Below are 115,343 nucleotides of genomic sequence, written 5' to 3'. Positions count from 1 at the left end.
TAGCAAATCATCCATAACGCTCATTTCCGTATTAAACTGGGTTATATAGAGATCTAGGAGGTACCTAATGGACATTGGAACTCGGATCGCGAGACTAAGAGAAGAACGAGGCTGGACTCAGGAACAGACCTCTGTAACGCTCGGAATTTCCCGCGCGGCCTTGTCTCATTATGAAAAAAACCGGCGGGAGCCGGATACCGATACGCTGGCGAAATTTGCGGATTTATACCATGTGTCCATCGACTATCTGGTCGGAAGAACCGACAATCCCGCTGCCGTTCTCGATGCGGGGGTTGGAGAATTTGTCTCCAGCCTGGAGCTGTCCGATCAGGAAATGATGGAGAAGTTCGCCTTTTCCATCGACGGCCGCAAGCTGACGGCTGAAGAAGCGAAGAGATTCATCGCCTTTATCCGCGCCGAACGCTCCATGAGGTAATAATGCCCGCTAATATGCTGAAACCCGCCTGTATTCAGGCGGGTTTATTTTTTTAATGTACCCGGTTGTCCGCTGCGCTAGGATTAAAGTAGCGACAATTCCATGACCCTAAGGTCCCTGTTTCGACAATAATCAACCAAAATTATCCAAACTTGTCCTTCAGATTCCGACAGCTTTTGCGTCATGCGTCATTTATACTATCTACTATGTTCCCAAGTAGAGATAATAAATGAGAGAAATGGGAGTGGGTTGAACAATATGGTAACCAATCATCAAGACGGCAATAAGCTACCTCCTCGGGTAGAGCTGGATGTCAGGTTCATTCTGGAACAGCTCGGTATCGACAGCGAACTCGCCATTCAGCGCATCTTCAAGGACCATTCCGCCCCCACGTCGCAAGAGGAGAAGAAAAAGTAGCAAATTCTCCCGCGCCTGTCGGCCCTTCTTGCCAGCCTGTCCAAACAGCCCCGCCCCCAGCTGAAAGAGCCCTATAGGCCTGAATGATACATATGAGCGTTACATCATGTATAGTTACAATAGGTATCATAACCTGCAAAAAAAAGGATAAAAAAAGAACCGGCATCCTCCTATTGGAGGATGCCGGTTCTTGCTATTTGCTTCGGATCAGTTGCCGCCTACACGGGCGAGCTCGCGCATATTGGCTTCAAAAGCTGCCAGAAGAGCATGCTCGCCCTCCAGGCCGTCCTCCTCTTCCGCTTTGCGGATCTGCTCCAGCATGCGCTTGTAGTCCTTGGGAATGACGCGGACGAAGCTGTCCAGAGACTGCTCCCAGTCCGCGAGCAGGCGCTCGCCTACGGCGCTGCCGGTGTTCGAGACATGGGCTTCGATCAGGGAGCGCAGCTCCGCGATGTCTTCCTCGGCCTCGACTCTCTCCAGCAGGACCATCTCCAGGTTCACTTGCTTGTAGAAGGTGCGCTGCTCATCGAGCACATACGCCACGCCGCCCGACATGCCGGCCGCGAAGTTCCGTCCCGTGCCCCCCAGCACGACGACGCGTCCGCCTGTCATGTATTCGCATCCGTGGTCGCCTGTACCCTCGACTACGACCTTCACGCCGCTGTTCCGCACCGCGAAGCGCTCTCCGGCAATGCCGCGGATATAAGCTTCGCCGCCGGTAGCGCCGTAGAAGGCGGTGTTGCCGATAATGACGTTGTCCTCCGCCTTGAAGGTCGCCTTCGGCGACGGAGCGACGATGATCTTGCCGCCGGAGAGGCCCTTGCCGACGTAGTCGTTGGAATCCCCTTCAAGCGTAAGCGTAATGCCCTTCGGCACGAACGCGCCGAAGCTCTGGCCGGCAGAGCCGGTGAAGCGTAGGCTGATCGTGTCTTCCGGCAGCCCCTTGGCTCCGTAGCGGCGGGTAACCTCGCTGCCCAGAATCGTGCCGATGACGCGGTTCGTATTGCCGACCTGGAACGAGGCTTCCACCCGCTCGCCGCGCTCGAGCGCCGGCGCCGCTGCCGGCAGCAGGCTCCGCATGTCGAGCGTCTCTTCGAGCCCGTGGTTCTGCTGCTGCACGTTGTGCCGGGATGCGCCATGCGGCACTTCCGGGATATGCAGGAGCGGCGTCAGGTCGATGCCGCGCAGCTTGTAATGATGGATCAGATCCTTGGACTCCAGCAGATCCACGCGGCCGACCATTTCATTGACCGTGCGGAAGCCGAGCTCCGCCATGTACTCGCGCATTTCCTGGGCGACGAACGTCATGTAGTTCACGACATGGGACGGATCGCCCATGAACTTGCTGCGCAGCTCCGGATTCTGCGTCGCGACACCGACCGGACATGTATCCAGCTGGCAGACGCGCATCATGACGCAGCCGAGCACGACGAGCGGAGCGGTCGAGAAGCCGAACTCCTCGGCGCCCAGCAGAGCGGCGATCGCGAGGTCGCGGCCGTTCATGATCTTGCCGTCGGTCTCCACGACGACGCGGTCGCGCAGGTTGTTGAGCATGAGCGTCTGATGCGTCTCGGCAAGGCCGAGCTCCCATGGCATGCCCGCGTGGCGCATGGAGTTCATCGGAGAAGCTCCCGTGCCTCCGTCATAACCGCTGACGAGAATGACGTCCGCCCGGCCCTTGGCGACGCCGGCCGCGATCGTGCCGACGCCGACCTCGGATACGAGCTTGACGTTGATGCGGGCGCGCGGGTTGGCGTTCTTGAGATCATGGATCAGCTCCGCAAGATCCTCGATGGAGTAGATGTCATGATGCGGCGGCGGCGAGATGAGGCCGACGCCCGGAGTAGAGCCGCGAACCTCGGCGACCCACGGATAAACCTTGCGTCCCGGGAGCTGTCCGCCCTCGCCCGGCTTGGCGCCCTGCGCCATCTTGATCTGGATCTCGTCGGCGTTGACCAGATAGTTGCTCGTCACGCCAAAGCGGCCCGAAGCGACCTGCTTGATCGCGCTCCGCCTCGAATCTCCGTTGGCATCCGGAATGAAGCGCGCCGGATCTTCGCCGCCCTCGCCCGTATTGGACTTGCCGCCGATGCGGTTCATCGCGATGGCCAGGCTCTCATGCGCTTCCTTGCTGATGGAGCCGAAGGACATCGCGCCGGATTTGAAGCGGCTCATGATCTTCTCTACGGATTCGACTTCCTCGATCGGCACCGGGGTGCGGTCCTTCTTGAAGTCCAGCAGCGAGCGCAGCGTCAGGAACTTGCGGTCCTCGCCCTGCACGAGCTCCGAGAATTTCTTGTACAGCTTGTAGTCGTTCGAGCGGGAAGCCATCTGCAGCGTATGGATCGTCTGCGGGCTGAACAGATGGTCCTCCCCGTCCTTGCGCCACTGGTACTCGCCGCCGGAGTCGAGCTCCTTCTCGGCGCCCTCCTGCTCGGCGTAGGCGCGGTTGTGGTGCTTGAGCGTTTCCTCGGCGATGATGTCCAGGCCGATGCCGCCTATGCGCGACGGCGTCCAGGTGAAGTACTTGTCGACGAGATCCTCGTTCAGGCCGACCGCCTCGAAAATCTGGGCTCCGCGGTAGGATTGGATCGTCGAGATGCCCATCTTGGACAGAATCTTCAGAACGCCCTTGGTCGCGGCCTTTATGAAGTTCTTGACGGCCTTCTCATGCGTAACGCCGCGCAGCATGCCCTGGCGGATCATGTCGTCGAGCGTCTCGAACGCCAGGTACGGATTGATCGCGCTCACGCCGTAGCCGAGCAGCAGCGCGAAGTGATGCACCTCGCGCGGCTCGCCGGATTCCAGCAGCAGGCTGACGCGGGTACGCGTGCCGTTGCGGATGAGATGGTGATGCAGGCAGGACACCGCAAGCAGCGCCGGGATCGGGCAGTTGTCGCGATCCGAGCCGAAGTCGGACAATATGAGGACGTTGTGGCCCTTGGCGATGACGCGGTCAGCCGCTTCGCACATCGTGTCGAGCGCCTTGCGCAGCCCTTCCTCTCCGCCGTCGGCAGGGAAGAAGATCGGCAGCGTGATGGACTTGAAGCCCGGGCGGCGCACATGGCGCAGCTTGGCGAAGTCCTCGTTGGAGAGGATCGGCGACTCCAGACGGATCTGGCGCGCGCTCTCCGGCTCCGGCTTCAGCAGGTTGCGCTCCGGACCGAGCGAGGTGCCGGTCGCGGTGATGATCTCCTCGCGAATGGCGTCGATCGGCGGATTGGTGACCTGGGCGAACAATTGCTTGAAGTAACTGTAGAGACGCTGCGGTCGTTCGGACAGAATAGCCAGCGGAGCGTCGTAGCCCATCGAGCCGATCGGCTCCACGCCGCTCGAAGCCATCGGCTCCAGAACCTTGCGCAGATCCTCGAACGTATAGCCGAACGATTGCTGGCGCTGCTGCACCGTCGCATGCTCGAGCTCCGGCAGCTCCGGGGCATCCGGCAGATCGACGAGGCTGATGAGGTTGTCGTCGAGCCATTCGCGGTACGGGTTCTCCGCAATGATGCCCGCCTTGACCTCTTCGTCGGAGATGATCCGGCCTTCCTTGGTATCGACGAGCAGCATGCGGCCTGGACGAAGGCGGTCCTTATAAAGGATATTCTCCGGCTCTACGTACACGGTGCCCGCTTCGGAGCCGAGGATGATGACATCGTCCTTGGTCACGTAGTAGCGCGCCGGACGAAGGCCGTTGCGGTCGAGGATCGCTCCGATCTGAGTGCCGTCCGTGAACCCCATCGCGGCAGGGCCGTCCCACGGCTCCATCAGGCAGCTGTGGTATTCGTAGAACGCTTTTTTGTCGTCGCTCATGTCCTCGTGGTTGGACCAAGGCTCCGGCACCATCATCATCGCCGCATGCGGCAGGGAGCGGCCGGCCAGGTACAGGAACTCCAGCGTATTGTCGAACATGGCCGTATCGGAGCCGTCCGGATTGATAATCGGCTTGATCTTGTCGAGATCCTCTCCGAACAGCTCGGAGGCGAACAGAGACTGGCGGGCATGCATCCAGTTGACGTTGCCGCGCAGCGTGTTGATCTCGCCGTTGTGGATCAGGTAGCGGTACGGGTGGGCGCGCTCCCAGCTCGGGAACGTGTTCGTGCTGAAGCGGGAGTGGACGAGCGCAAGCGCCGTCTCCATCGCTTCGTCATTGAGCTCCACATAGAAGGAGCGGACCTGCTCCGTCGTCAGCATGCCTTTGTACACGATCTTCTTGCTGGAAAGGGACGGGAAATAGAACATGTCTCCGCCTTCTTCGCCGGCATAGCGGATCGCGAGCTCGGCGCGCTTGCGGATGACATAGAGCTTGCGCTCGAATGCCAGCTCTTCCGAGAGCTCCGCGCTGCGCGCGATGAACACCTGGCGGACGAAAGGCATCGCCTTGCGGGCCGATTCTCCGAGCAGCTCGTCGTTGGTCGGCACGGTGCGCCAGCCGAGCAGCGACTGGCCTTCCTCGGCGATGATCGTCTCCAGCTTGTTCTCAAGCCGCTCCCGGACGGACGGGTCCTGCGGCAGGAAGAGCATGCCGACCGCATAAGCGCCTTCAGCCGGGAGCTGGATGCCTTGGGCGGACAGCTCGCGCTTGAAGAAGCCGTGCGGAATCTGCAGCAGGATGCCTGCGCCGTCGCCGGTGTTGGGCTCGCTGCCCTGGCCGCCGCGGTGTTCCATGTTCTCCAGGACGGTGAGCGCCTGGCGTATGATGGTATGGGATGGTACTCCCTTGATGTTCGCCACAAATCCCATGCCGCAAGCGTCTTTTTCGAACTGCGGATCGTAGAGGCCTTGTTTCGGCGGCAATCCAGTCATTTTCCTGTTCATCGGATGCAACCTTTCTGTCGGAGGATAGATATAAGAACGGACAGCAGGCAGAAGGTCCTCCGTATACGGTTCGGATGAAGGCGGCCGAAATGTATAAAAATGCATACGAATTCATATTCAAGCTTGGCTGTCCAGTTGTTAACTTGGCAGAAATAATCGGTCACGGCATGGAGCTCAGGAAGCGGAAATACACTCCGGAAACGATAGTTATTCGTTGATTTTATCATCCTGAACGGGGCATATCAATGTAATTCTTTTTATAAACCTGATTATTAATATCGTTCATTATCGCCCGTACGCCTTATCAGGCAAGGGTTTGGGAGCGCCGGGCGGCCGCTTTGGCACAGTACAGCGTCGATTCTGCATTCATCGTATCACATCGCCGGTCCAGTTGGGTACAACAACTTTGAGGCAAGCCGTTTCCTCCCAATAAGATCACAGTTCATGTTAACTTTGAGTAAACAAAGACATGTATAGACATGCAAATTGTCCGAATCGGCGCCCTTTTGCGACAAATGAAAACGCTCTACCCTGACGCAGCCAGGAAGGAAGAACATTTTTATACGCTTTATGCACCTGGATGGAGATGAAAAAGCCTTCCGCCGCATAAAGGCGAAAGGCTTCAAAATAAAGGATATTCATTCCCGCTGGAATTCCGCTGGCCGCTTCCTAAAGACCGTAGTCCTTCGCCACATCCTGCAGCGTCTCCCGCGCGCGGGCCGACCAGCGCTCCAGACGCTCCAGCTCGCCGAGCGAGAGACGCACCGCTGCAGCGAGCGATTCCTTGTAATCCGGAATCCCGCTTCCCCGGAACGGCTCCATATCGCGAAGCAGGACGAGCGCTTTCTCCCGATGCGACAAGGCGCGGCGCTCATGGAACATCGGAACGTCCGGATCGTAGGGATGATGAAGATCTCCCTGGTCGGGATGGCGCAGCACGGCAAGCGTCTCGACCACGCAGCGAGGCGATCCGGTCTCGGCCACCCTGCCGGCGTAGGTTCCCGTTTTGTACGTGAATCGGACCAGATCTCCCTCGGAGACCGGCTGTCGTTGTTCGTTCATTTGAAATTATCCTTCCTTATATAGGGTTTCCGGATGGCGTCAAGGCGGGTACAGCGGTTCGATCCGTCATGCCAAGAATATCGGAGAAGCAGGGCTGGATGCAACTCCCAACTCCCATGCTTGTCTTTCCTACCGCGCTCGTCGTAATATTGGGATAGAGAAAAGTAGGTGAGTGCATGCGCAAGAAAAGGGTGCTGTTGCTCTCAGAGGGGTTCGGATCCGGTCATACGCAAGCGGCTTACGCGCTCGCTGCCGGACTCAGGCAGCTGTCTCCGGATGTCCAGACACGGGTGCTCGAGCTGGGTAAATTCCTTAATCCGGTCCTGGCCCCGCTGATCATGTCCGCATACCGCAAAACCGTAGGCAAGCAGCCTAAGCTGGTCGGCATGATGTACCGCACCAATTATAAGCGTTCCTTCAACCGGTTCACGCAGCTGGCCATTCACCGGATCTTCTATACGCAGACCGAGCAGGTCATCCAGCAGCTCAAGCCGGAGATCATCGTCTGCACGCATCCGGGGCCCAATGCGGCTGTCGCACGGCTCAAAAGGCTCGGACTCGATGTGCCTTTATATACGCTGATCACCGATTATGACGCCCATGGCACCTGGGCCAGCCCGGAAGTGAACCATTATCTGGTCTCTACGCCCGTCGTCAAGCGCAAGCTGATGGAGCGGGGAATCCCGCCGGCCCGAATCGAGGTCACCGGCATACCGGTTCATCCCCAGTTCTGGCAAGCCCAGAATCAAGCGGAAGCGCAGCGGGAGCTTGGACTCAAAGCGATGCCGACCGTCCTGGTCATGGGCGGCGGATGGGGCCTGATGGAAGAAGAAGACGAGTTCATCACGTACATGACGCGATGGCGCGAGGAAGTCCAGCTGATCTTCTGCACGGGCACGAACGGAAAATCCCGCGAAGCCATGCTGGAGGATCCCCGCTTCGTCCATCCCAACATCCGCGTGCTCGGCTTCACGAAGGAGATATCCAAGCTCATGGACGCCTCCGATCTGCTTGTGACCAAGCCGGGAGGCATGACCTGCACCGAGGGCATGAGCAAAGGCATCCCGATGCTCTTCCACAAGCCGATACCCGGCCAGGAGGAAGAGAATCTGGAGTACTTCATCCGCAGCGGCTTCGGGGAGATGCTGCATTCGTCCGGCACGATCGACAAGTGGTTCCGGATGATCCAGCAGCCCTACAGCTCCGGAGAGTACAGGCAGACTCTCATGAGCAAGCGCAATCAGCAGTACGACCCCCTGGAATGCCCGACTGCCGTCTTGCGGCTGATGCATTGACGGCTCCGGCTTTCTGCTGGAACATGAACTATACCCAATCCGGCTTTCTTTCTGCCGGAACATGACTACACACGCCTCCCGCTGCGGCGGAGAGGCTCACCTGAGGAGATGAGCGCATGGATAACAAAGCGTTGGATGGAAAAACAGTCATTGTCAGGCTCGAAATTGAGAGCGGTACCAATTTCAGCTCCGTCGTATCGGCGATCGAAGCCGCAGGCGGCGACGTGATCGCCATCGACGTCATTTCGACGAGCAAGGGCAGCACGACTCGCGACTTGACGGTCAAGGTCAAAGACACCGGAACGACGGAAAGGCTCGGCAAATCGCTCGGGCTGATCAACGGAATCCGCGTCATCAACACCTCCGACCGCACCTTCCTGCTCCATCTTGGCGGCAAGATCACGATCCAGCCGAAAACGCCGATCCAAAACCGCGACGATCTGTCGAGGGTTTACACGCCGGAGGTCGCCCGCGTCTGTACGGCTATCCATGAGGATCCTTCCAAAGCGTTCTCTCTGACGATCAAGCGCAACACGGTCGCCGTCGTCTCCGACGGAAGCGCTGTGCTCGGCCTCGGCAACATCGGTCCTGAAGCGGCCATGCCGGTCATGGAGGGCAAGGCGATGCTGTTCAAGCAATTCGCCGACGTCGACGCCTTCCCGATCTGCCTGGACACGCAGGATACGGAAGAGATCATCGCCGCGGTCAAAGCCATCGCGCCAGGCTTCGGCGGCATCAACCTGGAGGACATCTCCGCTCCGCGCTGCTTCGAGATCGAGGAGCGGCTGCGCGAAGAGCTGAACATTCCGGTCTTCCACGATGACCAGCACGGCACGGCTGTCGTCCTGTACGCAGGACTGCTCAACGCCCTGCGCCTGACGGGCAAGCGGATCGAGGACGCCAAGATCGTCGTCTGCGGCATCGGCGCGGCAGGAACGGCCTGCACCAAGATGCTGCTGGCCGGCGGAGCCCGCAACGTGCTCGGCGTCGACCGCGAGGGCATTCTGACGGCGGACAAGGAGTACGCGCATCCGATGTGGAACTGGTACGCCGGCAACACCAATCCGGATCGCGTGAGCGGCGGACTGTCCGAAGCGATTGCCGGTGCGGATGTGTTCATCGGCCTGTCGGCCGGCGGCATTCTCAAGCGCCATATGGTGCAGACGATGAACGAGCAGCCGATCGTGTTCGCGATGGCCAATCCGGAGCCGGAGATTCGTCCGGAGGAAGCGGAGGACATCGTCGCCGTCTTCGCGACGGGCCGCTCCGACTATCCGAACCAGATCAACAACGTGCTGTGCTTCCCCGGCATCTTCCGCGGCGCTCTCGATTGCCGCGCCAATACGATCAACGAGGAGATGAAGCTTGCCGCGGCCGAAGCGATCGCCTCCACGGTAGGCGAAGACGAGCTGAGCCGCAGCTACATCATCCCGAGCGTGTTCAACGCCAAGGTCGTCGAGGAAGTCCGCCGCCGCGTCGTCCAGGCGGCTCGCGCCAGCGGCGTCGCCCGCCGGAATCCGAAGGACGCTCTGTAAGCCATACCGAAGCCCTGCTAGGCCGGACAGAAGGTTGTCCAGCCCGGCGGGGCTTCGTCGGTTCAGCGGAGAGAGCCGATTGGGCGGGATGAGCCGGTTGGGTAGAATAAGCCGGTTGGGCGGGATGTGCCGGTTGCGCGGGATGTGCCTATTGGGCGGAATGAGCCGGTTGGGCGGAATGAGCCGGTTGCGCGGGATGTGCCTATTGGGCGGAATGAGCCGGTTGGGCGGAATGAGCCGGTTGAGGCGAATAAGACGATTTTTCGGCTTATTCGGCTCGGGGGCTCCCGGTTGAGGCGAATAAGACGATTTTTTCGGCTTATTCGGATCGGGGGCTCCCGGTTGAGGCGAATAAGACGATTTTTTCGGCTTATTCCGTTCGGGAGCCCTCGGTTGAGGCGAATAAGACGATTTTTTCGGCTTATTCGGCTCGGGAGCCCTCGGTTGAGGCGAATAAGACGATTTTTTCGGCTTATTCCGCTCGGGGGCTCCCGGTTGAGGCGAATAAGACGATTTTTTCGGCTTAGTCCGCTCGGGGTCCCCCGGTTGAGGCGAATAAGACGATTTTTTCGGCTTATTCCCCTCGGGAGCCCTCGGTTGAGGCGAATAAGACGATTTTTTCGGCTTATTCCGCTCGGGGGCTCCCGGTTGAGGCGAATAAGACGATTTTTTCGGCTTATTCGGCTCGGGAGCTCCCGGTTGAGGCGAATAAGACGATTTTTTCGGCTTATTCGGCTCGGGGGCTCCCGGTTGAGGCGAATAAGACGATTTTTTCGGCTTATTCGGCTCGGGGGCTCCCGGTTGAGGCGAATAAGACGATTTTTTCGGCTTATTCTGCTCGGGGGCTCCCGGTTGAGGCGAATAAGACGATTTTTTCGGCTTATTCTGCTCGGGGGCTCCCGGTTGAGCGGATATATAATAAACAAGCAGGGCACCACCCCATGGGATGGCGCCCTGCTTGTTCGTTTGTTTTAGACAGCGCTGCCTCCAAAGAGGAAGCGGAACTGCCAGTTGGATGTCGGAGATACCGTCGTGACCTGCACGCCCCCTGATTCCTTGGAGTAAGTCTGCAGGATCTTGTTGTCCCCGAGATACATGCCTACATGCGTAATGATCGACGAATCCAAAGGACCGGAGCTGTTCACCTTGGTCCCGGACGACACGAAGAACATGAGATCCCCTCTCTTGAGGGAGTTCCAGTCCGTCGTATAAGCGCCTCGATCCAGCACATATTGCCCTTGTCCCCTGGAGTCCACCGGCAGTTGCAGGCTGAGCGCGTCCAGGAAGGCTTGCCGGACAAAGTCCGAACAGTCGAACGTAGACGTGTCGCTGCGGCTGGAACCGTACTCGTAAGGCGTTCCCAGATACTTGAGTCCGGCATTGATGACAGCCTCGATCTGCTCGGAGGCCTGCGGACTCAAGCTTGTCCCGGCCGATGGCGTGGAAGGCTGAGGAGTCGGTGCTGGATTCGGAGTCGGGACCGAAGGCTGCGGGCTTGGGGCGGCGCCGCCGGGGAGCGTTCCCGTAACCGAAATATATTTGGTGTCGGAGCTGACGTAGCCCGTGACACCGGCCGAATCCTTGACCATGTACCAGTAGCCGTTCGGCACAGCTGTCACCTGGATCGACTCTCCGCTCTTCAGGTTGCGGATCTGGTCGTAGGACGACGACGGTCCCTTGCGCAGCGTCACGGCCGCAACAGTAACGGCGTTCGGAGCGAATGCGGCGCTGCTGCCGCTTCCCGCTCCTGCGGCGCTGCTGCCGCTTCCCGCTCCGGCGGCGCTGCTGCCGCTTCCCGCTCCTGCGGCGCTGCTGCCGCTTCCCGCTCCGGCGGCGCTGCTGCCGCTTCCCGCTCCTGCGGCGCTGCTGCCGCTTCCCGCTCCTGCGGCGCTGCTGCCGCTTCCCGCTCCGGCGGCGGTGCTGCCGCCCGTTCCGGCGGCGGTGCTGCCGCTTCCCGTTCCGGCGGCGGTGCTGCCGCCCGTTCCGGCGGCGGTGCTGCCGCTTCCCGCTCCGGCGGCGGTGCTGCCGCTTCCCGTTCCGGCGGCGGTGCTGCCGCCCGTTCCGGCGGCGGTGCTGCCGCCCGTTCCGGAGGCGGTGCTGCCGCTCTTAGCGCCAGGCAGCGTTCCTGTTACGGTTATGTATTTGGCATCCGAACTTACGTAGCCCGTCTTGCCGCTGGCATCCACGATCTGATACCAGTACGAGCTTGGAATCGATTTGACCTCGATCATCTCGTCCTTTTTCAAATACCTGACCAAGGCACTCGCTGTGGATGGGCCGACACGCAGAGCTACCGTCGAAGCGGCTTTCGCATTGCTCGAGAATTTGCTGCCCGCTGCAGATGCGGCCGGCTTGCCGGCGGAAGCGTCGGTTGCAGCTTCGGCAGCCGCGGCGTCCAGCATCGTAATGTAGGAGCTGGAAGCGGACACATAACCGATCGTGCCGGACTTGTCCTGCACCTTGAGCCAGTAGTTGTCCACTCGCTGCAGGACGGATATCTGCTCCCCCTTCGGCAGAGTGCGGAGAACCTTCCCGGCTGTAGCCGGTTCGGCGCGCAGGTTCACGTTGCCCTGCGTCTGGGCTTTCTGCGTCGCCGCCGATACGGCGGGCGGAGCGGCGGCAAGTCCCAGCGTCAAGCTTGCGGCCAAAACGGCGGCTGCCAATGATTTGTTCATGCGTCGATCACGACTCCCTTCATCTGTCCAATGTCGATTGTCTAATCAGGACCCGGCCTCGCCAATCATCCAAGCAGATTGCAGCAGCCGGCCAACCAGCACGCCAGCTGCAGTACAGCAAAAATAGACAAACCCGTATCTGATCTATCGGCAAATGAAGGGAGGAACTTTAGCTGCCTCTGCCATCTATTGTAGAATCTTGTCCGCAAAAGGAACATCGTACCTTGTTCCCAAAAATAGCTTGTTCAGCTCCCGCACACGGCGGATGAGACCTATTTCGGTCCTGTTTTTCGGTATGCTAGTCCTCATGCAATTAAGGCCCGTTCGGTCCTTCTTTCCGCACATCAGTCCTCTCCACGCTCAATAGGCCCCACCTCAGACCTTAATTCCGGCATGTCAACCCGCTCCACGAAGCTCCATTCCATTCCCTATTCCGGGCATGGCCGCCCTCCCCTATTCCCGGCATGAAAACCTATAGTAACAGCTTCGCCAGCGTAAGAAGGACGGGCACAATCAGGCCCAGCCCAAAGCCCGCTCTATACCCTCCCCAAACAAAAATAGACCCTCGAGGAACCGTTCCTCAGGGGTCTATCCTTGCCGCGCCTAAGCCGTTCATGCCGGCTCGTAAGGCTCGACATGCACATGAACGCTCATGATATTGTGCTTGCGCTCCATCCGGGTCTCGATCTCGTCGCTGATCCGATGGCTTTCCACCAGCGTAAGCCGGGAATCCACCAGCACGATGACATCGACCAGCACATGGCTGCCATGCACGCGGGCCTTGAGATCCTTGATCGATTTCACGCCGTCCACCTTCTCGATCGAGGACCGGAGCGTCAGCAGCTCGCTGTCGTCGAAGCCGTCCGTAAGGGCATGCGTCGAGCTGTAAAAGATCTCCCATGCCGTCTTGCAGATGATGACGCCGACTGCGATCGCCGCCAGCGGGTCGAGCCATGCCCAGCCCAGCGCCGCTCCCCCGATGCCGACGGCGGCGCCGATGCTGACGAGGGCATCGGACAGATTGTCCTTCGCCGCCGCGTTCAAGGCGCTGCTGTTGATTTGCCGGGACAGCCTGCGGTTGTAGATGTAGACGCCGTACATGATGACGGCGGACGCGACGGCTACTGCGGCCGACAGGGCATTAGGCGGCTCTCCTGCGCTTCGGAACAAGGACTTGACCGAATTGATCAGCACCTGCAGGCCGACCGTCGCCATGATGAAGGAAGCGATCAGCGAGGCGATCGTCTCCGCCCGGAAGTGGCCGTAGGGATGGTCCTTGTCCGGCGGCTTCTGCGAGATCCGCAGGCCGATCAGCACGGCGAAGGAAGCCACGATATCGGTCAGGTTGTTGTAGCCGTCCGCGGAGAGCGCCTTCGACGCGAAGTAGTATCCGGCGACGATCTTGGCGGCGGACAGAACGAGATACGCGGCGATGCTGACCCAAGCGCCCCTTTCTCCCTTGCGGATGTCGGCATACTGCTGTTCGGTAGACACGAATGGTTTTGCCCCTCTCCTCGCGATACGACCATAATACGCGCTCCGGCTCCAGTGGGCCTAGAGAAACATTGTTGTTCAAGGCCTTTCTTTTGTCGAAAAAACCGCTGTCCATGCCGTATCCAACGCTGATAGCATACCCTGAATTTTCCTTTTTCAATCGCCTTCGCCTTCCCCGATCGGCAAAAAGACCGCCTGGCCAACGCAGGCCAAGCGGTCGCAAACAAACTAATCGGCTGAATGGACGGCGTCACTCTCCAAGGACAAACTGCCCGAACCGTTCAGGCACATGGAACCACGGCTTGCCTGTCGGGCTCCACGCCTGCAGCTCGGGATCTCTTCCGGGCGCATGGTCGATCCGGTAGGCGTTTACTCTCCACTTCAAGCCTTTGCGGAGCGGGGAGCGGAATTCGGCAGCGGGCAAAAACAGCTCGTACGCCCTGTTCCCCGCCGCGGGCGTCTCCACTTTCACGGCAAGGCCGTCCGCATCCCAGCCGGTGTCGGCTTGAATCCCTTGCGGCTTGCCGCTGCCATCATTGGAGATCCGCGCGTCAAAGACGATTCCCCGCGGGCTGACCTCCAGCTCCATGTACTGTCTGCCATCGCCTTCTTCATCGATGAACAGCTCCACGACGTCCTGCTCGTATAGAGGCTCGTCCCGCCGGGTAAAATCGGAGAGGATATAGGAATCCTCGCAAGCGAAACGCACGAGCAGCCCCTGCTCGTTCCAGCAAGCCTGCACCGATGTCATCTCCCGGACAGTCCCTCCCGTTACCGTGTCGCGGAGCCGGACAGACGGAACTCCGGACCAGTCGGCCTGCGGCATTGCGTTGCGGAGCGGATCGCCATTGGCACATCCGTCTCCCCAGTCGGCTTTCGGCATCCGGACGCGGAGAGGATCGCCATTGGCCCGTCCGTCTCCCCAGTCGGCTTTCGGCATCCGGACGCGGAGAGGATCGCCATTGGCCCTTTCTACGCCGTCATGCTGCGTTTTGAATTGCCGGTAAGGGCATTCATATCGGGGCAAGGAAACCGGATTCATCCTATCGACCTCTTCTCCCGAATATGGTGGCTCCGGACCACGCCCGGCCCTGTCTTGCTATTGGCGAGCGCATGCTCCGGGTCCCATCGCATCCTCATCTGCAGCCTCTGCGCTAAGCCCATGAGCCCAGCTCCTTCCCGCAGGAAGCGCAGCGGCGGGCGTCGAGCGCGTTCTCGGTCCTGCAGCTGCCGCACAGCACCAGGACCTCGCCCTCGAGCTGAAGGGATTCCGCGGCGGCTACCTGGGGGAAGACATGCCCGCAGCCGGTGCAGACGCCAGCTCCGAGCTCCACCTCGCGTCCGCAGGACGGGCAGGCTTTGACCGTCTTCAGCACGCGGATCTTCTCCTGCAGCTCGGCGATGTCATGCTCCGCCGTCACGATGCCTTGGCACAAGCGGAACGCCGAATCATGCGAGGAGGCGATATCCTCTCTGAGATAAGCTTCGTAGACCGCGTCTCCGATCGCTTTTTTCTGCTTGCCGATGTCCCGCTGCTTCAGGACGATCAGCGATTTCAGCCTGGCGATCTCCATCGTCTGCTGAGCCGCCTTGGCCGCTTCCGCGGCTCCCTGCTTCATTCTATCGAATAACGACATCTCCATCTCTCCCCGCTGCAAGCTTGAAGCCCGCCGCATTTCTTCTTCAAGGCTACACCAGGCAAGCATGTCCGTTCAACCATTCGATCCTCACCCTCGACCCCCGCGGCTTGAAATATCTGGGCGGAACCATGACAAATGTCACCCTCTGTCATTACGCCTGTGACTGCTAAGCCCATTGCCGCAGCGGATATAATGGAATCTCCAAGACTGCGCCACTTCAGCCACATTCAGGAGGTTTCGGGATGTCTCCACTAAAACAACTGCGCCAAATGATAGCGCCCTATGAAAAATCGGATTCCGCCGCCAGCGTCTGGCAGCTGCTCAACACGCTGCCCCCTTTGGCCTTGCTCTGGTACGCCGCCTATCTCAGCTTGAACGTCTCCTATGCGCTGACGCTGCTGTTCAGTGCCGCCGCCGCCGGCTTCGTCATCCGCAGCTTCATCATCTTCCATGACTGCTGCCACGGATCGTTTTTCAAAAGCAAGCGCGCCAACAATCTGCTGGGGTATCTGCTCGGCGTTCTGACCATGTTCCCGTATGAACAATGGAAACATGCCCACAATATCCACCATGCGGGCAGCGGCAATCTCGAGAAGCGCGGCATCGGCGATATGTGGATCCTTACCGTGCAGGAGTATGCCGAGGCATCCCGATGGCGCAAGCTGAGCTACCGGATCTACCGCAATCCGCTCGTGCTGTTCGGACTCGGTCCGATCGTCCTGATCCTCTTCGCCTACCGCTTCAACGAGAAGGGCGCACGCCGCAAGGAGCGGCTGAACACGTACGCGACCAATGCCGGCATCGTCGTCCTCTACGCGCTGCTCGCCTGGGCAGCCGGCTGGCAGTCGTTCCTGCTCGTGCAGCTGCCGATCTTCTGGATCTCCGGCGCCGCCGGCATCTGGCTGTTCTATGTGCAGCATCAGTTCGAGGACTCCTACTTCGAGCATGATCCGGAATGGGAATACCTCAAGGCGGCCGTCGACGGCAGCTCGTACTACAAGCTTCCGGCCTGGCTGCAGTGGCTGACCGGCAACATCGGCTTCCACCATGTCCATCATCTCAGCCCGCGGATTCCGAACTACCGCCTCCAAGGCGCCCATGAAGCGGCTCCGTCGCTGCAGCATGCGACGACCATCACGCTCCGCACCAGCCTGAAGTCGCTGCGCTTCAACCTCTGGGACGACGTGAACAGAAGCTTCGTCTCCTTCCGGGACGGCAAGCGGCTGATCGCGCAGCGGCCGGATGCCGGAATCGAGGGCAAGCATCAGGCGGAGCTCCGCCCCTTCCCCGTCGCCCGCGTTGCTGCGGCGCCAGTCAAAGCAAGGACCGGAACCAGCGGAGAATAAGCCCGTTATGCTACACTGGTAGCATCAGCATTTCAAGCAAGGAGCGGCATCGATGCAGAAATGGTACCGGATCTTTCCCCGCAGCACGGGATTCAGCTTATATGTATGGCTGGCATTCATCATCTTGCCTTTCTATTTCATCTTCCGGTTCCCGGAGACCGGTCATATGCTGTTCGGCGGGTTTCTCGTCGCTCTGTTCTTCCTGTGCTTCCGGCTGACCTCTTCCGACAGAGGCTGGAAGCTCTATACGGGCATCTCCATCCAGATGGCCGTGTCGGCTGCGATGACGATCTACTTTCATTACCCGTACTTCAGCTTCTTTCTCGCCGTATTCATCGGCAATACGAGAAGCTGGGCGGGTTTTCTCAGCCTGTATATCGTCCACCTGGTCGTCACGCTCGGAGCTGTCTATGCGGGATTCGCGATCGGCAACGAATTTTTCATCTCCCAGTGGCCCTTTGTCCTTGTCTGCCTGATCGGCGTGGCGGTGCTTCCGTTCAACCGCTACAATACGCTCAAGCAGGTCAAGCTTCAGGGGCAGCTGGAGGACGCCAACCGCCGGATCGCGGATCTGCTCGTGCACGAGGAGAGGCAGCGCATCGCGCTCGACCTGCACGACACGCTCGGCCAGCAGCTGTCTCTGATCCGCCTCAAAAGCGATCTCGCCGGCAAGCTGCTGGACAAGGACCCGGAGCGGGCGCGCGGCGAAATGGCCGACGTGCATCAGACGGCGCGGATCGCCCTGCAGGAAGTCAGGGAGATGGTCTCCCATATGCGCGGCGCGCGGCTGGAGGACGAGATCCAGCGGGTGCGCCAGATTCTCGGCGCGGCGGAGATTTCCTTCGAGATGGAGGGAGACCCCCGCTTGGCTCATACGTCGAGGCTGACGGAGAACGTGCTCAGCATGTGCATCAAGGAAGCTGTCACCAATGTCGTCAAGCACAGCAACGCCGCCTCCTGCTCCCTCTCCATCACCCAGCTTCCGGAGCTGCTCATCGTCAAGGTCAAGGATGACGGCAGCGGGATCCGGAACGTGCGGAAGCTCGAGCGCGGCAATGGACTGCAAGGAATGAAGGAGCGGCTGGAATTCCTCAACGGAACGTTGGAAATATCCGGCGCGCCGGGGACGGAAATTACGATGACCGTTCCCCATAACGTCAGCCGGGTGGAGAAGGAGGTGGAAGGATGATACGGATCGTCATCGCCGAGGATCAGCGGCTGCTGCTCGGCGCGCTGGGGTCGCTGATCGACCTCGAGGAAGACATGCAGGTCGTCGGCCAGGCCGGCAACGGCCAGATCGCGGTCGAGCTGGTGCGCCAGCACAAGCCCGACGTCTGCATCATGGATATCGAGATGCCCGTCATGAACGGGCTCGAGGCGGCCGAGCTGCTTAAGGGCGACGGCTGCAAGGTGATCATTCTGACCACCTTCGCCCGTTCGGGATTTTTTGAACGAGCGCTCAAGGCGGGCGTCCAGGGCTATCTGCTCAAGGACAGCTCCAGCGACGAGCTCGCCGACTCCATCCGCAGCGTCATGACCGGCAGGCGGCTGTATGCTCCCGAGCTGGTCGACGAGGTGTACAACGTGGAAGAGAATCCCCTCACCGAACGCGAACGCGAAGTGATGGAGCTCGTCGCCGTCGGGAAGAACACCAAGGACATCGCCAAGGAGCTCTTCCTCTCCAGCGGCACGGTGCGCAACTACATCTCCGTCATTCTCGACAAGCTCGGCGTCAGCAACCGGATCGAGGCCATCTCCAGGTTCAAGGAGAAGGGATGGTTCAAATGAAAAAGGCGATTTCCTCCAGGCAGCGGCCTGCGGGAAATCGCCTTTTTTTCATGGCGCCCATTAGGGGCTGCCCTTATTCAAAACGGCTGCGCCTCAGCCCCACAATGCCACGGTCACGATCGCCGCCGCCATGACCGCAGATGACACGATCCGGCGGAAGCCTTGGCTTTCCTTGAGCAGAAGCACGCCGAAGATGGCGGCGAAGACGGTTCCGCATTCGCGAATCGGCGAAATGAGTCCGATCGGTGCGTAAGGAATCGCAAGCAGGAACAGCAGATAGGAGCCCGGGCTCAGCACGGCGCCGGCCAGCGTTTGCTTCCAGCGTCCGGTCCACTCTGCGCGCAGCTTGCCTTTGCGCAGCGCGGCAGGAGTGAGGGCGGCCATGACGCCGAGATTGCCGAGCGCCAGCAGCGACAATGCGGACAGATGCTGCAGATTGAACTTGTCCATCGTGACGTAGCCGGCCGTGCACAGGCCGACGCCGAGCGCCAGCAGGACGGGACGCATGGCGACCCGCTTGCCGGGAGCCGGCCAGCCGCTGAGCGAAAAGAAGCAGAGCAGCATGATGAGCAGCGCCAGCCAGCCCCAGACGCTGAGCGATTCATGCCAGATCAGCATCCCCAGCAGCGGCACGAGGAACATGCCGGTTCCTCTCATGATGGGATAGACCTGCGACATGTCCCCTTCCCTATAGCTGAGGGAGAGGAGCAGGCCGTACGCGGCCTGAAAGGCGAAGGACAGGACCAGCGTCACCCAGCCCCCGTCGGCATGGATGAGCTCCCAGACGAGGTAGGGCAGCAGGGGAATGGTCGTAAAGCTGAAGATGAGCCAGAGAAAGACGGCTTTGTCCCGGCTTTTTTTGGCCAGGAGATTCCACACCGAATGGGCCAGACCCGATGCGGTTACGAGCAGGATTGCCAAAGATGTCACAGGATCACCACTTTGTCGAATATGGCGGCAGATTGGAAAGGAACGTACCGGGAGCCGTCGATCCCGGTACGTTGGTCGTCAGGCGCAGCTTCGGCCGGCAGGTCTTGACCCCCTGCTCTCCGATTGAATGCAGGATGCTGCCATCGGCTTATCAAGCTAAAAAAGCCTGCTGCTTCCGCCAGCAGCGGTACCTGCGGACAGCAGCCTGCGTCAGACGGCATAGGCTCAGCCACAAGCAGTCCGCTGCGTCAGACGGCAGCGTAAGCCTGGAGCGAGCGGATCAACGGCTCGCCTTCGCTTTTCAGCACTCTCAGCCGCACCGCTTCCGCGGTGACCGGAGTCAGCGGCTCGATCCGCTTGTGGCCTACCGAGAAGCCCGATGTCAGCTCGCGCCACTCGCCGCCGATCCGGATGTCGGCCGCGTACTCGCGGATGCGCTCGCCCCGGGAGATATCCTCCATGAGGACGAGATGGCCGATCGCCGTCGGAGCGTCGAGCTCCAGCGTCAGCTCGCTTCCTTCGCCGGATGTCTCGGCCGCCGGCGTTCCCAGCCTGCGGCGGATCTCGGCGCCAAGCTCCTGGAGGCGGGCCGCATCGAGCTCCGGCAGCAATCCCCTTCGGTCCGGCGATAGATTCAGCAGCAGGTTGCAGCCATGGCCGACGGAGCGGTAGTAGATATCCATCAGGTGGTCGAGATCGTGCAGGCGGTCTTCGGAATCCGGGTGCCAGAACCATTGATGGCGGCGGATCGGCACGTCGCATTCGGCCGGCACCCACTTGGGCGTGGACGGCAGCCAGGTCGCGCTCTCCGCGGCAAACATGCTGAGAGGAGCCGACTCGGCCGTATTCCAGCAAGGATATGGCGCGACGCCGTCCTCGTTGCCGACCCAGCGGATCGTCGGCTCGCCCATGTTGAACACCATCGCGCCGGGCTGATGCCGGCGGACGAGCTCGATGATGCGCGGCCAGTCATAGACGCGTCCCTCCGAGCCCGCGCCGTCGAACCATACTTCCATCAGATCGCCGTAGCCGGTGAGCAGCTCCGTCAGCTGGGCGCAGTAGAAATCGTCGTAGGCCTCCTTGTCCGCATATCTCGGCTCGTGCCGGTCCCATGGGGACAAATAGAGCCCGAAGCCGATACCCTCCTCGCGGCATGCGTCCGCGCATTCCCGCACGACATCTCCCTGGCCGTTCCTCCAGGGGCTGGAGGCGACGGAATAATCGGTCTGGGCGCTCGGCCAAAGGCAGAAGCCGTCATGATGCTTGGCGGTGAGAATAAGATAGTTCATTCCCGCTTGCCGCGCTTCGCGCGCCCATTGCCTGGCATCGAGCTGCTCAGGATGGAACAGAAGAGCCGAATCCCCGCCTTCTCCCCATTCCTGGTCGCAAAATGTATTCATGCCGAAGTGGACGAACATCCCCATCTCCATATCCTGCCAAATCAGCTGATGCTTCGAAGGCACAGCCCCCGTGTAGGTATCGTTCATGTCCTGGTCTCCTTCGTCCTGGCTCCGTCCGTACGGTACGAAGCCGATATAGGCTTGGGTTCCGCCGCCGAGAACGGCTGCACCGCTCCGGCGGTCGAGTCCCGCTCTCGGCAGCCGGCCGCCCAAGCTCACTTCAGCTGTTGCCCTCTGATGCCCGGACGGCCGAAAGCCTGAGCACGTCCCCCGCCCTGGCATCGAAACGGTACCGCCCGTCCTCGAAAATGAATTTCTTGGGCAGGCCGGCGCCGTCCACAGCCGCCAGCTCCCCGCCATGCCGGATGAAGAAGCTTCCGCCGTGCGTGAAGCGCAGCTCGGCCTCGGTCAGCCTTCCTCCCGCCCACGACAGATCGCATTCCGCTCCGCCTCTGGCGCGCAGTCCCGTCACTCGTCCCTCCGGCCACTCCGGCGGCAGCGCCGGCAGCAGCTTCAGCTCGCCTCCATGCGACTGCAGCAGCATCTCGGCGACGCCGGCCGTGCCGCCGAAGTTGGCGTCGATTTGGAACGGCGGGTGATCGCCGAACAGATTGGGATGGACCGCATGGCGCAGCAGCTCCATCAGATGCTCATGCGCCTCGCCGCCTTCGCCCAGCCGGGCCCAGAAGTTGAGAATCCACGCCCGGCTCCAGCCGGTATGGCCGCCCCCATGGGCAAGCCGGCTTTCCAATGTCGTCCGCGCGGCCTCAGCCAGCTGCGGCGTCCGCTCCGGCGTAATCTGCTCGCCGGGATGCAGCGCGAACAGATGGGAGATATGCCGGTGGCCGGGCTCGGGCTCCCCGTATTCCTCCGACCATTCTAGCAGCTGGCCGCGGCTGCCGATCTCCGGCTCGGGCAGCCGGCGGCGCGCCGCCGCCAGCCTTTCGGCGAGCTCGGCGTCCACGCCAAGCTCAGCCGCGGCTTCCTCGCAGGCCGAGAACAGCGCATGGAGGATCTGCGAGTCCATGGACGGACCGATGCACAGCGCGCCCCGGTTGCCGTTAGGGAGCTCGTACATATTTTCCGGCGATACGGAAGGTCCGGTGACGAGCCTGCCGCGGCCGTCCTCAAGCAGCGTGTCGAGGAAAAAGCGCGCCGCGTCCTTCAGCGTCGGATAAGCCCGATGCTCCAGAAACCGGCGATCCGGCTGATAGCGGTAATGCTCCCACAGATGCAGGGAGAGCCAGGCGCCTCCCGTCGGCCAGATGACCGCGGGCACCCAGACGCCGACAATGCCGGTATCTCCCCACATATTGGTCGCGTGATGGGCGACGAACCCTTCGGCTCCGTACATTTCCCGTGCCGTGACGGTGCCGTTTTCGCGGAGGCGGTCGAGCAGATCGAATACGGGCTCGTGGGTTTCCGCCAGATTGCAAACCTCGGCCGGCCAATAATTCATTTGCAGATTGATGTTGAGATGGAAGTCGCTCTCCCACGGCGGGGTGAAGCTTTCGTTCCAGATGCCCTGCAGGTTCGCCGGCAGCGATCCCGGGCGCGAGCTCGAGAGCAGCAGGTAGCGGCCGTAGAGGAAAAAGAGGCGGACCAATCCGGGATCGCTTGCTCCTTCCCGCAGCAGCCGCAGCCGGACATCGGTCGGCAGAGAGTCAAGCGTCCGCCCGGTTTCCAGCATCGTTCCAGACTCTTCTTCCCTGAATGGCTTCCGTCCCTGAGCAGGCTCCTGCCCGGATGAGGGCTTCATCTCCCTTCCAGAACGGCCATCCGCCTCGTCCGTCCCCGCTCCCAGCTCCAGCGTTACGCGGCCGTACAAGGCGCGATGAGCGCGCAGATGCCGCTCCCGAACCTCGTCATAGCCCGCCTCCAGCGCCGCCTGCACCCGTGCCAGGCTTTCCGCCAGCGGATCCTCGCTGCGGAAGGTCGTGGCCGCTGCGAGGTACAGCGTCGCCGAATCCGCTCCGTCGATGAGGATCGCATCGCCGAGCAGGCGGCAGCTGCCGCCCTCGGCCTCCGCCCGCAGCACGGCGGCGTAGCGGACGCCGTCCGGCCCGCACTGCCCTTCCATGGCGACGCCCCGCTCCAGCTGCGTCATGCGGCCCTCGAACGGCCGGCGCGTCATGCCGGCCCGCAAGGACAAGCCGCCGGGTATGCTCCCCTCGATCCGGACTGCGATCACGGCATGCGGCTCGCTCGCGAAGACGGTCCGGGTACGCTCCTCTGCTTCCCAGCCGAAGCGGGTTACAGCCGCCGCCTCATCGAGGCGCAGCTCGCGAATATATCGCTCTGCAGCCGCAGGCTCGCCGGGAAAGCGGATAAGCAGCTCGCCCAGAGTCTGGTAGGGAGCGAGATGGCCGGACTGCGTCATTACGGCTGTCATCGCCAGCTCCTCCGCCTGCTCCGGCTCGCCTGCGAGCAGCAGCTCGCGGATGCGCGGCAGCTGCTCCGCCGCGTCCGGGCTCGATCCGATTCCCGGGCCGCCGTACCAGAGGGAATCCTCGTTGAGCTGGATCCGCTCCTCGCCGAGCCGGCCGAACACCATCGCTCCAAGCCGGCCGCTGCCGATCGGGAGAGCTTCGGTCCAAGCGCCCGCAGGGGCTTCGTACCAGAGCGCATCCCGCGAGGCGGGCTTCAGCCTCTCTCCATTTGTCCGAGCTGTCTTGCCTTGCATTTGTTCCGTCGTCATGTTCGAGGACTCCTTTAACCGGTAGTGGCGCATCCCGTCTGGAGCGAAGCCCCGCGCACGGGGCTCTGCCGCGATGAGCGCATGAATGCCTGATTAGGTCATTCGGGACGCCCGGGCTCAGTCCTGCCTGATCGGAGAAACCTCGACCGGAAATCCTCCGCCGCGCATCGAGGCCGCCGCGGCGGCGCCGGCAGCCACGCTCATGCGTCCCGCCTCCGGCGTGGCGACAGGCTCCCTGCCGTCGAGAATCATGTCCACGAAGTCGCGGCAGATTTCCGGATCCGCCCCGCCGTGTCCGCCGGCGGCTTCCTTGATCTCATAGACGATATCGGAATGCTCCTGCCACTCTCCGGATTTCCGGGTCTGGACGTACACCTTGTTGTCCGGCTCGGAATTCTCCATCCTGCCCTTGGTTCCGATGAAGACATAGTTGCGCTGATAATCGGGCGTGAAGTGGCATTGCAGATAGGAGGCCTTGATGCCTCCCTCCAGCTCCAGCATGACCATGCTGTTGTCCTCGACGTCGATTTCCTTGCGGAAAGCGCAGCGGTCCATGCCGGGAATGAACTGCGCTTCCGGGCAGGTCTCCTTCAGCTCGCATTGCGGGCAGGTGAGCGTATCCGGGCAGGAGCCCCCGTAATAATCCAGCCCGCCGATGGCGGATACCCGCTTCGTATACCGCCCGGTGATCCAGTGGATGATGTCGATGTCATGGGAGCCCTTCTGCAGCAGCAGCGACGTCGTATTGGCCGAATTGCCGTGCCAGTCGTGATAGTAGTAGCTGCCGCCCCGGCCGACGAAATGCCGCACCCACACCGCCTTGATCTCTCCCAGCACGCCGGAATCCGCGATTCCTTTCATTGTCCGGAACATGTTCATGTAACGCATGTTGTGGCCGGCCATGAGCCGCTTGCCCGACTTCCGGGCTGCCGCCAGAATCCGGTCGCAGCCTTCCGTCGTAATCGCCAGCGGCTTCTCGCAGAACACATGCTTGCCGGCGTTCAACGCGGCTATGGCGAACTCCTCGTGATAACGGTCGGGAGCCGTGACGGCGACGGCGTCGACATCCTCCCGCGCCAGCATCTCCCGGTAGTCGGTCGTCACGAACGCGTCCGGATTGATCTTGCTCCTGAACTCCTCCAGACGCTCCATGCTGATGTCCGCTCCCGCCGTCACGACGGACCGTCCGTCCGGCTGATGCCAGCAGCCCGCCAGATATCCTCTTCCTCCTACGCCGATCATGCCGATTCGAACCTGCTTCATGGTGGATGGCCTCCCAGCCGAAAATAGGTAAGGCCAAGGCGGAAGTAGACTCCGCCTCAGCCTGCTTGCTCATGGAAAGGTGATGCCTGAATCTAAACAGACTCGCTGTGAATGGGCTGTCTATGCCTCTCTCTTTAAGCAGCCTATCAATGAAAAGGGCTGTCCATGCCCATCTCTTGAATAGACTATTGATGACTGGCGCTGTCTATCCGACTCCTGAAGAAACCGCCAGCACCCGTCTGCCGAGCCTTGCAAGAAGCCGTTTATGCCCGGCTCCCGGATGCCTTCGGCCGGTCTGTCAGCTGGAAGCCGTCAATACGATGCGGGAAATCTGCTTCTCCCAGCTGTCGGCGCCGCTCAGCTCCACCTTCAAATATTGGGTGCCGGCGGGGAGAAGGCTCTGGGCGCTGTACTGCTTGCCGTACCATTTGCTGCCCGTATAAACTCCTGGCGTGCTGACATGGACGACCGGAGTCCAGCTGACGCCGTCGGAAGAGGAGTAGAATGCGACTCCGTCCCAGATGCTGAATTGATAGAGCGACGCATTGAAGCCCGTCATTCCCGGCAGCTTGTAGACGAGGCTTTCCGTCGTGCCGGCCGTACGCTTGACTCGCGAGGCGTCCCCGTTGTAATAGATCGCGTTGGTCGAATCAAAGGCCAGGCCGGCCGTATGGGCGAACGTCTTCGACCAGTCGTTCAGCTCGTCGGTTACCGTCGTGACGGCGGGAGCAGGAGATCCGTTCTGGCCGGTGAACGTCACGACGCTCTTGGCCGGAATGCGGGTCTGGTATTGCCCTCCCGACAGCGGTATCGCTTGCCCCTTTGCCAGGCTCAGACTGTCATTGGTCGTAAAAGGCGTGATGGATCCCGCGCTGAAGCCGGCCGGAGTCAGGTTGAGCTCCGCCGTGGCGTCGCTGTCGTTGACGGCTACGATGACGAATTTGCCTGTGGCCGGATCCTTGTAGGCGGACGTGTACAAGCCCGACTGCGGGCTGTCCGGCATGCCGATGCGGACGTAGCCCGGACGGATGAACTTGCTGTAGTTGCCGATCGTATAATAACGCTTGGTCAGCTTGTAGGTGCCGGCGGCCAGATCGACGTTGATGAGTCCCTCGTCGTTGTCGCCTGGAATCGCTCCCGTCCAGTACAGCCAGGCGTTGACGCCGGTCTTGGTCATGAAGGTGTGGAGCTGCTTGGCGAACTTCAGCCCCGAGCCCATCCCGGGATCGTAGCCGTCGACCTTGGACACCTCCGTCATCCATACCTTTTTCCCTTTGGACTGGGCGGTAGCGAACGGATCGGACGGCAGCTCGGCGTTCACGACCGGAACCGGGTAATTGTGCCCGGCGACGATGTCCAGCCTCTCGGCGGACAGCGGATCGTTCAGCGAATCCTTGACGAGATCCTCGGACCACCAGGAGGACTCGCCCACGATGACCTTGGTGTTCTGCACGCCTGCCGCGACCATCGCCTGCTTGAGGTGATCCTTGAGAAACACCTGGAAATTGGTGGAGTTCCACTGGCTGGAGTCCCAGCTGAGGAAGGTCATGGAGTTCGGTTCATTGGCCACGGACACTCCATACATGTCAATGTTGTACAGAGCCTTGTACTGCTTGACGAATTGCGAGAGCAGCGCGGCGAAGTCGCCGTAGTTCTCCTGCTTGAGATAACCGCCGTTGGTCGTCTGTCCGTTGGTCTTCATGTAGGCGGGAGGGCTCCAGGCGCTGGCGACGATCTTGTCCACTCCCCGCGCCTTGGCCTGCTGCATGACCCATGCCTGATCCGGATGCAGGCCGAAGCTGTACTGGCCCGGCGCCGCGCTGTAATCGGAGAATACCGCTCCGCGCAGGATCGACAGCCCGATGCCGCTGTCCTGCCGGAACAGCAGATCCATCACTTGGCTGCGCTGAGGCTCCGGCAAGTCATAGACCGCATTGGACCATCCCGCCTGCGAAGCCCCGATTCCGTCGATCGACTGCTTGACGTCGGTCCAGTTGATCGAGGCGCCGGCCGCCGCCTCCGCTCTCGGCCCCGCCGCCCCCATGAGCAGCGTGCCGGCGACTGCGGCCGCCAAAACCGTTCTCCCCGCCCTTTTCCTCCACCGTTCTCTCATCATTCCTACCGCCTTCCCCATTGAATTGGCAGATTGCAGATTATGCGATGCGAGCTTGTGCATGCGGCCTTGAAAGCCGCATCTACATTGTAGGGAGGACGGGGCGCCGTCCTCTACCTCGATCGTGACTTTCTGCTGACAGCGGCATGACTAGTTGGGAGAGGGGCATGGGGGGATTTACATTTTCCGGATGTCATGCTAAGGTAGGAGCATCATCGTTAGTTAGCATTCACTAACATTATGGCAGGCTTGAGAATGGAGGTTCCGCATGGAGTCGGATGCCGCACAGAATGACTTCCGCAGCACCAAGGACCGGCTGCTGTATGCGGCCGTCGACCTGATCGCCGAACAGGGATACAAGGGCACCACGACCAAGGAGATCGCCGCAGCCGCAGGCGTGAGCGAGATGACGCTTTTCCGCCATTTCGGGAGCAAGCAGAGCCTGCTAGAGGAAGCGCTGGACCGATTCCACTATGCCGGCAAGATGCGCTCGATTTTCGCGGAGCAGCTGACAGGCGACCTCTACGCCGACCTTTTGCTCGTCGCCAGCTCGTATCATGAGATCATGAACCGCAACCGCAAGATCCTGAATATCATCATGAAGGAAGGCAAGCAGATTCCGGGCTTCGTCGAGCGCGCGCACAAGCATCCCCAGGCGCTGCGGGAGATGCTGACGCTCTATTTCGAAACGATGCAAAGGGAGGGCAAGGTGCTTCCCGGCGACCCTCTGGCTCATTCAGCCGCATTTTTATGGATGCAGCACGGCGCTTTTCTGAACACCCAGCCGGGCAGCTCGGCCATCGCCGACCTTTCCATATCCGCTTTTATCGAGAGCAGCGTCCGGTTGTTCGCTAGGGCTTTGACGCCCTAGCCTTTTTTCAGCCCTCGATGTTAGCGAATACTAACATCCACTCACATACCCACGAAAGAAGGAAATTGGCCATGGAAAAAGAACCGGCTTCGCAAACCGCCGCTCTGGCGGAATCCGGCACTGCAGGCTCGACTGCTTCCGCTGCAGGCTCGACTGCTCCTGCAGCAGATGACGGGAGCGCCAACAAGCTCGTCCGCCTGCTTTGCCTCATACTGCTCTTCTCTGTGATGAACGTCACGATGTTCAACATCGCTCTGCCGGACATTTCGCGTGCGTTCAGCCTCCTGCCGTCGGAAGCCGGCTGGGTCGTCACGGGGTATTCCATCATTTACGCGGTCGGATCGCTCACCTACGGCAAGCTTGCCGACAACTTTCCGCTGCGCCGATTGCTCACCGTCGGCCTCCTGTTGTTCGCCGGCGGCTCGATTCTCGGCTTCCTGTCGCAGAACTATGCGATGGTGCTCGCTGCGCGTTTCATTCAATCCGCCGGCGCTTCCTCGATCCCGGCGCTGGCTACGCTCATCCCCATCCGTCTGTTCGCGCCTGAGTCCCGAGGACGGGTGCTCGGCATCATCGCCTCGGCGATCGCCTTCGCCTCCGGTGTCGGTCCGATCGTCGGCGGCTTCGTTTCGGGATGGCTGGATTGGCGCTTCCTCTTCCTGCTCTCCGTCTGTCCTCTGGCGACGCTTCCCTTTCTGCGCAAATGGCTGCCGCGGGAAGATCTCCGCCCCGGCCGGTTCGATTTTTTGGGCGCCGCGCTGCTGACCGGGGCGATGGCCGCCGCAATGCTGGCCATAACCCGCTGGAACGGCTTGCTGCTGGCGGCCGGCGCCGTGCTGCTCGCGCTGTTCGTCATCCGCATTCGCTCGTCCCGGCATCCGTTTGTCCAACCGGGCGTATTTCGAAACGCCGGCTTTCGTTCCGGGCTTGCGATCGGCTTTCTGACTTTCGGCTCCTCCTTCGCCGTCACGTTCCTGACCCCGATCATGCTCAGTGCGGTCAGCGGGGCGAGCACCGCCGAGATCGGCCTCATCCTGTTCCCTGCTGCGATGAGCGCCGCGCTGCTCGGCCGGTACGGAGGCCGGATGGCGGACCGGAAGGGAAGCCTGCCGGTGATCGTCAGCGCGTTCATCCTTCTGACCGCAGGCATGCTGGCACTGTCGACCTTCAGCGGCCATGCCGTCTGGATCGTCTCGCTCTGCCTCATCTTCTGCAATGTAGGCGTTTCGTTCTACCAAGCCTCCATGACCAAGCTGCTCGCCTCCACGCTGCCGACGGAACAGACCGGCGTCGGCATGGGCATCGTCACCTTGACGAATTTCATGTCCGGCGCAGTCACAGGCGCTGTCGTAAGCAAGATTGTGGACGGCTCCGAGGCCGGCAGCCCGATCAACCCGCTGGCGCTAGAGGGGACGTCGGCGCTGTTCAGCAATGTGTATCTGGGACTGGGCGCGGTGGCGCTGCTGAGCCTGACGCTGGTCTACTTCGTTTTCGTCCGCCCCGCAAAAGCCGCAGCCTCGGCAACGATCGGAACCGGCGCCTGAACTGGAGCGAGGCTCCGGCCTCTGTGCGGCAGGTCAGAGCGGCATCTTTTCGTAAGCGAACAGGAAAGGCAGCCCTTCAATAAGAAGAGCTGCCTTTTCGGGCGTCAAGCCGCCATTATTGCCGGCTTTGCCGCGCTGCCTTTCCTTCACTCCTCCGCAGCGAGCCCGTCTCCGCCTATCGCCAGCTTGCGGTGCTGCTGGGGTCCGACGCCGTATATTTTCTTGAACATCTTGGAGAAATACGAAAAGTTGTTGTAGCCCATCCGGCGGGCGACCTCGGAGATCGGCACGGAGGAATGCGCGATGACCTCGCCGGCGATCCGCATCCTCTCCTGCAGCAGATAGTCGGTGATGGAAAGGCCCGTCTCCTTCTTGAACAGCCGCGAAAGGTAGGCAGGATTCAGGAAGCAGTACTCCGCCAGCATCTCGCGGGTGATGTTTTCGCCCAGATGCCCGGCAATGTAGGCCTGCAGGCGGCCGATGACCGACTCGCCATGGTCCAGCGTCTCGTTGAAGCGGCGGAGCATGTCCAGCGCCCACGCCTCCAGCTGGGGAAGGGAACGCGGCGGCCCTTCCAGCGGCTGGTCCGAGCCCAGCTCATGGGCGGACAGCCCTTTTTTCTGCAGCACGTAGAGCATCACCTGAAGGAAGCCGAGATAATAGGCTTGAAGCTCCGCGCCGCCCATGCTCCGGTCCGCCGCCATCTCCGCGAGCGAAGAGCGCAAGAGCGCCTCGACCTCCCCGATCCGGCCTTCCTCAAGCAGCATCGCCCAGGCATTGAATTCCGGAAGCCTCGCCTGCCGCCGGCCCTGGCGGTGATCCTGCGGCCCGGCATCCCCGCGCAGCCAGTTCACCGGCTCGGAGCGGCTAAGGTTGTCGTATTCCTGAAGCAGCAGCCTCCTGTACATCGAAGCCAGCTCCTTGAGCTCTGCCGGCTCTCCGAGATAACACGAAATGCGGCAGTTCAAATGATCCATGCAATAGGCCGCGTATCGGACGCACAGCTGTCCCGCCTGCGCCAGCAGGGAAGCCGGAGCTTCCCCGCCGCCGTAGAGGATCGCGACGATCGCTCCCTGCTTGGTCTGGATCACCTCTCCTCTTCCTCCCTCCAGCAGGAACTCCTTGGCCGACTGCCGGATCGCATACTCCAGAATCTCCTCATCGCCGGCTCTGAGCTCGCGGTTCCAGCTCTCCACGCTGATCAGCACCGGCAGCAGCTTCTCGCCCGGCGCCAGCTCGACGCCGTGCGCCTCCATCAAGGAGCGCTCATGGTCGCGGGAAATGGTGATCCTCTTGGCAAGCAGATCGTACCAGAAGCGCTCGCTGAGCAGCGTCTTCTGTCTCGGCCACAGCTCCTGATAAGGCTGGAACCGGTCGCGGATCTCCCTTTCCTTGCGGGTCTGGCCAGCCCGCTCGAGCGCTCTGCCGAGCGTCTCCTCCAGCACCTCGTAGCCGATCGGCTTCATCATGTAATCAAAGCTGCTGAGCTGGATCGCCCGCTTCATGAACCGGAAGTCCGCATGGGCCGTGAGGAAAATGACCTCGGTGTCGGGATGGTGCTCCCGCACCCACTCCAGAAGCTCGATTCCGGTTCCCTTCGGCATCTCGATATCGCAGATCATCACATCGATGCGGCATTCGCCGAAGACGGCGATGGCCCCTCTCATGTTGTAGGCCTCACGCACATCGCCGACTCCCAGACGGGTCCACTGGACTCCGTCCTTCAATCCCATGACGGCATACATCTCATCATCCACGATCAACACGCGATACATCGATGCCACCTCCGTTAGATTGGTTCCTATGCGCTCCGTCCAAAGGCAGAACGATGACGATCCGGGCGCCTCCGGCCTCCCGGTTCGAAAATTGCAGGCTGGCGGAGCTTCCGTACAGGAGCTTCAGGCGATGATGCACATTCCATATGCCGAGGTGCTCGTCTCCCGAAGCCTCGAAGCGCCTGCCGCTCTGCAGCTCCTTGAGCACCTCTTCCGGAAATCCGCTTCCGTTGTCCTCGACGACGACCTGGAAGCTTCGGCTGCTGCCGTCCGTCGGCATCATCCGCTCCATGCTCCGGCCGTCCCCGTTCGTTGCTGCGCTACGTACGGTGCTCCGGCCGCCTCCGTCTGTTCCCGCCCTCTCCTCGGATCCGATTTCATTTCCGTCCGCTCCGCCGCTCTCCTTGAAGATCTCTCTGATTCCTCCCTCGCCCGCCCCCGCTGCCGCTCCACCGGGATAGTGCACCGAGATGCCGATGCGGAAAGGCTCGTCCATGAAATCAAATCCATGCTTGACGGCATTCTCGATGAAAGGCTGCACGAGCAGCGGCGGCAGCTGCTGCTGCTCCAGCTCCTCGTCGATGTCGATATCGAAGTCGATTTTTCCCGGGAACCGAAGCTGCTGGATGCGCAGGTAGCTGTCCATATGCTCCATCTCTTCGCCGACCGCCACGAGCGAGCCCGATATGCGGGTAGTGAAGCGGAAATATTTGACCAGGTTGAGGCACATCGACTGGATCAGGCCGAAATTGCGAATCTGGGCCAGGCTGTATACGACATTGATGCTGTTCAGCAGGAAATGGGGATTGATCTGCAGCTGGAGCTGCTTGAGCTCCGCCTTGTGCACCCGGATCTGCTCCTCGTACACATTGATCTTCAGCTCCTCGATCTCCTGCACCATATCGTTAAAGGTTTCGTTAATGATGGCGAATTCGGTCGAACGGGCGGGACTGAGCCGGTATTTCCAATCGCCGCGCTTGATGGTGCGCATCCCGCGGATCAGGGTGTGCATCGGCTTGATGATGACATGATTGAGATAGAGCACGCACAGCAGCAGCAGGAATCCCGCCAGGAAAGGCATCAGGCTGATGTAGGTCCGGTATTTGGACAGCTTCTGGAGAAGCCGCTGCTCCGGAATGAAGGCGCTCAGCGTCATGTCGGTATCCTTGACCCGGTTGCTCACGACCAGATAATCCTCCTGCTTGAGGTTCAGCGTCTGGTAATCCCGCTCGGGGGCGACACGCAGCGAGCCCGCTTCCGAGCGGGTCAGCGGAGAGGCGAGCACGAGGCTGCCGCCGCTGTCGGAGAAGGCCGAGAAGCCGTTCTGCCCGAGCTGGATCAGCTCCAGCGGCACGCTCAGGCTCTCCAGCTTCACGAAAGCTCCCAGATAATAGCCGTACCCCGAATCCACGAGCCGGATCAGGGCATGCTTGTCCCCGTAGCTGACCAGCTTCCACTCCCTCAGATACGGGCTGTCCGGCTTCGCTTTCGATACGACGTCATAGATGGACTGCTTGATGAGATCCATTTCCTCCAGATACAGCGTCCGGATGACGGTGTTGAACATTTCCTTGGTCTCCGTGGAATAGACGAACTGCACGTCCACGCTGCTGTCGTACCGGTGATAGCGGGACAGGCTGATCAGAATCCGGTTTTTGGCCAGCTCGTATTCGATCCGGTCGTTGCTCTTGCGGGTGTCCGAGAGCGCGAGGATATTGGGATCGTCCATCGCCAGATTGTACAGGAAGTTCGTCTCCCGGCTGAGCGAGGTCTGGATCTGGTTGGAGTACAGCGTCACCATGTTCTTGTTGGATTCGGCCACCTGCTCGCGTACGACGCTCGTAGCGGCCAGATTGTTGTAGATCAGGATGAACAGCAGCGGAACCGAGAGCAGGCCGAAGCCAATGGCGAGCTTGAAGCGAAGGGAGCGTTTGCTGGACAAAAGTACCGCCTCCGGGTCAGAGATACAGGAATGAGGGGAATGATTTCTTCTGGCTATTATCGCATACTCTCAACCTTCCGGCTCGCCGCTCACGCTGACGGCGCCGGAACTTGCAGCTATTCCGGGCAAAACCCAAAAAGGAAGGAAGCGGCGAATTTTTTTCGCCGTTCCTTCCGTGCCTATCGCTTATTTCCGGGTTTTCGCCCATTCGTCAAGCTGCCGCTGAAGCTCTTCCTTGACCCTCGCGAAGCCTGCCGCATCCCGCTTCTTGCGGTATTTCTCGATGATTTTCGGACGGTTCTCCAGTGTGGCCCCGTTGAGCAGCGGCTGGAACTCCTTGTCCACGTTCGCGATGGAGGCCAGCTCCGCCTTCACCGGCTCCTGATCGAAGGTGAAGCCGAGGGCGATGGAATGGTCCGCGCTTTTGTTGAACTCCTCGAACTTCGCCCACTTCTGCGGATCTTCGTTGTCCCACAGATAATCCTTGAACTGATCGCCGAACATCCAGCCGCCCGGGTTCGGATAACCGGTCGTTTCCGCGGTGACGCCATCCGGATAGCCGATGATGTTGTCCGATTTCTTCACGTAGTGGACGCCTTCGATGCCCCAGACGAGCATGTTCAGCAATTCCTTATCCGTATAAAGCATGTTGAGGAACATCATCGCCCGGTCCGGATCCTTCGATGTCCGCGAGATTGCGAGCATCGCGCCCTGCGCATCGCCCGTCACCGTGAACGGCTTGGCGATTTCCACCTGCACGAGATCCACTCCCGACGTCACGCTCAGCTCCTTGTCCTTGCCCGGCTTGAGCGACTGGGCGACGGAGAACGCTTTGCCGGCCTTGATGAGGTTCAGGCCCTGATCGGCATCCGAGGTCAGGTAATCCTTGTCGAAATAACCGGCCTTGACCCATTTGTCCATCTTTTTGTCGAACTCGCTCGGCTCCTGGCCAAGCGAATCGACGGCCTTCAGCTCCGTGCTTCCACGCGGAATGCCCAGTCCCGTGACGAGGGAATCCGAGTTCGCCGCCGACCAGATGCTGCTCAGCTTCAGGCTGACGATCGGGGTGACGCCGGGCTCGTTCTTCTTGACCGTATCGAACATCGTCTCGAGATCGTCGAGCGTCTTGATGCCGTCGGTGTTGAAATGGTACTTGTCGACCAGCTTCTTGTCGAGCACGAGACCGAAGCCTTGGGCGAATTCCTTGTGCGTCGGCAGGCCGTACAGCTTGCCGCTGATCTTGGCTCCGTTGATGAAGTCATCGCCGAGCACGCCCTGAATGTCCTTGCCGTTTTTGGCCATCAGTTCTTCGAGCGGCAGGAACTGGCCCTTGGACACGTCCTTCGCGTAGTTGAACCAGCTGGCCGTGAACATGAGGTCGAACGGCTCGTTGGACAGCTTCATCAGGTTCGTCTTGTCGTCCCATGAGCCCCACTCGATCGGCTTGAGCTCGATCGTCGCGTTGATCTTCTCGGTCAGATACTTGCTCATGGCATCCTGCACCATCTGCAGATCCTTCGGCGCCGAGCCCGGGTAGACGAGCGTAATTTTGTAAGGCTTGAGGCCGCCAGCCGCTCCGGCGCCCTCGGCTCCCGCATTGGCCGTGCCGGAAGCCGAGTTGTCCGCTTTCCCTCCGTTGTTGCCGTTTCCGCAGCCGGCCAGCGCCAGCATGCCTCCGAGCGCCAGCATGGACAGCGTGTAAATGGACTTTTTCATTTGCTGAACCCCTTTCGTCGCAATCGTTATGCTTGTATGGAAGGAGAGCGTCCGGCTTAACCTTTGACGGCGCCGCTCGTGATGCCGCTGATATAGAAGCGCTGGAAGAACGGATACGCCGCCAGCAGAGGCGCCACGCCGACGACCGCGAAAGCCATCCGGACCGTCTCGCGGGGCATTTTGGCCAATTGCTCGCCTGCCTGGGCGTTCGATCCTGCCTTCATGATCAGATACTGCACGTTATTGAGCGTCTTCGTCATCAAATACTGGATATTGTACAATTCCTGCTTGTCGATGAACAGCATGCAATTATACCAATCGTTCCAGTAGGCGAGGACGTTGAACAGTCCGATCGTGGCGACGATGGGAAGAGAGAGCGGGATGACGATGCTTTTGAAGATCGTCCATTCGCTCGCTCCGTCGATCGTAGCGGACTCCAGGATGGAGTCCGGAATCGAAGTGGAGAAGAAGCTGCGCATGAGCAGCACGTTGAAGGCGCTCAGCAGCAGGTTCGGGATGATCATCGACAGCAGCGTGTTTTTGATCCCGAACATGTTGACGTAGGTCAGGTACCAAGGGGCCATCCCGCCTCCGAACAGCATCGTGAAGAAAAGGAAGAAGCTGAGCGTTCGGCGGAAGGGCATATCCGGCCGCGACAGCGGATACGCATACAGGCAAGTGATCAGCAGGCTGACCACGGTGCCGATGAGCGTGACGGCGATCGTCACTCCGTACGCCTTGGCGATGGTGGAGAAGTCGTTGAAGAGGAAGGAATACGCCCCGGTGCTGAATTCGCTCGGGAAGAGCGAGTAGCCGTGCTTCAGAATCGATTCCTCGCCGGATATCGAGACCATGAACACCAGCAGGAACGGCACGAGCGAGAAGAGCACGAACAGCCAGAAGAACAGATGGATGAACGGGTGTCGGGAATTCATTGCTCCGGTCATGTTGCGGAAAGCCTCCTTTCTCAGAAGAGCGAGCTGTTCTTGTCGTAACGTCTTACGGCGAGGTTGGCGCCGAGGATCAGGAAGAAGCAGACGACGGATTGGTACAAGCCTGCTGCCGAAGACATGCCGATGTCGCCCAGCTGGACCATGGCTCGGTAGACGAAGGTGTCGATCGTATTTGTCGTCGGAATGAGCGGACCGGAAGCCATCGTCACCTGGTAGAAGAGGCCGAAGTCCGAGCGCAGAATGCTGCTGACGGCCATGAGCGTCATGATGAGGATGACCGGCATGATGAGCGGCAGCGTGATCGCCGTCATCTGCTTCCAGCGGGTCGCCCCGTCGATTCTGGCGGCTTCGTAGTATTCCTTGTCGATGCCGATGATGGCGGCGAAGTAGATGATCGACAGGTAGCCTGCATTTTTCCACGCGTTCACGATGACCAGGATGTAAGGCCAGTAGCCGGCCTCGCTGTACCATGCGATGGAATCCTTGTGGAAGTATTTCGTCAGGATCGTGTTCACCAGGCCGCTGTCCTGATTGAGGAAGCCGTAGACGAGGTAGGCGACCACGACCATGGAGACGATATGCGGGAGCAGGAAGGTGCTCTGGTAGAAGCGGGAGATGGCCTTGCCCTTGATCTCGTTGATCAGAATCGCGACCAGAAGCGCGAATACCGTATTTACGAGGATGAAGACGACGTTGTATAGAATCGTGTTTCTTGTGATCGTAAAGGCGTCCGGAGAGTTGAACAGGAACTTGAAGTTGTCGAGGCCCGTCCATGGGCTGTCCCAGATTCCCTTGTCGTAGCTGAGGGTCTTGAAGGCAAGGACGACGCCGTACATCGGAATGTAGTTGTTGATGATGAGGTAGACCAGTCCGGGAACCGTCATGATCAGCAGGGCCCGGTATTTCTTCAGCTTGCGCAGAAAGGCGCCCGTTCTCGTGCTCCGCCGGACTTCAGCCGCTTGCTCGACAGCCGTCTCCAACTCTATCCGCCTCCCTATGTTGTCGTGTATCCGGCCGTTGCCGTTCATGCGGCGCGGCGGCTTATGGACTCATTATAGGGATTCGCCGGACGGGCCAGCTACTAGGATCATGACTTCCCGTTGCCACGCTCGTGACTTGTTGGTCCGGCGGCGCCGGATCGTATTGACGGTGCTCTCCGCCCTCTTTATGCTAGCGGTGAACACGGGATCCGGCGGCAGCCGGCGTCCCCTATCCAATCCAAGGAAGGTGACATAGTGGCAAAAGATCTGGCCATCATCAAGAGGGTATTTATTTTAGGCATGGACGGCGCCGGCAATTTCATCCAGCAGGCGCAGACGCCTTTCCTGGACCGCTTCCTTCCGCAAGGCGCTTACACCTGCGCGGCGCAGGCGGAAACGCCCACGATCAGCGCGGAATGCTGGGGCTCCGTGCTGCATGGAGTCGTTCCGGCCAAGCATGGGCTGACCAATGAGATCGCGGCCTCGGAGCCTTATCCGGCCGATTCCCCTTATCCTTCCCTGTTCCGTCTGGCGCGGGAGCAGCTGCCGCAAGCCAAGCTGGCTTCCTTCACGGGCTGGGGTCCGATCAACGATGGCATTATTGAAGCGGATGCCGGCGTCGAGAAGCTGTCCCGGCCCGACGCAGAGCTCGTCTCCGAGCTGATCCGCTACCTGGAAGCGAATCCGGATGTATCGCTGCTGTTCCTCCAGCTCGATGAGCCGGATGGCTCCGGCCACCGGTTCGGCTACGGTCCGGACTCCCCGCATTACCTGCAGGCCATCTCCGAATGCGACCGCCTGCTCGGCAGCGTCGTGGATGCCATCGGGCGGCTCGGACTGCTGCAGGACAGCCTCATCCTCCTGCTCACCGACCACGGCGGCGGCGGAGCGGACAAATTCAGCCACGGCAGCGAGCACGAGATGGACAAAAATGTCTTCTGGGGCTGTGTAGGACCGGGAATCGCCGCCGGCCGGCTTCAAGGCCCCGTCAGCATCAAGGACACTGCCGCCGTGGCGGCGCATGCGCTCGGGCTGCGGCTGCCGGCCGGCTCGGATGCCCGCATCCCGGACGGACTGTTCCGGGCATGAGGAGCCGCAAGCCTCCGCTGCGCTTCCGCGGGGACGGCACGTTCACGATCGTGCAGTTCTCCGACACGGAATTTTGCCGCGACGATGACGAAGAGCGGCGCATGGCGGCCATGATGGAACGGATTCTGAAGGACGAGGACGCCGATCTGGCCGTGTTCACGGGCGATGTCATTGCCTCCCTCGGCCATCCCGATCCGGTCGAAGCGTTCCGCCGGGCATGCCGGGTTCCGGAGCAGGCAGGCGTGCGGTGGGCGGCCGTATTCGGCAACCACGACTCGGAGGGGATGGTTACCAGGGAGCAGCTGCATGCCCTGCAGCTCGCTTATCCGCTCAACGCGGCCAAGCCCGATCCGCCGGGCATCCACGGCAGCGGCAATTATGTGCTGACGGTGATGGGCTCGGGAGCCGGGACTGCGGGGGCGGACGGGGATTCAGGAGTAGACGGGGATTCAGGGGCAGATTGGGCTGCAAGGGCTGCAGAGGCTGTAGGCGGATACGAGGATGCTGGGGCAGATGGGAATGCTGCATGCGCAGGTCGGAAATCAGGCCAGTTGGCTGGAAGGAAATTCATCGGGAACGAACCCGGCCAGAGGCTCAACGGTCCGAGGGGAAGAGCAGTATGCGTAGCCGGGTTTGACTCCAACTCTCCGGCTGCCGCTCTGTATTTCCTGGACTCGGGAAGCTATTCGCCGCTGGAGTACACGCGGATGGGCTTCTACGATTGGATCCGCCGCGACCAGATCGACTGGTACGTCTCGCAGTCGCAGGGGCTGACCGAGGACAACGGCGGCGTTCCGCTGCCTTCGCTGGCCTTTTTCCACATCCCGCTGCCGGAATACAACGATGTCTGGGATTTCACCGTCTGCTACGGAGAACGGAACGCCGATTTTTCCTGCGCTCCATGGATCAACTCGGGCATGTTCGCCGCGATGATCGAGATGGGAGACGTCGTCGGCACCTTTGCCGGGCATGACCACGGCCATGATTACTGGGGAGAATGGCATGGCATCCGGCTCAGCTTCGGGCGGACGACACGCAATGGCTACCTGGACCGCCCGTTCCTTCCCGGCGCCCGCGTCATCCGCATGCGGGAGGGCAGCCGCGAATTCGAGAGCTGGATCCATCTGGAGGACGGGACCGTCATCCGGGAGCAGCAGCGCCATGAGCCGACAGGCCGCACTCCGCAGATCGGCGCGATGGGACTGGACAAGATCTATCCAGGCGCCTTTTGATTGAATACTCTCCATTTCTGCTGATCGTCGGGCTGCTCGGCTGTATGAGTGTAGCCCAGTTTATTAAATTTATCGCTTTTATCGATATTATATTGAATCTCTAACTCTACATAAGTCTGCTATCGGACATACGTTCCGCTATTCCTGTGATTTGAAGGCAATTTCATCTCTATCGGACATACGTTCCGCTATTTCAAAATAAATATTTGCATACCAATAGAATTTCATAGAATAACGGATCGTATGTCCAATAGCTATGCCCAATCTACGATTTCCCTCCAAATAGCGGAACCAATGTCCGATAGGCAACCGGGCGATGAGCAGTCGGGCGATCTGCAGTCGGGCGTTCTCCAGCCGGACGTTCTCCAGCCGGACGATCTGCAACCGGGCGATCTGCAGCCGGGCGTTCTCCAGTCGGGCGATCTGCAGTCGGGCGTTCTCCAGCCGGACGTTCTCCAGCCGGGCGTTCTGCAACCGGGCGATCTGCAACCGGGCGATCAGCAATCGGGCGTTCTCCAGCCGGGCGTTCTGCAACCGGGCGATCTGCAGCCGGACGTTCTCCAGCCGGGCGTTCTCCAGCCGGGCGTTCTCCAGCCGGGCGTTCTCCAGCCGGGCGTTCTCCAGCCGGGCGTTCTGCAACCGGGCGATCTGCAACCATGCCATCAGCAACCGGGCGATCAGCAATCGAGCCATTCGCAACCGGGCGATCAGCTCGGGCGATCTGCATCCATACAATCAGCATCCAGGCTCTATGCAACCTGTCCATCAGCAGCCGAGCGATCAGCAACCGCACATTCAACACCCTTGCGAGCAGCACACATGCACATGCGATCGACAGCATGCGATAAGCAGCCTCGGTCCCCGCTGTATTCGCTCGAAGCGATAAGCGCTTGTCTTTGTCTGATTTTCATTTTCAGTCAAGTGTCCAGCTCTGAGAGTCCGCACATGAAAAGTGCGCCAAAAAGGCTCCCTGCCGCTGAGGAAGAGGAGCGGAGAAAATCCGCTATTTTCACGAAAGAAGGTGCTTCATGAATATTGGCTTGAAGTCCATGTTCTATAAATACAAACGTTCCGTGAATTGGTGGGATCAAGGCCAAAAGGATGCGGCGGTCAAACATCTGGATCTGCGCTGCTGCCGCCGGGACAGCGCGGCCTTCCAGGCGGTCGTCAGCTCGGACGAGGAGGATTTCCTCGCGACCGCGGGCCGCGACGCGCTTCTGTGGAAGGGAGGCCCGCTCAAGATCATCCGCTGCGAGCTGGACACGGACGCTCCCGTCCGCACCGAGATCAGGTGGGTCGGGCTCATCGGCGACGACAACGGAACCCCGACAGCCGACGCGCTGCTGGACGATGTCCATGTTTTCGTGGCGAAAAGGAGCATCCAGCCGGTCTGGGTCGAGCTTCACGCTTCGGAAAGCGCTGCTCCTGGCAGGTACTCCGGCCGCATCCGCTTTTATGCGCACACAATGTTCGAGGACGAGGTCCTCGTCGAGACGCTGAGCTTCACCCTCGCGATTTCGGAGGCATCCCTGCCGGAGCCGTCCGACTATTCGTTCTACCTCGACTTATGGCAGCATAACTGCAACATCGCCCGCAAATACGAGGTTCCGTATTGGTCGGACGCCCACTTCGACCTTCTGGACCGCTACCTGCACAGCCTCGGACAGCTGGGCCAGAAGGCTCTAACGCTCATCGTCTCCGAGGAGCCGTGGAGCGGCCAAAGCTCCTTCATCGACGCGGAGCCGTCCGACCTGAACGAATACAGCATCGTGCCGGTTCGCAAGAGCATGGACGGACAATTCCACTGCGACTTCTCGGCCATGGACCGGTACGTGGCTCTGGGCGAAAGCCACGGAATTGCGAGGGAAATCGAGATTTTCGGCCTCATTAATATTTGGACCAATGTCCATGCCGGCTACGGCGGTCTGATGGAGGGACATCCGGACGCGGTCCGTATCCGCTATTTCGACGAAGCGGAAGGCTGCTTCCGGTTCATGAGGAAAACGCAGGAGTTCGCGGAATATGTGAGCATGTTGGAGGCTCATTTCAGCGAAATGGGCTGGACGCAGCGAGTGCGCATCGTCGCCGACGAGCCGGAGAGCATGGACGTCTTCCGCCAGTCCCTGGACTTCCTCCGGACAACCGCCCCATCCCTGCGCTACAAAGCCGCCATCAACCATACCTCGTTCATCTCCGAGAACATCGAAGGCATCGAGGATTACGTGCCGGCGCTCAACTGCGCGGCCGAGGAGCATGAGAAGCTCCTCAAGCTTAAGCGGGATTTGAACGGAACCGTCGCTTATTACGTCTGCTGCAGTCCCGAAAAGCCAAACACGTTCCTGTCTTCTCCGGCGATCGAGGCCAGAGTCATCCCCTGGCTCGCCGAAGGCTTGCAGCTGGACGGCTTCCTGCGCTGGAACTATACGGTCTGGCCGGATGATCCGCTGCGCAAGCTGTCCTACCGGCCGACGATCTGGAAGGCCGGGGACACCAACTTCGTCTATCCCGGCAAGCTTGGCGCCCCCCTGCTCTCGCTCCGGTACAAATGGCTCCAGCGCGGCATCCGCGACTACGAGTACATGCAGCTGCTCAAGCGGAGCGGCCTGCAGGCGGAGCTGGATGGCGTGCTTGAGGGCGTCCTGCTCTTCCGCAGTCCGCAGGAGCTGTCGCCGGCTTCCGGCCTCAAGGCCGAGCAGCTGTACAGCTTCAACCCGGAACATTACGACCGTCTGTACGAAATCGGCGTTCCGCAGCCTGCATCATCATGAAAAAACCCGCAGCATAAGCCTTTCGGCCGTTGCTGCGGGTTTTTATGCGAGTGCTCAGGAATAGCTGACCGAGAACTGATTGCAGGTGAACGAAGCATTCGGAGAGGAAGTGATCTCAAAGCCGAACTGCACGCGGTTCACGATTTCATTGCCCATCCAGCCCTTGCCCTTGATCCAGTTGAGCACGGCGAGCACATCGACCGTACCGGAGTTCGTATTGCTTGTGCGGACGAACGAAAAGACGTCGTTGGAACCGTTGCTTCCCTTGTAAACGTTCCATGTATGGCCGCCGACACTCACGTTCGTATAAGCCGCGACAGGATTTCCATTAGCATCCCAGGAGCCTGCGATCGGGCCGACCGCGCCGGATTTGTTCATCCAGAGCATGATTTCATGGGCGTAGTTGCCGGTCCAGATATCGTAATCGGACGAATAGCTGGAGCCGCTGCCGGGAACGGTCACGTTGAACGAGCTGGTCAGGCTTTTGAGGGAACCGAGCGCGATGCCGATATCCTTGGTGCTGTTGGGATAGGACTTCACGCCCCCGGTGGAAGGCTGGTTCGAGGTGACGCCCCAGTTGCTGTAGGAATTGGCCCAGATCGTCTGGGCGCCGGCTCCGCTGCCCCATACATTGTTGTAGACGATATAACCGCCATTGCTCCAGTTGCCGTATTTGTCGGACGAAGTCCAGGCAGCCGCATATACGGCGGATGCAAAAGCGGAAACGCATAAGGCAGCGATGACAGCCGACGGAAGCAGCCGCTTCATTTTGTTCATGATCTATTCCTCCGCTTCAAATGGGGATGGGACCAAAAAACGGGTAAGCATGAAGACACGCAAATGCCCGACAGAAATGATATTCCCTCGTGAACGGCATCACCTCCTGAGAATGGATCGCTACGCACAACGCGACGAATCGCGGTCATCCCTTCACGCTGCGCGTCGCCATAACGTTGGCCCTAGACTCTGATGCAGCTGAAATACAACCTTGTAAGCGCTGTCAAATCTAGGCAAAATAGATTGTAGCATTCCCGCTGTACAGGAGATACCCTCTGAATCCGCACAAAAAGCCCCTCCAAATCGGACATGAGGCTGTCTTTTCGGGAGGGGACGGATGGCTTGCGTTCATCAGAGACAGGCCTCTACCGGACAGGGATCTAGCCCATCACGGAAGCAGCCTCTCTAATGACTTTAACCCATCATCGAGGCAGCACTCTAATGACTTTAACCCATCATCGAGGCAGAACTCTAATGACTTTAACCCATCATCGAGGCAGAACTCTAATGAATTTAGCCCATTATGGTGGCAGCCTTTCCCTAATGCTGACAACATGCTGGCAGGAAAAGGATGTATACTGGGAATCAGAACCATCCTGGCGCACTCCAAGCTTAAATACAATCCAAGGAGGAATTCCAATGTTGAAATCATTGCCTTCCGTCTCTCTTCGACCCTATGCAAAGGACGATTTCTATCTGCTTCAGCTTGCCAACGCCCCTGACATGACCCGTTATATCGGAGGACCGGAGTCTGAGGAGAAGGTTGGCAAGCGGCATGAGCGCTACTTGGCTCTGCAGCATCACGCCACCGACCGGATGTTCAGCATTGTCCTTCCGGATGGCACGCAGGCAGGCTGCATCGGCTACTGGGAACATGTGTGGAACGGGGAGAGCGTCTATGAGATGGGCTGGTTCACGCTGCCCGCCCTTCAGGGACAGGGGATCGGAACGGCTGCGCTTAAGGCTGCGATCGCTGCCGCCGCCTCCGACGGGCATTTCAGCCATGCATGCGCATTCCCTTCCATCTCCAACCTTCCGTCCAATGCGATTTGCCGCAAAGCCGGCTTAAATCTCGTCGGCGAGTGCCGGTTCGAGTATCCGAAAGGCAGCTTTATGACCTGCAACGAATGGCGCGTAGAGCTTGGGAACGGCTGATCTCAGCGGGATAGAGCGCTTATTCCGCTTCCAGACGATGAGCGGGAAGGAGACGATAGCAAGCCCATTCTCTATCGCTCAGCCGGAAGCCGGAACAAGCATTACCCGGGAAATAGTCCCTTGGACCTTAGCGATTCGACATGAATATCATCGGTTCGCGCGCGGAATCGAGACGTCCCATAAGCTTCAGCATGGTGGACTCCGATATCGCGACACAGCCTGCCGTCGGCTGCGAGGCGCTTCTCCATAGATGGAGGAAAATCGCGCTTCCTTTGCCCGCAACGATGGGATGAGTATTGTACTCGATCACCATGGCGTATCGGTACAGCGGCTGCTTGAGCCGCTCGAAGGAATTCCACAGGCGCGAAGGATCCCCATCGGTGCGGATCCAGCGGTTGTAATCCCGAGATTCGGGATCGTCGATCCAATAGTCCGAGCTGTCCGTTATCGTATACGGCATCTTCAGTCCCGGCGGCTTTGCCGAAGCGCCAAAGGTTTTGCCCAGCTTGAACAGGCCTTCGGGGGTCTTCCCGTCCCCCTCCTTCTCCTTGCCCATGCCTCCGCGGCCGATCACGGCCGGCGCCTCTCCGAGCGTGCGGGTCCAGCGTCCGCCCTGCTTTTCCCACAAGGCCAGCCTGGCCTTGAAGCCGGAGGAAGCTGCCGCCACGACGACGACCTGCATGGAGCCCTGCCGATCCGCTTCGGCTTGCCACTGGGCGTTCCGGGCCGCCGCCCGCCCTCCTCCCAGCAGCGAGATGCCGATGCAGCATGCCGTGACCCAAATGACCGGTTTCTTCGACATTGCCCTCTCTCCTTTCGATAAGCCTCTATTCACCTATGTAACCTTGAACAGACTCATTCAAAAAAGTTCCTCAAAAGGGCTGGGCAGCCGAAGCTCCTCGATCTGGAGTCTGCAAAAAAACGCCGGACCTCCTCTCAAGGTGTCCGGCGCAACAGATAGGCAGGCAATGTTTGGTGTACTCGCGCGCCTCGTGCAGCTCCCTGCAGAGCTGCCTTTGACTCTCCTGCACCAATCCTCTCTCCGGGCGTCAGTCTGCCCGTCCGTAACGGACCAGCATGCCGATGCCGTCCGAGAACAGCTTGCGGTAGGTAAGCGCGCCGAGCAGCATGCTCGTGACCGCGGCCGAGCTGGTGAAGGCGAAGACGATCAGAATCTGGTAGCGGACGGCTTCCACCGGATCCGCGCCGGCAATGATCATGCCTGTCATCATGCCGGGAAGCTGGACGAGGCCGACGGTCTTCATGCCGTCGATCGTCGGAATCATGCTGTAGCGGACAGCGCGCTTCAGCGTTCCCTGCACCGCCTGCCGCGGGGAAGCTCCGAGAGCGAGCAGCGTCTCGATCTCGCCGCGCGAGGACTCCGACTCCCGCATCAGCTGCGTGAGGAACAATCCCCCGGCGACCATCGCGTTGCCGATCGTCATCCCGCTGAGCGGAATGATATAACGGGGAGTAGGCTCGATAATGCCGAGCAGCAGCAGAATGCCCATCATAAGCAGCTCCGTGGCGAGAAGAGCAGCGGCGATTCTCCAGAAGATGCCGGGAACTCCTTTGCCCTTGGCGGAAGCATTCCGGGCGGCAACGACGATCATGACCGCGATGATGGCGGCCAGGAGCCAATGGCTGCGGCTTTCGAATACAGCCTGGAGCACGTAGCCGACTGCCAGCAGCTGTACCGCCGCCCGGATCGTCCCGATGGCGATGCCTTTCTCCAGACCGAGCTTCTGCCAATAAGAGATGAACATGGTAATCATGATGAACAGAACTGTAAAGGCCAGCGCCGTATAAGACATCAGCTTTCCTCCGCTCCGCTTCCGCCAGGATCGCCCGAGGATGGCCCCTTGCCCAGAAACGCCAAACCCTCGGGGGTTGCCGGACGGGAGAAGAATCGGCCGGTGTCGGCATCCTCCAGAATCGTATTCCCCGCCATGAACCAGATTCGGCTGCTCGCCCGGGCTGCCTGCTCCTGGTCATGGGAAATCCACAGCATGCCGGTTCCATGCTCCGATCTCCATCTCGACAGCAGCTTCTCGATGGACAGCGCGCTGCCGGGATCAAGAGATGCCGTAATCTCATCCAGCAGCAGGAAATGCGGCTTGAGAAGAAGCGAGCGGATCAGCGACAGCCTTTGCTTCTCGCCTCCGGACAGCTCCGATGCGTCCTTGCCGGGGTCGATGGATCCCAGTCCCGCTTCATCCAGCAGGGCATAGGCCTGCTCGCGCTCGAACGGCAGCCCGTTCAGCGCGCTCGGTGCGGCCAGATTCGAATCGACGCTGCCCGGCAGCATCACCGGGGTCTGGGACACGTACGCGACCTGTCGGCGCCACAGCCGCGGCTCCATATCGGCGCAGGATTTCCCGTCGAGCTCGACGGAGCCGGAATCCGCCTGCTCAAGCAGCGAAAGAACCCGCAGCAGCGTGCTCTTCCCCTGTCCCGAGCGTCCCAGCACGACGACGGTTTCCCCGCTGGATATCGATCCGCTGACTTCCTGAAACAGCATGCGCCTGCCTCCGTCGGCCTTCTTGGCGGGGAGGCTCTTCGCGAGCCTATCCATCTTCAGGATATGAGTCAAATCCCGTTTCCTCCCGTCAGCCTGTCGTACCGGCGGATGCCGGCCGAGGCAAGATGGGTCTCATTCTACCTCAGTCCCGGCAGACGGACAAGCCTCCCGCTGTGAATCCGCTGCTCTTCTCGGAGCGGGCGCCGTCCCCTCTTTTGCGGCCCGTCGTCCATATCTGGAGTAGAGCCAGCCGGCGGCGGCCAGCAGGAGGAGCAGGACGGCGGAGGCAGCCATCCCCGCGAGCGATCCTTTTTTCACTCCCGCATACAGCAGAATCATGGCGAGATGGAACGGAATCAGCCCGACCAATGAAGTCCAAAAGTAGGTGCGGAAACGGACTCTAATCAACCCGCAAGCATAGTTCACCAAATGGTAAGGCAGCAGCCGGGCGATCAGCAGGCTGACCCCGTTTCCCCGCGTGAGCAGCTCCTCTGCCTTGGCATACAGGCGGCCCGAGCCGACGCTTTGGCGCAGCGGCGCAGCGAGCATGCCGGCGAGCCAATAGGAACCGGCCGCTCCGAGCACGCCGCCGGCATACGAGAGCACGCCGCCCCAGACGGCTCCATACATTTCCATCAGCAGGACCGACGTGAATTCTCCCGGCACCGGCGCCATATTAACGGCGGTCTGAATAAGCAGGCCGACCAGCGCTCCCATCCATCCGAATGGGCTGAAGTAGAGCAGGAGCGCTTTCGTTTCCCCCGAACGGATCAAGCAAGCCATGACCGCGCAGAGGAGCGCGAGCAATAAGACGTTCCGGACGATATGCTTGACGGGCGGGGATGAACGGCTGGACATCGGCTGTCCTCCTTCCTCCAGGCCTCGCCTGCTTGGGTCCAGAATCAAGATTTTTGTTCCAGGGAAGAAGAGGCTCCAAAGTCATCGCGGCGGGTTTTCGTCAAATAGACGACCAGGACGATAATCGCCAGCAAAAAGAAGAAGCTGATGCCGCTTGTCCCCCACCCCAGGCCGCCGTCATCGTTGGGCTGAGTAAGATAGTCGCCAAGGGAAGCGCCCAGCGGGCGAGTCAGGATATAGGCCGCCCAGAACGCCGGCACGGCTGCGGACGGGCGTATCCTGCTGGCCAGATAGGTGAGGGCGGTCAAAGCGGCAACGATAGCAGCGGCTTCCAAGTAGCCGAGGCCGAGCCCTTCCGACAGCAGGTCTCCGGCAGCTGTCCCGAAGGCGAAGGTGAACAGGATGGACAGCCAGTAGAAAGCTTCCCTTCTCGGCGTGCGCACGGAATGGATGGAAAGCGTTTTTTCCGAGGCATGCCAGAGGAAGAAAACAATCGCTAGCAGCACGGCGAACAAGAGGCTGGAGAGCTCCAGCGGCACGCCCAGGCTATCGGTCAGATTATCCGTGATCAGCGTGCCGGTTACGCTGATCAGCACGACCGCGAGCCAATACGTCCAGGGAACGTACCGGCTGCTCCGGAATTGAAGGACCAGCGCTCCAATCAGGATCGCTGCCGTGACCAAGGTCGTATTGGCCAGACCAAGCCCAAGTCCTTCGTTCAGAAAATCTGCGGCCGTCTCGCCGACGGTAGTCGCCATGATTTTGATAAGCCAAAAATAAATCGTAATGCGCGGGACTTTGATATCCCCTAAGCCTGCCTCGGAATTTGCCGTTCTCATGCCGATTTCCCCTTTCGCGATCGCATAATCGACATCAGTCTAGCCTCCGATGATTAGAAAGCGGTAAGAGAGTCGCCGCTTCACTTTTATTTAAGAAACCGAAGCTACAATGAGTTCCATAGAGGAAAGGAGAGAGGACGGCATGCATGTTCTGATCGTGGATCACCAGCCGAAGACGAGACGCCGGCTCATGAAGGAGCTTGGACGGAGCGGCTACCGGACCGAAGCGGCCTTCGACGGACGGGACGGCTTGGACAAAGCCATGAAGGGGAAATGGGATCTTATTCTGCTGGATGCGAAGCTGCCCGGCCTCAGCGGATTGGAAGTGCTCGCTCGAATCCGCAACCTGGACGAGCATACGCCGGTCATCATGCTGAATGCCGCCAAGTCTCTTTCCGACAAGGTGGCCGGTCTAGACGGGGGAGCCGACGATTATCTCGTCAGGCCCTTCGCGATGGAGGAGCTGCTGGCGAGAATCCGCCGCTGCCTTCGGACCGGAACCGCCGCTCCTCCCCGGCAAGGAGACGCGGGACGGAAGCTCGGGACAGGAGGGCTCCTGGTCGATATGGACAATAGGGAGGCGTTCTTATATGGACAGTCTCTTCGCCTTACGACCAAGGAGTACGACTTGCTGAGCTGCCTGCTCAGCCACAGAGGGCAAGCTCTATCACGCGACCAGATCCTCGATTCGGTATGGGGGTATGATTTTGAAGGCGGCCCAAAAATTGTCGACGTCTATGTCGGCTACCTGCGCAAAAAAACCGGGAGCGGCGGCAAAAGCAGCTCCGTCATCGAGACGGTTCGAGGCTTCGGCTACCGGATCCGGCGGGAATACAAATGAAAAGAAGCGCCTTTGCCGCTGCGTCGGCCAAAGCGCTTCTTGACGTTCTATTCGCGGAACCGATACCCGGATCCCCATAACGTTTCAATATAGGGCACTTCCGTCTTGCCGTATTCGATCTTCTCGCGGATCTTGCGGATATGCACCGTCACGGTCTGGGCGTCTCCCAGCGCTTCGAGCCCCCAGATCCGGTCGAACAGCTGGTCCTTGCTGTACACCCGGTTCGGATTCGAAGCCAAGAAATACAGGAGATCAAATTCTTTTGTCGTCAGCACGACCTCCTCGTCCCGGACGAATACCCGTCTGGAATCGGGTTCGATGCGCAGCTGATTGACCTGGATCTCGCGCGTGGCCCCCCTTCCGATCAGCCGCTCGTAGCGCGACAGATGGGCTTTCACTCTCGCTACGAGCTCAGCCGGCTTGAAGGGCTTCACAATGTAGTCGTCCGCACCGAGCCCGAGGCCTCTGATCATGTCGACGTCCTCGCGGCGCGCGGTTACGATCAAGACCGGAATATCCAGGCTCTCCCGGAATTGGCGGCAAACGTCGAAGCCGTTCAGCTTGGGCAGCATCACATCCAGCACGATCAGATCGTAGCGGCCTGTAAGCCCCATCTCCAAGCCCGCTTCTCCGTCTCCGGCGATATCGGCATGGAATCCGTTGATTTCCATATAGTCCCGCTGCAGCCCGGCAATGCTGGGCTCGTCCTCTACAATCAGTATTCGCTTCATTTCTCCGCCTCCTTGGCATATGCTGCCGGCAGCATAAGCTTGATGCAGGTTCCTTGTCCAGGCGCGCTGTCGGCCTCGATGCTTCCGCCGAGTCCTTCCATGATCTGCTTGGCAATGGCCAGCCCAAGCCCCGTGCCGCCTGTCACTGCATTTCGAGATTCCTCCGCGCGGAAGAAACGGTCGAAGATGTAAGGGAGAGCTTCGGAAGGGATTCCCGGACCGTTGTCCCCGACCTCCAGCACGGCGCGATCACCGTCCGCATGCACGCGAACCGCAATCGCCAGCTCCGGCTTATCTCCATACTTGACGCTGTTCTGAACGATATTCCCGAGTACGCGCTTGAATTTCTCCCTGTCGATCCGGACCCGCCATTCCGGTCCGGCCTCGATCTCCGCCTCCAGCCTCGCTCCCCGCTTTTCGAGCTCGATCGCCAGCTCATCGGCCCAGTCGGCCGCGAATGCGGCCAGAGGAACCTCCTCGAAGTGAAACGGAATCCCCTTGAGGTCGAGCTTCGAATAGAGGAAGAGCTCCTCGATCAAATGGCTCATCTCCGCGGTTTTCAATGAGATGGTCTGCAAATAAAGCTCCGTCTTTTCCGGGGAATTGGCGACGCCTTCCAGAATGCCGTCCACATATCCCTGAATAGACGTCAGCGGCGTCCGCAAATCATGAGATATGCTGGTAATCAGCTCCTTGCGGTTGTCTTCATATTGCCGCTGCAGGCGGATGGACTGTTGCAGCCGGCTCCTCATGTTCTCGAAGGCGATTCCGAGCCGTCCGATCTCGTCCTTGCCGGCGATGTCGACCGAGAAATCCAGATTCCCTTCCGTAATTTCCCCGGCTGCGCGCTCCAGCCGGAGCAGCGGCCGAATAATCCGCCGGGACATCAGGCTCGTCAGCAGGAGGTGAGTCGCCACCAGGATGAACAGCAGCGAAACGAACAGCAGCGGAAACAGCTTCCTGGCCGCGAACAGAAGCGGGTCGGTCCGCCTGAGCAGGAAGAGGCTTCCCCGATCCCCCTCCGCCGTCAGATAGTTGTACTGCCGGGCGGTATACAGCTCGCCTTCGTAAGTGATCGCGGGAAGCCCGCGCGCCTCTTGTCCAGCCGTATAGGCAGGGAGGGAGCCCAGGAGCGCATCCTTGCCGCGGATTGCGGCAGACACATAGAAAGGCTGGCCGTCGACGCGGACAAACAGCGCCTGGCCCTCGCTAGACAAGCTGCCGGCGAGATCGTCCAGATAACCCTGATCTGTCAGAAGCGCTCGATTTCGGGCAATCGTATGCTTAAGCAGCGAGTCGTAATTGTCCTCATCCAAGCTTTCCAGCTGCGCCTTGAACATCGTCTTGAGCGGCACGAGCTCCCCGCGGAAGACAAATACGAGCAGCAGGGCTGTCATCAGCATCAACAGCAGCGGAACGACAAGCATGGCGGCATAAGAGAGAAGCAGCTTAACACGTATAGACATCGTCATCCGCTCCGGTTTCCTTCGGCCTGCACCGTTCAAGATCAAGCCTCTTTACGGACAAACATAAGGGATTCGAAGCCAAAAAACAAGGCTGGAGCCGAGGCCATGCCAAGGCCGAAAGCGATTCTATGCAGGGAACCGAAACCAGGCGGCAAGCCATCCGAATCAGCCCCGGCGACAGCACTCCATTTCCTTCTTAAGGAAAGCCGGGACGGCATCGGCTGCCGGCGCGCGCAAGCCGGCCTTCCTGCCGGAAGGAGCCCTTTGCTAATGAGGAACAACTGGAGACAACGCCGATCCGCAAGCCCTAATGCCTCAACCGCCTCTTCCATCTGAATCCCGCCTTTCTCCTGCCCAGCATACGCTTCCGCTCTGAACATCCTGTGAAGCGTTTAGGAACACTTTCTTAACTGTCCCTCTATCCCCGCTTCATAAAATATTCATAATCGCTTCGTATAGTGGAATCTAACCTCATTATGCGAAAGGTGATCATCCATGAATGAACAAATCTTCGAGTTTATCAACGGTTGGGCCGGCCGTTATGCCTGGCTGGACAGCCTTATGATCTTCTGTGCGGAATATCTCGTATTCGTCATGCTCGGCATCTTGGCTCTGCTGTGGCTTACAGGTCGCGAGCACAATCAAAAGGCGGTATTCCAAGCCAGCTTGGCAGCCTCGCTCGCGCTGCTGGTCGGCATTTTCCTGATCTCGCCCGCCGTAAATCATCCGCGCCCATTCGTCGCTTCCGTGCATGTGCATCAGCTGGTCGCGCACGCTGCCGACGCTTCGTTTCCGAGCGACCACTCCACGCTCGCCTTCGCGCTGGCCGTCAGCGTCCTGTTCGTCAAGCGGCGCACCGGCCTGCTGCTGCTCGCCATGGCGGTCTTGACCGGACTCGGCCGCGTCTTTGTCGGCGTTCACTACCCCGCCGATATCGCCGGCGCTGCGCTTCTTGCACTGTTTGCAGCTCTCGCCGTATTCGGGCTGAGAAAACGCATCGATGCACTTTCAGCTCCCTTCATCAGGCAGTATCAAAGGCTGGTGCGGAATACGGCAATGCCTCAGCCGGCCGAGGAGGGAAAGGAGCAGTCCTCCTGAAGGAAGCCAAGACTCGATTCAAGCCTTATAATAGAGAGAACTGCCGTCTGCAAGGCAAGGCATAGGAAAGGGGCGTTCTCTTTATGACCAACCCATCATCGCGTTTTGACCAGCTCCATGCGTTCGATTCCATCTCCTCCGAGAAGTGGGGGCTTCATCCCGGCAAAGACATTCTGCCGCTGTGGGTGGCGGACATGGACTTCGCCGCGCCGCCCGCCGTTCTCGAGGCGCTTCAGCAGCGCCTGTCGCAAGGAGTTCTCGGGTATACGAACATCTCCTCCGCCTATAAAGAAGCGGTTGCCGCATGGATGGGGCGCCGCCACGGCTGGGAGGTCGATCCGAGATGGATCCGCTTCTGTCCCGGAGTCGTCACTTCGCTTGGCGTCATCATCCGCGCCTGCACGTCGCCTGGAGACCGGATTGTCATCCAGCCTCCCGTCTACCCGCCGTTCCACAGCATCGTCTCGGACAACGGCCGAGAGCTCGCGCTCAACCCTCTGCTGCTCGATTCCGACGGCACCTACCGCATCAATTTCGACGAGCTGGAGGAAATGACGGCCGACGGCTCCGTGAAAATGCTTATCCTGTGCCATCCCCACAATCCCGTCGGCAGGGTCTGGTCCCGGGCCGAACTGGACAGGCTGTCGGAGCTCTGTCTGAGCCGCGGCATCCTGGTCGTGTCGGATGAGATCCACGGCGATCTCGTCCATGGAGAGGAAGCCTTCGTTCCCTATGCCTCCTTGTCCGCTGCCGCCGCCTCGCGCTCCGTCATCTGCACGGCGCCGAGCAAGAGCTTCAACATCGCCGGCTTGAATACGTCCAACATCATCGTGTCGGATGACGGACTGCGCAGCCAGATTACCGAGGAGCTGCGCCGCTGCTCGCTCGGCTCCATCTCCGTCTTCGGCTACGCCGCAGCCAAAGCCGCGTATGGAGAAGGCGAGGAATGGCTGGAGGAGGCGCTGGCCTACATCCGGAGCAATCTGGCCTACGTGGCTTCATATATCGAAGAGCATATTCCCGAAATATCCGTCAAGCTGCCGGAGGGCACCTACCTGCTTTGGCTGGACTGCTCGGGACTGGGAATGCAGGATGCCGATCTGCACCGCTTCTTCCTCGACGAGGCGCGGCTTCAGCTCAGCGCCGGCACGGCCTTCGGCAGCGGCGGCGCCGACCATATGCGGCTCAACGCCGCTTGTCCGCGCTCCATCCTCGAGGAAGCGATGTCCCGTCTCGACGATGCCGTGCGGCGGCTTCGGTCCGGCCAGCTGGCGAAGCCGGAATAACCCGGTCGCAGAGCGTGTCCCCTGTCCATAAGGACGCAAGTTCCCACGCCCCTCGCGCGCCGCGCGAGGGGCGTTGCTGTCGGCCGCAGCCGTCATTGCGCAAGCCTTGACGACGCTGTGATCTTCCGGATTGCTTGCGGCAGCCCGGGCTTCCGCCCAAGCTCCCCGGCAGCTTCCAAGCCTTATCCTATTCGGCATTGACTATCGGTTTCCGCGGCGTTAAACAGCCGGCACATGGGTTCCGCGGCATGTCACAAATTCGCAATATTCCCGGAGTCTGCGCCTATTGCATTCCCTTTCCGGCAGGTGTAAGATAAAGCCATGAAGAGATTGTGATTTATTTCACAACTTATTGCGGCGGTCTTGCCCATCCCAACCACGCTGGCCGATCTTATCCGGCCGAGGCCTCTCTCACACCGGCTCGTGGAAGCAAGGCCGCAGCTTTATCGGCTAGTATGTGATTTATTTCACAATTAAATCGAATTAAACCTTCCGGGAGGAATTCACGATGAAAATAGCCGTTATTGGATGTACGCATGCCGGCACCGCCGCCGTCAAGACGATCGCCGCCGAACACCCTCAGGCCGAAATCACCGTATACGAACGCAATGACAACATCTCGTTCCTGTCCTGCGGCATCGCCCTCCATGTGGGCGGCGTCGTGAAGGATCCCGACAGCCTGTTCTACAGCCGGCCGCAGCAGCTCGCGGAGCTCGGCGTCACGACCCGCATGCTGCATGAGGTCGTGCAGGTCGATACGGCGGCCAAAACGCTCGCCGTCCGCAGCCTCGAGACGGGCGAGGAGTTCATGGACAGCTACGACAAGCTGGTCGTCACGACCGGCTCCTGGCCCGTCGTCCCCCCTATGGACGGCATCGGCCTCGACAACATTCAGCTGTGCAAAAACTATTTCCACGCCAAGGAAATCATCTCGCGCTCGAAGGAAGCGCGCCGGATAGCCGTCATCGGCGCCGGCTACATCGGCATCGAGCTGGCCGAAGCGTTCCGGGAGCTCGGCAAGGAAGTCGTCCTGCTCGACAATATGGACCGCGTCATGGCCAAGTATCTGGATGCCGAGTTCACCTCCCTGGCCGAAGAGGAGCTGGCCGGGCATGGCATCCAAACGGCCCTCGGCGAGATGGTGACCGGCTTCGAAGGGGAGGACGGCCGCGTGCGGCGGGTGATGACCGCCGGCGGCAGCTACGAAGCCGATCTCGTCGTGCTCTGCATCGGCTTCCGCCCCGGCACGGACCTGCTGAAGGGGCAGATCGACATGCTGGACAACGGCGCCATTCTCGTCGACGATTACATGCGCACGAGCAACCCCGACGTGCTGGCGGCAGGCGACAGCTGTGCTGTCCGCTACAACCCTACGGGCAAGCAGGCGTACATTCCTCTGGCCACCAACGCGGTGCGGATGGGAACGCTCGTCGGCAAAAACCTGCTGGAGCCGCTCGTCCGCTACCGGGGCACGCAGGGCACGTCGGGCATCAAGCTGTTCGATCTCAACATCGCCTCGACCGGCATGACCGAGGAAGCTGCCCTGGCGGCGGGAATCGCCGCGGCCGCCGTAACGGTCCGCGAAGCCAGCCGTCCGGAATTCATGCCCGACTATGAGGATGTCCTGCTCAAGCTTGTATACGAATCGGACTCGGGACGCATACTGGGAGCACAGGTCATGTCGAAAGCCGATCTCACGCAGGCCGCCAATACGCTGTCGGTATGCATCCAGAACCGGATGACGGCGGAGGATCTCGCCTATGCCGACTTCTTCTTCCAGCCGCATTACAACCATCCGTGGAACCTGCTCAACAAAGCGGGCCATGCAGCCGAACGCCAGAGAGCCGAGGCCGCGGCGGAAGCGGCTCCTGCAGATGACGCCCAGCCCAAGGAAGGCGTCCGGAAAACCGCATAAGCTGCTCCGCCGTATTGTCAATGCAGCCGGGAATAAGGTATAATCGGTGCAAAGACAAAGGCAATGCTACCCGCTGAAAAGTAAGGTACAACCTCGCGAGCAATCTTCGCGCCCGGTTGTGCCTTTTTTTGCATGTGACTTGCTTTTGCCATCTCTAGGGAGGCTTGCGCCGCATGAATCTTGAGTCCATTCTCCACCGCCCGAAGGCCAACTGGGCCTACGGCTACGACACCCGCACCATCCATATCCGCCTGCGCACCAAAAAGGACGATATGGACGAGGTCATCCTCGTCCATGGAGACAAATACGCCTGGGACCGCACCGTCTCCCGCCTCGTCATGAAAAAGCTGCCGAGCGACGACCGCTTCGATTACTGGCAGGCCGAAGTCCAGCCTTCCCTGCGCCGTCTGCGCTACGCCTTCCTGCTCCGTTCCGGAGGAGAGGAGCTCTATTTCGAAGAGAAAGGCTTCCGCGAGGATGAGCCGCTCGACCCGAACGGCATGTTCGACTTCCCGTATTTGAACGCCATCGACGTCTATGCGCCGCCTGCATGGGTGAAGGACGCCGTCTTCTATCAGATCTTCCCGGAGCGCTTCGCCAACGGCGACACCTCCAACGATCCCGAAGGCGTGCTGCCTTGGGGCGGCGTGCCGAAGCCGGACAACTTCTTCGGCGGCGACCTGCAAGGCATCATCGACCATCTCGATCATCTCCAGGAGCTCGGCATCACGGCGATCTACTTCAATCCGATTTTCCAGGCTACGACGAACCATAAGTACGATACTTCCGATTACATGAAGGTCGATTCCCACTTCGGCACGAACGAGCTGCTGAAGCAGCTTGTCGACGCCTGCCATGAGCGCGGCATCCGTGTCATGCTCGACGCGGTGTTCAACCATAGCGGCAAGGAGTTCCTGCCCTTCAAGGATGTGCAGAAGAACGGCGAAAAATCCAAGTACGCGGACTGGTTCCATGTCATGGAGTGGCCGATCGCGGTCAAGGACGGACTGCCGACCTATGAGACGTTCGCCTTCGAGCCGCTGATGCCGAAGCTGAACACGGAGCATCCGGAAGTGAAGGAGTATCTGCTCGGCGCGGCCAAATACTGGATCGAGGAAATCGGCATCGACGGCTGGCGCCTTGACGTCGCCAACGAGGTCGACATGCACTTCTGGCGCGACTTCCGCAAGACGATCAAGGCCGTCAATCCGGATGCCTATATCCTCGGCGAGATTTTCCACGACTCCTTGCCTTGGCTCCAAGGCGACCAGTTCGACGCCGTCATGAACTACCCGCTCACCAAGCTCGTCGTGGACTACGCCGCCAAGGGCGTCATCGACGGACAGGTATTCGCCCACAAGATCGGCGAGCTGTTCGCAAGCTACCCCGACCAGGCCAACGAAGCCGCGTTCAACCTGCTTGACAGCCATGATACCGAGCGCCTGCTGACGCTGTGCGGCGGAAGCAAGGACCGGATGAAGCTCGCTACTCTGCTCCAGTTCGTCTTCCCCGGAGCGCCTTGCGTTTATTACGGCGACGAGATCGGCCTCGACGGCGACGGCGACCCCGATTGCCGCAAATGCATGGAATGGGACGAGGACAAGCAGGACCGCAACCTGTTCCGCCACTTCCAGCAGCTGATCGCCATCCGCAAGGAGCATCGAGCGCTCCGCAGCGGCGGCACGCTCTGCTTCGTCCATGCGGCCGAGGGCGACAATCTGCTCGTCATCGAGCGCAAGGACGAGCATGACCACTTCCTGATCGCGGTCAACTCGGGCGATGAAGCCGCTTCCGCCTTGCTGCCTGTACAGCAAGGCCTTTGGACCGAGCTGCTGGGAGGCGCGAATCATGCCGCTGCAGCCGGCAAGCTGAAGATCGAGCTGCCTGCTCACGGCTTCGCGCTGCTGCGCTCGGCGCCGCATGCGAACCCGGTCGTCGTCGGCCTGTAAGCAAAACCAGGTGAGCCAGGGCGATGCGATCGGCCAGCTGTCCGGCGGACCGATCGCAGGATGGATCGGCAGCAGGTACGCCATCCGAGCTTCGCTGGCAGCGTCTGCCGTCCTGCCCATGCCGGTGTTGGCCTTGTATGCCCGCATCCGGCGGATCCCGTAAGCAAAGGCGTCCCGTTCCGTCCTGATGACGAGAGCGGGACGCCTTTTTCGCTTCTCGGAAGATCCCAAGAAATCTTGCGGCCACGATCATGCAGATGACGCAAGGCCGGGAGCACATCGTGAAAGCCTTATGTGCACATGTCAAAGAAAGTCTTTTCCATCCGTCGGCGACGCTTTGTCCATGCTTGGGCGTTGCTCAGGGCATGGTTCATCCTTTATCCCTATATTCTTACATTTTATTCCTTATTATATAATTAAATCGAAATTATCCCCCTAAGGAGGTTTTAGCTTGAACTTCTACCGGACAGGCATGCTCTCCCTTCTTGTCGGCCTTTTTGTCAGCTCCGTCCCTATGGCGATCGCTGCGCCGGACGCCAGCCCCAATTCCGCTCTTCAGGCAGCTGCCGCTCAAACGGTGCAGGATTATGTGCAGAAAGCCTATGCCCCCTATTACACCATCGACGCCTATGATTCCAATGCCAAGTCGTTCAGCATCACGGATGGAATGCTCCGCGCCCAAATCGACATTCATCTGGTTAAAACGCTGAGATCGAAGTCTGTAGAGGAAATTCCCTACGTGCAGGGCCTCATGAAGGGAGCGGAAACGCTCAAGCTGTCCAAAGACCGGAATGCCGCTCAAGCCGAGAGCTACGTGGAAAAGAGGAAAAAGGAATTCCAGGAATACATTGGCGCCAAGCAGGAGCAAAACGACTCCTTCCTGCTCACGGCTCAAGTAAAGGATGGGGCTATTGAAGCTTCCACGTTGAAGCTGGAGTTCCAGAACGTGGAGGATTGGATTCCAGCGTCTGCATTCGTGCCGGCATCGCCATCCGCCCTTGCGCTGAGCGGAGAACGGGATTTGTCCGCAGCCGCCTCGGATTCCATCTCCGTCAAGCCCTCGGCAGCCGCAGCGGCCGTCACCTACGACCGTCTGGCCGCCCGGGATTACGCCAACAAATGGACTTCCGAAAGATCGCCGGGAGACCCTGATCCGACTAAATACAATACCAAAGAATACGGCACGTATTACGACAACGACTGCGCCAACTTCGTCTCGCAGGCGCTGAAAGCGGGCGGTATCCCGACCGATACGACTTGGAAGCCTTACACGATCGCGTGGATAAATACCGGACAAAATAGAGATGACGGACTTATGGATTACATGGTCGGAACCAAGGGGTATTTCAAAAAAGCGACAAAAACGACCACTGCGGCTGGAGGGATCATCAATGATATTCAACAAGGCAACTCCCATGTCATGATGGTTGTCGCCAATGACGGGACAACCATGACTTACAGCGCCCACACGACGGATCGGTTGAAGCACTCTTTCGCCACTTTCTCAACTTCTGCATATGAATTCTATGTTTTCAATTCCTAAGCGGAAACGGGCCAAGGGGGGAGGCGAAAAGCCTCCCCCCTTGGCCGTACGCCCGCCTGCAGCCTACTTGATGAACTCAAATGTCGACCAGAAACGGAAAGCTTCCTTGGCCATTTTTTGATAGGCATCCGTTTCTGTCTTGTCCTCTGGATCCCACTCCACATCCGTTGGAGGCGCAAAGACATATACCTGACCCTCCAGCTCGCCAAGAACATGAAGATTGGCATATTCGCCAATCACATTTTCTTTGTTGGCTTCCCATTCTTCTTTCGGCCTTGTGGAGATGGCAAAAACAATGCCTCCAAAACGGCTTTTAGGCACTCTTGTAAAGGATAAGATATCCTTATCAGCAGCCTTTTCGACCTCAAATGCATTCTTCCAGCTCAGCGGCATCGCCAGAGTGAACTTGTATGGCTCGTTTCGATAGACAAACACGTTTTCGCTCCGGTCATAGCTTTGCTTGTCCTTCGGCGCCGCTTTCAGCTCCGGCAGCTTCTCCTTCAGACGCAGGATGAACGTGACGGCCTCCGCCCGCGTCAAAGGCTTCTCTTTGCCGTAACCGGCTACCGTTTTCCGGCTCTGGCCGCTGGCCAGATCGGTGTCGAGCAGGTATTGCACGGAGTCGTCCTGGCTATAGTTCCGGCCGAACGCGTTGACTGCCAGGCTCGCCGCCTGGCCGCGGGTCAAGACGCCTCCTGCAGGGAGCAGCTTCCACCCCTTGCTTTTGGCATAGGCCGCATAAGCGGAATCCCACGGAGAGCCTGAGCCGGGCTGGTTGACATCCGCCGGCTGATAAGCCCGTACCAGCATCGCCAGCCACTCGCTCTGGGTGACGCTTTGAGCGGGGTGAAAGCTATGATCGGGATAACCGGTTACGATTCCGTCTGCGACTGCTTTCTGAATGCTGTCATAAGCCCAGTAGCTTTTCTTCACATCATTAAAGCCTGCTTCCGCAGCCATCGCTTGGCCCGCAATAGAGGCGAAGAGACCAAAAGCTGCCAGCATCGCTGCCAAACGTTTCTTATTTGAATTCATCCTTAACCCTCCATGGCTTAAAAGTGGGCAATGCCTCCTGGACCGGATGGTTCCCTGGTGTACAAACAGCCTCCCGCTCTTCGTGATGAGATGGTGACGCTTGCCGGACCGAGCTTGGTTTTCAACCGCTTGATGAGCTTCAAGACGCCGCTCGGCTGAATAAACCCGCCCCACAGCTCGGCGGCAAGAGCATGCTTGGTAATAAGCTTCCCTTCATGACGGATGAAGTACGCCAGCAGGCAGGCTTCCTTCTCGGAGAGCTCCACCCGCGTTTCCTTTCCGTCGCCTACCCAGCATTGTTCGGGATGAAAAACCATTCCGCAGCCTACATCCATGACACCGCCGGCAATCGAAGCCGAGGACCTGCCGACCCGTTCCATGGCCGAGAGATTCTCCTCTGGCCACGGCGGCAAGCCGGGCCGCGGCTGATGAAGAATTTGTCCGACTCCCGCATCATGGGCCATGGCGGCTTCTTCGTTGGACAGCGGCTCCGGAACCATCAGGTAGGTTTCGATGCCAAGCTCCAGCAAACTCTTGAGATGATTCCATTCCTCCTCTCCCATACGGTCGACGACGAAAATGACAAGGGTGTACTCTCCTTCCTCCAGCAGCTTGCTGGCCGAATAAAGCATGCAGACGGCTTCGCGAAACAATCGGCACAAAAACTGTCCCTTCTCGAATCGGTCTGTGACCACGGCGATGGGCATCTTTCGACTCCCTTCTTCGGCTCGCCGGCTTAGTCCGTTCTTTTGACGCCGCAGCGGCCTTCTATGTTTCTCTCTCAACATAAATTTTTTTACTAATAATGTTAATAGGACCAAAAAATCAATTTCATTGAAATCAAGTTCTAAAGTAGTAGATGCCTAAACAGAAACATATTGTTAAATAATGGATTCAAAATTCCGAAGACCGACCTCGTTCTCTGCCGAGACCGGAACGCAAGCCAAAAAGGCGCAAAGCGGCGATGTTTCGCCTGCCGTGCACCCTTTGGTGGAGCAAGATATGACTTGCCTGTACGGATATGCCGAGCCGAGCGACCCGCCTGTCCTTCACGGTATTATTTCGCTTCTTGATCGTCCGTATCGCCTTCCTCATCCTCTTCCATGAACCAGAGCGGGTCCATGTTGTCCTCTTCGCCGTTGTAGTTGATGAAGACTTCATCGCCGGCCTTGATGTCCGTATAGGCGAAGAAATCGAAGCTGTGCGTGTCGAAGTTGATATCGTACGTGGCGTTGGGCGTATACGAGTGATTGAACAGGCTGCCGAAACCGAGCAGAATCGCCGTATGGTTGGCGCCGTAGTTGTAGACGTAATCATCGAGGATCGTTTTTTCGATATGCTCGTGATCTTCATTGGGATAGGGAATGACGGGAGCGACATGGATCAGCTCGCCCTTCTTGATGTCCTGCGTGGCGAAAACGCCCCGCCGGAATTCTCCCCCGCTGATCGGCGAGGTTTTAACTTCGAGCATGCCTGTCACCTGTACCTTCCGAAATAAGTTGAAGCCGGATGTCCGGCGCGGGGATTCCGCGGCGAAGCCCTGCAAACGACCGGCTTGAAAGCCTAATTGTACCTTAAGGCCCCCATGATCGGCAAATACGGACAGGACCGCGGGCGCCAGCGCCTGCGGTCCTGTCCGTGCTTGTACGTGCATAAGGATTGGCCGTTCAAGACAGCTATCTGTCCAGGCTTGTAAAAGCGAAGCCATGCTGGCGGAACGCTGCTGTCTGCCCCGGCCAAACCAAAGTTATTTCAGCACGACGGTGCTGTAGGGAGCCATCTCCAGCACGCCTCCGGAAAGCCTGCTCTCCGGCGAAGTGCCATGCGCGACGGCGCCATAGGCTGCGGCCGTCGCCTCGTCCAGCTGCACCTTCCGGGCCGCGCCCTTCAGGTTGTGGACGACCAGCACCCGCTCCTTGGCGGTCAGCCGCTCGTAGGCTTCGATGCCGTCGCCCTTCACAGTCGACGGCGCAATGCCGCCATCCCGGAGAGCGGGCTCAGCCGCGCGCCACTGAATCAGCATCTTGTACAGGCTCAGCAGCGAGGAAGGATCCTTCTCCTGCTCCTCGACCGTCACGCCCGAGGAGGCCGGATTCGCCAGATCCTTCTGCCAGGTCGTCTGGCCCTTGCCGCTGCCGGCGGAATGCCAGCGCATCGGGAGCCGCTTGAATTCGTCCCGCCCGGCGCCCTTCATGCCGAGCTCGTCGCCATAGTAGACGAACGGGTTGCCCGGCAGCGTCAGCTCGATCTGCGCCGCCATCCGCGCATGCTCCGGACTGCCGGCTGCGCTGGCCAGACGGTCGAAGTCATGATTGCCGATGAACAGGCCATCCACGAAGGAGCCGTCCGAGCTTTTCTCGAACGCCTTGTAGACCCGGTCCAGGCTGCCGGCGATGTCCGGCGCGCGCTCGGCGGCGACCGCGCTGCGGATGGAATCGTTCAGGTTGAAGTTGAAGGAGGAATTGAAGGCATGATCGAGATAAGGCGCGATCGTGCCCGGGCCGTCCCACACCTCGCTGATGAGATAGGCGTCCGGATGCTTCTCCATGATGCCCGTCCGGAATTCCTGCCACCACTTCTTGTTCTTCGCCGCTGTCTGCGGATCGGACTTCGAGGTGTTGAAGTCATCGTAGATATGCTTGGCCGCGTCGATGCGGAAGCCGTCCACGCCGGCGCCGAGCCAGAAGTCGGCGATCGAGACCATCTCGGCGCGCACATCGGGATTGTCGTAGTTCAGGTCGGGCATGCCTTCCCAGAATACGCCGAGATAATGGCTGCCGTTCTTCTCGTGCCACGCTTGGCCGTTGGTCGCGCTCACCGCTGCGGGCTTCTCGATGCCTTGGTCCTCGGCCCAAGTGTACCAGTCCCGATACTTGCTGGACTTTCCTTTTGCGGAGTCGATGAACCATGGATGGTCGGTGCTGCTGTGGTTGGCGACGAGATCCATGATCACCTTGATGCCGCGCTTGTGAGCTTCCGCCAGCAGGCGCTTCATATCGTCCATCGTGCCGTAATCCTTGTTGACGGCGCGATAGTCGGTCACATCGTAGCCATGGTAGCTCGGGGAAGGATTGATCGGCATGAGCCAGATGCCCTCCGCGCCGAGCTCTTTCACATAGTCCAGCTTCTCGGTGACGCCGTTCAAGTCGCCGATGCCGTCTCCGTCGCTGTCATAGAACGAGCGGACGAAGATTTCGTACCACACCGTGGAGGGCTGCTCGTCTACGGCGGCGGCTGCGGGAGAGGCCGCTGGAGATGCAGCCGGAGCCTTGCTTGGCGCAGGAGCGCCTCCAGCAGCGTTCTCCGCTTCCTTGCCGTTGTTGGCGTGATCGGAATTCATGCCGGACCCGGATTCGCAGCCGGACAGCACAGATGCCGCCAGAATGCCTGCGGCAAGCCATTTCGGCCAGCTTTTCATCCTTTGCTCGCTCCTGCGGTGAGGCCGTCGACGAAGAAGCGCTGCATGAACATGAACAGAATGGCGATCGGAGCCGCGATCAGCACGGAAGCCGCTGCGAACAGCGTGAAGTTGCTGTTCTGCATGGAAGAGATCTGCTCATACAAGCCGACCGCTACCGTGAAGTTTTCCCGGGTGCGGAGAACCATTTTCGCGAAGATGAAGTCGACCCAAGGACCGACGAACTGCGTCAGCGCCAGGTAGGCCAGCATCGGCTTGGAGAGAGGCAGCATGATGCGGAAGAAGATCGTCACGTTGTTCGCTCCGTCGATCCGCGCGGCTTCGTCGAGCGACCTCGGAATCGTATCGAAAAATCCTTTGGCCAGGAAGGCGCCCATGATCGGGGCTCCCATGGAGTAGACGAGCACAAGCGCGAAATGCGTATCCATCAGGTTCAACGACTTGAGCAGGATGTACAGGGCGATCAGGCTCATGAAGCCCGGAAACATGCCCAGCACGAGGACGACGGACAGCACGTTCTGGCGCCCCTTGAAACGGAAGCGCGAGACGGCGTAGCCGGTCAGCAGCACGAGCAGCGTGCCGAGCACCATCGTCATCAGCGCGATTTTGAGCGTATTCATGTACCAGTCCGCGAACAGGAAGCTCTTGGAGGTGAACAGCTCCCGGTAGTGGTCCAGGGTGAATTTTTCCGGAATCAGCGTTTTGCTGTACAGGGATTTGCCCGGCCGGAAGGAAGCGAGAATAACCCATATCGACGGGTAGAGCACGCATACGCAGGCGATGGCCAGGAACAGGTAGCTGAAGGCAAGCCGGAAGACTTTGCTAGTTTTGCGGTTCATTGGATCATATCCTCCTCCCGGAACGAACGGGTTCTGCGGTAATTATAGATCGAGATCGATGCGACCAGGATGAAGATGATGATGCCGATCGCCGAAGCGAACGCGTATTGGTTCTGATTGAGCGTCAGCTTGTAGAGCCAGGTGACGAGCAGGTCGGTCGCGCCCGCATATTGATAGTCGCCCTTGACCGGGTTGCCGTCGGTAAGCAGGAAGATCGCGTTGAAGTTGTTGATGTTGCCGGCGAACTGGGTGATCAGGATCGGCCCCGTCGAGAAGAGCACCATCGGCAGCGTCACGATGCGGAACTTCTGCCACATGCTCGCTCCGTCGACCTCGGCGGCTTCGTACATATCCTTCGGAATGGTCGTCAGGATGCCCATGATCAGCAGCATGGAGACCGGAATGCCGACCCACATGTTGACGATGATGACGGTCGCCTTGGCCCACATCGGATCGGTCAGCCACGGCACCCTGCCGAGTCCGAAGTAGCCGAGGTACTGGTTGATGGGACCGAACTGGCCATTGAAAAGGTTGCGCATGACGAGCAGGGAGATCATCTGCGGGATGGCGTACGGGAGAATCAGGATCGTGCGCCACAGTCCCTTGAGCTTGATATCGGACTGCTGGATGATCAGCGCCACGAGGAAGCCTCCGAAGTAGGTCGTGACCGTCGAAAGCACCGCCCAGATGATCGTCCAGATGAAGACGCCGTAGAACGTATGGCTCCATGTCTTCAGCGTGACGAGCTTCTTGAACGTGTCGAAGCCCACCCAATCGACCAGGCTTGCCGGCGGAAGGTGGTTGGGCGCGGAGAAATTCGTGAACGCGAGCATGATCATGAAGATGATCGGCATGACGGTGAGGAACAGGACGCCGATGCCGGGAATGACCAGAAACGCCTCGGCGAACTTGTTGTCCCGGATATAGGCAAGGGATTGGATGAAGCTGTTCGGCTTGCGGCCGGCTTCGATCTGGGAACCCACTTTGTAGGCGTCTTTAATATTGAGCACATAGACGAGCAGGAACAGAGCAAACAGCAAGAGGACAATCAAACCATCGATCAGCAGGATGGTCGAGTTGTCTCCCATGATTTTCTTGCCGATGTTGCGTTTGGTTTCGCCAAGCGTCCAGATTCCCCAGACGGCATGGCCGAGCTTGCTTGCAAAGAACGGTACGGCTGCCGCTTCGACGGCGAGCAGAATGAGTCCCTTGATCCATTGCCGGTTATAGAGCTGGCCGAGGCCCGCGCACAGCAGAGACAGCAGGGCTGCCATTCTTCCGCGCGCAGACGCCTGCGGCTTCTCTGTTTGTACAGCCGGTTGATAAGACATCATGCCTTCTCTCCTTCTCCTAAAATGAAGGTTCACGCCTTCCGCGCGCACGGAGGCGCGCGGGGCGGCGTGAACCTTTCTTTTGTGTATTTCTATCTCTGGCCTTGGCCTCGGCTGCCGCCGAGGAGAGCTTTAGCCGTTGCTTGCGATGAGCTCTTCGATTTGCTTTTTCGCGTTGTCGAGAGCGGCCTTAGGATCCTTGTTGTCATTCCATACCGTCGTGAAGGCGGCTTCCATCGGAGACCACACGTTGTTCATTTCCGGAATGTTAGGCATCGGCTGGGAGTTCTTGAACTGCTCCATGAAGCCGCTCACGTACTCGTCGCCCGTAATTTGCGGATCGGCTTGAGCTTCCTTGTTCGTCGGAATGGAACCGACCTTGGAGTTCAGCAGCAGCTGGGCTTTCTTGTCGGATGCGAACTCGGCGAACAGCTTGGCTGCATTCGGGTACTGGCTGTAGGAGCTGACGTACCAGGCTTTGATGCCGGAGAAGGATACGGCCGGCTTGCCTGCGACCATAGGAATCGGAGCTACGCCCAGCTTGTCGCCGAGGGCTTCTTTGTACGTGCTCAGTTCCCAAGGACCGTTGATGTCCATCGCCACGTCGCCGCCGGTGAACAGGCCGCGCTTGATGTCAGGATTCACGTCGCCGGTTTTGATCGGCAGGATGGCTTTCAGGCTTTGGTAGACCTTCATGCCTTCCAGGGCGCCGTCGTTGTTCATGCCGAGATCCGTCTTGTCGGTGCCGTTCTTGCCGAACAGGTAGCCGCCGGTGGAGGCGATGAACGGATAGTTGAAGTAAGTATTGCCTGCTTCCCACATGAGGGCGTATTTGTTTTTAGCCGGATCGTTCAGCTTGGAAGCCAGGGCGATGACGTCGTCGAAGCTTTTTGGAGCTTCGGGAACGAGCGATTTATTGTAGTACAGGGCATAGGTTTCCGCAGCGCGCGGGTAGCCGTACAGAACGCCGTCGTAGCTTACGCCTTGAATGGAGTTTTCCGTGTTGTTCGCAGTCGTTTCCGCACCGAACTCTTCGTTCGGCAGGATCATCTGTCCCGTCACCGCGCGGCCGAGGTGGTCATGCGGGAATACGATGACATCGGCGCCGACGCCGGTAGGACCGTCCGTCTGGAGGCGGGTTACCTGATCCGTCGTAGCGACTTCGTCGATCTTGACCGGAATGTTGTATTTCGCCGTGAATTCCTTGGCGATCTCGTCGGTGAATGGTCTCTCTTCTTTACTTTCCCATACGAGAAGGCTCGCTCCCTCTTCAGGCTGGATGGCCGGAGCATCGGCCGTGTCTCCGCCTGTGTTTCCTGCAGCGTTGGCTGCCGGTTCGTTGACGGCTCCCGTGTTGCTTTCCGTGCCTGCATTGTTGCTGCTATCGTTGCCGTTGCCGCATGCGGCCAGTGATACGGACAAGGTGCATACCGTCGCGAAGGCGGCGAGCTTTTGCCATCTGTTCATTTTTTACTGATCCCCTTCCAGCTGGTTCGATGATATTCCGATTGCGCCCTCCTGCACTCCACAATATAGGCGTCCATACGTTGGCATTTCCCTACAAAAGCGCAAACGTTTGTACGGAAGAAGAGTCTTCTTACCTAAGAAATGCCGATTTCCGAACGATTGCCTGTTTGAAAGCGCTTCAAGTCAATCGGATTGATTCCATCATACCCGCCGCCTCATTCTCTTGTAAAAACGTTTGCACTCTTGTTTTCGGGCAATTTCGTTGGGAAACCTTTGGGAAACCGGTTTTTCGCTCCCTTATTCTTAGGTTTCCTTCTATTTGCTCGAAATTGCTGTAGAGGGGATAACCATGCACCTCTGCCAGGGAGAACCCGGCTTGCATTTTCTTTGCTTCACGCTTACAATTTGCTTGATCCTCACACACAAACGTTTGCGCAGGTGACAAGATAATGAACATAACGATCATTGATGTGGCCAAAGCAGCCGGAGTGTCGCCTTCGACCGTATCGAGGGTCATATCCGGCAGCACGAGAATAAGCGCAGCGACGTCGAAAAAGGTCAAGGAAATCATGGAGGAGCTGGGCTATCATCCGAACGCCATGGCCAAAAACCTCGTCTCCCGGACGACCATGACGATCGGATTGCTGCTTCCCCGCAATGCCGACGAAGCCTTCCTCGACATCTTCTTCCCGGAGGTTACACGCGGAATTCTCAGCCAGGCGAACCGCTCCGGCTACGATCTGCTGCTCAAGACGGGCATGACGGAATGCGAGGAAGTCGAGGCCGTGACCAAGCTGGTCAAGGGCAGGCGGGTCGACGGCATCATCCTGCTGCAATCGCGCAACAAGGACGCGGTCGTCCGCTTCCTTCACGAGGAGAAGTTCCCGTTCGTCCTGATCGGGCGCACGCCTGAATTCCCCGACATCATGACCGTGGACAACGACAACCGGCAAGCCGCCTATGACGTCACCAGGCATCTGCTGCAGCAAGGCCACACGCGGATCGGCTTTGTCGGGGGGCCGCTGGAGATGGTCGTATCGTCCGACCGGTTCGAGGGCTACCGCTCCGCCATGCAAGAGGCCGGAATCGAGCCCCGTCCCGACTGGTACCATATCGAAGCCTCCAAGCTCAAGGATGACGGCTACCGCGTCATGTCCATGCTCATGGGCACTCCCGAGCGGCCGACCGCGCTCGTCGTCATGGACGATCTCGTCGCGTTCGGCATCCTGAGCTCGCTCAGCGAGCTCGGCTACAACGTGCCTCAGGACATGGCTATTTTCGGCTTCAACAACAACCCGATGTCGCCGGTATCCTCGCCGCCGGTCAGCTCCGTCGACATCGGCGTCTACCAGCTTGGATACACGGCCGCGCAAGCGTTGGTCGGCGCGCTCAAAGGGCAGCCGCAGGAGCGCCGCAGGACCATCGTCCCGCATCGCCTCATCGCCCGGGAATCTTCCATGCACTGGATCAGCCCCAAATCCTGATCGATGTGGTACAATACAAAGACCTGCCTTTCCATGGCAGGTCTATTTTTATGAGCAGACACTTTTCCACCAGGCTGTTAAGTTGGTTTCGGCAACATACGCCCCCGTGTCGCAAGGCTCCATCGGAGGTTACGAATCGCTATGATGCACCATGCTCCAACCCTTCGCGGCAAAATTCTTCTCTTCCTGACCATTCTCGGACCGATTGTCATTACGCAGGTCAGCTACACGGCCATGAGCGTGCTCGATACGATGATGTCCGGACGGGCCGGCACGAACGACCTGGCCGGCGTCGCCGTCGGCTCCAGCCTGTTCATGCCGATCATGACCGGGATGAACTCCATCCTGTTCGCCGTCACGCCGATCATCAGCCAGATGATGGGCCGCGGCCAATCGGACGGCATTTCCCGGCCCGTCGTCCAGTCGCTGTACTTGTCGCTGCTGATGACCGTCCTTATCGCGATCGCCGGCTTCTTCGCCGTCGAGCCCGTGCTCGGCCTGATGGGGCTGGACGCCGAGGTCCATCGCATCGCCAAGCAGTATCTGATCGGGCTCTCCATCGGGCTCGTGCCGCTGTTCGGCAGCTATGTGCTCCGTTACTTCTGGGAGGCGCAAGGTTATACCCGGCTGACGATGGCGATCATGCTGACCGCCATTCCGCTGAATGCCCTGCTGAACTACGGCCTCATCTTCGGCCACTTCGGCCTGCCCCGGCTCGGCGGAGTCGGCTCCGGGTACGCGACCGGAATCACCTATTGGTTCGTGTTCGGCGTCAGCGTCTGGATGACGTTCCGGATGGAGGCGCTGCGGATCCACCGGATGTTCGTGCGCTGGTACGCTCCATCCTGGAAAGCTTGGAAGGAGCTGCTCGGCATCGGCGTGCCGATGGGACTGTCCACCTTCTTCGAGGCGAGCATCTTCTCGGTCGTCACGCTGCTCATGGGCGGCATGTTCAGCACGGTAGCCATCGCGGCGCATCAGGCGACACTCAACTTCTCGTCGCTGCTGTTCATGGTTCCGCTCAGCATCTCCATGGCGCTCACCATCATGGTCGCCTATGAAGCCGGAGCCGGCCGGCAGAAGCATGCCCGCCAGTACGCGATGCTCGGCGTCAGCCTCGCTGTCGGCTTGATGGGAACAGTAGCGGTCCTTCTCTACTTCTTCCGCTCGACGGTCGCGAATCTGTATACCCAGGAACCGGAGGTCGCCTCCATGATGGTCACCTTCCTGCTGTTCGCGATCCTGTTCCAGCTGTCCGACAGCTCGCAGGCTTCCCTTCAGGGAGCCCTGCGCGGGTACAAGGATGTGACAATTCCGTTCGTAGTCGCGTTCGTCTCCTACTGGATCGTCGGCATCCCCCTCGGCTACGGCTTGGCGAGATGGACGGAGCTCGGGCCATACGGCTTCTGGGTCGGCATCACCGCCGGCCTCACGTTCGCCACGATCGGCTTTGCGGTCCGCCTGCGGCATATCCAGAAGCCGGGCAGGCTGGCTGCGGCTGCGTCGCGGGCTTGATTGTTGCATGAACAAAAGCGGCAGTTCAGGACGATATCGTCCCGGCTGCCGCTTTTTGATGTCCACCGGAGGCGTCAATGATCCGCATCGGCCGAATGGAGGCGATCGTAATTTCGCCGCGCCAGCTCAACCGACGAATAATGCTCCCGGGTCCATTTCTTGAGCTCCTGCATGGGCAGGAGCATCGTCTGGCCGAGAGCCGTCAGCTCATAGGAGACCACCGGAGGAATCGACGGCTCCAGTTCCCGGCGGACCAACCCGTCCCGTTCCAGCTGCCGCAGCGTCTGAGTGAGCATTTTCTTGGAAATGCCCTCGATCCTCCTGCCCATTTCCCCGTAACGGACGCTTCCTTCTTCCAGAGCATGGATGACCAGCGCGGACCATTTGCTCGCGATGATCTCCAGCACCTTGCTGTACGAGCAGGCCGTGACGGAAATGTCGGGCTGCTTGACCTGGTTGGGACTCTCCGTTGCCATAATCTTCGCCTCCCATGCACTTTTTTGTTCCCAGTACACTTTAAAGTGCCTACTTTCTTCATTTTATTTCTTGCCTTATGGTATGTCTATTCCCATTCAAAAGGAGCGACCGTATCATGAAAACCTATGAAATCCAAGGAGGCTTCGGACTGCAGCACCTGCATGCGGCGGAACGCGGGCTCCCGTCGGCCGGACCCGGAGAGGTTCTGATCAAAATCAAGGCCGCCACCCTCAATTCCAGGGATATCGGCGTCATTGAAGGCGCCTATAATCCGGATGTCCAGCTTCCGCTCATCCCGGTATCCGACGGCGTCGGCGAGGTGGCGGCGCTCGGAACGGGCGTATCCGCCTTCAAGCTCGGCGACCGGGCAGCGGGCATCTTCACCCAAAGCTGGATTTCCGGAGAGCCGACGCGGGATAACTGGAGCAGCACGCTCGGAAGTCCATTGAACGGCATGCTCGCCGAGTACGTCGTGCTTCCGGAGAAGGGACTTGTGCATGTTCCCGAGCATCTGTCCGACGTGGAAGCGGCCGCCCTTCCATGCGCAGGCGTCACGGCGTGGCAGGCCGTCGTCGTGGAAGGCGGAGTGAAAGCAGGCGACACCGTCGTCGTGCAGGGAACCGGCGGCGTCTCTCTGTTCGCCCTCCAATTCGCCAAGCTGCTGGGAGCCGTCGTCATCGCCACATCAGGCAGCGATGAGAAGCTGGAGCGGGCTCTGGAGCTGGGAGCCGACCACGGAATCAACTACAGGCGAAATCCCGATTGGGATCAGGCTGTGCTGGAGCTGACGGACGGCCGCGGAGCCGACCATATCGTCGATGTCGGAGGCTCCTCCACGCTCAACCGCTCCATCTCCGCGCTGCGGGTCGGCGGACGGATCAGCATCGTCGGCCTGCTCTCCGGCGGCAAGGTGGATGGACTGGAACTCGTGCCCGCCATCCTGCGCAGGGCGCGTCTGCAGGCCATCAATGTCGGCAGCCGCGAGCATTTCGAGGCGATGAACCGCGCGATCGCCGCCAGCGGGCTTCGTCCGGCCATCGACAGGGTATTCCCTTTCGAGCAGGCGCATGAAGCGCTGCGGCATCTGGCCGAGGGCTCCTATTTCGGCAAGATCGCCATCAAATTCTAAGACGGATATGCCGGAGACGGCAGATGAAGAGCTTATTCTTGCCTCGTAATTTGAAAGCGGCATCGGCACGACAGGATCGGCATTGTGAGCATGTCGGGCAAGAAGCGGCCGTTCGGGACGGGATCTTCCCGGCGGCTTCTTTTTGCTGTTCGTTTCTTAGATAAGAAACGATAGCCGCGCTGCTTTCCGACCGGTGCTTATTCGTTCCCCTCGTCCGCTTTACACGATTATCCAATTGCGATACCATTCTTGCTAGGACCCGCAAATACGAGACATCTTGCCCAGCACGAGGCTTTCCATAACGGTTTGAAAGCGTCTTCATCCTGCACGCCAATCTTATATCATTTCCATTCGGGAGGAATCGGATCATGGAAAATCAAGCTCGCCTGCCAAGAACGACACCAGAAGCACTAGGCGTTTCGTCATCGGCAATCATCGGATTCCTGGACGCCGTCCGGGAACAACAAGTGGAGCTGCACAGCTTCATGCTGCTTCGGCGCGGGCAGGTGGCCGCAGAAGGCTGGTGGGCGCCGTATCGGCCGGAATACCCGCATATGCTGTTCTCGCTCAGCAAAAGCTTCACGTCGACTGCGATCGGACTTGCGGAAGCGGAAGGACTGCTGTCGGTCAACGATCCGGTCATCGGCTTCTTTCCGAACGAAGTGCCCGACACGGTGTCGGACAACCTCGCCGCGATGGAGATCCGCCATCTGCTGATGATGGGGACGGGGCATGCCGCCGACGTGACCGGCAGCGTGCAGAAGGACGACAACTGGGTCAAAGGGTTTCTGCGGGAGCCGGTCGAATACGCCCCCGGGACACACTTCGCCTATAACAGCGCAGCGACCTACATGCTCGCCGCCATTCTTCAACAGGTCACCGGCCAGCCGCTGCTCGCGTATCTGAAGCCGCGTCTGTTCGCTCCGCTCGGCCTGTCGGAAGGAACGTGGGAAACATGTCCGCGCGGAATCGCGGCCGGCGGCTGGGGCCTGAACTTGACGACCGAGGACATCGCCAAGTTCGGCCAGCTGTATTTGCAGCGCGGGGAATGGGAAGGCGAGCAAATATTGCCGGCAGCCTGGGTCGAGAAGGCGACGAGCTTCCAGATCAGCAACGACGACGGCCGCGCCAACGACTGGACGCAAGGCTACGGCTATCAGTTCTGGCGCAGCCGTCACGGCGCCTACCGGGGCGACGGCGCATTCGGCCAGTATTGCATCGTCATGCCGGAGCAGGAGGCGGTGCTCGCTGTCACTTCCGGAGTAGCCGATATGCAAGCCGTGCTGGACATCGTATGGGACAAGCTGCTGCCTGCCCTGTCCGGCAGCAGCCTGGAGCCGGAAGCAGCGGTGCAGGCTGAGCTCGCCGGGCGGCTGAAGGATCTCCGGATCGACCCGTCGCAGGCAGAGCCTTCCTCTCCGAATGAAGCGAAGCTGGAAGGAAGGATCTATCATTTGGAGGCGAACGAGCTGGGGCTTGGAACGATTGCGCTGCGCTTCACGGACCAAGGCGCCGAACTCGTCATCGGCAGCGACCGCTTCGGAGATCAAGCCATTCGGTTGGGGCGCGGCAGGTGGGAATCCAGTCGGGTTCGGATCGAAAGCCTCTTGCAAGGCGCAGAGCAGCGCGTGGAAGGCAGCTTCACGTGGAAGGATTCCGAGACGCTGCGCATTGAAATGATGCACGTGCAGACGCCGTTCACATATGCTTTCGAATGCCGGCTGGACGGGGAAGCTCTCGAGCTTCAGTTCTCGGCCAACGTCGCCTGGGAGCCTGGCAAGGTGCTGAAGATGACCGGACATGCAGCTGCGATTGCCTGAGTTGAGCGCACAGCCGCTCGGCTCCAGCCGGCGGCTGCGAACACAGCGATAAATCCGCCCGTTCAGCCCGTCCGCATGTCCCTTTAGCACCACAATCGAAGGAATAGGATGATGACAAGTCGCCTCAATCCGAAAAAGCCCCGCTGCGGAAATCGTTCCGCAGCGGGGCTTTTTCTCTTGTTTACAGGGGAGGATCATTGGCGATGACACTGTCCACTCCCTTTCCGATCGCCTGTTCCATTTTTCCTTCGGCCCGATATCGTCCAGACAGGCATTCATCCCGGCACGCTGCTGGCCGGATAGGCTCGCACCTCGGCCCTCGTCTGCGCGTACAGGTCATGATTGCCCCTCCAGAAACTCGTCCAGCAATCCGCTGTAGAATGCAGCATGCGCATCGTGCAATCCCGGCACCGGCCTGTCATGCAGGAGGAGGAAGAGAATGGCTGACGCCGGACGGCTTAGTCCGCGGATGCGGCCTTGACGTCAGAGCTGCCGCGGAATCCGTATTTCCACGCCACGTAATTCAAGCCGATCAGCACGGCGGAAAATATCCATACGGAATACGGCCATCCTGCCGCACGGATTCCGAAGTGGATTCCCCCGAACGCCGTCAAAATGACGAGGAGGAGGAAAACCTGCAAGCCGTTCTGGCTGGAGCTTCCCGCCGGAAACGGCTCCGAAAACGGCAGCTTGCGCGGAAGGATGAGGTAGCAGACGACGGTGAACAGCAGCAGCGAGAGGAAGACGGCAATGAGATCGGGAACAAAAGCCTTGCCGAACAGCAGCAGAAAAACAACCGCGGCAACGGCGAATACGGGAAGGAACAGCTTGATCAGGCTGGCAAGCACCGCGCCGCGGTGGACGGCCCCCGACTCCCCCATCGGAGAAGTCGAGTAGATCCAGGCCGCCTTATGGCGGGAGGAGAAGGACAGAAGCGTCAAGAGCGTTGGAATTGCAAGTCCGGTTCCGTACAGCATCAATCCCCAGACGGCGGACAAGCTGTCCAGCCCTTCCTTGAGCTGGCTCGCCATGAAAATGAACGGGACGACCATGGAAAAGCCCACGGACGGATAGACCTTCAGCTTGAACTCTCTTTCCTTGCCCATCATGGCGCAGGCGAACCGATAGAACGCCCGCTCCCGGGGACTTCGGATCAGCAGGTCGCCGATAAGCTCAAGCGGGCGAAACGCCGATCTGCGCTTGCCTGCTCCTCCTCCTTGCGTCAGCTTCTGGACCTGCTGCTCGAATTGCGGCAGCATGCGGACATACAGCAGCATGGACAGCAGCGGAAGAAGCAAGGCGCAGGCGGCAAAGGCGTACGCGATGCCGCCGCCTCCCTGGAGCAGCCGGAACGGAGCGCCGAACCAGACAGGCGGCGCCAGCAGCCACCATCCTCCCGGCTCGAAGCCGGCTCCCAGGGTAGAGAAATCGAACATGCGGATCATGATCTGGTATCCGATCATCAGTCCGATCGCCAGCACGATCTGGATGTAGTTGATCATATCCTTGAGCCGCTCTCCGTCCCATAGACGAAGCACGGCATAATAGACAGCCGCCGTGAGGGAAATGTCCAGTCCGGTCACAAGCATGATTTCAATCAGGAACACAAGCCCTGCTGCCGCTCCCTTGAAGATGAATGCCGCGACCAGCGGAAGCGTGACCAGAGAAGCGGTGAGCAGGAAGAGATAGACGATGATATGGACCGTTTTGGCCATCCCGAGCGTGCGTCCGTCTACCGGCTTCGTCCTCAGGATCGGCCGGTCCCGGGTATCCAGCATGACCGAAGAGAAATCGGATATCATCGCCGTCCCCTGGAAAAACATCAGCAGCGTGAACACGAAGCTCATGCCGGCCAAAATATCGTTCAGAAAAAGAAAGGGAATCATCGCCAGGCTCATCAGGACGTACAGCCAGTTGACGGCAAACGGCGACTTCTCCGGCTTGTCCGCGGAAGGCTTCTTGGATTTTCCTATCGCTTCCAGGACGCCGTTCGGCTTGCGCCCGTCCATCGTCAGCTTGATCCTTACGATCGTGCGCAGCGCCCGGTAGTCGATGCCTGCACGGCGGAACATGCCGCTGAATCGGTCCAGCAGCTTCAATACGAAGACTTCCATCAGCGATAGTCCTCTTGAACCGCCTGGACGAACCTTGCGGCGATTCCCGCATGCTCGGTGAAGCCCGTCAGATCGTTGAAGATCTGCTCCAGCGATCCTTCCGCTCCCTGAGCCTTGAGCTCGGCGAAGCTTCCGTCCGCGGCGATATATCCTTCGTGCAGGAGGACGATGCGGCTGCTGATCTTCTCCACGACGTCCATGATATGCGAGGAATAGAAGATCGTCTTGCCTTCGGCGGCAAGCTGAGCGAGAATCTCCTTGACGATCATGACGCTGTTTGCGTCCAGTCCGCTGAGCGGCTCGTCCAGAAACAGCAGATCAGGATTGTGGAGCAGGCTGGCGACGAGCATCACCTTCTGCCTCATTCCTTTGGAATACGAATCGATCCGGGAATCGTACACCTCTTCCATCCCGAAGAGACGCATCAGCTTGGCTCCCTTGTATTCAGCGTCCTCCGGCTTCAGTCCGTACAGCTCGCCGCAGAAGGTCAGGTATTCCCTTGCGCTGAGCGTATCGTAGATTTCAGCCGTTTCGGGGACATAGCCGATGCGTCCTTTGTAGGCCGCCGAACCGTCCGCCAGATTATGTCCAAGCACCTCGATCGTACCGCCGTACCCGGTTTCAAGTCCGAGCATCAGCTTGACCGTCGTGCTTTTGCCCGCTCCGTTGGGGCCGATATACCCGATGATCTGGCCGGGATAGACTTCCAGGTCGATGCCCTTCAACACAAATTTGTTGCCGTAATTCATCCGCACGTCCTGCAGACGGATGACGGCTTCTCCAAGCTCCTTGGCCAATGCAATCAACCGCCTTTCGGGAAATTATCAGTGAAGATTTCGCTTGCATCTGCGCCTCAGGATGGCGATCAGGCCATTGCAGACAGACACTGCGATGAGCTGCGGAAACAAGAAATACAGGAGATAGGACAAAAGGATGAAAGGGAAGCCGCCCTTCATGTTGGCGGCTCTTTGCGTTTCCTCCGCAATGAGAGCGAAATACAGCGGAGCCATGACTGCGAATACGAGCAAGCCGGATAGGAGGACGTATGTCGGGCTTTTCCATAAAAAAACAGAAGAGGATCGATACGGCGAAAAGATAGCCATAGCTGCCCAGCCGCCCGCCATTCAGCATAATCATAAGAAAAAGAGCGGGGTACAGAGCCGCTGCAATCCATTGCAGCTGCGGTAAAGGCTCATTGCGGGCACCCCGCTTCCTTTAAAGCCGATTTTTTCTCCGATGATGGGAGCGAGCCGCCTCATGCATCGGCTGCAGACGCGCCGGACCGGCGGCGGAGGCAAGCCGCCTCACGCCTGAATGGCATGATCGGCCGCTCCCGCCTCGCCGTCGCCCGGCCCGAACAGCTTCTCCATATGGCCGTTCAGAAAAATGCCGTCCGGATCCAGCTCCTCTCGCACCGCCAGGAATGAACTCCAACGCGGATAGAGCTCTCTCAGTCTGTCTCCATCCAGGAAATGCATCTTGCCCCAGTGAGGCCTGCCGCCATGCCGCAGGAAAATGGCTTCCATCGCCCGGAAGTACGCTTCATGCGGCATGCCTTTGTACATATGGACGGCGATATAGGCGGAGTCTCTCCCGTATGCCGGGCTCAGCCAGATGTCGTCGCCTTTGGCGTAGCGGCATTCCACAGGAAAATGAACGTCGTAACGGAGACGCTCCATCTCCTCCCTCATCTCCCGGATTGCGGAAGCCATCGCTTCCGCAGGCAGATTGTATTCCATCTCCACAAAGCGGACCGAGCGCTCCGTCGAGAACAGGCGGTGGCTGTAATTGACCTTGCGGCCGACCGGGACCTGGGAGGCCGAGAAACGGCTGACGGAAGCGCTGACTCGAGGCCGCTTGCGGCAAAGCTCCGACACGAAGCCGAAAAACGTATTTTCGATCAGCACATCGCTGATATAGTCCTTGATCGGGCTGTTCATGATTTCCTTGTCGGACAGGTTCATCACCTTGATCTGGCACGGATCCGCATAGGGGAACCAAAAGAATTCGAAGTGCCGGTTGTCCGCACTCAAGGCGGGCAGCTGCTCCAGCGCTTCTCCAAGCGGGAGCTTGCGGCTGACATACTCCATTTTGTACGCAGGCTGCAGGCGCAGCTTCACCTGAACGATGACGCCGAGCAAGCCGACCGATACTTGAAGCGCCTTGAAGTGCAGCGGATGGGATTCCGGCGTGCACTCCAAAACCTCTCCCGTCCCCGTTACTACCGTCAAGCCGAGCACCTGCGTCGACAGACTGCCGAACTCCTTGCCGGTGCCGTGCGTTCCCGTCGAAATGGCTCCCGCGATGGACTGGACGTCGATGTCGCCGAGATTCTCCTGGGCGAAGCCATGCTCATGCAGCATGATTCCGAGCCTCTTCAGCTTCGTGCCCGCCCAGACGACGGCGGTGGAGGCATCGACATCGATGGAAACGAGTCCCTGCATGCGGTCCAGCGACAGAAGCACGTCATCGGAGGCCGCGATCGGCGTGAAGGAGTGGCCGGAGCCGACCGTACGCAGCTTCCTCCCTTCCCGGCGGCACATCATAACGGCTTCTGCGACCGCTTCGACCGACTCCGGATAAAGGACGGTCCGCGGAGACGCCTGAACGCTGCCCGACCAGTTGGACCATGGCGATGACGCTGTCTTCATAAGAAACATTCCCCCGCTCCGCGATAAGTGGCGTATTCCCCCACAATGTTGCCTTGCGACACCGCGTGCAAAACCTTGAACCGCTCGCACAACTCCCCTGCCTTGGCATGCCGGAAAAAGACCGGATCCCCGATGGACAGACGCTCCGCCGCCGATCCCGTCAGCGGCGTCTGCACTTCCCCCGCCGCCTCCAGCGGAAGCAGCCGGAGTCCCTCCGGCAAATACGGCTTTGCCAGCTTATCCTTTCCGGCCGGTCCGGAAGCCGTATAACCCCCGCCCATGCAGGTGACGATGCCGGGTCCAGGCCGCCGCACGACCTCGACTGCGTATCCCGCCGCCGGCTGGTAGCTGAAGCCTTCGTAGTTGTCGAACAAACCCGGCGAATAAAAGCCTGATCCCGCCGTAATCTCCGTCACGACAGCCTCCGTGCGGGAGCTTGCCATGCTGCCGGTGCCTCCGGCGTTGACGAAGCGCAGCCGGGCTCCGAGGCTCTGCAAGCCCTCGACAGCCTCTCTCCTGCGCCTGGCGACCTCCCGGATCGAACGCCGCTTCAGCTGCCGGATCAGGGCATTCTTCAGCCCGCTTCCCGGAACGTTGTCGCCCACGCCCGCAATTTGGGCTTCGTAGCCCATGAGGCCTTCCAGCTTCAGCCAAGGAGACGCAAGGATGCTCTCGGCGAGCGGCCTCATCGCTTCCCATCCGGCGAGCGGAGAGCGCCTGACTCCGAAGTGGAGGCCAGGATAGCTTACGGACATATCCAGATCAATGCAGACCGATGCCTGCAGGCTCCGCTCTGCAGCCAGCTTGCCGATTCGTTCGGCATGCTCCCGGCAGTCGACCATGAACGTAATGGACCGGCCCTCCCCCGCCATCGTAATCAGATTCCCGATCTGCTCCGGCTCCCACTGCGGATAGCCGAGCAGCAGATCGTCGAAGCCTTCCCGGTCGAGGTAAGCCGCTTCCGCGGCGGTGAAGCACATGATGCCCTGGTAGACCGGGCTGGAGCGGAGGATCCGCCGCAGCACCTCGACGCAGCGGATCGACTTGCTGGCGATTCTCACCTTCTTGTCCCCGGCTTCCCGGGCGATGGCCGCCGCATTGGCGTCCAGCAGATCCAGATCGACGAAGGCGGACGGCTTCGGAAGCGATTCAAATAGGCTTTTGTAATACGCGTACCTGTCCATTCCAGCCCTCCGCTCCGCGGTGCAAGATTCGGCCATGATTTGAACCCGTGGCGATGCGAGCCATTATTCCTACAGTTAAATCCTAGACCCCTCGGAAGATTCTGTAAATACGCATTCAGCAGAAAAATCGCTTCGTCTTGATTTTCTTCGCCACGGATCAACCTAACGGACATTGGTTCCGCTATTTCCATGAAATTGTCCATTCAAAAAAATTTAACGGACATGAATTCCGGTATTTGACGGATTTGCTCCCAAAATGGAGTCCTCGACCTAAACTAGCGGATCGTATGTCCGATACCCAGTGAATATTCGGGATAGGATCGAAAATAACGGACCGTATGTCCGATACGGACAAACATCCCGTCACTTCTCACAGAAAAAAGCTTCGCTCGTCCTGCATGGCAGGCGGCGAAGCTTCTGTGGTTATAATTGGATTCTGCCGGACAGTCGATCTAGCCTGGCGATCCAATTCTTGTGCGGCTTTAATCCATCCTGCCGGATATTCGATCTAGCCGGGCGATTCAATTCTTGTGCGGCTTTAATCCATGCGGCTTTATCCATCCATGCCATCTTATTCAACAACGCTGCGGATAAATTCCGTGATGAGCGGATGGACAAGCCCCTGCAAGGCGGAACGCTCCGGTTGGAACAAGGTTCCTATAAAAAAGGGATGGCCGATTAATTCCATGATGCGGATTTCCCCGTTCAGATCGGTTCCGGACACCTGGAAGCCCGCCGCTTCCAGCCTGTCGATATAGAAAGGGTTGGGACCGTAATTGCAGATGCCGTAAGGCTCGGAAATCTCGCCGCGGCCATAAATATCCTCCACCCTGGAGCCTGCGGCCAGCTTGAACCGGTGAGACTGGTTGCTCACCGAGCAGGCCAGCGGAGCGACCATCAGCACATCGGCATCCGGATTTTCCTCCGCATGGTCCGCGGAGGCCATCCCTAGCCGGTTGCGGGCGAACTCGATGACCATGTGCTGGAAGCCTCCGCAGCTGCCAATAAGCGGAATGGAATGCTCCCGGGCATGCCGGATCGCGTTCAATGCGCCCTGCATGCTCCGGTAAGGACTGCCTGGAGTGATCCAGATGCCTTGATAATTCGCTAGAACATCTCCGATTTCAACTGCCTGCAAATCATCCGTCGGAATCCACTCCGGGTCCACGGCGGCTCCGATGGTTCCAGCAGACAGCCGCAGCGCTTGGGGTATCGCCCCATGAGCAACAACTTCCTCATTATAATCGCCGACCAGAGCTATTTTGATTTCGTTCATCCCCGCACCTCTTCCGCAGATAAGATTCATCCTACGGAATTCAAGTATAAAGCGAATGATGCAATCAGGTAAACGGGAAGGAAGCTGCGGATCGCTGCAGCAGATTCCCTCTTTTACCGGATCATGTCCGAGAAGGTTTATCCCAACTCACCACAAAGCCCGGAAGAAAGGAGCTTCGACGTTTCCAAGCTTAAGGATTGGTTCCTGCAAGATCGGTGTTGGAAACCGAACGCTGACGGCCTCGGATTCTGTTTTTTATCCCGGCTCGATCGGATTCCAATTGCGCCGATCTATAAAATGGCTCTGCCCTCAACTTATTCCTGCTGACGTTCAGGCGGATTCCCGATCTGTGCGATTCCGGATCTGCGCAGCTCCCGTTCTGTGCGGCTTCAAGCAGCTCTTGCTTCGCCGCTCCGCGGTCTCCCGTCCCAATGCCCTGCAAATTGGTATCTCGGCATAAAAAAGCAGAAACGGCCAAAGCTTTGCCGTTTCTGCTCTCTTCTGCTCTCTTCTGCTCTCTTCTGCTCTCTGTTCTGCTCTCTTCGCTATAATTAATCCTCTACCCAATCTCCCTCACCAAAATGCTCGCGCCGTTGATGGGCAGGAAGATCTCTCCTGCAGCCGCTTCCCCCGTCGAGGAGTCCGACCATCCCGTCTCGCTTTCCTCCAGCCGCACGACCGCTTCCTTGGCTGAGAAATTAAGCAGGAACACGAACTCCTTGCCTCCGCCGCAGCGCAGCTGGGCCGTCACACCCGCCGGCAGCAACGCCCTCACGGCGCGCTTAGCCCCGCTCTCCTCGACAAGCCGCTCATAGTAGGCGCGGTAGAATTCATCGTCCTTCACTCTCGCGGCCAAATAGTAGGCTTTGCCGGAACCGAAGGCGTTCACGGTCAGAGCCGGCCTGCCGGCGTAGAAATCGTCGCCGTATACGGCAAGCACTTCGGCTCCCTCGGCATGGATCAGCTCGCACAGCTCATGCACTTCATGCGAGCCGCCAAGTTCCAGCGCGTTGCCGTCCCGCATGACGAGAGCGTTGCGGTCCCCTTCGTGAAGCCCTTCGATCTCTTCCGCCCAAATGCCCGCCGTCTCGCGCAGCGGACCCGGGAAGCCGGTCAGATAGCACAGGTCATGCTCGTCGACGACGCCGCTCCAATAGGTGATGGCCGCCGTGCCGCCTCCGCGTACGAACGCTTCGATCTTCCGTCCCGCTTCTTCCCGCAGCAGGTAAGCCATCGGCACGATCAGCAGCTTGTAGCCGCTCAGATCATCCTCCGAGCCGACCACATCCGCCGGAACGCCGAGCTCCCACAAGGCGCGATAATGCTGCACGACCGTATCCTCGTAACGCAGGCCGCCGTTGCGCGGACCTTGGGCATCGTTCACCGCCCAGCGGTTGTCCCAGTCGAACAGGATAGCCGCCTCGGCGGGCACATCCGTCCCGACTACATCCGCCAGTCCGGCCAGCTCGGCGCCGAGCCCGGCCACGTCCTGGAACACGCGTGTATGCTCATGCCCGACATGGTCCACGACCGCGCCGTGAAACTTCTCGCTGGAGCCCCGGCTTTTGCGCCACTGGAAATACTGCACCGAATCCGCTCCGTGCGCGACCGCCTGCAGCGAGCTGAGCCGATGCATGCCGGGACGCTTCAGCTTGCTCACCGGCTGCCAGTTCGTCAGGCTCGGCGTGCTCTCCATGAGCAGGAAAGGCTTCTTTTTCAGCGAGCGGAACAGGTCGTGGTTGAAGGAGAACCAGGCGGCCATATGCGCATCCGAAGCCTCCTTATGCCATATCGGGTAGGCATCCCACGAGATGACATCGATGGCCTCGGCCAGCTTGCGGTAATCCAGATCGTAGAACAGGTCCATCATATTGGTCGTGCAGGGAAGCTCTGGATTGACGGAGCGCAGAGGCGCCATTTCATGCTTGCAAAAATCCGTCGTCCGGTCCGTCACGAACCTCCGCCAGTCCAGGTTATGGCCATGCACCATGTTCTCGCCATGCGGCGCCGGGGACTCCACCTGATCCCAGCTCGTGTACGTATGGCTCCAGAAGGTCGCCCACCAAGCCGCATTGAGCTTGTCGAGCGTGCCGTACTTGTCCTTCACCCAAGCGCGGAAGGCGTCCTGGCAGTACCCGCAGTGGCATTCGCCTCCGTATTCGTTGGAGATATGCCAGCCGACGACAGCCGGATGATGGCCGTATCTCTCCGCCAGCTTGCCGTTCATGATCGCCACCTTCTCCCGATAGACCGGGGAGCTGTAGCAATGGTTATGCCGCATGCCGTGCAGATTGCGCACCCGGTTCGCGCCGGTGCGCAGCACCTCGGGGTACTTCTGCGACATCCAGGCGGGACGGGCGCCGCTCGGCGTCGCGAGCCAAGCGTAGATTCCATTCGCCGCAAAGCGGTCGAGCAGATCATCGAGCCAGCCGAATTCGAACCGTCCTTCCTCCGGCTCCAGTGCCGCCCAGGCAAAGATGCCGACCGACATGACGTTGCAGCCGGCGAGCTTCATCAGCCGGATGTCCTCCTCCAGCACTTCCGGATCATGGAGCCATTGATCGGGGTTGTAGTCGGCTCCATGCATGAGCACAGGCAGCTTGCTGCTGACGGGGGGATGTTTTGGAATCAACGTTACACCACTCCTTGATGAAATGAAATAATGGAAGCTTCGCCGCCTTGTCTTGGCGGCTGCAATGAAATCGGAATTCGGAGTGCCGATTTCGAAGATTTCCTCCCTCATAGAGAGAAGCGAAGCTCAAGCACGGCCGGCAGTCCGCGATGGTTTCAAACCGATGCAAACGGGAGAAGACGACAGGGTCTCCTCCCGCTTGGCTTATTTTTGCTGGGCCAGGAACGCGTCCACTTGGGCTTGCATTTCCGTCATGACCTTCTCGATGCCGGCTGCCTTCAACTGCTTGATCAGATCGGCCTGGCCTTTGTCCAGGTCCTTGACCAGACCGTATTCCAGCGGAATCGAATAGCGCAGCATGACGTTGCTGATGCTGGCTACTTCCGTCTTCACCTTGGCATCGTCGAAGACGAACGTTTCCAGCGGGAAGTGATAGATGCTGGACTGCCATTTCTCGAAAATATCGTCCGCTTCCTTCGGATACGAGGAGTCGCTCCGGTTCAGCTGCGAGTTCCAGCCCCAGTTGGAGAAGCCGGTGTAGTTCGCTGCGGCGGGGCCGGCGCTGTACTTGTCGTCGCCTTCCGGCACATAGTTCGTGCCGCTGATGCCGTACATCGTGAGATCATGGATTTCCTTGTCGTTTTGCAGCAGGTCGATCAGCATGAGCGAGCGCTCCGGATTTTTGGATGTCGCATGGATCGCCATGCCGTTCTGCGTCGAGATGGCCGCGATTTTTTTCTTGTCCGGCGTGATGTCCGCGATGGCGACCTCCAGGGACGGGTTGTCCCGGCGCATCTCGGCGAGGTTGGAGCCTGCGGTGCCCAGATTTTGCGCAGCGTAGGAAGCGACCTTGCCGGCTTTGATATCCTGCCAGACGTCGTTTTTGTTGCTGACGACGTTTTTGGACCAGACGCCGCTGTCGGAGAGATCCTTGTAGTAAGTCAGCAGCTGCTTGAACTCGGGCGTATCGTAAATGTTGAAAATCTTGCCGGAGGCATCGTCCATCTTATACGCGAGCGGCAGCGTCATGTCAACCAGGTTCCAGTCGTTGTGCTGCTCCAGCGTCGCCTGGTCCATCTCATGCCATTTCCAGCCGTCGCCTGCTTTGGCGCCGTAGGCGAGCATGCCTTTTTCGTTGGCGGCGATCGCCTTCAAATACGTTGCGTAGGATTCAAGGCTGTTGATCTCCGGCAGATTGTATTTCTTGCGCAGATCCTCTCGGTAGAGGATGACCTTGTCATTCACTTCGACGTTGTTGTTCGGCACCATGAACAGCTTGCCGTTCACCTTCGCCTGGTCGAAGGAAACCGGAGGCATGTTCTTCACCGTCTGCGGCGCATACTTGTTCAGCATGTCCTCTGTAAGCTCCAGGAAGCCGCCTTTCAGCGCCTGGTCGTTGTAATAAGCCCAGTTCGCCGTATAGACAAGGTCGAAGTCTTCGTTGGCCGCGAACTTCAGCGGGTACTTCTGGTTCCAGTCGGACCAGTCGAGGAATTCCGCCTCGACCGTCGCATTGATGCGCTCCTTGAGCTTCTTGTTCAGCTCGCCGAATACTTTGTCATAGTCGGCCGGCTTCCCACCGACGAGCAGCATTTTCAGCTTGACCTCCTTGGAGGTGTCGGGCTCGTTGGAAGCGGTTGCGTTTGTCGGCGCAGCGGATGAGTTGACCGCCGGCGTTCCCGTATTGGATGCTGCGTTATTGTTGTTTCCTCCGCAGGCTGCCAGCACCGCGGACATGGAGAGCAGCGCCGCCATCGGCAGCAGAAGCGATTTTTTGGCTTTCATGGTTTTTCCCCCTATGAGTGGATGGATGATTTTGGACTTCATGCAGGCGGATGGACGAAACTTCGGCAAAGCGAAGCTGTCGGGCTTCTCCCTCCTAGTAAAGGAGGCGGAGCTTCGTACAGGCGGATAATACGTAGAAAGGACGAATCTTCTGGCAGAGTGAAGCTGTCCAGGGTTTCTCCCTCCTAGTAAAGGAGGCGGAGCTTCGTGCAGGCGGATAATACGTAGATGGACGAAACTTCTGGCAAAGCGAAGCTAACCAGGCTTCTCCCTCCGAGTAAAAGAAGACGGAGCTTCGTGCAGGCGGATAATACGTAGAAAGGCGAATGAGCTCTGGAAAAGCGGAGCGTTCGCATTTGAAGGCCGGATTTCTCCATTAAGGGGATAAAAAATCAAGAAATCCGGACTGCAACAGCGATTGGAAGAGCCATTCGTTTTTCGGAGTATTTGGTTTGCCGCATTGCCGCATTGCCACATTCGTTTTTCGGAGTACTTGATCTGCCCCATTGCCGCATTGCCACATTGGAGTCAGCCCTTCACCGACCCGATCGTCAGCCCCTGCACGAAATAGCGCTGGATGAACGGATAAGCGAGCAGAATCGGGCCGATCGCCACGACCGTCATCGCCATCTTGAGGCTCTCCGTCGGGATGCTCGTGTTCACGACCGCGCCGGAGCTGATGAGAGCCTTGCGCATCCCGTCCATATTCCCCAGCATCTTGTACAGATAGTACTGGAGCGGCATGAGGTTTTCGTTCGAGACGAACAGCAGCGCGTTGTACCAGTCGTTCCAGTAGCCGAGCGCGATGAACAGTCCGATCGTCGCCAGAGCCGGCTTGGCCAGCGGCAGGATCAGCCTCGCGTAGATGAGGAAATCCCCCGCTCCGTCCATTTTGGCCGACTCCACGATCGCCTCCGGAATGCCGTTCATGAACGACTTCATGACGATGATGTAGAACACGTTGAGCAGCATCGGAAGAATGAGCACGATGAGCGTATCCTTCAGATGCAGGTAGTTCACGACGAGCAGGTACCAAGGCACGAGTCCGCCGCTGAACAGCGTCGTGAAGAAAAAGAAGAAGGAAAACGACCCCCGCCACTTGAAGTCCTTGCGCGACAGCACGTACGCCGTCATGGAAGTCAGAAACAATCCCAGCAGCGTTCCGATCGCCGTTACGCCGATCGTCACCCCGTATGCGCGGAGCATCTGCTCCGGATACGTGAAGAGGATGCGGTACGCCTCGCCCGAGAACACCGAGGGCAGCAGCTGGAAGCCGTTCTCGATGATGGAGCTTTCGCTTGTGAGCGAGGAGGAGAGGACGAGCAGGAACGGCAGCAGGCAGATGGCGGACATGACTCCAAGAACGGCATAGCCGATCAGTTGGAACAGCAGCAGGTCGCCTTTGATCTTGCCTGCCTTCTTGCCGGCGGAAGCGGCTGCTGGCTGTGCTTGAGCTTGCATGTTTGACATCTCCCCCCTTAGAACAGCGCCCGGTCTTTGTCATACCGGCGCACGGCATAGTTGGCCAGCAGGATCGTGACGAAGCCCAGAATGGATTGGTAGAAGCCGGCGGCGGATGACATGCCGATATCGTTGTTCGTCGTCAGGGAGCGGAACACATACGTGTCGATGACATCCGTGGAGGAGAACAGGATTCCGTTGTTGCCGACCATGTTGTAGAACATTCCGAAGTCGCCGCGGAAGATGTTGCCTACGGCCAGCAGCACGAGGATGATGACGGTCGGATACAGGTTCGGAATCGTGATATGCAGCATCCGCTGGAAGATGTTCGCTCCGTCGATCTCCGCCGCCTCGTACATTTCCCTATCCATGCCGGTGATCGCCGCCAAATACATGACCGAGCCGTATCCCAGCGCTTTCCATGCCGAGATGAGCACGAGCAGCAGCGGCCAATACGATGCGGTGTTGTACACGTCCAGCGGCTGCATGCCCAGCGCCTTCAGCACCACGTTGAGCGTGCCGTAATCGTAGTTGAACAGATTGTAGGCGATCGCCCCGACGACGACCCAGGAGATGAAGTAAGGCAGGAACAGCATCGTCTGGAAAATCTTGCGGAACCACGGTCTGGCCGCTTCGAACAGAAGGATGGCGGCGGCGATCTGCAGCACGTTGTTCACGATGATGAACGCGATATTGTACAGCGCCGTGTTGCGCGTCACCCGCCAGGCATCGCCGGATTCAAAGAAGAAGCGGAAGTTGTCCAGCCCGTTCCAAGGGCTTCCGAATACGCCTCCGGCGTAGTTGAACTGCTTGAAGGCCAGCACGATTCCGGCCATTGGAATGTAGGCGAACAGAATGAAAAACAGGACGCCCGGCAGCAGCATCAGCAGCAGCGTCCGGTATTTGAGGACGTCGCCCAAAAAGCCGCTTCGATTCATGTCTTCTCCCCTCTCTCGATGTCCTTATGCCTTTAGTATAGGACTTCGGATCGAGAGCCCGTCAGTGCGGGGAACAACTAAAACCGATACTTTTTCCACGATGTTCACGAGGCGGAGAGCCGGGGCCGGCTCTCAGATTTGCTGCTTCTTCCGGTATTCGCCAGGCGACATGCCGGTGGATTGCTTGAACTGCCGGTTGAAATACACGATATTCTTGTAGCCCATCCGGTCCGCGATTTCATAGATTTTAAGGGAAGGATCCTGCAGCAGGGAGCAGGTCCGCGCCAGCTTGCGCTCCAGCAGAAACTCGCTGAACGGCTGGCCGGTCTCCTCCTTGAACAGATGGCCAAGATAGTTCGGAGTGAAATTGAAGCGCGCCGCCGTTTCCTTCAGCGTCACCCGCTGCTCGAGCCTCTCCTCCACATAGCCGATGATGTCCTCGATCAGCTTGCGGTTGTGGCGCCGGCTCTTGAGCAGCAGCAGCTCCGACAGCTCGAAGAGACGCTTGCGCAGCCAGGACAGCACATCGCTTACCGTCTCGAACTGAAACAGGACGGAAGGCTCATGGCTTTCCCATCTCAGCAGCTCGTACAGATTCTCGTTCATCGCCTTGAGATCGGCATGCAGCTTGGAAGTCATGCGGATAATGAGCTGATAGGCGTCGCTGCGCTGCTGTCCCGGCATGCCGAACAGCTCCATCAGGCCGTTGTCGATGCCGACCAGATCGTACTGGAGAATCGCCTCCAGCATCCGCTCTACGATCCGGTCCAGCTGCACGGTCGCCTCCGCATCTCCATGCAGAGCGGGATCCTCCGTGATGACACGGTTCTTGCCGAGCAGCCACTTGGCGCTGAGAGCCGCCTGGGCTTCCCGGTAGGAGACGGGCAGCTCTTCCCAGCGCTCCGCCGCCGTGCCGCAGCCGATCGTCACCGTCAGCGGATATGCCGCGGCTACGGCATCGACCAGCTGCTGCAGCTCCGCTCCGTCAGACGCGCCGGCCGTTGAGCGCAGCAGCAGAGCCCTGCCTCCCGGCAGGCCGGAGACGAGCAGCCCCATTCTTTTCTCCCTCACGTAGGTGCCGATGAAAGCGATGATCGCCTCGGTCAGCTCCTTGCGGCCGGCATCCGGCAGATGGCGGGTCTTGAGCTCGAGATCGTCGAACTCGATCAGGGCAGCGGCTGCGCGCGACGGAACAAGCGGCGCGATGTGGGGACGCAGATGCTCCTGGGCGGAAGGCTCCGCGTCGCCGGCAAGCCAGCGCAGCAGCCATTCCCTGGAAGCCATCGTCAGCGCTTCCGATACGCTGCGGGTCGTCTGCCGCTCCCGCTCGATTCCGGCGCACAGACCTGATAACATGCCGAGCAGCTCTTCGTCGTCGACCGGCTTGAGCAGGTAGCCGGAAGCTCCGAGCCGGAGAGCTTCCTTGGCATACCGGAAGTCCTCATGGCCGCTGATGAAAACGACCTTGGCGTCCGGAACTTTATCCTTGGCCTTGCGGGCGAATTCAACTCCCGACATGATCGGCATCCGGATATCCGACAGGATGATGTCGACCGGCCGCCGCTCCAAAAACTCCATGGCGGCAAAGCCGCTGTTCACCGTTCCGGCGATCTCGACCGGAAGCCCGCTCGCGGCGATTCTCCGCCGCAGCCATTCGAGATCGACCTTTTCATCATCCACGAGCAATATGCTGATATCGCCTGTCACGCTGTCGTCCTCCTGTCCGCCGGCTGCAGTCCGGCCCCGTCCTGTTCCTCCGCAAAGTCCGAATCCGCCGGAAGCAAGATCCTCACAGTCGTGCCTGCTCCATAAATGCTGGCCGCATCGACCCCATATTCCGGGCCGTAGCGGAGCTTGATCCGTTCATCGACATTGCGGATTCCGTAGCCGCCTTCGTTCCGGTTCGGTCCGGACATGATTGCCCGAAGCGTATCCGGCCTCATCCCGATGCCGTTGTCGATGATTTTGAGCTCCAGCATCCCGCCGATTACCCGGCCGCTGATGAGAATCCCGATGGAATCTCCGAACCAGGCATGCTTGAATATATTTTCCACGAACGGCTGCAAAATGAGCTTCATCACCTGCAGGTCCCGGATGCCCTCTTCGATATCCGTATAGACCGTGAAGGAATCCGCATACTTCACTCTCTGAATGTCCAAATAAGTCTGGATCTGCTCCAGCTCAAGTCCGAGCGGAATATATACTTTGCCTCCGTTCAAGGACAGCCGGTAAAAGCGCGACAGCCCCTTGACCATCTCCGTCACTTCTTTCGCCTGTCCCATATTGGCAAGGCTGCTGATCGTGGAGAGAGTGTTGTAGAGGAAATGGGGATTGATCTGCGCCTGCAGGGCTTCCAGCTCGGCCTGCTTGCGGCTCAGCCCCTGGACGTACACGCTGTTGATCAGCTCCTTGATGTGGGAGGCCATGCTGTTGAACGCCTGCGCGATCTGGACGAATTCGTCGCGGCCGCCGAAGCGGATCCGCTTCTCGAAGCTGCCGTCCTGGAAAGACTGGAGCAGCGTCACGATCTTCCGCATCTTGCGTCCCGACAGCCGCGCCACGAGCAGCCCGATCAGCGCCATGACCGCGAAGCTCGCGGAGCAGACGCCGAGGATGAGCAGGCGCAGCCGCTTGGCGTCCTCCTGCAGGTACTCCTGAGACACGAGCGCGCGAAGCGAATAGCCCGTTCCCGGAATCGCCTCGTTTAGAGCGAGGTACCTTTCTCCCGCAGCGTCCGCCTCGCCTTTCTGATACATGACTGCTTCAGATTGGTCGTCCAGCAGCTGGAGCGTGATCCCCTTCTCTTCGGGAAAAGCCTCGAAGCGCCCCAGCAGCTCGTCCAGCGAAGTCGTGATGCGGATATACCCGATGACGGTCTGATAGTCATTGTAGGAAATCAGCCGCGTCAAATGGGAAAGGTTGTCCAGTGTGGCATCGCTGTCGACCTGCATCCACTTGGCTCCGACGCCTTCGCTCGCCTCGCTCGCCCAGGCGCTGCCGGCAACCCTGTCGGCGGAGAGGACGTAATAATCGCTGTCCTGGATCGGCGTGTTCAGATCGTCGCCTTCGATCTCGTAGAGATCGGGATTGGTCGTGTAGAGCACAATGCGCAGATTGCTGCCGAACAGCTGAAGGGGGGCTCTAAGCTGAGGCACGACCTCATCGAGCATCGTCAAGTACGTCTGCAGATCGTCTCCATGCTTCTGCAAAGCCTTTTGGAAAGGAACGCTTCCGAACAGCGTATCGGAGATGCGCGTAATCTCGTCCATCTGGTATTTCATGCTGCTCCTCGTCTGCTGCATTGCCGCCCGGATATTCGTCTGGGCGATCTCCGTGCGGGAGTCGACCAGCATCCGGTAGGAGATCGTCCCGATGAGCGCGTCCGTCAGCAGGACGAGCAGCAGATAGGGAATCATCATTTTATAGGAATAGGGAATATAGGATCCCATTTGAAGTTTTTTGCGCAAACTGGTTCCCCTCCGGTCATCGTGCTGCGGTCATCCAATACCCCATTGTAACCCGCCGGGCTCCTCATTCCCATGGAGGAAGACAACGCTTTCTTATACCTTTTCCACGATATCCGGATCGGCTGTCCGCTGCAGTGTCTCTCCTCGCCGCTCCGGAGCGATGCCGGAAAACAACGTTGAAAACCGTGAAGAAATCATTGCTGCGCTCAGCTGTCGGCCGAATGGATAACGCTTACAATCCAAGGTGAAAGGAGGCTCCGGCATTAGCTGCCATTGTTGTTCCCATCAGAAGAGGAGGAATCGGAATCATGAAATGGACCTTCAAAAGCAAGACCTTCAAAAGCAAGGGATGGCTGCTCAGTCTCGCGCTGGCTGCCGTCATGCTGATCTCGCCGCTCGCCTATCACGGCGGGGGCCGTGCGGAAGCCGCGCCTGCGTTCGCCAAGGGTGCCGACATCAGCTGGGTAGCCGGAATGGAAGCCCAAGGATACAAATGGAAGGACAAAAATGGAACGACCCGGGATATCCTGAACATTCTGAAGACCGACTACGGCCTGAATTCCGTCCGCATCCGGGTGTGGGTGAATCCGAACATGAGCGATTACGGCAACGGCTACATGAACGCCGACAAAGCCGCCGCCCTGGCCGTCCGCGCCAAGGCTCAAGGCATGAGCGTCATGCTGACGCTCCATTACAGCGACTCCTGGGCGGATCCCGGCCAGCAGACCAAGCCTGCGGCATGGAAATCGTATACCTTCCAGCAGCTGATGGATGCCGTCTGGTCGCATACCGTATCGGTCATGAACACGATGAAAGCCCAGGGAGTGACGCCGGACTGGGTGCAGATCGGCAATGAGACGAACAACGGCATGCTGTGGGAGGACGGCAAGGCGTCCGTCTCGATGAAAAACTACGCCTGGCTCGTCAATACGGGCAACAACGCGGTCAAAAGCGTCTTCCCTTCCGCCAAGACGATCGTCCACATCGCGAACGGATACGACAACGCGCTGTTCGTCTGGAACATCGGCGGGCTGATCAGCAACGGGGCGACCTTCGACGCCATCGGCATGTCGCTGTATCCGACGGCAACGGATTGGCAGGCCAAGGTCGACCAGACAATTGCCAATGCCAAGGACATGATCAGCCGATACGGAAAGAGCGTCATCATCTCGGAGATCGGCTTGGAGTACAATCAGCCGGCAGCCGCCAAAAGCTTCATCGCCGACATCAAGACGAAAGTAAGAAATATCGCAGGAGGCAAAGGCCTCGGCGTATTCTATTGGGAGCCGGAAGCGACCCCGGGCTACAACTCCGGGTACAACAAGGGCGCCTGGCAGGCGGACGGCAAGCCGACCGTCGCCTTGGAAGGCTTTTTGAACTAAGGACGTGAATGAATAAGCTCAAAGCTCAAAGCTCAAAGCTCAAAGCTCAAAGCTCAAAGCTCAAAGCTCAAAGCTCAAAGCTCAAAGCTCAAAGCCGCCCGAGTATACGGCCCTTTCAAGCAAGATCAAGAATGATACGTATTTTAAAAAGCTGCGGTAACTAAAAAAACCGCTGTTATCCGGTCCTGTCGGTCCGGGTAACAGCGGTTTTGGCTTGATTAAACTCCTTGCACCGCGTACATGCGGTCGCGCAGAGCTTGAATGTCTTTGTTCTCGAGGTACTCGTCGTAGGTCGTCATCCGGTCGATGATGCCTCCCGGCGTGATCTCGATGATGCGGTTGGCGATCGTCTGCACGAACTGATGGTCATGCGACGTGAACAGGACGGTGCAGTCCGTATCGATGAGGCCGTTGTTGAGCGCCGTGATGGACTCGAGGTCCAAGTGGTTGGTCGGTTCGTCCATGATGAGCACATTGGAGCCCGAAAGCATCATCTTGGAGAGCATGCAGCGGACCTTCTCTCCTCCGGAGAGGACGTTGGCTTTTTTCAGCGCTTCGTCGCCGGAGAACAGCATGCGTCCCAGGAAGCCGCGGATGAACGATTCGTCCTGATCCTTGGAGTACTGGCGCAGCCAATCGACGAGGTTGTCCTCGACGCCGTCGAAGTACTTGGAGTTGTCCTTAGGGAAGTAGCCTTGGGTCGTCGTGATGCCCCATTGGTACGAACCCGCGTCAGGCTCCAGCTCGCCGGTGATGAGCTGGAAGAACACCGTCTTCGGCAGGGTGTTCGGGCCGACGAAAGCGATCTTGTCGCCCTTGTTCACCGTCAGCGTCAGATTGTCGATCAGCTTCTCGCCGTCGATCGCCTTGGTCAGGCCGTCGATCAGCAGCAGCTGCTTGCCGGCTTCGCGCTCGCCCTTGAAGTTGATGAACGGATATTTCCGGCTGGAAGGCCGGATGTCGTCCAGCGTGATCTTGTCGAGCATCTTCTTCCGGCTCGTCGCCTGCTTGGACTTGGACTTGTTGGCGCTGAAGCGCTGGATGAACGCCTGCAGCTCCTTGACCTTGTCTTCCTTCTTCTTGTTGGCATCGCGCTGAAGCGCGAGGGCCAGCTGGCTGGACTCGTACCAGAAGTCGTAGTTGCCGACGTACATCTGGACTTTGCCGAAGTCGATGTCAGCGATATGCGTACATACCTGGTTCAGGAAGTGACGGTCATGGCTGACGACGATGACGGTGCCTTCGAACGTGGAGAGGAACTTCTCCAGCCATTCGATGGACTGCATATCCAAGTGGTTGGTAGGCTCATCGAGCAGCAGGATGTTCGGGGTGCCGAACAGCGCTTGCGCGAGCAGGACGCGGATCTTGGCGTTGCCGTCCAGCTCCTTCATCAGCTTGTCGTGCAGGTCCGGCGTGATGCCGAGGCCGTTCAGCATTTCGGCGGCTTCGGATTCGGCTTCCCAGCCGTTCATGTCCGCGAACTCGGCTTCAAGCTCGCCCGCGCGCATGCCGTCCTCGTCGGTGAAGTCGGCTTTGGCGTACAGGGCGTTCTTCTCGTTCATGACTTCATAGAGCTTTTTGTGGCCCATGATGACGGTCATGAGAACCGGCACTTCGTCGTATTCAAAATGGTTCTGCTTCAGGACAGCCATGCGCTCGCCCGGGGTGATGTGGACCTCGCCCGTGTTCGGCTCGATCTCGCCGGAGAGGATTTTCAGGAACGTCGACTTGCCCGCTCCGTTCGCTCCGATGAGGCCGTAGCAGTTGCCCGGCGTGAACTTGATATTGACGTCTTCAAAAAGCGCTCGCTTGCCGTACCGAAGCGATATTCCGCTCGTACTGATCATTGGTGTGAATCCCGTCCTTCATCTATAGTTTGGCGGATAGCCGCCTGTAGTCAACGATGTTGTGCAAGTCAATGGAAATTGCGGCATTCGGCGCCAAGAGGAAATGGTGCTTAACCTCTGGCGTGGGTGACCAAGAAGTGTGACCCTTCAAAACTTCTGGCGGTCCTTCAGGCAATCCAAACAATGGTGACCTTTTAAAACTTCTGGCGGTCCTTCATGCAATCTAACTATAATGGTCTCGCCCATTGAACGTATGAATCGCCTCATGAACAGTCGGATACAGACTGCCGCAAGACAGACTTTCTTAAGTATAGCATAATTCCCGAGTTGTAGGGAAACCTTCAAAGTTCCTTGCTTGTCAGTCAACTCGACCCGTCATAACCCTTAATCCCTTTTCCCCAAGACGGTAGACGTGATGCCTTCTCACCCCTTCCCCCTCCGAAACGATCCAGCCATCCGCCATCATCCTGCGCAGAACCGTGCGCGCCGTATCTTTTCCTACCTGCAGCCAGCGGCAGGCGTCGGTCAGTTTGAATGCCTTCCCATCAGCCGCATTTCTCAGCAATTCCCTCTCACGAGGACCTATTGACTCTAATCCTTCTCTTGCCCGACCGCGCCTTCCAAGTAGTTCAAAAAGCGATCCCCGGCATGCATCCGGCTTTTTGTCCAGCTCATCCCAGCTGAAAGGCATGTAAAGATAACCGGCAACAGCCATGCATCTCAAGCGCTGGCGGTCCATGGAAAAGCGCTCCCTCGTCATTAATTCTACATGGGGCACGTAACCATCGCATTCGATAATCAGCCGCATCGGCTCGTAGTAAACGTCGGCATAATACTTGTACCCGCCAGGACTAACAAACTCATATTCCAATTGAAACCCCTCGAAGGAGCCGAAGACAGGCATGATTAGAGTTCGTAGCAGCTTGATCGTGCCATGCAGATCCCTTTCCAGCATCTCCAATCTTTGACCTTTCGCCGACGTCCGCTGATCAGCGATGAAAGCCTTCATATCCGTATCAAAATTTCTTTCCGTTAATGACTTCATATTACAGCTTTACACATCCTTGTCCTTGAAAATAGAAAAAGCCGCTTGCTCCAAAGGAGGCAAGCGGCGTGTGCTTCACGCTCTAAAGTATCCATGGTTTCTCGTTGATGTTTTCATCGGCACTAATCCGATGATAGACCGCAGACTGGAGAATGACAAGCGAGCAGATGATTGTAAGACGGTTTTTTCTGCTTATTTCGCTGCTTCGGCCGCTGAAGCTCCGTGTAAGACGGTTTTTTCTGCTTATTTCGCTACTTCGGCCGCTGAAGCTCCGTGTAAGATGGTTTTTTCTGCTTATTTGGCCGCTTCGGTCGCAGAAGCTCCGTGTAAGACGGTTTTTTCTGCTTATTTCGCCGCTGCGGCAGTAGAAGCTCCTTGTAAGACGGTTTTTTCTGCTTATTTGGCCGCTTCGGCCGCTGAAGCTCCGTGTAAGACGTTTTTTTCTGCTTATTTGGCCGCTTCGGCCGCAAAAGCTCCGTGTAAGACGGTTTTTTCTGCTTATTTGGCTGCTTCGGCTTCAGAAGCTCCATGTAAGACGGTTTTTTCTGCTTATTTCGCCGCTTCGGCAGTAGAAGCTCCTTGTAAGACGGTTTTTTCTGCTTATTTCGCCGCTTCGGCCGCAAAAGCTCCGTGTAAGACGGTTTTTTCTGCTTATTTCGCTGCTTCGGCCGCAAAAGCTCCGTGTAAGACGGTTTTTTCTGCTTATTGGGCTGCTTCGGCTTCAGAAGCTCCGTGTAAGACGGTTTTTTCTGCTTATTTGACCGCTTCTACCGTAAAAGCTCCGTGTAAGACGGTTTTTTCTGCTTATTTGGCTGCTTCGGCCGCAGAAGCTCCGTGTAAGACGGTTTTTTCTGCTTATTTGACCGCTTCTACCGTAAAAGCTCCGTGTAAGACGGTTTTTTCTGCTTATTTGGCTGCTTCGGCCGCAGAAGCTCCGTGTAAGACGGTTTTTTCTGCTTATTTGACCGCTTCTACCGTAAAAGCTCCGTGTAAGACGGTTTTTTCTGCTTATTGGGCTGCTTTAGCCGTAGAAGCTCCGAGCTCCAAGTTAGACGTTTATCTCCTGCTTACTTGGCTTGTTCAAGCACTGCCCGCAACGCTGCTGCCTAAATCCCGGGCATCACGTTGCCGCCGTTCACCGGCAAGTAAGTCCCGGTGATGAAGCTCGACAGATCCGAGGCGAGGAATGCGACGGCGTTCGCGATTTCCTGATCGGTGCCGCGGCGCTTCAGCGGCACGGTGCTTTCGTAACCCTCGTTGCGCTCCGTGCCGTTCTCGCGGTCCCGCTCGCTGATCGTCCAGCCCGGCGCCACCTGGTTGACGGTGATGCCGTGGCCTCCGACCTCCTTGGCGAGCACGCGATATACGCCGTCCATTCCCCGCTTGCCCGCCGTATAGGCGGACTGGCCAGGGAAGTTCTGCATGGCGCATTCCGTGTTGATTCCGATGAAACGTCCCTTGCCCTTGGCTTGCATGCCGGGGATAAAGGCTTTGGCCAGATGCACGCTTTGCAGAACGCAGGACTCGAACTGGCTGACGTAATCCTCCACAGGCTGCTCCAGCACTGAAGTCCACTCATACTGAATGACTGCATTAGCCACAATAATATCGATACTGCCGAGCCCGGCGGCCACGGCATCCCGCATCGCCGACACGGAATCAAGCCGAGTGATGTCGGCCTGGGCGATCATCACATTCCGGCCCATGGCAGAAATCTCCGCATGCAGCTCCAGCGCTTTTGCCTCGCTGCCTCGGTAATGAAGAACCACATCCGCGCCGCATTCCGCAAGCGTGCGGGCTATGACGCGCCCAAGCTGTCCCGTCGATCCCGTCACCAGCGCCGTTCTTCCCGTCAGATCCAGCCTCAACCCGCCGCTCATGAGCTGGCCCCCGCCGGGACGCGGAAGTCGATTTCCAGAAAGCGGGAGACCTCCGATTCCCAGCGTTCCTTCACGAAGGATGCATGGGAGGAATGTTCATTGTAGAGCCGATAATCCTCTTCATCCTTGAAGTCCATCGTAAAGACGTACTGGTAGTCGTTTTTCAAGCTGATCTGTCCGCTTGCTGCGAATTGACGTACATACGGGATAGAGGTCAGGATGCGTTCCCCGTCCTCGAGAAATGCAGCTGCTTCGCTGGATCCTTGCGGATGCTTGAGATCGAAAATGACCATATGGCGGATCCATTCCTTGCTCGTAGACATAATCGTTCCTCCTGAAAAATGAGATTCATGGTTCAGCCAACAAACAGAAGCCCGGACTCAGGCAACAGCAAAACATTCTCCATGCAGGCAAAAGCCAAACTCAAGCCAATACACAAGAGTGCAAGCTTCGCCGTTCATCGCCGTTCATCGCCGTTCATCGCCATTCATCGCCATTCATCGCCCTGCATCGCCCTGCATCGCCGTTCATCGCCATTCATCGCCCTGCATCGCCGTTCATCGCCATGCATACAGCTTGGCTTCCTCTTGGCAAAAAAGAGCCAGCCTTCTCCTCGTTCCGACATTCGGTTCGCACACCGTGCAGAGGTCACTGGAAACGGGAAAGAGAGCCGGCTCGTTATTTTTCCATCCACTTAAAAACAAGGCCTGCCGGGCAACCGGCAAGCCTTCTCTCTGGTATGACAAATCCTCAGTTCCAGGCCAGCTTGACTTCGCTGCCCGTACGGGAGGACTCGTAGATCGCATCGAGGATGCGGTTGTTCGTGTAGCCCGTCATCGCGGAGCTGATCGGCTCGCGGCCGGTGCGGATGCAGTCCAGGAAGTGGCGGCTGAGCAGGATCCGATCGTCGTCGCCGGACAGCGGAGCGATGTCTTCCTGCACGACGCCTTCCTCGCTATGCGTCACGTAAAGGCCGCTGCTGCCTGCATAATAGGCTCCGCCTTCGGTGCCCATCAGATGAATGAACGGATCTTCGCCGAGACCGGCGGAATGGGCCGCCCAGCTTACTTCCAGCGTCAGCGTCGCGCCGTTGTCCATCTTGATCATCGCCGTAGCCAGATCCTCGACGTCGTAATAACCGTCCCAGTTCGGCGTGCCCCAGTTGCCGATGCCCTCGCGGCGCGGGCCGAACTCGGCATAGGTCGTGCCATAGACGCTGACCGGACGGGGATTGCCCATCAGATACAGCGACAGGTCCAGCATATGCACGCCGATGTCGATGAGCGGGCCGCCGCCGGCCATGTCCTTGCGGGTGAACCAGGAGCCCCAGCCCGGGATGCCCTTCTTGCGCCACCAGCCCGTCTTCGCGTTGTAGACGCGTCCCAGCTTGCCTTCGTCGATGTAGCCTTTGATCGCGCGGCTTAGGCCGCCAAATCGCATTTGATGCGCCACCATCAGCACCTTGCCGGAAGCATGCTTGGCGTCCAGGATGGCGCGGGCATCCTCCAGGCTGATCGCCATCGGCTTCTCCAGCAGAACATGCTTGCCTTGTTTGAGAGCTTCGATGGCCAGGGAAGCATGGAACTGGTTCGGAACGCAAATGACGACGGCGTCGAGATCAGGATTTTCGAGCAGCTCCTGAGGACTCTGGTGAACGGTTGGAATCCCGTGCTCCTCGGCTCTCTTCTCGGCGAGGGGCAGGAACACGTCGGTGACGGCCTCTATCTTCACTTCCGGAATTTGCTTGAAAATATCCATATGAACATTGCCGATGCCCCCTGCTCCAATAATGCCTATGCGCAGCGGTGATTGGGTCATGGTCGAATCCTCCTGTATCGTGCTTGTCCCAACCAGTATATCACGGTTGGAACCGCTTAACGATGTGGGATCTTGGCGCCTTCATGTCCAAAGTTGGCACGGCGGCCGAAGCCGGGAGGATGTCAGCCGCCCATCTTCCACGTCTCTCCATGCGGAAGCATGACAAGCCTGTCGGATTCCAGCCCAAAGGAGCATCGGCCGGATTCCAGCCGCTCAAGCGCCTCCCGAGGCGTATCGTCGGCCAGCTTGAAAGCGCCGTAATGCATAGGAACGAACAGCTTGGCGCCCAGATCGCGGAAAGCCTGCAGCGCCTGCTCCGGCGTCGTATGCTGCGGCCCCATGAACGCTTCGGGATCGTAGGCGCCGATCGGCAGCATGGCGACATCGATTTTGAAACGTCGTCCGATATCCGCGAAGCCGCGGAAATAACCGCTGTCTCCAGCAAAATAAATCGTCGGATACAGCCCTGCGCAAGGACGCGGAGCTTCCGGGTGGAACGGATCGTACGGCCCTCTCATGGCCGCCTCCGACGGCTGGGCCCTCTTGCCTCCTGCATCGGATGCTTGAGCATCGAGCTCGTTTCCCGATGCCTGCTCTTGATCCGGGCAGTCCTCGGCAGCGCCTTCCGAAGCTCGCTCACGGGCATTTTGCCAAACGTTATCCGCCCTGCTCCCGCTCACAGCTTCAGCGGCTTCCAAAGCCCGCTCTCTTTCCCGGTGCCAAGCCTCTCCCGCCGGATGCCCGCCCGCAGCTTCAGCGGCGCCCTCATGCGAGATGCCCGGACCATGGCTATCGCTTGACTGTGATTCGCCTGGAGCCGCTGCAGCCGGTATCGTCCCTTCCCCCGGCACATGGCTCAAGCCATGCTCGGGCTGGATGACCCAGCCGCCCCAATGCGAGGCGTTCATATCCCAAGGACTGCGGCGGGTCCAATGCTGGCTCGGAACGAAGGTCAGCTTGAGCCCGCGGAAGTGGAAGCTCTCCCACCAATGCAGCTCATGCACGCGGGGAAAGCCTTTGCCTCGCAGCTTGGCGCCGAGACCGGCCGGCACGAGAATCGTCTTGGAGCCCCCAAGCCGGCGAAGGGAAGCCATGTGGAGATGGTCGTAATGCGAATGCGACACGAGCACGAGGTCGACCGGAGGCATCTGTTCCAGCTCGACGCCGGGCGGCGTAAGGCGGCGTTGAAACGCCATCTTGCCCGCCCAGACGGGATCGGTGACGATATTTACGCCGGCCAGCTGGATCAGAAAGGTCGAATGCCCGATCCAGGTTAGCGACGGCTGCTGGCGGTTGCGGTGCAGGAAGTCCAGGTCGGGAGCCGCATTGGGCACCGTGAACGAGTAGTCCCGGTCCTGGCGGTTCCATATTTTCTCCTGCCTCCAGCGCTTGAAGTGCTTGGAAGTCTTCTGTGTGGAGACCGGGTCCATATTGCCGAACTTGGATTTGGCCATGATGTGATTCCTCGCTTTCGAAGGCTGGCGGACGACCGGCCGATACGCCGGACCGCCTGTCTTGTACCCTACCATATCAATCTGCCGGTCTCCGATCAACTGCAACCGGCGGCTGTCATTCGCTTCGGTCCTCCGATTGAGTTACACTGGAGGCAGAGCTTCATCTTCTTACCCCTTAACAGGAGGAACGAATAATGAATCTAATATCCATTGAGCCTACCCCGAGTCCCAACTCGATGAAATTGAACGTGAGCGAAATGCTGCCGCGAGGCCGCCGCTTCACGTACTCGCCTTCCGAAGCGGACACGGCGCCGGAGCCGCTGCAGTCGCTGCTCTCGATCGACGGCGTGCGCGGCGTGTTCCGCACCGCCGACTTCATCGCCCTCGACCGCAAGCCCGGCGCGGACTGGGCCGCCATTCTGGCGGAAGCCCGCCGAATCCTCCAAGCCGAGGACGGAGGGCAGCCTGCCGCAGCCGGTCCCGAGTCGGCGGCCGGCTTCGGCGAGGCGCATGTGCTCGTCCAGATGTTCCGCGGCATCCCGATCCAAGTCCGCGTCCGGCTTGGCGACGGAGAGACCCGCGCCGCGATGCCGGCCAAGTTCACCGATGCGGTCGGCCGCGCCGCCGGCTCCACGATGATCCGCGAGCGGCGGCTGGAGGAGTTCGGCGTCCGTTACGGCGAGCCGGAGGAGATCGCCGCCGAGATCGTGCGCGAGCTCGAAGCGGCCTATACGGCCGAGAGGCTGGACGCTCTCGTCGAGGCCTCGCTTGCGGCCGGCCCCGGCGAAGCCCCTGCCGAGGCGGCGGTCCGTCCTGCGCCGCTGAGCGCGGCCGAAGCCGAGCCGCTCATGGCGGCGGAGGATTGGCAGAGCCGCTATGCAGCTCTGGAGCGGCTGTCGCCTGACGAGAGCGCGCTGCCGCTTCTGGAGCGCGCCCTCGGCGACGATAACGCGAGCATAAGGCGGCTCGCCGTCGTGTATCTCGGCGACCTGCGCGAGAGTCCGGCGGCGCTGCCGCTGCTTATCCGCGGGCTGCGCGACAAGTCCGCCTCCGTACGCCGCACGGCCGGCGACACGCTGTCCGATCTAGGCGATGCGGGAGCGACCGGCGCCATGATCGAGGCGCTCAAGGACCGCAACAAGCTGGTCCGCTGGCGCGCGGCCCGGTTCCTGTACGAGGTCGGCGACGAGAGCGCGCTGGAAGCGCTCGAAGAAGCCGCGCAGGATGCCGAATTCGAGATTAAGCTGCAGGCGCAGATCGCGCTGGAGCGCATCCGCCGGGGCGAGGAAGCCGCCGGCTCCGTCTGGCAGCAGATGACGGCGATGCGCAGCCGCGAAAGCGAAGCCAAGCCGGAATAAGGACAACTGCAAACAGCCCTTTGGCCGATATCGGCCAAAGGGCTGTTTGCGCTGGCTGTGCTTATGTGCAAGCGGCAGAGAGCAGCGTCTTGCCCAAGCTGCCCTCCGGGCTAGCGTTTCTTGCCGCCAACAGCAAAATGAACCTGCTGGATAACTTCGAGACTATCCCGGGAAAGCCGACAGCTCCGAGAAGCGAAGCGCAAGCAGAGCCGCTGCGAGCAGCGCAAGCACGAGCGCAGGGACGGCTTTGCCGAAGGAATCGCCGGCCTTCACATGGAAGAATACCGCTCCGAGCATGATGACGGCCAGCAGAAGCGCGCCCCATGCCAGCCAGCTCGGCAGCCAGAATCCGGCGATGAGGGCGGCGGCGCCGGCGAGCTGCAGCAGTCCGGTCAGCACCCTGAACCACTGAGGCAGTCCAAGCGCGCGGAAGCTCTCCACCTGCATTTTATTGCCTGTCACCTTGCTGAACCCCGACCCTAGAAAAGCGGCCCCAAGCAAAATTTGAAGCACGATGACGACGATGTTCATCTCTCTGTCCCTCCCCATCCAACTTAACAACACCCGTTGCGAAAGTTATGTTAAGCTAAAGCGGAAAAGGCGGCAACCGTCATTTGGAGCGGATTGATCGCTTAGGCGACATATGCGGGGATCTGTTGCGTAATCGCGCAAAGACCGATCGGGAGGGGGCGGCGCACATGGAAACGCCGAAGCTGGATCCTCGGGTGCTCCGCACGAGGAAGCTGATTCAGGACGCATTCATATTGTGCATGAAGAATAAGGATTTCAGCGACATAACGGTCAAGGATATTACGGCGAAGGCGACTGTCAACCGGGCGACCTTCTATGCCCATTTCACCGACAAATACCAGCTGATGGATCATACCCTGACCGATGTGCTCTGGGAAAATCTGAAGAAGCAGCTTCAATGCCATGACGGCTTCAACCGGGACACGCTGCTGAAAATCATCGTCATCATGTGCACCTTCCACGAAGAGGTCAGCGGACACTTCAAGCGCAATTACGGCTCGCTCGGTCCTCATATCGAAAGCCGGATCAACGAGGCGCTGGAGGAGTTCTTTTTGTCCATGATCCGGCGGAGCCCCGGTCCCCTGGGCTCGGCTCCCGGCGCTCCCGGCGCTTCAGACCCTGCTGACGTCACAGGTACGGAGAAGGACAAGCTGGTCGCCACCCTTCTCAGCCGGAGCATCTACGGCATGTCGCACGCCTGGAACAAGGAAGGGCGCAGGACGAGCCGGGAAGAATTCGCATCGCTCGCCATCCTTGCTTTGGAAGAGGTCGGCGGACTGTTCGCTGCTCCATCGCCGCCAGATCCGCCTAGATAAAGTGGATAGCGGCTCCCCGTTCGTCTGCCCTTTCCCTTTCCCTCGCCCTTTCCACCGCTGCCGCGGACCTAACCGCATCATCCCCGCAAAAAAAGCAGCCTCCCCTTCTCACGGGGGCCGGCTGCTTCCTGGTCACTTTCAGCATGCTTGGTTCCATACCGATAGGATCCAACCTCGCCTTAGGATGGCGAAGCTGTTCCCTTGTACGCCTGCCGGGCGGCAGGATAATCGCGGGTCCATGAATGATCCTTGCGGATCTGCTCATCCGACAGGAGGAAATACGTATGCCGGACTTGGCTGCCCCGGTCGGGAACGGGATCGTCCCAGGTCGCGTCGATATGGTACCAGCTTCCGTCCAGCCGCACCAGGTTCCAGGCATGATCCCCGGAATCGACGGTGCCTTCGACGATGCGGACTTCGATGCCGGCGTCGGCAGCCATGCGGTACATCAGCAGGGCATAGCCTTGGCAGACGGCTGTTCCGTTGACGACAGCGTCGTAAGCCGTGTACCGGGTAAGCGACTCGTCATAACGGACATGGCGCACGATCCAGTCATGGATGGCCCGGAGTTTCTCTTCCTCGTTCATGCCCGGCTGGATGATTTCCTTGAGCGTCTGGCGGGATTTCTCTTTTACCGCCGCTGTCTGCTCCGGAGTTTCCCGGTAGCGGACCTTCACCCGGATGGAAGAATTGTCGCCTACCGTGCGGATTTTATAGGAATAGGATTCAAGCACATAGGCGGAATAATCGTCCCGGAAAAGCGCCTGCTTGACGAGATCCGGCATGGCCTTCACCAGATCCGCATGGTCGCCCCTGTAGGAGGTCTGGAAATCGGCGCTCCTCCCCTTGAAGCCTGCTGCCAGCTCATCCACGAGCTTGGCGCGGGGGCTGTAGGAGACGGCCGCAGCCGCGGCGGTCGGCTGGATGTTCTCGCTACCGGCCTGGACCGGCGGCTCAAGCCTGCCTTCGAGCATGAAGACGGACAGAGCAAGGGATGCGGCTAGCAGCGAGTTGACGATAACATGTCGGCGCATCGGATGACCTCCCCGGAAGCTAGGCTTTGCAAAACCTTCATTTATGTATATGTAGACGCTCCGGGGTCATGATGAATCAAGCAAAAGCCGCTCCTCGGCTCCTTGCGGAGGAAGAGCGGCTCAGGCGGCGAGGCGGGGCTCCGATACCGTTCGGGCTTGCTTGAAAGGCTTAACAAGCGGCGGACAGCTCGGAAAGAGCTGCCGCGGAGCATTCGCTTGCAGGTGAATAGACAGATGGAGCATTCGCTTTCAGATGAATAGACAGGTCGAGCAGGCTGCCTGCAGGTGAACAGGCAGCCTGCTTGCAAGTGTATGAGCAGGATTCTTTCGTGGAAGACCCCCCGTTCCATCCATGAACCCGCCGCATATGCATGACGAGGCAGCCTGACAGATGGCCGGTACTTCCGCCTTTCCCTCTAAAACTCCCAATCCCCGCGCAAATCCATGTACAAGGCTGCCAGATAGGCTGCCGGAGCCGCGTACAGCGTGCGCAGATGGCCCAGACGCTCCGTGAAGTGGATGAAAATCCGGTATTCCATCTCCATCATTCTCCGCTCCGGAGAAGGCTCCAGCCGCTCCGCCCAGCCCTGGAGCAGCTGCCAATCCTCCGGCGTCACCAGCTTGCGCTGCTCCTCCGTGAGAGCGAGCTCCGGCAGCGCCGTCGTCTTCTGCAGGCGGAGCAGCTTGCGCTCGACGCCGGTGCGGCGCTTCTTGTTCTCGGCGCCGGATTCCAGCACGACGACCGTGCCGGCGACCATGTCGCCGATGCGCTTGTCGGACGGGCTGAACATCATGGCCACTGCCCCCGCGAAGTAGCCGACCGGCAGCAGGTCGATCAGCCGGAACAGGTTGCGGATGATGACCGAGAGCAGCGATGCGGAGCCTCCGCGCGAGTTTACGACCCGCAGGCCGAACGCTTTTTTGCCGACCGTCTGGCCGCCCCTGTAGGCTTCCATCCCGATGAAATAACCGATGACGACGACCAGCATCAGAATGATCATGATGGCGACCAGATAATCGGAGCCGCTGCTCGGCAGCCACGTCTTGGACAACAGATACATGGCCCCGGCGAACCCGAGCAGAATGAGGAGCGCGGCTGCGAGCATGAGCAGCGCGTCGACCAGATGCGCCAGCGCCCGGCTGCCGATGCCGGCGGTGCGGTATTGCAGGCGGACCTGCTCCGGCGTCAGAAGGGTCGTCCCCTTTTCAGGCAAGTCATGCAAGGAGATTCACCGCCTTCTGCGAATAGTAATGTCATGATAGAATAGAAAAACAATATGGGAACTTAAGGAGAACCTTGATGGAAATAACAGCCTTCATCCGCCGCAACAAAAGCCAGTGGTCCGAGCTCGACGGCCTTCTTACGCTGCTGGGGGGACGCGGCAAGCGGGCGCCGGCCGGGCAGCTGGACCGCTTTCATGAGCTGTACCGCTCGGCATCGTCCCACCTGGCCTATCTGCAGACTCACGCTCCCGGCAGCGAAGCCGAGGCGAGCCTCAACGATCTCGTCTCCCGCGCCCACAACACGATGCATGGAGCCGGGGAAGGAAACAGCCGTCTCGGCAGCTTCTTCCGGACGGGCTTCCCCCATCTCGTCCGGCAGCGGGGATGGTTCATCGGAGCGGCGACGCTGCTGTTCCTGCTGGGCGGACTGCTCGGCTACTTGTCGGTCTGGCAGGATCCGATGGCCGTCCACTCCGTCCTTCCGGCCGGCATGTCCGATGTCATCGATCCTTCCAAGACGAACAGCGACCGCGGAGACGTGCACAGTCCGATCATGTCCACGACGATCATGACCAACAACATCCGCGTCGCGGTCATGGCTTTCCTGAGCGGCATCACCCTTGGAATCGGCACCGTCTACCTCATGGTCTACAACGGGCTCATGATCGGGGCTCTCGCCGCCGTATTCGCCAGGGAAGGCTACAGCTACACATTCTGGGCCTACATCCTGCCGCATGGAATCATCGAGCTGACCGCCATCTTCATCGCCGGCGGAGCCGGCCTCTACATGGGGTACCGGTTCTTCGTGCCCGGCAAGCTTCCGCGCAAGCTCGTCTTCCTGCAAGCGGCCAAGGAATCCGCCCTGCTGCTGATCGGCTCCGTGCCGCTCTTCGTCGTCGCCGGCCTGATCGAAGGCTACATCACGCCGGTCTACATGCCGCTGTGGATCAAATACGCCGTCGCGCTGCTCACGCTGGCCGTCCTGGCCGCGTACTACGTGCTCGGAACGATTAGAATGCGCCCCGCTCCCGCGATTCCAAATACGCGTTGACCGCGGTCACGGCCAGCCTGTCGGCCGGCGCGTCGATTAGCGGAACGCCGCTGCCTGCCAGCTTGCGCGACAGCAGCTGGCGCTCTCCGTTCTCCTTGGCCGCGATCGACTGGACATAAGCCCCCTGGACATCCTCCGGGCGGGCTTTTTCAAGTTCATGCAGCACAGGATTGCGGATGGACAGCAGCAGCAGATGGTGGCTCCGCTTGGTCCTGGCCGCATAAGGCAGCAGCTCGGGGTCATGGCGGTAATGATCCATGTCGGAGAACAGCACGGCGAACGAGCGGCGCCGCAGCCTGCGCAGCAGATAGCCGAGTCCGACGCCTGCGCCCGACTCCTCGTAGTCGCTGCGCAGATCGCTGACCGCCTTCGTCATCGCCTGAAGATGGGCCAGTCCCCGCCCGGGCGGCAGATAGAGCTTCACCCGGCTCGAATAAGCGATGAGGGCGACCTGATCGTCCTGCTTCAAGGCTGCCGCGGCTACGGCAAGAGCCGCTTCCAGCGTGCGGTCGAGCTTGACCTGATGGTCCAGCTCAACGCCCATTTGGCGACCGCAGTCGAGCAGGATCGCGACCGTCTTGCCCTTCTCCGGGCGATATACATTGGTCAGCAGCTTGCCCGCCCGCGCCGTCGCTCTCCAGTTCACTTCACGGATGTCGTCCCCGAAGGCGTACTCGCGGATGGAGTCGAACTCCGTGCCTCCCCGCTGCCTCTTGTAAATGCGCTGCCCGTCGATGAGGAGCGAGTCCTGGGCGGAATTCAGCACGTCCCGCACGCCGGACAGATCCGGATCGATCCGGATTCCGCTCTCCTCGGAGAGCTGCGTCTGCCTCTCCCACAGGCCAAGGCCTCCGCTCCAGCGCAGATCGATGCTTCCAAGCCGGTAGCGGCCGCGCTCGGAGGCCGCCATCGCGACATGGAAGCGTCCGCTGCCCTGAATCCTCCCCCCGGGGAAAGCAGGCTCCGAGCGGAAGGTCAAAGGCAGATCATCCGCCAGTGTTACCCTCACGGCTTGCTTCGAGCGGCAGCGGATGTCGAGCCTGACTTCGAATTCCTTGCGGATCTCGGCGCTCTCCGGCAGCTGCCGCTTCACGCTCCAGTCGCCTCGGCGCGGAAGCAGGAGCAGATCGCAGATGCTGGCGGCGGCAAGCAGCCCCCACCACAGAATGAAAAGAGGCCACGGCGATGCTCCCGCGGCTGCGGCAGCCGCCGGCAATGCCGCTCCCGCCGCGGCCAGCCAGACCATGCGGTGCGTCGGCAGGATGAACCGCCTCAGCCGCCTAGCGAGGAACCGGGACAGTGGCCAGCGTCTGCCGGACGATGCTTTCACTCGTCATGCCCTCCAGTTCTGCCTGCGGCGTCAGCATCAGCCTGTGCCTCAGCACCGGAAGCGCCATTTCCTTGATATCGTCGGGAGTGACATACGCGCGCCCTTCCAGCAGCGCCCACGCCGACGCCGCGCGGATCAGGGAGATGCCGGCGCGGGGGCTTGCCCCCAGCTGCACGCCCTCCAGCGAGCGCGTCAGCCGGACGAGCGCCGCCGCATAGGCGTAAATGGAATCCTCGACAGCCACGCTGCCGAGCTGCCGCTGCAGCGCTGCGATTTCCTCGGCGGAAACGACAGGAGCTTCAGGCTCCTTGGCAGCTCCTGGATTTCGGTTCCCTTTCAAAATCTCGATCTCCGCTTCCTCGCCTGGGTAGTCCAGGATCAGCTTGAACAAAAAGCGGTCCAGCTGCGCTTCCGGCAGCGGATAGGTCCCCTCGTATTCAACCGGATTCTGGGTCGCCACGACGAAGAAGATTTCCGGCAGCGGATAGGTCGTTCCCTGGATCGTCACTTGGCGCTCCTCCATCGCTTCCAGCAGCGCTGCCTGGGTTTTCGGTCCCGAACGGTTGATTTCGTCGGCGAGCAGCACGTTCGTGAATACCGGTCCCTTGACGGTGGAAAACGACTGGTCCTGCAAATTGTAGGTGACGCTGCCGGTAATGTCTCCCGGCATCAGGTCGGGCGTGAACTGGATCCGTCTCCAGCCGCAGCCCGACGCAGCGGCCAGCTCCCGCGCCAGGCTCGTCTTGCCGAGACCCGGCACCCCCTCCAGCAGCACATGGCCTCCCGCGACGAGCGCCGTCACGAGCAGGCGGATGTTGCGCTTCTGTCCATAAATTCGCCGTTCCAGCGATGCGATGATATCGTTCATTGCCTATCTCCCCTTCCGGGCTGTCTGCCGCTCTCGAGCATAGCCGTCAGCTCCGCGTTGTCTCTTGATCGCCGCATGAATTCCTGCCTTGCCGCCTTGCCTCTCCCGGACGGCAGCGGCAGCGGCTGCAGCGCCTGCTCCAGCCGCCGCGCATCCTCCGCGCTCCAGCGGCTTCGAGCCGCCGCAGCCGCCTGCGCGGGAGAGGTGTCGGGGCCGAGCCCCCAGCGCTGGGCGAGCAGCTGCCTCAGCCGCTGGCGCCCATGCTCCAGCGCCTCCTCCATCAAGCCGCTGCGATGGTACCAGGCCGCAAGCGCGCGGACCGTCTCATCGCCGCGGCGCACGGTCCATTCTCTCGGAACATGGACCGGTCCGAAACGCTTGCCCTTCAGCCAGAGCCACAGCGCCAGAGCCGCCGCGAGCTGGATGCTGACCAGCAGCAGCCAGACCGGATAAATGGCAAACAGGCCCGGCTTCACTCCGTAACCGTGATGAGTCTCGTCGAACAGGACCGACGTCCGCTCCTCGGCGAACAGCGGCCACATCAGATCGAGATGGGAAGCCTTCAAAGCCTCCCCGTTCTGCAGCCACTCCGGCTCCAGCACGAGCGCCGCGCTGCCGCTGCCGACCTTCATCCGGCTCGCGAGCACGCCCTGCTTGTCGGAGACGAGCACCTCGTCTCCTTTGCCGGGCTTGATCCGCACCGGACTCAAGGCCAGCGCCGTGAGGCCGCTTCGGCCAGACAGCAGCGGAGCCTCGACCGGCACGGGCGCGGATTCATCCGAGCCGCTATTGCCGGATTTGTCCTCTCCGTCCGCAGCGGCTGCGTCCGGCCCTTCGGTTTCGGCCGTTTCAAACCCGAAAAAGCTGTCGGGATTGCGGTCGAGAAGAATCAAATGGTTGCCGGCGCGCACCCAGCTCTTGAGAGCTGTCCACTCCTCCGGTCCGACGCCGAGCGGCTCCGCGACGACGAGCAGCTGGTTGCTTCCTGCCGGCAGACGCTCCCAGCGCAGCTTCCACTCTCCCGTGCGGGACTGTCCGGACTCCACCAGCTCGCGCCAGCCCTTCAGCCCGTCCGTGTCGGCCGAGAAGCTGAGCCATGGCGGCTGGTCCTTGACTGCAGGCTTCGCGACCCATAGGCCGATGCCGATGAATAAGGCCGCGCAAACAAGCAGCGCCGCGTAACGCTTGTTCCATTTCATGGCTCCGGATCACCCGCTTCCTTCATGAGCGACTCCGCCTGCCTGCGGAATGCCTCCAGCTGCTCCCCCGTCACTTCGCCGCGGCCGTACCAGCTGCGTTCGAAAGTCATCGCGGCCTGAAGGAAGCCTGCGGCCGTCCCGGCATTGGATTCCGCCAGCTCCTCGGCATATTCGCGGTTCGTTTTCCATGGCTCGACGCGGAGCATGTCTCTTTGTTCCAGATAAAAAAGAAGGGCCAGGAAAACAGCCCTGACTCCGTCTCTCCAGGCTCCCAGCTCGGCATGCTTCTCCGCCTGCGCCCAATAATGCCTCCAGGAGCGGCTTTCCTCGCCGGAGGCCATATAGTCTCTGGAGCGAAGCCTGCCTCCGCCGGAATAACGCCGCGCGATCAGCACGCCGATCCAGGCGAGCAGACCCGCGAGCGCAAGCACCAGAACCAGAGCGAAGATGTTGAGCGTGCCTTCGCTGGGCTTCAGATCAGGCAGCAGCCAGCTCAGAAACCGGCCGATCTTCTCGAGCAGCCAGTCCCAAAAGGAAAATCCGCCGCCTTGATTGCGGTAGGCCTCGTATTCGCTGCCGGAGAGGATGTCCTCCAGCTGTTCGCGCGGACTCATGGACGGTTGTCCGGCGGCCCTTCGTTGTTCCAGGAAGCCGGCGGCGGCGGCGGCGCCATGCCCGGATAGGCCGGATTGCCTCCGAGCAGAGAATCAAGGCCGTAGCCCTCGCGGCGCACGCGCAGATCGAAGAAGCTGACGGCGTAAGGAAGGATCCACAAGGACCCGATCACAATCGTCACCAGTCCGTAGAGGATTTGCGAGAGGACGCCCCCGCCGAATAGGCCTGTGATCAACCCGAGGACGATCGTAATGATATAAAGGATGATGCCGAGCACGATATACATGAGCAGCAGCCTCCAGAAGCTTCCCTTGGTCACTCTCCAGCTGCGGCCGATGCCGACGCCTTCCTCGCCGAGGGCGACGTAAGGAAGGAAGTAGGACCAGCGGAGCACGAAAAAGGAAATGCCGATTACGAGAGCAGGAATCGCGATGATCATGAGAATAATTAATCCGGCCGAAGAGCCGGAGCCGCCTCCGCTGAGGGCAGTAGCCACCAGGATGCCGAATACAAGCGCAAATACGGCTACAATCAGCAAGTACAAGCCCATGCTGATGAAGCCGAAAAGCAGGGAGCTGCCGATCAGCTGCCAAAAGCGGCGGAAGCTGCGCTTCAACAGCTCGCCCGGTCCAGGTATCGGTTCACCGTCGACCTGCGCCCGCACCAGATGGACGATTGCGCCGATGACGACCGGCGACAGCAGCGCCGTGCCGATGATGCCGAGAATGCCGAACAGAATTGTTGCGGCGGACATATCCGAGCTCTCCGTCTCCACGGTCGATTCGAGGTAAGATTCCAAGCCGCCGCCGGACTGGAGCTGCTCGATCAGGCTGCCGTATTGGCTTCCGGAGTTCCCGATCAAGGCGCTTGCCAGCAGCAGCATCGGCCCGTACATGACGAGCATGAGGATGGCCAGCGTCACAAAATGCGTGCGGTAAAGCTGGAAGCTTCGGTCAAGGATGCGGCCGATTCCCATCGGCCTGAGAATTTGTTGGGACATTTGGATGACTCCTTTGAAATATGTCTATGAATCTATGGAACGTGGATCTATAAACCTACTCTATTATACACATTCCGACACACCGGATTGTATATATTTCCTGATTTGGCACCCCGTTTTTCATTCCGATGAAAAAAAGCGGGAAAACAACAGGCGCGCCTTCCAAGGAATTGGAAGGCGCGCCATGCCGCCGTTTTATGCAATCTTGCGCTTTCATCTCCGGGTTCCGCCCTTCTGGCCTGCCGTGAAGAAGGGCTGGATGCCGTGCATACCGTCATGGAGCCGAACATCCTCTATTCGGGCTCATCCGCCGTCCATCCGGTGCCGGAGTCCAAAGCTATTTTCAGCTCTATTTTACGGCTCGGCAAAGGCCGAGTCCGGCTTGGCATCGACCGCGTCCCGCAACTCCGTCTCCAGCTCCGCCATGAACCGACTCATCGTCTCTTCGCCATAGCCAAGCTCGGAAGCCATGACCGCCGCTGCTGCGTCCTTCCACTGCAGCGCGCCCGCGCGGTCGAAGAACAATGCTCCGGTCCGGCGGATAAGAAAGTCTGCAGGCTTGGCCGCCATCTCATGCCGGATCGCGTACAGCAGGGCGGCATGGATCTCCGGCGGCAGCTTGCCCGCGCGTTCGGGCCGCATGGCCGGCCGGCGCTCGCCGGCTCCCGGCAGCAGCGAGTACACGGTGCCGGCATTGCTGCCATAGCGGCCTGCAATCAGCGCCGCGGCCGCCTCGGACAAGCCCTGCATCCGGCCCATCGCCTCCGACTGCTTTCGGAAGCCGGGGAAGCCCGATGAGCCGCCGACATCGCCGCCCGACAGCGGAATATCCTTCGTGCGGCACTTCGGATACTTCCGCCCGCTCTCGCGTCCAAGCTCGGCGGCAAGCATGTCCGTCACCGTCTCCGCCATCCGCCGATAGCCGGTCAGCTTGCCTCCGGCGATCGTGAGCAAGCCGGAATCCGAGCGGAACACCTCGTCGCGGCGCGAAACCTCGGAGGGAGACTTTCCCTCCTCGTAGATGAGCGGCCGCAGCCCCGCCCAGCTGGACTCCACGTCGGCCTCGGTCAGTCCGAGCGACGGGAACATCGCTGCCGCCGCCTCCACGACATACTTCCGGTCGGCCTCCGTCATCTTCGGCGCGGCGGCGTCTCCGTCGTAATCGGTGTCGGTCGTGCCGACATACGTTTTGCCGTCGCGGGGGATGGCGAACATCATGCGGCCGTCCGGCGTATCGAAGTAGACCGCCTGGCGCAACGGAAATCGGCTGCCGTCGAAGACGAGATGGATGCCCTTGGTGAGGCGCAGCGTCTTGCCCTGCCGGGACCCGTCCAGCTCGCGGATGCCGTCCACCCACGGGCCGGCCGCGTTGACGATATGCCGGGCCTTTATGACGCAAGACCTGCCGCCGATCACGTCCGCCGCGCGGACGCCGCAGATGCGGCCGTTCTCGTAGAGCAGCTCCTCCGCCTTGACATAATTGGCAGCCTTCGCCCCCAGCTCGGCCGCTTTTTTCATCACCTCGATCGTCAGCCGCGCGTCGTCGGTCCGGTACTCGACATAATAGCCGCCGCCCTTGAGGCCCTCCTTCTTGAGCAGCGGCTCCTTGGACAGCGCCGCCTCGACTCCGAGCATCCGTCTCCGCTCGCGCAGCTTGACGCCCGCCAGCCGGTCATAGACCGCCAGCCCGATGGAGGTGGAGAGCTTGCCGAACGTGCCTCCCTTGTAGATCGGCAGCAGCATCCACTCCGGCGTCGTCACATGAGGACCGTTCTCGTAGACGACCGCCCGCTCGCGTCCGACCTCGGCCACCATCTTCACCTCGAATTGCTTCAGATAGCGCAGACCGCCGTGAACCAGCTTGGTCGAGCGGCTGGAAGTGCCCGCAGCAAAATCCTGCATCTCGATCAGCGCGGTCCTCATCCCCCTCGACTGCGCGTCCAGCGCGATGCCGGCGCCCGTAATTCCTCCTCCGATGACGAGCACGTCCCAAGTCTCATCCGACAGCTCCTTCAGCAGCGAGCTTCTATCCAACGCTGAAAACCGGGTTTCCATGGACAAGCCTCCTTGATCCAAATCCTCTGAAATCCAACAAAAAAGCCGCAAGCCGTCCGGGCTGCTCCATGAGGGGCAGCCGGACGCTTGCGGCGTTCTCCGATATCTACAGGCCGATATTAACTTGCTTCAAGCGTACCAGAACAGCGCGCTATTGGAAAGCCCGAGTTGCCGCAACGGCTTTTTTCCACCCGGCGTAGAGGGAGTCCCTCTCCTCCGCCTCCATCGCGGCCTCGAAGCGGCGGTTCATCCGCCAGCTGCCGCCCACCTCCGAGCGGTCCTTCCAGTACCCGACGGCAAGTCCGGCGAGATAGGCCGCGCCAAGCACCGTCGTTTCGTTGATTTCCGGACGCTCCACCGGCACGCCCAAAATATCGCTCTGGAACTGCATGAGGAAATCGTTCTTCACGACACCGCCGTCCACCCGCAGCGAGGACAGCGGCATGCCGGAATCCTCTTCCATGACGGCGATGACGTCCTTGGACTGATAGGCCAGCGACTCCAGCACGGCGCGGATGAAATGCTCCTTTTCCGCTCCGCTCGTCAGGCCGAACACCGCCCCGCGCGCCTCGCTGTCCCAGTAGGGAGTGCCGAGTCCGACAAAGGCCGGCACGACATAAACGCCCTTGGTCGAGGTTACCCGGGAGGCATACGCTTCGCTGTCGGCTGCCGACTTGATCATGCGCAGTCCGTCCCGCAGCCACTGCACGGCCGATCCGGCGACGAAGACGCTGCCCTCCAGCGCATACTGCGGCTCCTCGCCCTCCGCGCAGCACGCGATCGTCGTGAGCAGCCCGTGAGAGGATTTCACCGGCTTGGAGCCGGTATGCATCAGCATGAAGCAGCCGGTGCCGTACGTGTTCTTGGCCATCCCCTCCTCGAAGCAGGCTTGGCCGAACAGGGCCGCCTGCTGGTCTCCGGCTACGCCCGCGATGGGAATGCTGCAGCCGAAAAAGTGATGAGGGACCGTATGGCCGAACACGCCGGAGGAAGGCAGCGCTTCGGGAAGCATGGCGGCAGGGACGTCCAAAGCTTCCAGCAGCTCCCCATCCCATTTCATTTCGTGGATATTGAAGAGAAGCGTCCTCGAAGCGTTGGTGTAGTCCGTCTTATGGGATGCACCGCCGGTCAGCTTCCAGATGAGCCAGGAGTCGATCGTTCCGAACAGCAGCTCCCCGCGCTCCGCCCGCTCCCGCGCTCCGTCGACATGGTCGAGAATCCACTTCACCTTCGTGCCGGAGAAATACGGATCGATCAGGAGGCCCGTCTTGGAGCGGAACAGCTCCTCCAGCCCTGATCGGCGCAGCTCCTCGCAAATATCCGCGGTCTGCCTGGACTGCCAGACGACGGCGCGGTAGACGGGATGGCCGGTGCTGCGATCCCAGACGACCGCCGTCTCCCGCTGGTTCGTGATGCCGATCGCTTCGATCTGATCGGGGCGCAGGCCTGCCTTGGACAGCGCCGCCGCCATGACCCCCAGCACGGACACCCAGATCTCGCTTGCGTCATGCTCCACCCAGCCCGGACGGGGATAATGCTGGACGATCTCCTGCTGAGCCGATGCGACGAACTCGCCCCCCCGGCCGACGATGACCGCACGCGTGCTGGTCGTTCCCTGATCGATGGACAGGATATAGGTATCGCTCATAGCTGCTCCTCCTTTTGCTTCAGCAAATGCTATATACGTTCATGCCTGCTTATCGCAATCTTCCTGCTTTGCTTCCTATTGAAGCCTTTCCCGCCTATACCGGCTCGGGAGCCTCTTCGCTCTTCCGATCAAAATGCTTCCACAGCTCCACGCGCGAGGTCGTGACCGCCGCCGCTCCGGCCGCCGTCGCCTTCTCCACATCCCATACCGAGCGGATCAGCCCTCCGGCGAAGATAGGAATGCCGGTCCTCTCCTTCACCTCGGCGATCATATCCGGGATGACTCCCGGCAGCACCTCGATGTAATCGGGCTGCGAGCGCTCCAGCAGCGCATAGCTCTTGTTCAGCGCGCCGGAGTCGAGCAGAAATATCCGCTGGATGGCGAGCAGGCCATTCTGCCTGGTCTTCGCG

Annotated in this window: 92 protein-coding genes (1 of these 92 only partly in view); 31 read left to right on the top strand and 61 right to left on the bottom strand. The window is 59.7% G+C overall.

Going from position 1 to position 115,343, the window contains the following annotated elements; translation table 11 throughout:
- Window positions 1-67: 67 nt before the first annotated feature.
- Together VE23_RS22750 and VE23_RS26730 are read left to right on the top strand one after the other, a co-directional pair.
- A complete protein-coding gene (locus tag VE23_RS22750) occupies window positions 68-436 on the top strand; it encodes a helix-turn-helix domain-containing protein (protein ID WP_021877331.1) in 369 nt (122 codons plus the stop codon).
- A gap of 258 nt (window positions 437-694) precedes the next feature.
- On the top strand, window positions 695-853 hold the full coding sequence (locus VE23_RS26730; protein WP_021877330.1) for a hypothetical protein: 159 nt from the start codon (window positions 695-697) through the stop codon (window positions 851-853).
- A gap of 207 nt (window positions 854-1,060) precedes the next feature.
- Here VE23_RS26730 and gltB read toward each other — a convergent pair whose 3' ends face one another.
- Window positions 1,061-5,668: a glutamate synthase large subunit gene (gene gltB, locus VE23_RS22745; protein ID WP_049869229.1), complete on the bottom strand. Its 4,608-nt coding sequence runs from the start codon at window positions 5,666-5,668 to the stop codon at window positions 1,061-1,063.
- 669 nt (window positions 5,669-6,337) lie between these two features.
- Window positions 6,338-6,730: a sporulation phosphorelay system protein KapB gene (kapB, locus tag VE23_RS22740; RefSeq protein WP_021877327.1), complete on the bottom strand. Its 393-nt coding sequence runs from the start codon at window positions 6,728-6,730 to the stop codon at window positions 6,338-6,340.
- 176 nt (window positions 6,731-6,906) lie between these two features.
- On the opposite strand from kapB, the gene VE23_RS22735 reads away from it, so the two are divergent.
- Together VE23_RS22735 and VE23_RS22730 are read left to right on the top strand one after the other, a co-directional pair.
- Window positions 6,907-8,025, top strand: a complete 1,119-nt coding sequence (locus VE23_RS22735) for a UDP-N-acetylglucosamine--LPS N-acetylglucosamine transferase (RefSeq protein WP_048748901.1) — start codon at window positions 6,907-6,909, stop codon at window positions 8,023-8,025.
- 116 nt (window positions 8,026-8,141) lie between these two features.
- Entirely contained in the window at window positions 8,142-9,560 is a 1,419-nt protein-coding gene (locus tag VE23_RS22730; protein ID WP_049869228.1) for an NAD-dependent malic enzyme, read from the top strand.
- 971 nt (window positions 9,561-10,531) lie between these two features.
- On the opposite strand, the gene VE23_RS26130 is transcribed toward VE23_RS22730, so the two are convergent.
- The 4 genes from VE23_RS26130 to VE23_RS22710 all read right to left on the bottom strand — a co-directional run bounded on the left by VE23_RS26130 (window position 10,532) and on the right by VE23_RS22710 (window position 15,366).
- Window positions 10,532-12,235 (bottom strand): SH3 domain-containing protein, encoded by a 1,704-nt coding sequence (locus tag VE23_RS26130; protein ID WP_049869227.1) that lies wholly within the window; start codon window positions 12,233-12,235, stop codon window positions 10,532-10,534.
- 612 nt (window positions 12,236-12,847) lie between these two features.
- Window positions 12,848-13,729, bottom strand: coding sequence for a cation diffusion facilitator family transporter (locus tag VE23_RS22720; protein WP_048748369.1), 882 nt, complete (start codon window positions 13,727-13,729; stop codon window positions 12,848-12,850).
- A gap of 250 nt (window positions 13,730-13,979) precedes the next feature.
- Window positions 13,980-14,771 carry a carbohydrate-binding family 9-like protein gene (locus VE23_RS22715; RefSeq protein ID WP_049869226.1) on the bottom strand — a complete coding sequence of 264 codons (792 nt, stop codon included), beginning with the start codon at window positions 14,769-14,771 and terminating at the stop codon, window positions 13,980-13,982.
- 112 nt (window positions 14,772-14,883) lie between these two features.
- Complete coding sequence (locus VE23_RS22710; RefSeq protein WP_049869225.1) at window positions 14,884-15,366, bottom strand: zinc ribbon domain-containing protein; 483 nt, start codon at window positions 15,364-15,366, stop codon at window positions 14,884-14,886.
- Window positions 15,367-15,611: 245 nt separating this feature from the next.
- Here VE23_RS22710 and VE23_RS22705 point away from each other — a divergent pair, with 245 nt between their 5' ends.
- Genes VE23_RS22705 through VE23_RS22695 form a run of 3 tightly spaced genes read left to right on the top strand, consistent with a single transcriptional unit; the run spans window position 15,612 to window position 18,503 of the window.
- Complete coding sequence (locus VE23_RS22705; RefSeq protein WP_048748366.1) at window positions 15,612-16,715, top strand: fatty acid desaturase; 1,104 nt, start codon at window positions 15,612-15,614, stop codon at window positions 16,713-16,715.
- Window positions 16,716-16,767: 52 nt separating this feature from the next.
- A complete protein-coding gene (locus tag VE23_RS22700) occupies window positions 16,768-17,904 on the top strand; it encodes a sensor histidine kinase (protein WP_021880937.1) in 1,137 nt (378 codons plus the stop codon).
- A complete protein-coding gene (locus tag VE23_RS22695; protein ID WP_021880936.1) occupies window positions 17,901-18,503 on the top strand; it encodes a response regulator transcription factor in 603 nt (200 codons plus the stop codon). The genes VE23_RS22700 and VE23_RS22695 overlap by 4 nt, the downstream gene beginning before the upstream one ends.
- A 93-nt stretch (window positions 18,504-18,596) precedes the next feature.
- Here the strand turns inward: VE23_RS22695 and VE23_RS22690 are convergent, their stop codons facing one another.
- From VE23_RS22690 to VE23_RS22670, 5 genes are all read right to left on the bottom strand, one after another.
- Window positions 18,597-19,433, bottom strand: coding sequence for a DMT family transporter (locus tag VE23_RS22690; RefSeq protein WP_049869224.1), 837 nt, complete (start codon window positions 19,431-19,433; stop codon window positions 18,597-18,599).
- A gap of 248 nt (window positions 19,434-19,681) precedes the next feature.
- Window positions 19,682-20,920: an alpha-L-fucosidase gene (locus VE23_RS22685; protein ID WP_049869834.1), complete on the bottom strand. Its 1,239-nt coding sequence runs from the start codon at window positions 20,918-20,920 to the stop codon at window positions 19,682-19,684.
- Window positions 20,921-21,053: 133 nt separating this feature from the next.
- Complete coding sequence (locus tag VE23_RS22680; RefSeq protein ID WP_049869223.1) at window positions 21,054-23,531, bottom strand: glycoside hydrolase family 95 protein; 2,478 nt, start codon at window positions 23,529-23,531, stop codon at window positions 21,054-21,056.
- Window positions 23,532-23,648: 117 nt separating this feature from the next.
- The gene (locus VE23_RS22675) at window positions 23,649-24,794 is read right to left on the bottom strand and encodes a Gfo/Idh/MocA family protein (RefSeq protein WP_048745046.1); all 1,146 of its coding nucleotides are present in this window, start codon (window positions 24,792-24,794) and stop codon (window positions 23,649-23,651) included.
- A gap of 298 nt (window positions 24,795-25,092) precedes the next feature.
- Window positions 25,093-26,910 (bottom strand): glycoside hydrolase family 30 protein, encoded by a 1,818-nt coding sequence (locus VE23_RS22670; RefSeq protein WP_198156207.1) that lies wholly within the window; start codon window positions 26,908-26,910, stop codon window positions 25,093-25,095.
- A gap of 265 nt (window positions 26,911-27,175) precedes the next feature.
- On the opposite strand from VE23_RS22670, the gene VE23_RS22665 reads away from it, so the two are divergent.
- Window positions 27,176-27,778, top strand: coding sequence for a TetR/AcrR family transcriptional regulator (locus VE23_RS22665; RefSeq protein WP_021880795.1), 603 nt, complete (start codon window positions 27,176-27,178; stop codon window positions 27,776-27,778).
- Window positions 27,779-27,849: 71 nt separating this feature from the next.
- On the top strand, window positions 27,850-29,322 hold the full coding sequence (locus VE23_RS22660) for an MFS transporter (protein ID WP_049869222.1): 1,473 nt from the start codon (window positions 27,850-27,852) through the stop codon (window positions 29,320-29,322).
- A 146-nt stretch (window positions 29,323-29,468) separates the two neighbouring features.
- Here the strand turns inward: VE23_RS22660 and VE23_RS22655 are convergent, their stop codons facing one another.
- The 5 genes from VE23_RS22655 to VE23_RS22635 form a co-directional block, all read right to left on the bottom strand.
- Window positions 29,469-31,097: a response regulator transcription factor gene (locus VE23_RS22655; protein ID WP_048745049.1), complete on the bottom strand. Its 1,629-nt coding sequence runs from the start codon at window positions 31,095-31,097 to the stop codon at window positions 29,469-29,471.
- Window positions 31,072-33,039 (bottom strand): sensor histidine kinase, encoded by a 1,968-nt coding sequence (locus tag VE23_RS22650; protein WP_049869221.1) that lies wholly within the window; start codon window positions 33,037-33,039, stop codon window positions 31,072-31,074. Before VE23_RS22650 ends, VE23_RS22655 begins: the two co-directional genes overlap by 26 nt.
- A gap of 186 nt (window positions 33,040-33,225) precedes the next feature.
- Complete coding sequence (locus VE23_RS22645) at window positions 33,226-34,755, bottom strand: ABC transporter substrate-binding protein (RefSeq protein WP_048745050.1); 1,530 nt, start codon at window positions 34,753-34,755, stop codon at window positions 33,226-33,228.
- Between the two features lie 56 nt (window positions 34,756-34,811).
- Entirely contained in the window at window positions 34,812-35,702 is an 891-nt protein-coding gene (locus VE23_RS22640) for a carbohydrate ABC transporter permease (RefSeq protein WP_094248351.1), read from the bottom strand.
- Window positions 35,703-35,722: 20 nt separating this feature from the next.
- Complete coding sequence (locus tag VE23_RS22635) at window positions 35,723-36,688, bottom strand: ABC transporter permease (protein ID WP_048745051.1); 966 nt, start codon at window positions 36,686-36,688, stop codon at window positions 35,723-35,725.
- Window positions 36,689-36,943: 255 nt separating this feature from the next.
- On the opposite strand from VE23_RS22635, the gene VE23_RS22630 reads away from it, so the two are divergent.
- The gene (locus tag VE23_RS22630; protein ID WP_232317020.1) at window positions 36,944-37,777 is read left to right on the top strand and encodes an alkaline phosphatase family protein; all 834 of its coding nucleotides are present in this window, start codon (window positions 36,944-36,946) and stop codon (window positions 37,775-37,777) included.
- The gene (locus tag VE23_RS22625) at window positions 37,774-39,009 is read left to right on the top strand and encodes a metallophosphoesterase (RefSeq protein ID WP_021882443.1); all 1,236 of its coding nucleotides are present in this window, start codon (window positions 37,774-37,776) and stop codon (window positions 39,007-39,009) included. Before VE23_RS22630 ends, VE23_RS22625 begins: the two co-directional genes overlap by 4 nt.
- 138 nt (window positions 39,010-39,147) lie before the next feature.
- Here the strand turns inward: VE23_RS22625 and VE23_RS22620 are convergent, their stop codons facing one another.
- Window positions 39,148-39,693, bottom strand: coding sequence for a pentapeptide repeat-containing protein (locus VE23_RS22620; RefSeq protein WP_198156206.1), 546 nt, complete (start codon window positions 39,691-39,693; stop codon window positions 39,148-39,150).
- 344 nt (window positions 39,694-40,037) lie between these two features.
- Here VE23_RS22620 and VE23_RS22615 point away from each other — a divergent pair, with 344 nt between their 5' ends.
- Window positions 40,038-41,777 carry a DUF4091 domain-containing protein gene (locus VE23_RS22615; RefSeq protein ID WP_049869217.1) on the top strand — a complete coding sequence of 580 codons (1,740 nt, stop codon included), beginning with the start codon at window positions 40,038-40,040 and terminating at the stop codon, window positions 41,775-41,777.
- Between the two features lie 54 nt (window positions 41,778-41,831).
- Here VE23_RS22615 and VE23_RS22610 read toward each other — a convergent pair whose 3' ends face one another.
- Window positions 41,832-42,554 carry a GH12 family glycosyl hydrolase domain-containing protein gene (locus VE23_RS22610; RefSeq protein WP_049869215.1) on the bottom strand — a complete coding sequence of 241 codons (723 nt, stop codon included), beginning with the start codon at window positions 42,552-42,554 and terminating at the stop codon, window positions 41,832-41,834.
- Window positions 42,555-43,193: 639 nt separating this feature from the next.
- On the opposite strand from VE23_RS22610, the gene VE23_RS22605 reads away from it, so the two are divergent.
- Window positions 43,194-43,709 carry a GNAT family N-acetyltransferase gene (locus VE23_RS22605; RefSeq protein ID WP_021880674.1) on the top strand — a complete coding sequence of 172 codons (516 nt, stop codon included), beginning with the start codon at window positions 43,194-43,196 and terminating at the stop codon, window positions 43,707-43,709.
- A 127-nt stretch (window positions 43,710-43,836) separates the two neighbouring features.
- Here the strand turns inward: VE23_RS22605 and VE23_RS22600 are convergent, their stop codons facing one another.
- From VE23_RS22600 to VE23_RS22580, 5 genes are all read right to left on the bottom strand, one after another.
- Window positions 43,837-44,511: a L,D-transpeptidase family protein gene (locus VE23_RS22600; RefSeq protein ID WP_232317019.1), complete on the bottom strand. Its 675-nt coding sequence runs from the start codon at window positions 44,509-44,511 to the stop codon at window positions 43,837-43,839.
- Between the two features lie 247 nt (window positions 44,512-44,758).
- Window positions 44,759-45,523 (bottom strand): ABC transporter permease, encoded by a 765-nt coding sequence (locus tag VE23_RS22595; protein WP_048748850.1) that lies wholly within the window; start codon window positions 45,521-45,523, stop codon window positions 44,759-44,761.
- Entirely contained in the window at window positions 45,523-46,230 is a 708-nt protein-coding gene (locus VE23_RS22590; RefSeq protein ID WP_198156205.1) for an ABC transporter ATP-binding protein, read from the bottom strand. Before VE23_RS22590 ends, VE23_RS22595 begins: the two co-directional genes overlap by 1 nt.
- Window positions 46,231-46,362: 132 nt before the next feature.
- Window positions 46,363-47,088, bottom strand: coding sequence for a TVP38/TMEM64 family protein (locus VE23_RS22585; RefSeq protein ID WP_049869214.1), 726 nt, complete (start codon window positions 47,086-47,088; stop codon window positions 46,363-46,365).
- Between the two features lie 44 nt (window positions 47,089-47,132).
- Entirely contained in the window at window positions 47,133-47,927 is a 795-nt protein-coding gene (locus tag VE23_RS22580) for a COG4705 family protein (protein ID WP_048748855.1), read from the bottom strand.
- 142 nt (window positions 47,928-48,069) lie between these two features.
- Here VE23_RS22580 and VE23_RS22575 point away from each other — a divergent pair, with 142 nt between their 5' ends.
- Window positions 48,070-48,768 (top strand): response regulator transcription factor, encoded by a 699-nt coding sequence (locus VE23_RS22575; protein ID WP_049869213.1) that lies wholly within the window; start codon window positions 48,070-48,072, stop codon window positions 48,766-48,768.
- Between the two features lie 47 nt (window positions 48,769-48,815).
- On the opposite strand, the gene VE23_RS22570 is transcribed toward VE23_RS22575, so the two are convergent.
- Window positions 48,816-49,499 (bottom strand): response regulator transcription factor, encoded by a 684-nt coding sequence (locus tag VE23_RS22570; RefSeq protein WP_049869212.1) that lies wholly within the window; start codon window positions 49,497-49,499, stop codon window positions 48,816-48,818.
- Entirely contained in the window at window positions 49,496-50,965 is a 1,470-nt protein-coding gene (locus tag VE23_RS22565) for a sensor histidine kinase (protein WP_049869829.1), read from the bottom strand. The genes VE23_RS22570 and VE23_RS22565 overlap by 4 nt, the downstream gene beginning before the upstream one ends.
- A gap of 495 nt (window positions 50,966-51,460) precedes the next feature.
- On the opposite strand from VE23_RS22565, the gene VE23_RS22555 reads away from it, so the two are divergent.
- The 6 genes from VE23_RS22555 (at window position 51,461) to VE23_RS22535 (ending at window position 58,756) form a co-directional block, all read left to right on the top strand.
- Window positions 51,461-52,063 (top strand): undecaprenyl-diphosphatase, encoded by a 603-nt coding sequence (locus VE23_RS22555; RefSeq protein WP_021880664.1) that lies wholly within the window; start codon window positions 51,461-51,463, stop codon window positions 52,061-52,063.
- An 83-nt stretch (window positions 52,064-52,146) separates the two neighbouring features.
- Window positions 52,147-53,349, top strand: a complete 1,203-nt coding sequence (locus tag VE23_RS22550) for a MalY/PatB family protein (RefSeq protein ID WP_069202515.1) — start codon at window positions 52,147-52,149, stop codon at window positions 53,347-53,349.
- Between the two features lie 508 nt (window positions 53,350-53,857).
- Window positions 53,858-55,264 carry an FAD-dependent oxidoreductase gene (locus VE23_RS22545; RefSeq protein ID WP_049869210.1) on the top strand — a complete coding sequence of 469 codons (1,407 nt, stop codon included), beginning with the start codon at window positions 53,858-53,860 and terminating at the stop codon, window positions 55,262-55,264.
- 173 nt (window positions 55,265-55,437) lie between these two features.
- A complete protein-coding gene (locus VE23_RS22540) occupies window positions 55,438-57,213 on the top strand; it encodes an alpha-glycosidase (RefSeq protein ID WP_048744061.1) in 1,776 nt (591 codons plus the stop codon).
- 10 nt (window positions 57,214-57,223) lie between these two features.
- A complete protein-coding gene (locus VE23_RS26725) occupies window positions 57,224-57,376 on the top strand; it encodes a hypothetical protein (RefSeq protein ID WP_157054026.1) in 153 nt (50 codons plus the stop codon).
- 288 nt (window positions 57,377-57,664) lie between these two features.
- Window positions 57,665-58,756, top strand: coding sequence for an amidase domain-containing protein (locus tag VE23_RS22535; RefSeq protein ID WP_049869208.1), 1,092 nt, complete (start codon window positions 57,665-57,667; stop codon window positions 58,754-58,756).
- A gap of 63 nt (window positions 58,757-58,819) precedes the next feature.
- Here VE23_RS22535 and VE23_RS22530 read toward each other — a convergent pair whose 3' ends face one another.
- From VE23_RS22530 to VE23_RS22500, 7 genes are all read right to left on the bottom strand, one after another.
- Complete coding sequence (locus VE23_RS22530; protein WP_049869207.1) at window positions 58,820-59,791, bottom strand: S-layer homology domain-containing protein; 972 nt, start codon at window positions 59,789-59,791, stop codon at window positions 58,820-58,822.
- 17 nt (window positions 59,792-59,808) lie between these two features.
- On the bottom strand, window positions 59,809-60,498 hold the full coding sequence (locus tag VE23_RS22525; protein ID WP_021881063.1) for a helix-turn-helix domain-containing protein: 690 nt from the start codon (window positions 60,496-60,498) through the stop codon (window positions 59,809-59,811).
- A gap of 350 nt (window positions 60,499-60,848) precedes the next feature.
- A complete protein-coding gene (locus VE23_RS22520; protein ID WP_048744127.1) occupies window positions 60,849-61,262 on the bottom strand; it encodes an SET domain-containing protein in 414 nt (137 codons plus the stop codon).
- A 276-nt stretch (window positions 61,263-61,538) separates the two neighbouring features.
- Window positions 61,539-63,209 (bottom strand): alpha-amylase family glycosyl hydrolase, encoded by a 1,671-nt coding sequence (locus VE23_RS22515; RefSeq protein WP_049869206.1) that lies wholly within the window; start codon window positions 63,207-63,209, stop codon window positions 61,539-61,541.
- Window positions 63,206-64,048: a sugar ABC transporter permease gene (locus VE23_RS22510; RefSeq protein ID WP_048744067.1), complete on the bottom strand. Its 843-nt coding sequence runs from the start codon at window positions 64,046-64,048 to the stop codon at window positions 63,206-63,208. The genes VE23_RS22515 and VE23_RS22510 overlap by 4 nt, the downstream gene beginning before the upstream one ends.
- The gene (locus VE23_RS22505; protein WP_048744129.1) at window positions 64,045-65,379 is read right to left on the bottom strand and encodes a carbohydrate ABC transporter permease; all 1,335 of its coding nucleotides are present in this window, start codon (window positions 65,377-65,379) and stop codon (window positions 64,045-64,047) included. The genes VE23_RS22510 and VE23_RS22505 overlap by 4 nt, the downstream gene beginning before the upstream one ends.
- Window positions 65,380-65,511: 132 nt before the next feature.
- Entirely contained in the window at window positions 65,512-66,846 is a 1,335-nt protein-coding gene (locus tag VE23_RS22500; RefSeq protein WP_048744070.1) for a sugar ABC transporter substrate-binding protein, read from the bottom strand.
- A 449-nt stretch (window positions 66,847-67,295) separates the two neighbouring features.
- Here VE23_RS22500 and VE23_RS22495 point away from each other — a divergent pair, with 449 nt between their 5' ends.
- Together VE23_RS22495 and VE23_RS22490 are read left to right on the top strand one after the other, a co-directional pair.
- On the top strand, window positions 67,296-68,330 hold the full coding sequence (locus VE23_RS22495) for a LacI family DNA-binding transcriptional regulator (RefSeq protein WP_048745116.1): 1,035 nt from the start codon (window positions 67,296-67,298) through the stop codon (window positions 68,328-68,330).
- A 141-nt stretch (window positions 68,331-68,471) separates the two neighbouring features.
- Window positions 68,472-69,845 carry an MATE family efflux transporter gene (locus tag VE23_RS22490; protein WP_332310181.1) on the top strand — a complete coding sequence of 458 codons (1,374 nt, stop codon included), beginning with the start codon at window positions 68,472-68,474 and terminating at the stop codon, window positions 69,843-69,845.
- A gap of 74 nt (window positions 69,846-69,919) precedes the next feature.
- Here the strand turns inward: VE23_RS22490 and VE23_RS22485 are convergent, their stop codons facing one another.
- Window positions 69,920-70,321, bottom strand: coding sequence for a winged helix-turn-helix transcriptional regulator (locus VE23_RS22485; RefSeq protein ID WP_048745117.1), 402 nt, complete (start codon window positions 70,319-70,321; stop codon window positions 69,920-69,922).
- A 116-nt stretch (window positions 70,322-70,437) separates the two neighbouring features.
- Here VE23_RS22485 and VE23_RS22480 point away from each other — a divergent pair, with 116 nt between their 5' ends.
- Window positions 70,438-71,451 (top strand): zinc-dependent alcohol dehydrogenase family protein, encoded by a 1,014-nt coding sequence (locus VE23_RS22480; RefSeq protein ID WP_048745118.1) that lies wholly within the window; start codon window positions 70,438-70,440, stop codon window positions 71,449-71,451.
- A 368-nt stretch (window positions 71,452-71,819) separates the two neighbouring features.
- Complete coding sequence (locus VE23_RS22475) at window positions 71,820-73,271, top strand: serine hydrolase domain-containing protein (RefSeq protein ID WP_048745119.1); 1,452 nt, start codon at window positions 71,820-71,822, stop codon at window positions 73,269-73,271.
- A gap of 458 nt (window positions 73,272-73,729) precedes the next feature.
- Here VE23_RS22475 and VE23_RS22470 read toward each other — a convergent pair whose 3' ends face one another.
- Window positions 73,730-75,385 (bottom strand): hypothetical protein, encoded by a 1,656-nt coding sequence (locus VE23_RS22470; protein WP_049869204.1) that lies wholly within the window; start codon window positions 75,383-75,385, stop codon window positions 73,730-73,732.
- Window positions 75,385-76,134, bottom strand: a complete 750-nt coding sequence (locus VE23_RS22465; RefSeq protein WP_048745146.1) for an ABC transporter ATP-binding protein — start codon at window positions 76,132-76,134, stop codon at window positions 75,385-75,387. The genes VE23_RS22470 and VE23_RS22465 overlap by 1 nt, the downstream gene beginning before the upstream one ends.
- A gap of 184 nt (window positions 76,135-76,318) precedes the next feature.
- Between VE23_RS22465 and VE23_RS26720 the strand changes: the two genes are divergently transcribed.
- Entirely contained in the window at window positions 76,319-76,573 is a 255-nt protein-coding gene (locus tag VE23_RS26720; protein WP_157054024.1) for a hypothetical protein, read from the top strand.
- 116 nt (window positions 76,574-76,689) lie between these two features.
- Here the strand turns inward: VE23_RS26720 and VE23_RS22455 are convergent, their stop codons facing one another.
- The 9 genes from VE23_RS22455 to VE23_RS22415 all read right to left on the bottom strand — a co-directional run bounded on the left by VE23_RS22455 (window position 76,690) and on the right by VE23_RS22415 (window position 90,779).
- Entirely contained in the window at window positions 76,690-78,045 is a 1,356-nt protein-coding gene (locus tag VE23_RS22455) for a D-arabinono-1,4-lactone oxidase (protein ID WP_157054023.1), read from the bottom strand.
- A complete protein-coding gene (locus VE23_RS22450) occupies window positions 78,033-79,220 on the bottom strand; it encodes an amino acid deaminase/aldolase (protein ID WP_049869201.1) in 1,188 nt (395 codons plus the stop codon). The genes VE23_RS22455 and VE23_RS22450 overlap by 13 nt, the downstream gene beginning before the upstream one ends.
- Window positions 79,221-79,791: 571 nt before the next feature.
- The gene (locus tag VE23_RS22445) at window positions 79,792-80,496 is read right to left on the bottom strand and encodes a CTP synthase C-terminal region-related (seleno)protein (RefSeq protein ID WP_048745123.1); all 705 of its coding nucleotides are present in this window, start codon (window positions 80,494-80,496) and stop codon (window positions 79,792-79,794) included.
- A 559-nt stretch (window positions 80,497-81,055) separates the two neighbouring features.
- Window positions 81,056-83,083: a beta-galactosidase gene (locus VE23_RS22440; RefSeq protein ID WP_049869827.1), complete on the bottom strand. Its 2,028-nt coding sequence runs from the start codon at window positions 83,081-83,083 to the stop codon at window positions 81,056-81,058.
- A gap of 249 nt (window positions 83,084-83,332) precedes the next feature.
- On the bottom strand, window positions 83,333-84,913 hold the full coding sequence (locus tag VE23_RS22435; protein WP_049869200.1) for a DUF3502 domain-containing protein: 1,581 nt from the start codon (window positions 84,911-84,913) through the stop codon (window positions 83,333-83,335).
- Between the two features lie 528 nt (window positions 84,914-85,441).
- Window positions 85,442-86,374, bottom strand: coding sequence for a carbohydrate ABC transporter permease (locus VE23_RS22430; protein WP_157054022.1), 933 nt, complete (start codon window positions 86,372-86,374; stop codon window positions 85,442-85,444).
- Window positions 86,375-86,391: 17 nt separating this feature from the next.
- A complete protein-coding gene (locus VE23_RS22425; RefSeq protein WP_048745126.1) occupies window positions 86,392-87,312 on the bottom strand; it encodes an ABC transporter permease in 921 nt (306 codons plus the stop codon).
- Between the two features lie 132 nt (window positions 87,313-87,444).
- The gene (locus tag VE23_RS22420) at window positions 87,445-89,019 is read right to left on the bottom strand and encodes a response regulator (protein WP_049869199.1); all 1,575 of its coding nucleotides are present in this window, start codon (window positions 89,017-89,019) and stop codon (window positions 87,445-87,447) included.
- Window positions 89,016-90,779, bottom strand: a complete 1,764-nt coding sequence (locus tag VE23_RS22415) for a sensor histidine kinase (RefSeq protein ID WP_021878092.1) — start codon at window positions 90,777-90,779, stop codon at window positions 89,016-89,018. Before VE23_RS22415 ends, VE23_RS22420 begins: the two co-directional genes overlap by 4 nt.
- Before the next feature lie 380 nt (window positions 90,780-91,159).
- Here VE23_RS22415 and VE23_RS22410 point away from each other — a divergent pair, with 380 nt between their 5' ends.
- Window positions 91,160-92,161, top strand: a complete 1,002-nt coding sequence (locus tag VE23_RS22410) for a glycoside hydrolase family 53 protein (RefSeq protein ID WP_157054098.1) — start codon at window positions 91,160-91,162, stop codon at window positions 92,159-92,161.
- A gap of 218 nt (window positions 92,162-92,379) precedes the next feature.
- Here VE23_RS22410 and VE23_RS22405 read toward each other — a convergent pair whose 3' ends face one another.
- Both VE23_RS22405 and VE23_RS22400 read right to left on the bottom strand, forming a co-directional pair.
- Window positions 92,380-94,008, bottom strand: coding sequence for an ABC-F family ATP-binding cassette domain-containing protein (locus VE23_RS22405; RefSeq protein WP_021878094.1), 1,629 nt, complete (start codon window positions 94,006-94,008; stop codon window positions 92,380-92,382).
- A gap of 358 nt (window positions 94,009-94,366) precedes the next feature.
- The gene (locus tag VE23_RS22400) at window positions 94,367-95,053 is read right to left on the bottom strand and encodes a hypothetical protein (protein ID WP_049869196.1); all 687 of its coding nucleotides are present in this window, start codon (window positions 95,051-95,053) and stop codon (window positions 94,367-94,369) included.
- Between the two features lie 70 nt (window positions 95,054-95,123).
- Between VE23_RS22400 and VE23_RS26715 the strand changes: the two genes are divergently transcribed.
- Window positions 95,124-96,212, top strand: a complete 1,089-nt coding sequence (locus tag VE23_RS26715; protein ID WP_157054021.1) for a hypothetical protein — start codon at window positions 95,124-95,126, stop codon at window positions 96,210-96,212.
- On the opposite strand, the gene VE23_RS22390 is transcribed toward VE23_RS26715, so the two are convergent.
- Together VE23_RS22390 and VE23_RS22385 are read right to left on the bottom strand one after the other, a co-directional pair.
- On the bottom strand, window positions 96,160-96,921 hold the full coding sequence (locus tag VE23_RS22390) for an SDR family NAD(P)-dependent oxidoreductase (RefSeq protein WP_049869826.1): 762 nt from the start codon (window positions 96,919-96,921) through the stop codon (window positions 96,160-96,162). The two genes, VE23_RS26715 and VE23_RS22390, sit on opposite strands and share 53 nt — an antisense overlap.
- An 8-nt stretch (window positions 96,922-96,929) precedes the next feature.
- Window positions 96,930-97,256 (bottom strand): Dabb family protein, encoded by a 327-nt coding sequence (locus tag VE23_RS22385; protein WP_049869194.1) that lies wholly within the window; start codon window positions 97,254-97,256, stop codon window positions 96,930-96,932.
- Between the two features lie 27 nt (window positions 97,257-97,283).
- On the opposite strand from VE23_RS22385, the gene VE23_RS26710 reads away from it, so the two are divergent.
- A complete protein-coding gene (locus tag VE23_RS26710) occupies window positions 97,284-97,631 on the top strand; it encodes a hypothetical protein (protein WP_157054020.1) in 348 nt (115 codons plus the stop codon).
- Between the two features lie 52 nt (window positions 97,632-97,683).
- Here the strand turns inward: VE23_RS26710 and VE23_RS22380 are convergent, their stop codons facing one another.
- The gene (locus VE23_RS22380) at window positions 97,684-98,751 is read right to left on the bottom strand and encodes a Gfo/Idh/MocA family protein (RefSeq protein WP_049869193.1); all 1,068 of its coding nucleotides are present in this window, start codon (window positions 98,749-98,751) and stop codon (window positions 97,684-97,686) included.
- 122 nt (window positions 98,752-98,873) lie between these two features.
- Window positions 98,874-100,205 (bottom strand): MBL fold metallo-hydrolase, encoded by a 1,332-nt coding sequence (locus VE23_RS27515; RefSeq protein WP_232317018.1) that lies wholly within the window; start codon window positions 100,203-100,205, stop codon window positions 98,874-98,876.
- A gap of 194 nt (window positions 100,206-100,399) precedes the next feature.
- Between VE23_RS27515 and VE23_RS22370 the strand changes: the two genes are divergently transcribed.
- On the top strand, window positions 100,400-101,563 hold the full coding sequence (locus VE23_RS22370) for a virulence factor (RefSeq protein WP_049869190.1): 1,164 nt from the start codon (window positions 100,400-100,402) through the stop codon (window positions 101,561-101,563).
- 162 nt (window positions 101,564-101,725) lie between these two features.
- On the opposite strand, the gene VE23_RS22365 is transcribed toward VE23_RS22370, so the two are convergent.
- Window positions 101,726-102,094, bottom strand: coding sequence for a DoxX family protein (locus VE23_RS22365; protein WP_049869188.1), 369 nt, complete (start codon window positions 102,092-102,094; stop codon window positions 101,726-101,728).
- Between the two features lie 167 nt (window positions 102,095-102,261).
- On the opposite strand from VE23_RS22365, the gene VE23_RS22360 reads away from it, so the two are divergent.
- Complete coding sequence (locus VE23_RS22360; RefSeq protein WP_049869187.1) at window positions 102,262-102,909, top strand: TetR/AcrR family transcriptional regulator; 648 nt, start codon at window positions 102,262-102,264, stop codon at window positions 102,907-102,909.
- A 179-nt stretch (window positions 102,910-103,088) separates the two neighbouring features.
- Here VE23_RS22360 and VE23_RS22355 read toward each other — a convergent pair whose 3' ends face one another.
- On the bottom strand, window positions 103,089-103,943 hold the full coding sequence (locus tag VE23_RS22355; protein ID WP_049869186.1) for a transglutaminase domain-containing protein: 855 nt from the start codon (window positions 103,941-103,943) through the stop codon (window positions 103,089-103,091).
- A gap of 416 nt (window positions 103,944-104,359) precedes the next feature.
- Entirely contained in the window at window positions 104,360-105,166 is an 807-nt protein-coding gene (locus tag VE23_RS22350; RefSeq protein ID WP_048748259.1) for an RDD family protein, read from the bottom strand.
- Between the two features lie 77 nt (window positions 105,167-105,243).
- On the opposite strand from VE23_RS22350, the gene VE23_RS22345 reads away from it, so the two are divergent.
- Window positions 105,244-106,218: a stage II sporulation protein M gene (locus tag VE23_RS22345; protein WP_049869185.1), complete on the top strand. Its 975-nt coding sequence runs from the start codon at window positions 105,244-105,246 to the stop codon at window positions 106,216-106,218.
- On the opposite strand, the gene VE23_RS22340 is transcribed toward VE23_RS22345, so the two are convergent.
- The 8 genes from VE23_RS22340 to VE23_RS22305 all read right to left on the bottom strand — a co-directional run.
- On the bottom strand, window positions 106,178-107,548 hold the full coding sequence (locus tag VE23_RS22340; protein ID WP_069202512.1) for a DUF58 domain-containing protein: 1,371 nt from the start codon (window positions 107,546-107,548) through the stop codon (window positions 106,178-106,180). The genes VE23_RS22345 and VE23_RS22340 overlap by 41 nt on opposite strands.
- Entirely contained in the window at window positions 107,499-108,416 is a 918-nt protein-coding gene (locus VE23_RS22335) for an AAA family ATPase (protein WP_021882488.1), read from the bottom strand. Before VE23_RS22335 ends, VE23_RS22340 begins: the two co-directional genes overlap by 50 nt.
- Window positions 108,413-109,615, bottom strand: coding sequence for a DUF4350 domain-containing protein (locus VE23_RS22330; RefSeq protein WP_049869183.1), 1,203 nt, complete (start codon window positions 109,613-109,615; stop codon window positions 108,413-108,415). The genes VE23_RS22335 and VE23_RS22330 overlap by 4 nt, the downstream gene beginning before the upstream one ends.
- The gene (locus VE23_RS22325; protein ID WP_049869181.1) at window positions 109,612-110,229 is read right to left on the bottom strand and encodes a DUF4129 domain-containing protein; all 618 of its coding nucleotides are present in this window, start codon (window positions 110,227-110,229) and stop codon (window positions 109,612-109,614) included. Before VE23_RS22325 ends, VE23_RS22330 begins: the two co-directional genes overlap by 4 nt.
- Window positions 110,226-111,230 (bottom strand): hypothetical protein, encoded by a 1,005-nt coding sequence (locus VE23_RS22320; RefSeq protein ID WP_049869179.1) that lies wholly within the window; start codon window positions 111,228-111,230, stop codon window positions 110,226-110,228. The genes VE23_RS22325 and VE23_RS22320 overlap by 4 nt, the downstream gene beginning before the upstream one ends.
- 354 nt (window positions 111,231-111,584) lie before the next feature.
- The gene (locus tag VE23_RS22315) at window positions 111,585-113,285 is read right to left on the bottom strand and encodes a glycerol-3-phosphate dehydrogenase/oxidase (protein WP_049869178.1); all 1,701 of its coding nucleotides are present in this window, start codon (window positions 113,283-113,285) and stop codon (window positions 111,585-111,587) included.
- Between the two features lie 151 nt (window positions 113,286-113,436).
- Complete coding sequence (gene glpK / locus VE23_RS22310) at window positions 113,437-114,933, bottom strand: glycerol kinase GlpK (RefSeq protein WP_049869177.1); 1,497 nt, start codon at window positions 114,931-114,933, stop codon at window positions 113,437-113,439.
- Between the two features lie 94 nt (window positions 114,934-115,027).
- On the bottom strand, window positions 115,028-115,343 hold the 3' portion of the coding sequence (locus tag VE23_RS22305; RefSeq protein WP_049869175.1) for a glycerol-3-phosphate responsive antiterminator. It continues 269 nt past the right edge of the window; only the last 316 of its 585 coding nucleotides appear in the window; its start codon lies off the right edge, out of view; its stop codon occupies window positions 115,028-115,030.

The organism is Paenibacillus sp. D9, from assembly GCF_001188365.1.
Taxonomy (GTDB): domain Bacteria; phylum Bacillota; class Bacilli; order Paenibacillales; family Paenibacillaceae; genus Paenibacillus_O; species Paenibacillus_O humicus.
This window is presented reverse-complemented; position numbering and strand designations above follow the sequence as displayed.

What these genes read in the sequence shown, in the direction of transcription:
- VE23_RS22750 (WP_021877331.1), top strand. Translation starts at nt 68, where the DNA reads ATGGACATTGGAACTCGGATCGCGAGACTAAGAGAAGAACGAGGCTGG.
- VE23_RS26730 (WP_021877330.1), top strand. Translation starts at nt 695, where the DNA reads ATGGTAACCAATCATCAAGACGGCAATAAGCTACCTCCTCGGGTAGAG.
- gltB (WP_049869229.1), bottom strand. Translation starts at nt 5,668, where the DNA reads ATGAACAGGAAAATGACTGGATTGCCGCCGAAACAAGGCCTCTACGAT.
- kapB (WP_021877327.1), bottom strand. Translation starts at nt 6,730, where the DNA reads ATGAACGAACAACGACAGCCGGTCTCCGAGGGAGATCTGGTCCGATTC.
- VE23_RS22735 (WP_048748901.1), top strand. Translation starts at nt 6,907, where the DNA reads ATGCGCAAGAAAAGGGTGCTGTTGCTCTCAGAGGGGTTCGGATCCGGT.
- VE23_RS22730 (WP_049869228.1), top strand. Translation starts at nt 8,142, where the DNA reads ATGGATAACAAAGCGTTGGATGGAAAAACAGTCATTGTCAGGCTCGAA.
- VE23_RS26130 (WP_049869227.1), bottom strand. Translation starts at nt 12,235, where the DNA reads ATGAACAAATCATTGGCAGCCGCCGTTTTGGCCGCAAGCTTGACGCTG.
- VE23_RS22715 (WP_049869226.1), bottom strand. Translation starts at nt 14,771, where the DNA reads ATGAATCCGGTTTCCTTGCCCCGATATGAATGCCCTTACCGGCAATTC.
- VE23_RS22710 (WP_049869225.1), bottom strand. Translation starts at nt 15,366, where the DNA reads ATGTCGTTATTCGATAGAATGAAGCAGGGAGCCGCGGAAGCGGCCAAG.
- VE23_RS22705 (WP_048748366.1), top strand. Translation starts at nt 15,612, where the DNA reads ATGTCTCCACTAAAACAACTGCGCCAAATGATAGCGCCCTATGAAAAA.
- VE23_RS22700 (WP_021880937.1), top strand. Translation starts at nt 16,768, where the DNA reads ATGCAGAAATGGTACCGGATCTTTCCCCGCAGCACGGGATTCAGCTTA.
- VE23_RS22695 (WP_021880936.1), top strand. Translation starts at nt 17,901, where the DNA reads ATGATACGGATCGTCATCGCCGAGGATCAGCGGCTGCTGCTCGGCGCG.
- VE23_RS22685 (WP_049869834.1), bottom strand. Translation starts at nt 20,920, where the DNA reads ATGAACGATACCTACACGGGGGCTGTGCCTTCGAAGCATCAGCTGATT.
- VE23_RS22680 (WP_049869223.1), bottom strand. Translation starts at nt 23,531, where the DNA reads ATGACGACGGAACAAATGCAAGGCAAGACAGCTCGGACAAATGGAGAG.
- VE23_RS22675 (WP_048745046.1), bottom strand. Translation starts at nt 24,794, where the DNA reads ATGAAGCAGGTTCGAATCGGCATGATCGGCGTAGGAGGAAGAGGATAT.
- VE23_RS22670 (WP_198156207.1), bottom strand. Translation starts at nt 26,910, where the DNA reads ATGATGAGAGAACGGTGGAGGAAAAGGGCGGGGAGAACGGTTTTGGCG.
- VE23_RS22665 (WP_021880795.1), top strand. Translation starts at nt 27,176, where the DNA reads ATGGAGTCGGATGCCGCACAGAATGACTTCCGCAGCACCAAGGACCGG.
- VE23_RS22660 (WP_049869222.1), top strand. Translation starts at nt 27,850, where the DNA reads ATGGAAAAAGAACCGGCTTCGCAAACCGCCGCTCTGGCGGAATCCGGC.
- VE23_RS22655 (WP_048745049.1), bottom strand. Translation starts at nt 31,097, where the DNA reads ATGTATCGCGTGTTGATCGTGGATGATGAGATGTATGCCGTCATGGGA.
- VE23_RS22645 (WP_048745050.1), bottom strand. Translation starts at nt 34,755, where the DNA reads ATGAAAAAGTCCATTTACACGCTGTCCATGCTGGCGCTCGGAGGCATG.
- VE23_RS22640 (WP_094248351.1), bottom strand. Translation starts at nt 35,702, where the DNA reads ATGACCGGAGCAATGAATTCCCGACACCCGTTCATCCATCTGTTCTTC.
- VE23_RS22625 (WP_021882443.1), top strand. Translation starts at nt 37,774, where the DNA reads ATGAGGAGCCGCAAGCCTCCGCTGCGCTTCCGCGGGGACGGCACGTTC.
- VE23_RS22615 (WP_049869217.1), top strand. Translation starts at nt 40,038, where the DNA reads ATGAATATTGGCTTGAAGTCCATGTTCTATAAATACAAACGTTCCGTG.
- VE23_RS22610 (WP_049869215.1), bottom strand. Translation starts at nt 42,554, where the DNA reads ATGAACAAAATGAAGCGGCTGCTTCCGTCGGCTGTCATCGCTGCCTTA.
- VE23_RS22605 (WP_021880674.1), top strand. Translation starts at nt 43,194, where the DNA reads ATGTTGAAATCATTGCCTTCCGTCTCTCTTCGACCCTATGCAAAGGAC.
- VE23_RS22600 (WP_232317019.1), bottom strand. Translation starts at nt 44,511, where the DNA reads ATGTCGAAGAAACCGGTCATTTGGGTCACGGCATGCTGCATCGGCATC.
- VE23_RS22595 (WP_048748850.1), bottom strand. Translation starts at nt 45,523, where the DNA reads ATGTCTTATACGGCGCTGGCCTTTACAGTTCTGTTCATCATGATTACC.
- VE23_RS22590 (WP_198156205.1), bottom strand. Translation starts at nt 46,230, where the DNA reads ATGCTGTTTCAGGAAGTCAGCGGATCGATATCCAGCGGGGAAACCGTC.
- VE23_RS22585 (WP_049869214.1), bottom strand. Translation starts at nt 47,088, where the DNA reads ATGTCCAGCCGTTCATCCCCGCCCGTCAAGCATATCGTCCGGAACGTC.
- VE23_RS22580 (WP_048748855.1), bottom strand. Translation starts at nt 47,927, where the DNA reads ATGAGAACGGCAAATTCCGAGGCAGGCTTAGGGGATATCAAAGTCCCG.
- VE23_RS22575 (WP_049869213.1), top strand. Translation starts at nt 48,070, where the DNA reads ATGCATGTTCTGATCGTGGATCACCAGCCGAAGACGAGACGCCGGCTC.
- VE23_RS22570 (WP_049869212.1), bottom strand. Translation starts at nt 49,499, where the DNA reads ATGAAGCGAATACTGATTGTAGAGGACGAGCCCAGCATTGCCGGGCTG.
- VE23_RS22565 (WP_049869829.1), bottom strand. Translation starts at nt 50,965, where the DNA reads ATGTCTATACGTGTTAAGCTGCTTCTCTCTTATGCCGCCATGCTTGTC.
- VE23_RS22555 (WP_021880664.1), top strand. Translation starts at nt 51,461, where the DNA reads ATGAATGAACAAATCTTCGAGTTTATCAACGGTTGGGCCGGCCGTTAT.
- VE23_RS22550 (WP_069202515.1), top strand. Translation starts at nt 52,147, where the DNA reads ATGACCAACCCATCATCGCGTTTTGACCAGCTCCATGCGTTCGATTCC.
- VE23_RS22545 (WP_049869210.1), top strand. Translation starts at nt 53,858, where the DNA reads ATGAAAATAGCCGTTATTGGATGTACGCATGCCGGCACCGCCGCCGTC.
- VE23_RS22540 (WP_048744061.1), top strand. Translation starts at nt 55,438, where the DNA reads ATGAATCTTGAGTCCATTCTCCACCGCCCGAAGGCCAACTGGGCCTAC.
- VE23_RS22530 (WP_049869207.1), bottom strand. Translation starts at nt 59,791, where the DNA reads ATGAATTCAAATAAGAAACGTTTGGCAGCGATGCTGGCAGCTTTTGGT.
- VE23_RS22525 (WP_021881063.1), bottom strand. Translation starts at nt 60,498, where the DNA reads ATGCCCATCGCCGTGGTCACAGACCGATTCGAGAAGGGACAGTTTTTG.
- VE23_RS22520 (WP_048744127.1), bottom strand. Translation starts at nt 61,262, where the DNA reads ATGCTCGAAGTTAAAACCTCGCCGATCAGCGGGGGAGAATTCCGGCGG.
- VE23_RS22515 (WP_049869206.1), bottom strand. Translation starts at nt 63,209, where the DNA reads ATGAAAAGCTGGCCGAAATGGCTTGCCGCAGGCATTCTGGCGGCATCT.
- VE23_RS22510 (WP_048744067.1), bottom strand. Translation starts at nt 64,048, where the DNA reads ATGAACCGCAAAACTAGCAAAGTCTTCCGGCTTGCCTTCAGCTACCTG.
- VE23_RS22505 (WP_048744129.1), bottom strand. Translation starts at nt 65,379, where the DNA reads ATGTCTTATCAACCGGCTGTACAAACAGAGAAGCCGCAGGCGTCTGCG.
- VE23_RS22500 (WP_048744070.1), bottom strand. Translation starts at nt 66,846, where the DNA reads ATGAACAGATGGCAAAAGCTCGCCGCCTTCGCGACGGTATGCACCTTG.
- VE23_RS22495 (WP_048745116.1), top strand. Translation starts at nt 67,296, where the DNA reads ATGAACATAACGATCATTGATGTGGCCAAAGCAGCCGGAGTGTCGCCT.
- VE23_RS22490 (WP_332310181.1), top strand. Translation starts at nt 68,472, where the DNA reads ATGATGCACCATGCTCCAACCCTTCGCGGCAAAATTCTTCTCTTCCTG.
- VE23_RS22485 (WP_048745117.1), bottom strand. Translation starts at nt 70,321, where the DNA reads ATGGCAACGGAGAGTCCCAACCAGGTCAAGCAGCCCGACATTTCCGTC.
- VE23_RS22480 (WP_048745118.1), top strand. Translation starts at nt 70,438, where the DNA reads ATGAAAACCTATGAAATCCAAGGAGGCTTCGGACTGCAGCACCTGCAT.
- VE23_RS22475 (WP_048745119.1), top strand. Translation starts at nt 71,820, where the DNA reads ATGGAAAATCAAGCTCGCCTGCCAAGAACGACACCAGAAGCACTAGGC.
- VE23_RS22470 (WP_049869204.1), bottom strand. Translation starts at nt 75,385, where the DNA reads ATGGAAGTCTTCGTATTGAAGCTGCTGGACCGATTCAGCGGCATGTTC.
- VE23_RS22465 (WP_048745146.1), bottom strand. Translation starts at nt 76,134, where the DNA reads ATGAATTACGGCAACAAATTTGTGTTGAAGGGCATCGACCTGGAAGTC.
- VE23_RS26720 (WP_157054024.1), top strand. Translation starts at nt 76,319, where the DNA reads ATGAAAGGGAAGCCGCCCTTCATGTTGGCGGCTCTTTGCGTTTCCTCC.
- VE23_RS22455 (WP_157054023.1), bottom strand. Translation starts at nt 78,045, where the DNA reads ATGTTTCTTATGAAGACAGCGTCATCGCCATGGTCCAACTGGTCGGGC.
- VE23_RS22450 (WP_049869201.1), bottom strand. Translation starts at nt 79,220, where the DNA reads ATGGACAGGTACGCGTATTACAAAAGCCTATTTGAATCGCTTCCGAAG.
- VE23_RS22445 (WP_048745123.1), bottom strand. Translation starts at nt 80,496, where the DNA reads ATGAACGAAATCAAAATAGCTCTGGTCGGCGATTATAATGAGGAAGTT.
- VE23_RS22440 (WP_049869827.1), bottom strand. Translation starts at nt 83,083, where the DNA reads ATGCATGGAGCCGACTACAACCCCGATCAATGGCTCCATGATCCGGAA.
- VE23_RS22435 (WP_049869200.1), bottom strand. Translation starts at nt 84,913, where the DNA reads ATGAAAGCCAAAAAATCGCTTCTGCTGCCGATGGCGGCGCTGCTCTCC.
- VE23_RS22430 (WP_157054022.1), bottom strand. Translation starts at nt 86,374, where the DNA reads ATGCAAGCTCAAGCACAGCCAGCAGCCGCTTCCGCCGGCAAGAAGGCA.
- VE23_RS22425 (WP_048745126.1), bottom strand. Translation starts at nt 87,312, where the DNA reads ATGAATCGAAGCGGCTTTTTGGGCGACGTCCTCAAATACCGGACGCTG.
- VE23_RS22410 (WP_157054098.1), top strand. Translation starts at nt 91,160, where the DNA reads ATGCTGATCTCGCCGCTCGCCTATCACGGCGGGGGCCGTGCGGAAGCC.
- VE23_RS22405 (WP_021878094.1), bottom strand. Translation starts at nt 94,008, where the DNA reads ATGATCAGTACGAGCGGAATATCGCTTCGGTACGGCAAGCGAGCGCTT.
- VE23_RS22400 (WP_049869196.1), bottom strand. Translation starts at nt 95,053, where the DNA reads ATGAAGTCATTAACGGAAAGAAATTTTGATACGGATATGAAGGCTTTC.
- VE23_RS22385 (WP_049869194.1), bottom strand. Translation starts at nt 97,256, where the DNA reads ATGTCTACGAGCAAGGAATGGATCCGCCATATGGTCATTTTCGATCTC.
- VE23_RS26710 (WP_157054020.1), top strand. Translation starts at nt 97,284, where the DNA reads ATGGTTCAGCCAACAAACAGAAGCCCGGACTCAGGCAACAGCAAAACA.
- VE23_RS22380 (WP_049869193.1), bottom strand. Translation starts at nt 98,751, where the DNA reads ATGACCCAATCACCGCTGCGCATAGGCATTATTGGAGCAGGGGGCATC.
- VE23_RS27515 (WP_232317018.1), bottom strand. Translation starts at nt 100,205, where the DNA reads ATGGCCAAATCCAAGTTCGGCAATATGGACCCGGTCTCCACACAGAAG.
- VE23_RS22370 (WP_049869190.1), top strand. Translation starts at nt 100,400, where the DNA reads ATGAATCTAATATCCATTGAGCCTACCCCGAGTCCCAACTCGATGAAA.
- VE23_RS22365 (WP_049869188.1), bottom strand. Translation starts at nt 102,094, where the DNA reads ATGAACATCGTCGTCATCGTGCTTCAAATTTTGCTTGGGGCCGCTTTT.
- VE23_RS22360 (WP_049869187.1), top strand. Translation starts at nt 102,262, where the DNA reads ATGGAAACGCCGAAGCTGGATCCTCGGGTGCTCCGCACGAGGAAGCTG.
- VE23_RS22355 (WP_049869186.1), bottom strand. Translation starts at nt 103,943, where the DNA reads ATGCGCCGACATGTTATCGTCAACTCGCTGCTAGCCGCATCCCTTGCT.
- VE23_RS22345 (WP_049869185.1), top strand. Translation starts at nt 105,244, where the DNA reads ATGGAAATAACAGCCTTCATCCGCCGCAACAAAAGCCAGTGGTCCGAG.
- VE23_RS22335 (WP_021882488.1), bottom strand. Translation starts at nt 108,416, where the DNA reads ATGAACGATATCATCGCATCGCTGGAACGGCGAATTTATGGACAGAAG.
- VE23_RS22330 (WP_049869183.1), bottom strand. Translation starts at nt 109,615, where the DNA reads ATGAAATGGAACAAGCGTTACGCGGCGCTGCTTGTTTGCGCGGCCTTA.
- VE23_RS22325 (WP_049869181.1), bottom strand. Translation starts at nt 110,229, where the DNA reads ATGAGTCCGCGCGAACAGCTGGAGGACATCCTCTCCGGCAGCGAATAC.
- VE23_RS22320 (WP_049869179.1), bottom strand. Translation starts at nt 111,230, where the DNA reads ATGTCCCAACAAATTCTCAGGCCGATGGGAATCGGCCGCATCCTTGAC.
- VE23_RS22315 (WP_049869178.1), bottom strand. Translation starts at nt 113,285, where the DNA reads ATGGAAACCCGGTTTTCAGCGTTGGATAGAAGCTCGCTGCTGAAGGAG.
- glpK (WP_049869177.1), bottom strand. Translation starts at nt 114,933, where the DNA reads ATGAGCGATACCTATATCCTGTCCATCGATCAGGGAACGACCAGCACG.